The sequence below is a fragment of the Bradyrhizobium sp. MOS001 genome, assembly GCF_004634465.1.
In the GTDB taxonomy this organism is placed as follows: Bacteria; Pseudomonadota; Alphaproteobacteria; order Rhizobiales; family Xanthobacteraceae; genus Bradyrhizobium; species Bradyrhizobium barranii.
In genome coordinates, this window is record NZ_SPVJ01000011.1 from 1 (window position 1) to 114,095 (window position 114,095).

Sequence of the window (114,095 nt, forward strand, 5' to 3'; positions counted from 1 at the left end):
ACGTCTGCGGCTTGGGTAGAGTCACGATGATGCCGGCCTCGTGGCACGCGAGGATTTCCAGGCTGCTGAAGTAGCCGCGATCGGCAACGGCCTCGAGGGTCTCGGTCTTGAGAACAGCCTTCGCCTGCTTGGCCACATTGGCCAGCTGAGCCCGATCCGAGCCGCTGTTCGTCACCTCATGCGTCACAATCAGATGGTGCTCGGTATCTACGGCGACCTGCACATTGTAGCCAACGACGCCGGAACCGCGCCCGCTCGTCGCCATCGAACGGCTGTCGGGATCGGTCAGTGAGATCTGCTGGTCAGGCGAAGCACGCATCTGCTTCTCGTAGACGGCAAGCTTGCCCATCTCCTCCTTCAGCTTTGTAAGCTTCTCATTCAGCCTCGTCACCTTCGCAGCCAGTGCCTCCGTCGGCTCTTGCCGGTCGGCCGTGTCAAGTTGGCTCAGATAGCGCGAGACGCTCTCCTCCAGCTGGGCACGCCGTCGTTCCACCTTCGCCCGTGTGAAGTTCCTGTCGCGGTTGTTCACGGCCTTGAACTTGCTGCCATCGATGGCAACGCTCGCCGTCGCGAGGAGGCCCATCTCGCGGCAGAGCTCGACGAAGCGAGCACATACCCTGCGCAGCGCCAGGCCATTGTCTTTGCGGAAGTCTGCGATTGTCTTGTGATCAGGTGTGAGCCGACCCAGCAGCCACATGACTTCGACATTGCGTCCGGCTTCGCGTTCGAGTCGCCGGCTCGACTGCACCCGGTTCAGATAGCCGTAAATGTAAAGCTTGAGGAGAATTGAGGGGTGGTACGATGGCCGACCAGTCGCTGCTGGCTCCACACCCTCAAAGCTCATCTCAGCCAAATCGAGCGCATCGACAAACACGTCGATCACGCGAACAGGGTTGTTCTCGTCAATGAAATCATCGAGGCATTCGGGCAATAGCGTCCACTGCCCACGATCCGCCTGCTCAACGAAGCGCCTCATCAGCTTCCCCCGCAGAATCACGAGAGAATCATAGCAAAGCAGCGGCGTTTTCACACAGCCAGGGTCAAAAGCCGACACCGCGCCAATGCCCCAGCACGCCAGCTTGGGGTCACAAGCCGAAATCTGCATCGAGCAACGCCACGTCTGCGAAGGGCCAAGAGCGGCCGTCGCACGCCAGCCCATGAATAAGAGAGGTCGCCTCGCGAACGACCTCTCCTTCGTGTCCGGCAATGTATCTTATTTGCGATCAGCTTTTTTGAACGGCGGCCGCGGCTTTGCGTATCACGTCGATAACCACATTTGGCTGGGAGAGCATCGGCACGTGGCTGCTCGCCACTTCGGTGACCGTCGCTCCCATGCGCTTCGACACCCAGCGTTGCAGATCCGGATGCACGGTATGGTCTTGCGTGGCCAGAATGTACCAGCTCGGCTTCGACCGCCACGCGATCTTGTCGGCGCTGAGCTTCTGTTGCTGGAACAGATTGTAGACGGGCGCATATTGGGTGGCCCAAACCAGCTTCTGGTCTTCCGCGGAGAGGTCTCCTGCGAAGAACTCGGTGCCGCTCGGAAGCATCCAGGCACGCCCATCGGCGACCTCGACGCGTGAGAAGATATCCGACGGATACTTGTCGAGCCGGTCCTGTACGGTCTCGCCGGCATCCGGAGCGACCGCTGCAACGTAGACGAGACCGACCACGCGTTCATCGGTGCCCGAGCCCGTGATGGTGGCGCCGCCATACGAATGGCCGACGAGAAGGACCGGGCTGCCAACACGATTGAGTGTGCGCCTCACCGTCGCCAGGTCCTCCTCAAAGGAGTCCAGGCCATATTGAACGGCGATCACTTCGTACCCGTCGGCCTGCAATGCTGGAATGACTTTGCTGAAACAGGAGCCATCGGCCCAAATGCCGTGACAGAAAACGATCGTTGGCTTGATTTGCGCAGACATACTGCTTTTCCTTTTTTGCACGAGCTTCAGCGATGAAGGGCATTGGAAGACCAACTCGGTTGTCGGGGCCTCCATTGCGAAAGTCAGACTATTCGTTCATAAATGGCCGATTAGCCGTCTTTCGTTCGGTTCTTTCGCGATCCAAAGTCCTGAATGACAACGATTCTAGAAAGAACGGCCGGTCTGCTGGCCTTCGTGCGGACGGTTGACGCGGGTTCTTTCGCCGGCGCCGCGCGATCGATCGGCGCCAGCCCCTCGGCGGTATCGAAAAGCGTTTCGCGCCTCGAACAACGCCTCGGCGTGCGCTTGCTGCAGCGCTCAACGCGCACACTCAGCCCAACGTCCGAAGGCGCCGCTTACTACGAGCACGTCGCTCCCCATCTGCGCGCGATAGAGGAAGCCGACGACGTCGTGCAGGTTCCGGGAAACGTCCGTGGCGTGCTTCGGGTCACTGTGCCGAGTACATTTGGACGCCCGTTGATTTCCGCATGGGCGGGCTCGTTCCTGGAGCGCTATCCGGACATCAAGCTTGATCTCAGCGTCACGGACCGCCGTGTCGATCTCATCCGCGAGGGTTTCGACCTCGCTGTCAGAATTGGCGAATTGGAAGACACAAACCTGATCGGCCGCTCGTTAGGTGTCCTGCAATATGTTCTGGGCGCATCGCCGGAATACCTTCAGCGACGAGGAATCCCGCAGTCGATCGACGATCTCACTCAGCATGCCTGCCTTCGCCATCTGCTTGGTGGCCGGCCGCAAGCATTTACTTTTGCGGACGGCACACGGGTCATCCCCAATGGCCCCTTCGATAGCGACGATGCCCAGTCGTTGATTGAGGCGGTCATAAAAGGCGTTGGCATCACGCAGTTCATGCGCATCGCTATCGAGGACGAGCTTGCCGCCGGACGATTGAATGTCGTGCTGCCGGGCATACCGATGTTCACCACACCGGTCTACGTCCTGCACGCATTCGGACGACAACTCCCCCTGCGAGCCCGCCTGTTCATCGATTTTCTTGTCGACGCCTTGGGCGTGTCGCGCAATTTGTCACTCTGAACTTTAGGAACTGGCCAGAAACGGGTCCGACGCGCGAGCAGGGATTTCCGCCTGATCCTCTCGGCCAGTGACATCTAAAGCGCGGGCAAGCCGGGCGGCGGCTTGCGCATGTCGGTCGCCTGCTCATAGGCGTAGGCCAGACGCAGCAGCTTGTGCTCGCTCCAGGCACGGCCTGCGAAGGTTACGCCGAGCGGATAGTCAGGCGTGTCCTTGTCGTCTGCTCCCGAAATGAAACCGCCCGGCACCATGACGCTGGGATAGCCCGCCTTCGCTGATATCACGCAGCCGGCGGCGCCGGGAAACAGCACCGCGTCGAGCTTGTACTGGTTCATGTAGGCGTCCATGCCGCGCGTCTTGGCGGAGAGCAGGTCCATGGCCCGCGCCGATTTGTACTCGCGCTCGCTGAGATCGCCTCTGGTCATGTTGGCGGCGAGGAACAGGTCCTGGCCGAACCGCAGCGCCGTCTCAGCGTTCGCCTCGTTGAAGGCCACGATGTCGGCCATGGTCTTCATCTCTGTGTTCGTCGCCCAATCGCTGAGGTAGAGATTGAGATCGTGCTTCAGCTCGTAGAGGAAGACGATCGGCGGCGTCGCCAGATTACCCTTGTTGCGACTCAGGGGATTGCGATTGAGCACGTTCATGCTCGTACCCGGCCCGCCGATCCAGCCAGATGTTGGCATGTTGGCACGCACGATGATGGCGCCCAGATCCTCCAGCACCTTGATCGCGTCGACCATCACCTTGGCCGACCTGGGCGGCAGCTTGCCGTAATAGCGATCGTTGAGCGGGTCGGTCGAGTCGCTCGGCACGCCGATGCGCGCGCCCTTCATCGCGTCGGTCGCGAGGTCGGCGGTGTAGTCGACCGGCCGCCGCTGCCGCTCGGTCGCGGGGTCGAGTGGGTCTTCGGCCGCGAACACGTTCAACAGCATCGCCGCGTCGCGCACCGTGCGCGTCATCGGCCCTGCAGTGTCCTGGCTGTGCGCGATCGGCAGGATGCCGGCGCAACTGACCAGCCCAACGGTCGGCTTCACGGTGACGAGGCCGTTTTGGCTTGCGGGATACAGCAGCGAGCCCGACGTCTCGGTGCCGATCGAGGCCGAGCACAGGCCGGCCGCCACCGCGACCGCCGAACCCGCGCTTGATCCGCCTGGCTGCACGACCGGAATGCCGTGATCGCCCATCAGCGCCGGCGCGTAAGGGTTTTTCACTTGGCCGCCGAGCGACGAATAGCCCGAGGGCATGTCGGCCGCGAGAATGTTGGCGAACTCCGTCAGGTTCGCCTTGCCCAGGATCACCGCACCGGCCTTTCGCAGCAGCTTGACGATTGTCGCGTCTCTCCTGGCGCGCGCGCCCTCCAGTGCCAGCGAGCCCGCCGTCGTCGGCTGCTTGTCGCCGGTCGCGATGTTGTCCTTCACCAGGATCGGGATGCCCGCCAACGGCCGCTTGGCCGATGGTTTTGTGTCGTCGAGCTCGCCAGCGATCCCGAGCGCGTCGGGATTGATCGCGCGCACGGAGTTGAGCGCGGGCCCGTTGCGGTCATAAGCTTCGATGCGCGCGAGGTAAGCTTTGGTCAGCGCCGTGGCAGTGACCTGTCCGCTGGCCAGCGCATGAGCGATATCGCTCATCGGCGCATTGTCGAGCTTCAGAGTGATCGGTGCTTCAGCGCTGACGGCAGCCGCGGCGATGCCGGCATCGCGGCGGGATGGCTTCTTCATGGCGTGCCTCGCCTGACGGCGCGTCCCGAACCATGACGCCGCGATGATCGTATATTGCCGGTGTTTTGCCCGACGGGTCAACCGCATCGCATGGCTCAGCAAGCCATCGAGCGGACCGTGCAAGCCATTGAAATATCTAACCCCGGCTACTGTGCATGGGGTTGTTTTTCAGGTTTTTGTTTTGGGTTGCCCAAAAAGATTGACCTCTCCTCCGATGGGGAGAGGTCAACGTTGCAGCAGGTTCGACTTGATCGAACGGCCCCTACTCCCAGGACCAGGTCGAGAAATCGTTCTCGTATTGCGGGACGTCCTTCCAGACGCCCTTCAGCTTCTTGTTGGTGATGGTGATGAGCTGGGGCTGGTACAGGAAGCCGGCGACCGCGTCGGTGGCCAGCATGCGCTGGGCATCGCCGAGCAGCTTTGCGCGGCCGGCCTCGTCAGGCGTCGACACGATCTGCTTGTAGAGCGCGTTGAAGGCCTCGTTGTTGTAGCCGAGGTAGTAGTCCGGCTCGGTGATCTTGACGAGGTCGAACGGCTCGACATGGCTGACGATGGTGAGGTCGAAATTGTGCGGGCCGTTGCCGGCGAACACCTGCGACAGCCACTGCGCCCATTCGACATTCTCGATCTTGGCGATGATGCCGACCTTGGCGAGCTGGGCCGCGAGGATCTCGCCGCCCTGCCGCGCATAGGACGGCGGCGGCAGCTTCAGCGACAGTTCGAGCGGCGTGGTGACGCCGGCTTCCGCCAGCAGCTTCTTGGCCTTCTCGGGATCGTAGGGGTTGATGCCGGTGGTGTCGACGAAGCCGAGCGCGCCGGGCACGTAGAAGCTGCCGATCGGCGTGCCGAAACCATCAGCCGCGCCGTCGACCATCGCCTTGCGGTCGATCGCGGCGAGGATGGCACGGCGCACGCGGACGTCGTCGAGCGGCTTCTTGCGCTCGTTGATGCCGACGATGGTCTTGGCACGGGAGCCGCCGACCATGACGTTGAAGCGCGGATCGGCCTTGAACTGTCCGATGGCGCGCGCTGCCGCAACGCGCGGGAACGCATCGACGTCGCCAGAGAGCAGCGCCGCGGTCTGCGCGGCCGGGTCGGAGATGAAGCGGATCGTCACCTTCGACAGCTTGATCGCGGCGGCGTTGCGATAGTCGGCCCATTTGGTCAGGGTGATCGAGGAGCCCTTGGCCCAGGCCCCGAGCTGATAGGGCCCGGTCCCGACCGGCTGCGTGCCGTTGGTGGCTGCACTCTTCGGCTCGACGATCGAACCGCTCGCCTGTCCGAGCAGGAACGGCAGGTTCGGCTCGGAATACTTCACCGTGATCACGACGGTGTCGGCGTCGGGCGCGTCGACCTTCTCGAAAGCCTGGAACAGGCTCTTGTCCTTGTTGGTGCTGGTCGCGATCGCGTTGCGCTCGAACGAGAACTTCACCGCCGCGGAATCGAACGGCTCGCCGTTCTGGAATTTGACGCCCTTGCGCAGCTTGAACGTGTAGGTCTTCAGGTCGGGCGAGGCGGTCCAGCTCTCCGCCAGCAAGGGCGAGACGGAGCCGTCCTCGTTGATCTTGGTCAGCGTCTCATAGATGTTGTAGAGCGTTACTTCGGCGATCGCGGCCGCGGCGGCGATGGTGGGATCGAGCCCTGGCGGCTCTAGCGCCATCGCCATGACGACGCTGTCCTTCTTGCCCTGCGCCAGCACCGGCAGCGGTGCTGCGACAAGCGCGGCGGCAAATGCGACGATCGATAATTTCCTGAACATGCGTAACTCCCCGGCCTTCTCTTGTCTCAGCCTACGCCAATTCCATGGGGGACACTAACCTTCCATGACCGCGTGCGGCAATGCCATCACGGCCTCCGCCTTGTGGCAGGCGGCGAGATGGGCTTCGCCGACCTTGCGTAGCAAGGGCGGAACCTCGCGGCAATGCTGGTCGGCGAGCGGACAGCGCGCGACATAGGGGCATCCGGCAGCAGTCACCGATTGCGAGGCGATCGCCTGGGCCCCGCGCCGCCGTCGGCCGCCGCCGGCGCGCGCCCGCGGCACGGCATCCAATAGCGCCCGCGTATAGGGATGGGCACAGCGCTCGAACAGGTCCTCCGGCCTGCCCTGCTCGACGATCCGGCCGAGATACATCACCGCGACCTCGTCGCAGAGATAGTCGACCACGGCGAGGTCGTGGCTGATCAGGATGTAGCTCAGGCCGAACTGCTCCTGGAGGTCCTGCATCAAATTGAGCACCTGCGCCTGCACGGAGACGTCGAGCGCGGAAACCGGCTCGTCGGCGACGATGAGCTTCGGCTGGGTGATCAGCGCGCGCGCGATCGCGATGCGCTGGCGCTGTCCGCCGGAAAATTCGTGCGGATATTTGTCCATGTCGGCATCGCGCAGGCCGACCTGCCGCAGCACCGCAGAGACGCGGGCGCGAAAAGTGGTGCGGTCGGCATCTTCCAGCACGGTGAGCGGCTCGGCGACGATGCGCGCGATGGTCTGGCGCGGATCGAGCGATCCGTAAGGATCCTGGAACACCATCTGGAAATCGCGGCGCGCGCGGCGCAGCTCGTCGGGCGAGATGCGGTTGAGATCGCGCCCGAGCAGCGCGACCTGCCCCGACATCGGCCGCTCCAGCGCCATCACCACCCGCGCGAAGGTCGACTTGCCCGAACCAGACTCGCCGACGACGCCGAGGCTCTTGCTGGCATCGACCCGCACGCTGACGCCGTTGAGCGCGCGCACCTGGCCCGGCGGGCGGAACAGGCTTTCGCGCGGCAGCGTGTAACGCTGCTCAAGATTCTTGACGTCGAGAAGCGGCGCTGCGGTCATGCGGGCAGCGCTCCGACATTCGCGGCCATGGAGACATCGGTGCGCACACAGCGCACGCCGTGACCGGGACCGACTTCGATCATCGGCGGCAGCGCCACGCGGCACTTGTCCTCGACCAGCGGACAGCGGTCGCCGAACGTGCAGCCGGCAGGCAATTCCGCAAGTTCGGGCACCGTCCCCGAGATCGTCGTCAGCCGCGTCCCCTTGCGCGCGCCGAGCTTCGGCCGGGCGCGGAACAGGCCCTGCGTGTAGGGATGGCCCATCCGGCGGAACACCTCGTCGGTCGGCCCGCTCTCGACGACCGTGCCGCCATACATCACCATCATGCGTTGCACGTTCTCGGCGATAACGCCGAGATCGTGCGAGATCAGGATCATCGACATGCCGCGCTCCTCGACGAGATCGGCGATGAGGTCGAGGATCTGGCCCTGGATAGTGACGTCGAGCGCCGTGGTCGGCTCATCCGCGATCAGGAGGTCGGGCTCACAGGCCAGCGCCATGGCGATGGTGACGCGCTGGCGCTGACCGCCGGAGAACTGGTGCGGATAGGCGTCGATCCGCCTTGCGGGGTCGGGCAATCCGACGCGGTCGAGCAAGGCGATCGCTTCACGCCGCGCCTGCGCCGCCGAATATTTCTTGTGACGCCGCAGCGGCTCGGCAACCTGATGGCCGATCGTGTGCATCGGGTTGAGCGCGGTCATCGGCTCCTGGAAGATCATGCTGATACGGTTGCCGCGCAGCTTGCAATAATCCGCATCCGACAGACCGGCGAGCTCGCTGCCGTCAAGCCTGATGCTGCCGGTCACGACAGCACTGTCTGGCAAGAGGCCCATCAGCGACAGCGCCGTCACCGACTTGCCGCAGCCGGATTCGCCGACGAGACCCAGCGTCTCGCCGCGCTTGAGGGTGAAGCTGACGCCGCGCACGGCCTGCGCGGGTCCGCGGCTGGTGTTGAGGCGAACGCCGAGATTGGCGACCTCGATCAGCGGCAGGGTTGAGCGCTCCCCCATCGTCATCGCTCCCGCGCCAGTCGCGGATCGAGCAGATCGCGCAGTCCGTCGCCGAGCAGATTGAGCCCGAGCACCGCGATGGCGATCGCCGCGCCCGGATAGACCGCAAGCATCGGCGACTGGAACAGCAGCGTCTGTGCGTCGTTCAGCATCCGTCCCCAGGACGGCTGCGGCGGCTGCGTGCCGAGACCGAGATAGGACAGCGCGGCTTCGGCAAGGATGGCGAGCGCGAACTGGATCGTGACCTGCACGATCAGGATCGACAGGATGTTGGGCAGCACATGCTCGATGGTGATGCGGAATTTGCCCTTGCCCGACGCGCGCGCGGCCAACACGAATTCGCGCGCCCAGATCGCGTTGGCCGAGCCGCGCGTCAGCCGGGTCAGCGTCGGGATCTGGAAGATGCCGATCGCGATGATCGAGGTCACCATGCCCGGCCCGACGACCGCGGCTAGCATGATTGCGGAGAGCACCGCCGGAAAGGCGAAGGTGAAATCGGAGAAGCGCATGATGATCTCTTCGGTCCAGCCGCGCTTGGCCGACGCGACCAGGCCGAGGCAGACGCCGAAGGTGAGACCGATGCTCACGGCGATGATGCCGACCAGAATGGTCGAGCGCGCGCCTGCGAGCAGCAGCGAGACGATGTCGCGGCCGAAGGAATCGGTGCCGAGCCAGTGCGCCGCCGACGGCGGCCGGAGCTTCGAGGCGATGTCGATCTCATAGGGCGACCACGGCGTCCACACCAGCGACAGCAGCGCCGAGGCGAGCACCAGCAGGCTCAGCGCTCCGCCGAGCACAAAGCTGCGGTGACGCAGCGCGCGGGTCCAGAAGGTGCGGGCCGGCAGCGGACGCGTTGCGACCGGGGCGTCAACCGAAGTGGCCAGGGGCGCGCTCACAAATCGTGGACCTTGATGCGGGGATCGATGAAGGCGTAGAGCACATCGACCACGAAATTCACGATGACGACCATGGCCGCAAGCAGCATCACGCAATTACGCACCACGATCAGGTCGCGGTTGGCGATCGACTGGAAGATCAGGCGGCCGAGGCCCGGCAGGTAGAACACGTTCTCGATCACGATGGTGCCGGCGAGCAGATTGGCGAATTGCAGCCCCATCACCGTCATCACGGGGATCATGGCGTTGCGCAGCACGTGGCTCCACAGCACCTCGCGCTTGCCGAGACCCTTCGCGCGCGCCGTGCGGACGAAATCTTCGCGCAGCACTTCGAGCACGGCCGAGCGCGTGACGCGCGCGAGGATCGCGGCCTGCACCACGGCGAGCGAGATCGCCGGCAGCAGCAGCGACTTGATGCCGAGCCAGATGCCATCCTCCCAGCCGGGAAAGCCGCCCGCCGAGAGCCATTGCAGCCGCACCGAGAACAGCAGGACCAGCAGGATCGCGAACCAGAAATTCGGCAGCGCGATGCCCACTTGCGTCAACGACATTACGCCGACGTCGCCGAGCTTGTTGTGGTTGGCCGCGGTGTAGATGCCGGCCGAGAGCGCCAGCGTCACCGTGATCAGCATCGACATGATCGCGAGCGGAACGGTCAGCACCAGCCGCTCCGCGATCAGGCTCGCGACCGGCGTGCCATAGACATAGCTGTTGCCGAGATCGCCGACGAGGAGGCCCTTGATCCATTGCAGATAGCGAACCGCCAGCGGCTGGTCGAGCCCGAGCTTGACGGTGAGCGCACGCACCGCGTCGGCCGAGGCATCGGCGCCCATCAGCATCTGCGCCGCGTTGCCCGGAAGAGCGTCCAGCACCAGGAAAATGATCACGGATGCGCCGACCAGCGTCGCCAGCAAGGTAAACAGACGTCGAAGAAAGAATACGCTCATGCGCGCTCGGCTTCAGGGCTCATCCGCCGCACGATCAACATGTCCGGGCGCCGGAGGCAAGTCCTTTGCGGCATGTACCTCACCTCAGCCGGGCCGGCGGGACAGAAGATCGTGCGAGGCCTCGAACAGCGCGCTCACCCGCAGCAATTCGGCATCGGCACGGAAGCGCCCGACGAGTTGGAGCCCGATCGGCAGGCCGTCGCCGCCGAAGCCGCTGGGAAGACTGATCGCGGGGTGTCCGGTCATGTTGAACGGCATGGTCCAGGGGAACCAGTGCGGCCGGACGCTGTCGAAGTGCTTGCCGTCGATCTCGATGGTGCCGAACAGGTCCTGGTCGATCGGCAGCGCGGTGCGGGTAAGGGTCGGCATCGCCAAAAGATGCCCGCGCGCAAGCAGGGATTGCACACGGCGGAACAGCGCGGTGCGCGCGAACATCGCCTCCTGATAGGCGATGCCGCTGACATTGGTCGCGAGCGCGACCTGCTTGACGAAGGCTTCGCTGAGGACGGCGCCGTGCTCGGCCACCAGCTTGGCGAAACGCGTGCGCCAGACGGTGTGGTTGATGGCGCGCCAGATCGGCTCGATGTCAAACCCCTCGCCGGAGAACTCCTCGAGCTCGGCACCGAGACCGGCCAGCCGGTCGAGGCTCGCCTTGAAGCTGGCCGCGACATCTGACGACACCGGGCGGCCGGGCGGCGACGCACAGAACAGGATCCTTTGCCCGCGCAGATCGCCGCGCGGCGCGGCGGTGCCGATGAAATCGGGCACGGGCACGCCGATCGACCAGGGATCGCAGGAATCCTCACCGGCCATCGCCTGCATCATCAGCGCGGTGTCGGCGACCGTGCGCGTGGTCGGCGTGACATAGGTCTGGTTGCCGAAGGCGTCGAGCGCCTGGCTGTGCGCGATCACGCCGTTGCTCTGCTTCAGCCCGACCACGCCATTGCAGGCTGCGGGAATTCGCGTCGATCCGCCGCCATCGGTCGCAATCGCAAGGGGCGCGATGCCGCTCGCCACCGCCACCGCAGCGCCGCCGCTGGAGCCGCCGGAGGAGCGCTCAGCGCTCCACGCGTTGCGGGTGCGGCCGAACAGCGGCGAGTCGGTCAGGCATTTGCTGCCGAATTCCGGCGTGGTCGTTTTGCCGATCAGAATCGCGCCTTCCGCGCGCAGCTTTGCGACTGCGACGGCGTCCTCGGTGGGCACATTGTCCTTGTAGGGAACGGCGCCAAAGGTGGTCCTCACACCCTTGGTGTTGACGATGTCCTTGACGGTGACCGGAAGCCCATGCAGCAGGCCGAGCGGCTCGCCGGCCATCGCCTTGCGCTCAGCCGCACGCGCCTGCGCCATCGCCTCGTCGCCGCAGAGCGTGATGAAACAGTTCAGCTCGGGCTGAAGCGCCTCGGCGCGCGCGAGCACGGCGCGGGTGACTTCGACAGGCGAAATCTTCTTCGTGGAAATGAGGCCGCGCAACTCGGTTGCGGACAGCAGGCAGGGATCGCCGTTCATCGTCAAATCATCGCTCCGAAGCCGGCCCTCGTTGGCCCAAGCATTGACAAGGCATTGACAGCGAGAATGACACTTCTGTTAACTCAGCGTCCAATACCATTTTGGTGGTCAACCCATACGTTTTCGGTATGCCAATGGATCTTCACCGGCTTCGCTACTTCGTCGCCGTGGCCGAGGCGCGCAGCGTCGGCAAGGCCGCCGAACGGCTGCGGATGGCGCAGCCGCCGCTGTCGGTCCAGATCCGCAAGTTAGAGGCCGAGGTTGGCGCGCCGCTGTTCCGCCGCGGCACGCGCGGCATGGACCTGACGGAAGCCGGCCAGGCCCTGCTGGTGCGCGCCGGCGAGGCGCTGGCGCTTGCGGCCGACGGGGTCGAAGCCGCGCGGGCGGTCGCGGCCGGCAGCCGCGGGCGGATTTCGGTCGGATACATGTTCGTGCTGGCGAACGCCATGCTGCCGCGCCTGATCCCCGAGCTGCGGCGATCCATTCCCGGCGTCGACCTCGACTTCGCCGAGCTCAGCGCCTCGACGCGCGAGGCGCGGCTGCTCGACCGCAGCGTCACCGTCGCGCTGTGCATGCCGGCGATCCACCATCCCGAGATCCAGGTGGCGCGGATTGGCGCACAACCGTTCATGCTGGCGATGCCGAAGCGCTCGCCGCTTGCGCGCCTGAGCGCGGTGCCGATGGCTCGACTCCAGGGCCGCCCGCTGATCGCGCTGCCGCCGCCGGAGCAAGACCCCGCCTCCTCCGCGGTCGCAGCCTTGCTGCGGCGGCATCAGATCGTGATGCCGATCGCGAGCCGGGTGGAGACGGTGCATTCGGCGATGAGCCTCGTTCTCGCCGGCGAGGGGCTTGCGATCCTGCCGGCCTGCGCGAAGCTTGGCGCGCCGCAGGGCATCGTGTTCAGGCCGCTGCGGGATGCCGCCGACTCCATCGATATCGCCGTGTGCTGGCGGCGGGATTCGCAGAGCCCGCTGATCCGCACCTTCCTCAAATGCGCCGAGAAGGTCGTGGCACGGCTGTGATGCGGACCCGGGCTAGACATTCCAGGTGACTTCATGGCTCCACGGCGGATCGGCGCCCGGGCGGGTACAGGTCAGGCCGGCGCAATTGGCGGCAAAGGACAGCGCGCGGCGAAGCTCGTCCGCGCCGATGTCTTTCAGCTGCTGCCGGCTGATGCGGCCCTGCTTGTGCAGGGCGAACAGGAGCGCAGCCTGAAAACTGTCGCCGGCGCCGATGGTGTCGGCGATCTCGACCTTCGGCGCCTGAACTTCGACCTGCCCTGCGCTCGCGTGCCAGGCAATGGCCCCGTTGTTGCCGCGGGTGATGACGACGAGGCTCGTGCCCTGCCCCAGCAACGCGTTCGCGCGTTGCTGATATTGCTCCTCGCCGAAGAGATACGCGAAATCGACATCCGACATCTTGATGAGATCGGCTTGGCCTGCGAACTCGGCCATGCGCGCGAGATAGGCCGGCTTGTTCTTGACCAGATTGGGGCGGCAGTTCGGATCGAAGGAGATCGTCGACGACGCGCGCGCGTCCGCGATCAGGGCTTTCGTCTCGGCGGCGCCCTGGTCGTTCACCAGCGTGGTCGAGCCGACATGAACGGCCTCGATATTCGCGAACGGAATCGCGCCGCGCCGGTAGGTCCAGTTCCGTGTCGCGGTTTCGGCATCGTAGAAGGCGTAGTGCGACTCGCCCGCGACGATGCGCACGAAGGCGAGCGTCGTCTGGCGGTCGCTGCGGGTGGCAAGCCCCAGCTCGACGTTCGACGCGGTGGCGTGGTCGACGATCATGCGCCCGAACATATCGGTCGAGACGCCGCCGACAAATCCTGTCGGCGCGCCCAGCCGCGCCATGCCGATCGCGACGTTGAGGCAGGAGCCGCCGACCGCAGGCATCACCGCCTCTCGCCCCTCGGTGTTTCGCGTCGGGACGAAATCGATCAGCGCATCGCCGCAGGCAATCAACATCCGTTTCAACCTCCGGCACCCTCGCGCATCGCTTCACGGCTGCTGCGATCGACCTCGCGCAGCAGCTTGTAGACCTCGCGCTTGCGGGCATGAAACGCGGCCATGCCGAGCGCGGTCGGTTCGCTCTTCCGTCCCAGCGCCGACATCTTCGCCATGGTCTCGCCGATCGAGGCATAGGCACCGCCGGCCACCGCGCCGAGCATCGCGGCGCCCAGCAGCACGGGTTCTTTCGTTTGCGGCAGCGCGACGGTGAGCCCGGTGGTATCCGCCATGATCTGCCGCACCAGCGGACTGCGGCTCGCGCCGCCGCCCATGATCATGATGCTGGAATGGACGCCATGCGCGGCAAAGGCCTCGATCACCTCGGCGAGGCCATAAGCCAGACCGCAGAGGCCGGCGACGAACAGCCGCTCCATCGCACCAACGTCGCTGTCGAGATCGAGGCCCGCGATCACCGCGCGGGTGTCGGGGTCGGCGTAGGGAGAGCGGTTGCCGATGAATTCGGGAAGCACATGGACGTCGCGGGCGAGCAGCGCGGCGCGGCTGGCGTCACCGGCGCGCGCGATGATGCGCCGCTCGAGGTACTCGATGAGGTCGACACCCTCGTTGCGCGCCGCCGCGCCCGCCTCGGCATGGCCGGGATGCGACTTGAGGAGATGGTCGATCGCCGCACCCGCAGCCGACTGGCCGCCCTCGTTGAGCCAGAAGTCCGGCACCATGCCGGAATAATAAGGGCCCCATACGCCGGGCACGAAGCACGGCTCCTTCGTCGTCGCCATGATGCAGGCCGACGTCCCCATGATGTAGGCGAGACGGTCGCTGACATCGCTCGTTCCGCCCGATCCGTCGCGTCCGCCGATCGCGCCGATGCCGCCGGCATGGGCATCGATCAGCGAGGCGCCGACCGGCGTGCCCGGCGACAGGCCGAGCTCCGCAGCCGCAGCTCGGGTGAGGCCTTCGCCGAGCCGCGTGCCGGGCGCGACGATCTCGGTGCCGATGCGGGCGTATTTCTCGCTGACGAAATCGGAGAGGCCGATGCGCTTGAAGAACGGCGCGCTCCAGCCGCCGCCGTCGTGTGCGAGGTAGTTCCACTTGCAGGTGACCGTGCAGGTCGAGCGCTGCAGCGACCCGGTCGCGCGCCAGGTCAGATAATCTGCCAGATCGAAGAAATGACCGGCGGCATCGAAGCTCGCGCGCATGTGCCGCTTCAGCCACAGCAACTTCGGCATCTCCATCTCGGGCGAGATCGAACCGCCGACATAGCGCAGCACCGCGTCCCCGGTCTCGTTGATCAGCCGTGCCTCGGCCGTAGCGCGATGATCCATCCAGACGATGACATTGCGCTGGCGGTCGCCGGAGGCACTGACGGTGACCGGCTCGCCTTGCCGATCGAGGACGACCAGCGAACAGGTGGCGTCGAAACCGATGCCGCCGACGCTGTCGGGCGCGATGGCAGCTTCCGCCATCGCCGCTCGCACCGACTTGGCGCAGGCCTCCCAGATGTCGGACGACGATTGCTCGACGATGTCGCCGGCCTCGTGCCAGATCCGGATCGGATGCTTGGCGGTGGCAAGGAGGGTGCCCGCCTCGTCAAACACCCCTGCCCGCGTGCTCGTGGTCCCCACGTCGACGCCGATATACGCTCGCGGCATTGTCGCTCCCGGTCGCTCTCGTCAGTTTTGACGCAAGCCTACCAGCAAGTGTAGCCGCCATCCACCAGCACGATGCTGCCGGTCATCAGGCTCGCGGCCTCCGAGGCCAGGAACAGCACGACGGAGGCGATCTCCTCGACCTGCCCCATCCGCGCCATCGGGGTTCCGCCGATCCAGGCGTCATACATTTTCGGGGTGCTTTTCACGAAAGCATTGAGCGGCGTGTCGATATAGGTCGGCGCCACCGCGTTGACGCGGACGCCGCGCGCGCCCCATTCGGCGGCCAGCGACTTGGTCAAATGGTGCACGCCGGCCTTGGAGGCGTTGTAGAAGCACTGCTCCTGCGGCTTGTTGACGATGAAGCCCGACATCGAGCCGACATTGACGATGGCGCCGCTCTTGGCCTTCAGCATGTGCTTGCCGAATTCGCGGCAGCACCAGAAGGTGCCGTTGAGATTGACGTCGATGACGTTGAGCCAGTGCTCGTCGGTGACGGTCTCGGCCGGCGTCTCGCTGCGGGCGATGCCGGCATTGTTGACGAGGATGTCGACCTTGCCGTGGCGGGCGACGAGGTCGGCCGCGACCTCCGCCACGCGCTTCGTGTCGGTGACATCCATGATCGCCGTCTCGACGTCAAAACCCTTCGCCTTCAGGGTTGCCTTCGCGCTGTCAGCAACCTTGCTGTCGCGATCGCCGATGATGACCTTCGCGCCGGCCTCGGCCAGCGCTTCCGCGCAGGCAAGGCCAATGCCTTGCCCGCCGCCGGTGATGAACGCGGTCTTGCCGCTCAGCTTGAATTTTTCGAGGTACATGGTGGTCTTTCCGTTTCTTGCCGTCTCTTGCCGTTTCTTGTCAGCCCCGAAGCGCGTTGCCGCTCTCGTCGAAGCGATGGATGCGCGCGGGATCCGGCACCAGCGACACGTGGTCGCCGGCATGCAGGCTCAATTCACCGATGTAGCGCGCCGTCAGCATGCCGAGCGGTCCGGCATCGACATAAAGGAAGGTGTCGCTGCCTAGATGCTCGGCGACCGCGATCGTTCCCTGCCAGCCGCCGGCACCATCGCGCTCGATCTTGAGATGCTCCGGCCGCACGCCGATCGTCGCCGCCCCCTTCTGCAAGGCGTGCTCGCCAGTGACGAAGTTCATCTTCGGCGAGCCGATGAAGCCGGCGACGAAGAGATTGGCGGGCCGCTCATAGAGCTCCAGCGGCGAGCCATATTGCTCGATCTTGCCACCATTGAGCACGACGATCTTGTCGGCCATGGTCATGGCCTCGACCTGATCGTGGGTGACGTAGATCGCGGTGGTACCAAGCTGCTTCTGGAGCCGTGTGACTTCTATCCGCATCTGCACGCGCAAGGCCGCGTCCAAGTTGGACAGCGGCTCGTCGAACAGGAACGCCTTGGGCTCGCGAACGATGGCCCGTCCGATCGCGACGCGCTGGCGCTGGCCGCCGGAGAGCTCGCGCGGCTTGCGATCGAGATAGGGCGTGAGGTTCAGTGTCGCGGCCGCCGCCTCGACCTTGCGGTTGGTCTCGTCCTTGGAAAGCCCAGCCATCTTCAGGCCGAAGCCGATATTGCCGCGCACGCTCATGTGCGGATAGAGCGCGTAGGACTGGAACACCATCGACAGCCCGCGCTTGGCGGGCGGCGTGTCGACGACGTTCTTGCCGTCGATCAGGATCTTGCCGCCAGACACGTCCTCGAGCCCGGCGATCAGGCGCAGCAGCGTGGTCTTGCCGCAGCCGGACGGTCCCACGAACACCACGAAGGAGCCGTCCGCGATCTCGAGATCGGCGCCCTTGATGATGTGAACGGGGCCGAAGGATTTCTGTACGTCCTGAAGTGTGATCTGACCCATGATCCGCCAGCCCCTTTACTTCACCGCGCCGAAGGTGAGCCCGCGCACGAGCTGCTTCTGGCTGAACCAACCGAGGACGAGAATGGGCGCGATCGCCAGCGTCGAGGCCGCCGACAGCTTTGCCCAGAACAGCCCTTCCGGGCTCGAATAGGAGGCGATGAACGTGGTGAGCGGCGCGGCGTTCGAGGTCGTCAGGTTGAGCGTCCAGAACGCCTCGTTCCAGGCCAGGATCAGATTGAGCAGCATGGTCGACGCCAGCCCCGGGATCGCCATTGGCGTCAAGACGTAGATGAGCTCGCGGCCGATGGTGGCGCCGTCCATGCGCGCGGCTTCGAGGATGTCGCGCGGGATCTCCTTGAAATAGGTGAAGAGCATCCAGATCACGATCGGCAAATTTCCGAGGCACAGGATGAAGACGAGGCCGATGCGGGAATCGAGCAGGCCGAAGGTCTTGAAGATGAGATAGATCGGCACCAGCACACCGACCGGCGGCATCATCTTGGTCGAGAGCATCCAGAGCAGGATGTCCTTGGTGCGCTTGGTCGGTGCGAACGCCATCGACCAGGCCGCGGGGATTGCGATCAGCAGCGCGATCAAGGTCGAGCCGCCGGCGATGATGATCGAGTTCATCGCGTGGTGGAAATAATCGCTGCGCTCCTGCACGGTCGCGTAGTTTTCCGTGGTCCAGTGGAAGAACAGGAAGGACGGTGGAATGGCGAAGGCCTCTAACTCGGTCTTGAAGCTCGCCAGCACCATCCAGAGGATCGGGAAGAAGATCAGGAAGCCGAAGAACCACGCTCCGATCGTCGAGACCACCACCCGCTGCGTCGTCGCCATCCGCGCCATGTTTCAAGCCTCCAGATTGCGGCCGACGATGCGGACGAGGAAGAAAGCGACAACATTGGCGATCACGACCGCAACGAGGCCGCCTGCGGAGGCGCTGCCGACGTCGAACTGGATCAGCGCCTGCGAATAGATCAGGAAGGCGATGTTGGTGGTTTGCAGGCCCGGTCCGCCACCGGTGGTGACGAAGATCTCCGCGAACACCGTGAGCAGGAAGATAGTCTCGATCAGGATCACCACGGTGATGGGACGCGCCAGGTGCGGCAGCGTGATGTAGATGAAGGCGGAGACCGCGCTGGCGCCGTCCATCTCGGCGGCCTCCTTCTGCTCCTCGTCGAGCGATTGCAGTGCGGTCAGCAAAATGAGCGTCGCGAAGGGCAGCCATTGCCAGGCGACGATCAGGATCACCGCGAACAGCGGCGCGTCGGTGAACCAGTCGATCGGTGTCAATCCGACCAGCTTGGCGAGCCAGGCGAACAGGCCGGAGACCGGGTGCATCAACAGGTTCTTCCAGACCAGCGCGCTCACGGTCGGCATCACGAAGAACGGCGCGATCACCATCAGCCGCACGATGTTGCGGCCAATCACGGGCTGATCCATCAGCAGCGCCAGGGGGATGCCGAGCAGGATCGTCAGCGCCAGCACCGAGCCGACCAGCACCAGCGTGTTCTGGAGCGAGGCGAGGAAGGCGGGATCGGTGAGGAAGTAGCGGAAATTCTCCAGCCCGACGAACGCCTCGGAGCCGGGATCGAGCAGGCTGTAATGCAGGGTCGAGAAATAGATCGTCAGCGCCAGCGGAACGATCATCCAGATGAACAGCAGCCCGACCGCAGGCGTCAGGAGCGAGCGCGCAAGAAACTGCGTCTGCCGGGTTGCCATCCTTGGCGTCTCCGCTGGGAGGAAGAAGGCGGCCATCCATTCGGGGCTGGCTGGTGGATGGCCGCCAGTTTGAGCTCAGGAGGGAGAGCTCGGGTTCACTTGATGTAGCCGGCGCGCTTCATCTCGCGCTCGGTGGCGGACTGCGCCGCGGCAAGCGCGGCATCGACCGTCATCGATCCCGCGAGCGCGGCGGAAAATTGCTGGCCCACCTGCGTGCCGATGCCCTGGAATTCGGGGATCGCCGCGTATTGCACGCCGACGTAAGGCACCGGCTTCACGGTGGGCTTGTTCGGGTCGGCAGCATCAATCGAGGCCAGCGTCAGCTTCGCGAACGGCGCGACTTTCAGATAGTCCTCGTTCTGGTAGAGCGAGGTGCGCGTGCCCGGCGGCACGTTGGCCCAGCCGTCTTTCGACGCCACGAGCTTGGTGTAATCCTTGCTGGTGGCCCAGGCGATGAACTTTTCGGCGGCTTCCGTCTTCTTGGAGCCGGCGGGGATCGCGAGGCTCCAGGCCCACAGCCAGTTGGCGTTCTTGCCGAGCCCAGTGTTCGGCGCCAGCGCAAAGCCGACCTTGTCGGCGACCTTGGACTCCTTCGGATTGGTGACGAAGGACGCCGCCACTGTCGCGTCGATCCACATCGCGCACTTGCCGGCGTTGAACAGCGCCAGATTCTCGTTGAAGCCGTTCGAGCTCGCGCCGGGAGGGCCGGCCTCCTTCATCAGATTGACATAGGTCGTGAGCGTCGTCTTCCATTCCGGCGTGTTGAACTGCGGCTCCCACTTCTCGTCGAACCAGCGCGCGCCGTAGGAATTGGCCATGGCCGACAGGAACGCCATGTTCTCGCCCCACCCGGCCTTGCCGCGGAGACAGATGCCGTAGGTGCCGGCGCTCTTGTCGGTGAGCTTCTTGGCGGCGTCGATAACGAAATCCCAGGTCGGCTTTTCCGGCATCTTCAGGCCGGCCTTCTCGAACAGGTCGGTGCGATACATCACCATCGAGCTCTCGCCATAAAACGGCGCGGCGTAGAGCTTGCCGTCGACGGAGACCGCGTCCCTGATCTTCGGCAGCAGGTCGGCGATGTCGTAATCGGCGCCGAGATTGGCGAGCGGCACCAGCCAGCCCTTCTTGGCCCAGATCGGCACCTCATAGGTGCCGATGGTCAAAACGTCGAACTGGCCGCCCTTGGTGGCGATATCCGTGGTGACGCGCTGGCGCAGCACGTTCTCCTCCAGCGTCACCCATTTGACGGTGATGTCTGGATTTTTCTTGGTGAATTCGCTGGTCAGCCCCTGCATTCGGATCATGTCGCCATTGTTGACGGTGGCGATGGTCAGGGTCGTTTCGGCCATCACAGGGACGGCCAGCAACAGGCAAGACGCGCCGCAGACGGCGCCGAGGACGTGTTTCACGGTGACCTCCCTAGGATCGCGCTTCTGAGCATATGCCCACGCGTTGGGCGTATGTTCGGCCGAGGTACATCGCTTGTCAAGCAGGCGCGCGGGCGTTCCCGCAACTTATGAGTGCTGCGGTGCGGGAGGGCCGGAGCTTTTCCTCCGCCTTCGCTGTCATGCCCCGCGAAAGCGGGGCATCCAGTACGCCGTGTCGTGGGTTGGTTTTGCTCCGGATAGGCCGCGGCGTACTGGATCATCCGCATTCGCGGATGATGACATTGGCGCAAGTGGCTGTAGCGCCCGCCCTACCGCTCCAAAATCGCCCTTGCCGTCGCCTCGTCCGTGATCAGGCCGTTGATCAGGTGCCCGTTCAGCGCGGCCGAGATCGCCGGCACCTTGGCCGCACCGACCGCGGCGCCGATCGTCGTGGTCTTGGCCGGCACCTCCGGCGGAATGCTGGTGAGGCGCTTGTTGGTACCGGCCTTGAGCAGGCGGCCCTTGGAATCATATGCCCAGCCGGTGATTTCGCCGATCGCCCCCTGCCGCATCATCTCGAACAGTTCGTCGCGGGTGACGAAGCCGTCGATGTGGATTTGCGCTCTCTGGTCCATCTGGCCGATACCGACGAGGCGCAAGTCCGCCTTGGCCGCGACCGCCTTGACCTTCGCGATCGGCTCGATCCGCACCATCTTGTTGCGCTCGTCTTCCGACGACATCAGGAACGGCAGCGGCATCGGATAGTGCCGCGCACCGGTGCGGTCGGCGAGCCGGCCGACAGTGTCGTAGAAGCTCGCCGAACCGTCCGCGGAGATGTTGCCGACCAGCGAGACGATCTGGTGGTTGGGCCGGTCGATCGGCGTCACGCGCTCGACCGCGGCGCGCACCGCCCGCCCCGTGCCGAGCGCGACGATGACGGGCGTTTCCGACCGCAACGTCGAATCCAGCAGATTGGCGCAGCGTTCGGCGATGCCCGCCGTGGCCTGCGGCGCGGCAGGGTCAGCCGGCACCACCTCGCAATGGCTGAGGTCGAAGCGCGCCTTCAGGCGTGCCGCCAGTTCCATGCAGGCGGCGATGGGATGTTCGAGACGGAATGTGATGAGACGCTCGGCGAGGCACAGCGAGACCAGCCGCTGCGCGGAGGCCCGCGAGACCTGGAGCATCTTTGCGATCTCGTCCTGGGTGTGACCGGCAATGAAATAGAGCCAGCCGGCACGCGCGGCATCGTCGAGCCTGGACTTTTCGTTCTCGACGGCCATGGCGGCCTATGCCTCCCAGAATTCGCTCATGTGCGCGAAGACCCGATCGGCCCCGGCGCCGGACAATATAACCTGGCCGTCGCGCCCGCGATAATGGCTGCCGCCGACAAATCCCCAGACGGTCATGCCGGCAGCCTTCGCGGCCAGCACGCCACTGACGCTGTCCTCGATCACCAGTGCGCGCGCAGGGAGCGCGCCCATTTTCTCCGCCGCGTGGAGAAAGAGATCCGGCGCGGGCTTGCCGTGCGTGACCATCTGCGCCGTGTAGATCCGGTCGCCGAAATGGGGCGCGAGACCGGTCACCCTCAGCGACAGCGCGACGCGGTCGAGATCACTCGACGAGGCCACGCAACTCGGCACGCGCAGTCCGGACAGGACGGTATCCGCATCGGGAATCGGATGGAGCGCCTTCTCGAAGGCGGTCAGTACGCGCGACTTCAGCCGGACGGGAAAATCGGCCGGCATCGCCTGGCCGAGTTCGCGATAATGTTGCGTGACCGCGCTCGTGCTTCGTCCGAGGAACAGCTCGAGCGCCTGCGCGAGTGTCAGCGAAATCCCAAATCCGGACAGCTCGTCTACCAAGCACTGGCAGCTCAAGAGTTCGCTGTCGACGAGCACGCCGTCGCAGTCGAAGATGACGAGATCGGGCCTTTGCCGGCTTCGGTCCATCCGGCCATTCGATCATATACCCATGCTTTGAGCAATAGTTCACCCGGTGGAGGACATATGCGGATTCTCCGGGGTCAATGGGCGACCTGTCGATAGATCGCCGGCAACGCCGCAGGCAGTCGACGGATGTTGCCGACGATGGCGTAGCCGCTGCGGCCGAACAGCGTCGGGACGTAGGATTGCGCCGTCGCATCGACCGTCACGCCGAAGACCGCGATGCCGAGCCGCCGCGCCTCCTGCACGGATTTGCGGGTGTCCTCGACCGCGAAGCGGCCCTCATAATGATCGACGTCATTCGGCTTGCCGTCGGTGAGGACGAGCAGTAGCTTCTTGCGCTGCGGCTGGCGCGCCAGCTCGGCCGAGGCGTGACGTACCGCGGCACCGATCCGTGTGTAATAGCCCGGCTTCAGCGCGCCGATCCGGCGCTCGATCGCGCCACTCATCGGCTCGCCGAAGGCCTTGACCGTTTCGAGCCGCACCCAGGAACGCCGGCGCGAGGTGAAGGTGAGGATGCTGTGGTGATCGCCGCAGGCCGACAGGCCGTGCGCAAGCACCAGCAGCGCCTCCTTCTCGACGTCGAGCACCCGATAACCATCGACCCAGGCATCCGTCGAGAGCGAGACATCCACAAGCAGCGTGACGGCAAGATCGTCCCCTCGCGGTCGCATCGCCACATGGACGCGATCGAGACCGCCCCCGCAACTTCCGGCGCGGAGATCGCACCGCGCACGCACGAGCGCGTCAAGGTCGAGGTCGTGCCCATCGGCTTGGGCGCGCATCAATTCATGACGCGGCCGCAACACCTCGAAGCGGCGGCGCACCTGGCGGATGTGCCGACGCATGGCGTCATCGGGCATCCAGCCCTCACCCAGCTCGGAGGCCGCACCCGCGAGCACGCGGCAATGATCGGGCAGATAGGAGCCGCTGCGATAATCCCATTCGGGATAGCTCAGGTCCGCGTTCAATCGCGATACATCGAGGGCTTCCGGCGGCAGGTCGAGATCGAATTTGAGCCGGCTCGCCGGCTTGCCGCTACGGCGGCTGAGCGTGATCTCCTCGAGGTCGTCGGCTGCCTTCCGCGCGTCCTCGTCCTCACTGTCGTCAGCCGGGCGGTCGACATTGATCATCTCGGCCATCGCGAGAATCTTTTCAAAGCGATTGAGTACGAAAGGATCGCGGCGATTGGTACCGTCCTCGCGCTCGCGGACGGCGAAACGCTTGCGATCGTCTGATGGCGCTGGCGCAGCGGTCGACGCCCAATCGTCGTCGCCTTCATGTGCGGGCGACAGCTCGCGCGTCCAGCAATCGCCCCAGAGCGGGCATGGCAGGATCGAACGGTAACCCGGCGGCGCCTTGTCCGGCAGTGGCCCCGTCCCCATCATCGCCGGCCACAGCTTTCCCACCGGCGGCGTATCGGCGCCGAGCAGAGTAAGCACGATCTGCTCCATGTCCTGCTCGATGCGCGGCAATGGCCGGTGCGGCCGCGCCATGGCCGTGGCCGCGGCCAGCCGGGCGTAGTCCTCGGCAAGGCCGGGACATTCCGTCAGCACAAGCACCGCGACTTCGCTGGTCCGGCGCAGCGTCAGCAGATCGCGCCGCAGCGGATCGGCCTCCGCGATCACTTCGACCGGTGCAAAGGCAAACCACGCGGCCAGCCACCGGTACAGCGCAGCATTCAGCCCGCGATCGGCGAAGATCGCGATGTTGTCGGGCAGGAAGATCGTCGCGGCATCACGCCCGGGTTGCGCGAGCCGCTCGTCGCCAAGCCCGATGCGCTGCCGCCATCCGAGCCGATGCCCAGTCCGGCGGGCACTCGCGCTCGCGATCTGCACGCCCGTCTCCCCGCCAAGCGCGCGGAACATGATCGCGATCCGGCCGCGCACCTCCGCGAGCGATACCGCGTGTTCGGCATGGACCGGATAGCTCGCGGTGCCGCCGACCAGGCGATGCCAGGCGCGGCCGACGGTTTCTTCAAGCTCGAGGAAATCGAGCATCGCATCACCCTCAGGAGATCACGGCGCGTGCGACGTAGAGCAGCGCCGCCTTGACGTCTGCATCATCGGTGAGCGGTTCGATCATGCCGGCCAGCACCGCATCCGTAATTGAGGCTCCGGCCGCAATCAGGGTGGCGCAATAGACCACGAGACGGGTCGAAACGCCCTCCTCCAGGTCGTGCCCCTTCAGCGCGCGCAGCCGGCCGGCCAGCAGGACCAGCGGCCGCACATAGTCGGGCGCGAGCCCGCTCTCGGCCGCCACCACCGCGATCTCCTGCTCCGGCGGCAGGAAGCCGAACTCGATGGCAACGAAGCGCTGACGCGTCGACGGCTTCAACGCCTTCAGCAGCGTCTGGTAACCGGGATTGTAGGAGACCACCAGCATGAAGCTCTTCGGCGCGACCAGCTCCTCGCAGGTCCGCTCCAGCGGCAGGATACGGCGGTCGTCGGTGAGCGGATGCAGCACCACCGTGACGTCCTTGCGCGCCTCCACGACCTCGTCGAGATAGCAGATGCCGCCTTCCCGCACCGCCCGTGTCAGCGGACCGTCGGTCCATACGGTGTCGCCGCCCCTCAGCAGGTAGCGGCCGGTAAGATCGGCGGCGGTGAGATCGTCGTGGCAGGCGACGGTATGAAGCGGCAATCCCAGCCGCGCCGCCATGTGAGCGACGAAGCGCGTTTTGCCGCAGCCGGTCGGTCCCTTCAACAAGACCGGGAGCTGATGCCGCCAGGCGTGCTCGAACAGCGCGCATTCGTTGCCGCTCGGAACGTAAGCCGGGAGCACGAGCGCGGGTGCCGACAAGGCGTGAAGTGCTGCTGTCATGGTTTTTCTCCGGAAATCATTCGGGAAAGGCGGCCGCGACTTGCGCGGCCGCCTTGTGTTTATTCGGCCGGTTGCAGGGCGCCTGGGATAGTCGCCTGCTTCTCGCGGCCGGGCACCAGCACCGCCCAGACGAACATCAATGCTGAGATCGCGACGAACACGCCGGAGCCGAGCCGCACCCAGTAGAAGAAGGCAAGCTGGTCCTGCACGTCCATGTAACTCTGGCCAAGTACGCGCTGGAGATGGACCTGAATCACGCCGGCAAAGGTCAGCGCGAAGGTCATGGTCATCATCGCCGTGCACATGATCCAGAAGCTGGTCATGCTGAGCCACTGGTTATAGGGCGCACGTCCCTTGATTTGCGGGATCGCATAAGCCATCACCGACAGGTTCAGCATCACATAGGCGCCGAAGAAGGCGAGATGGCCATGTGCGGCGGTGACCTGCGTGCCGTGGGTGTAGTAGTTCACCGACGACAACGTGTGCAGGAAGCCCCAGACGCCGGCGCCGAGGAACGCCATCACCGAGCAGCCGACCGACCACAGCAGCGCGGCGCGGTTCGGATGCTTGCGGCCGGCCTTCCAGGTCATTTGCACCGTGAAGATCACCATGGTGAAGAAGGGTGCGACCTCGAGCGTGGAGAACAGCGAGCCGATCCACTGCCAGTAACCGGGCGCGCCGATCCAGTAGAAGTGGTGGCCGGTGCCGAGAATCCCTGAGAACAGCGCAAGGCCGATGATGACGTAGAGCCACTTCTCGACCACCTCGCGGTCGATGCCGTTGAGCTTGATCATCAGATAGGCGAGCACGGACGCCATGATCAGCTCCCAGACGCCCTCGACCCAGAGATGAACGACATACCACCAGTACATCTTGTCGACCGCGAGATTGGCGGGATTGTAGAAGGCGAACAGGAAGAAGATCGCGACGCCCCACAAACCGAACAGCAGGATGTTGGTGACCGTGGTCTTGCGCCCCTTCAGCGCCGTCATCGTCACGTTGAACAGGAACATCAGGCAGACGACCACGATGCCGACCTTGATTATGAAGGGCTGCTCGAGGAATTCGCGGCCCTCATGGTAATGGAAGAGATAGCCGACCACGGCCACCCCCGCCGCGCCAAAAAACATCCAGAACTGGATCTTTGCGAGCAGCGGGCTGTACAGCTCGGTCTCGGTTTCCTCCGGTAACAGGAAGTAGGTCGCGCCCATGAAGCCGATCAGCGACCACACGATCAGCGCGTTGGTGTGGATCATCCTGACGATGTTGAACGGCAGCAGCACCGACAGCGTGTTGGGCAGAACGTAGATGGTCCCGGCGAGGAGGCCGAACAGGACCTGCGCCAGGAACAGGGTCAGCGCGCCGTAGAAATACAGCATCGCGACTTTCTGGGTCTGATATTTCATTTCGGGTTCTCTCTGTCTTGAAAGAGGCAAGGCCTTGAAGGAGGCAAGGCCCTGAAAGAGGAAGGCGTCAGCCGGCCTTGTTCGGCGGCCACTCCTGGCGCTTGATCTTGCTGGTCCATTGCAGGAAGTCGGCGAGATCGTTGAGCTCCTGGTCGGTGAGATTGAACTGCGGCATCTGGCGCCGGCCCTCCGCGCCCGAGGGCTGTGACTGCATCCAGGCCTTCAGTGTCTCGCGCGCCGCGGCCGGATCCTCATTGCCGCCCCAGCGATCCCAGACATTGCCGACTTCAGGGGCGAAATACGCGCCCTCGCCCAGCAAGGTGTGGCAATTGATGCAGGAGTTCTTCTCCCAGACATGCTTGCCGCGCGCGACCGACGATGTCAGCGTCGTCGCGTCCGTCGAGGTCGTCGCCATATAGTAGTGGCTGTGCGCCGTCAGCCCGATGAAGATGGCGAAGAAGAAAGCCGAGCCGCCGTAGAAGACGTTTCGCGCCGCCGACTTGGTCAGGCGTTCAGCCATTGCCAGTCCTTTCCGTTGTGAGTCCAGTAATGAGGAGCAGTGATGCTGTATCTTGCCGATCGGTGCCGACGGGTCTTTGTTCGGGCGCAATGAGCGCTGCGTTGGCGGCGTCAGATCAATGCGACGACGGCGGAGGCGAGCCAGGCGAACAGCACGACGATGAAGATCCATGCGCTGACGAGGCCGCGCCAGAGCGCCGGCACCGCCCGAAGGTCCATGAAATCGAGCGCGATTCGGCGGCCCTTGATGGCGGCAAGGACCAGGAGAAGTGCATTGGCGAGCAGCGGACGCGGCATCAGTGGCGGAAGCAGGATCGTCGCGAGCGCGAGGCCGATCAGCACGAGCCAGGTGATGTCGAGACGGCCGGGCATGATCAGCGCACCAGATAGAGGATCGGGAACATGACGATCCAGACCAGATCGACCATGTGCCAGAAGGCGGCGCCGGTCTCGACGCCCGAGATCTCGGCGCGGCGGCAGACCACGGCAAGGATGATGATGCCGAGGCCAACATGCAGGAGATGGAAGCCGGTCAGGAGGAAGTAGAGCGTGAAGAACGGGCTGGTCTCCAGGCCGATCCCGCGACCGATCTCTTCGGCATATTCGGTCAGCTTGATCGCGATGAAGAGGCCGCCGAGCGCCATGGCAATCAGTAGCCAGCGGCGCGAGGCCTGCTTTTCATTGGCGCGCGCAGATCTGGTCGCCCTCGCCGCGGCCCAGCCGCTGGTCACCAGCACGATTGTGTTGAGGCCGGCGAGATTCGCGTTGAGCGCCGCCTGCCCCGCCGCGAACACAACGGGATGGATCGCCCGGGCAACGACGAAGGCGCCGAGGAACAGGCCGAAGGCGACGAGCTCGCTGAAGATCAGCACCCAGATCATGGGATCGCCGGGGAGATCTTCCAAGATTCCCCAGCCGGTTCCCTGTTGTTCGCAATCGGCCGCAGACATCGTCTTTCCGGATCAGGACACCGGCCAGACCTAGCTCAACCGTCCAGTTCGGAATTTGTCGCAGGACAAACTGGGGGGCCACCGGCGGAGATGTTTGCGCCGACGCAACGTCTCGCTCGCCGGAGCGCGGTACGAACAGACTCAGGGTTCGCAAAGAGCGGTGAGCAATGACATGAGCGATGCACAGATCGGGCTAATGACCGCGACACCCATCATCATCGCCTTCGCCATCGCGCTCCGGCGCATGGGCGTGCTGTCGACGGTGGCGACGGTATCGGCGGTGAGCCTCTCCGTCGCGATCGCGACGGTGCTGTTCACGACGCAGTAGCCGGGCACTACCGATGAGGAGACGATCAGCTATCGCCGGTCGGGCGCTATTCTCGGCAGGATGAGCTGAAACCGCGTCCCCGCGCCGGGCAGGCTCTCGAGCCGGAGCTGCCCACCCAGCCGGTCGACGACGATGCTGTGCACGATATGCAGACCGAGTCCGCTGGCGCCGTCGTGTCGGCGCGTGGTGAAGAACGGGTCGAAGGCCCGCCGTTCCACATCGGGAGCCATGCCGCAGCCGTCATCAGCAAACAGCAGCTCAACGTGGTCATCATTGACCGCACGGAGCGAGACGTTGATCGTCCCGGTCTCACCATCGGAGAACGCGTGCGTCATCGCATTGACTGCGAGGTTGGTGAGCACTTGGCCGAAAGGCCCGGGATAGCTGTCCATGGCGAGATTCGTTTCGCAGTGGAGGCTGAACGCGATGTCGCGCACCCGTAACTGCCGCTCGAACTGCGACAGAACCTGGCCGGTCAGCTCGCCTGCGTCGAAGCTGCGCCGAAGTGACTCGGTCTGGTCAGCCGCCACCTGCTTGAAGGATTGCACCCGCTCGGCGGCGCGACCGAGATTCGTGACCAGCTGCGCCGACGCATCGCTGACCAGTTCCAGAAACCCTGTCAGTGTCGAGCGCTTGAGATTACCCCGCGCGACCTCCGCCGCGAACTGCTCCGCCTTGCGCTGGAGCGTCGATGCCACCGTCAGACTGCTGCCGAGCGGCGTGTTGATCTCGTGCGCGACACCGGCAACCATGCGCCCGAGCGCCGCCAGCTTTTCCGCCTCGATCAAGGTGTCCTGGATATCGCGCAGATGGCGAAGCGCGGTCTCAGCGGCGTCCCTGGCGCTGCGAATCTCCCGCTCGGCGCGCTTGCGTTCGGTGATCTCCTCCGCTGCCACGTTGACCGCGACAATCTCGCCGTCCGGCATTCGCAGCGGGTGCCAATAAGTAACCCAGGAACGCTCCTCGACCTGATCAGCCCGTTGCCCCGCCACCTCGATACCGATCACGGGCTCGCCCGTCGCGACGATCGAGCGCACAATCTGCTCGACGGAACCCGCCAGGGCCGGCACGCAGTCCCTGACCGTATGTCCAAGATGGCCTTCGATGGATATGCCGCAGATCTCGGTCAGACGCTGGTTGATCAGCAAATAGCGGCAGTCCGGCGACAGACAGGCTAACCCGATCGGGGCGGTGTCGTAGATCAGCTGCAACGCCGGCAAAGTCGAGACCAGCATCACTTCCGAAGCCGGCGATGACCTCACTGTACTCGTCACTCAGGTTCCCCGTGGTCCCTTGCGTCGACCACATGAGATTAGCACGGAATTGGCGATCGGTTGATCTAGATCAAGAAGACGCGCCGGCGCCTCTCGTTCCGAGGCTCTGGCGTGAATCGCCTCGTTCAAAACAGAACAAAGGCCCCGATCAATAAACCTGCAGCAAAGGAGCCTAGCCCGAGGGTGCAGACGGAAACGATGCGCAAGAGGATGCGAAGCCGGCCCTCAAATTCATCGTCTGTCATCTCGTGGATATGAGCCGCCACTGGTGCTGCCCTGCCCGTGCCCTGCTCGGCACCCCCCGGATCTAGTCCCCAAATCATGGTCATCGCGAGGCATCGGTTCCGGTCGCGATGCCGTGATCGAAATTGACGAAAATGGTAGTCGCCTGGCGGGGCGGCGCCAGAGCCTCCCCCGCGACGTGATTTTGCGCCTACCGCCGCTGGTTATACACGTCGATGCACACGGCCCCGAGCAGCACCAGGCCCTTGATGACCTGCTGATAGTCGATGCCGATGCCGAGGATGGACATGCCGTTGTTCATCACGCCCATGATCATGGCACCGACCACGGCGCCGCCGACGCGCCCGACGCCACCATAGGCCGAGGCGCCGCCGATGAAGCAGGCGGCGATGACGTCGAGCTCGAAGCCGAGGCCCGCTTTCGGCGTCGCGGTGTTGAGACGCGCGGCAAAGACGAGGCCGGCAAGGGCTGCGAGCACGCCCATGTTGACGAAGGTGAGGAAGGTCAGCCGCTCGGTCTTGATGCCCGACAGGCTTGCCGCCTTGGCGTTGCCGCCGACGGCATAGATCTGCCGGCCGATCACGGTGCGGCGTGTGACGAAGCCGTAGAGCGCGATCAAGGCGCTCATGATCACCAGCACGTTCGGCAAGCCGCGATAGGTCGCGATCAGGTAGGTGAAGTAGAGCACGGCGCAGGCCAGCACCACGCTCTTGCCAAGGAAGAACGCGTAAGGCTCGACCTCGATGCCGTGCGACTGCTCCCGCGCGCGGCTCTTGGCGCTGGCATAGACCAGCCCCAGCGCCAGCACCGCGCCGATCAGCATCGAGGTCGGATGCAGCGTGCCCGCTTCGGGCAGGAACTCCGGAATGAAGCCCGACGACAATTTCTGGAAGGTCGGCGGAAACGGCCCGAGCGACTGCCCCTGCAACACCGCGAGCGCAAGTCCCTTGAATACGAGCATGCCGGCCAGGGTCACGATGAAAGACGGTATCTTGAAATAGGCGACCCAATAGCCCTGCGCCGCGCCGATCGCAGCGCCGACCACGAGGCAGGCGATGAAGGCGAGTGTATAGTCGACCTTGTACGTCACCATCAGCAGAGCGGCGACCGCGCCGACGAAGCCCGCGACCGACCCCACCGAGAGGTCGATATGGCCGGTGACGATCACGAGCAGCATGCCGAGCGCCATGATGACGATGTAGCTGTTCTGGAGCACCAGATTGGTCAGGTTGAGCGGCTGGAGCAGCGTGCCGCCGGTCATGACCTGGAAGAACAGCATGATCGCGATCAGCGACATCAGCATGCCGTAATTGCGCAAATTGTTCTTGATGAAGCTGCCGTGCCGGCGCTCCTCGGGCAGCGACACCGTCTTGTCGGTCATGGCTGCGATCCTCCCATCTCCGCGGCCTCAGGCACGCTGTTTCCGTTGCTTCGTTCGTTGCGCATGATGGCGCGCATGATCTTCTCCTGCGTCGCCTCTGCGCCCTTGAATTCCCCGACGAAGGCGCCGTCGTTCATGACGCAGATGCGGTCGCAGATGCCGAGCAGCTCGGGCATCTCCGAGGAGATCACCACGACGCCGCGCCCGGCCTCCGCAAGCTCGTTGATGATACAGTAAATCTCGTATTTGGCACCGACGTCGATGCCCCGTGTCGGCTCGTCCAGGATCAGGACCTTGGGATCGGTCATCAGCCATTTCGACAGCACCACTTTCTGCTGGTTGCCGCCGGAGAGCTGGCCGGTCTCCTGGTACACGTCGGAGCAGCGGATGCGCATGCGGCTCCGGTAGTCGCTGGCAACCTTCAGCTCGGCGATGTCGTCGATCACCCGGCCGGGTGCGACCTGGTCGAGGCTGGCGAGCGTGATGTTCTTGCGGACGTCATCTGCCAGGATCAAGCCGAGCTGCTTCCGGTCCTCGGTGACATAGGCAAGGCCGGCGTCGATCGCGGCCGCAACGCTCGGCAGCACGATCTCATGGCCCTCGAGCTTGATGCGGCCGCTGATAGTGGTGCCCCAGGAGCGGCCGAACAGGCTCATGGCAAACTCGGTGCGACCGGCGCCCATCAGCCCGGCAATGCCGACGACCTCGCCGCGCTTCACGCCGAAATTGACGTTCTTGATCACCTGCCGCTCGGGATGAATGGGGTGATAGACCGACCAGTTCTCGACGGTCAGGACAGGCCCGCCGATTTTCGCGCTGCGCTCGGGAAAGCGATGGGCGAGATCGCGGTTGACCATGCTGCGGATGATGCGGTCTTCCTGGATCGGCTCGCTGCGGCAGTCGATGCTGTCGACGGTGCGGCCGTCGCGCAGCACGGTGATGTGGTCGGCGACCTTGGCCACCTCGTTAAGCTTGTGCGAGATCAGGATCGAGCCGATGCCCTGCTCGCGGAAAGCCATCAGGCGTTCGAGCAGCGCGGCGCTGTCGGCCTCGTTGAGGCTCGCGGTCGGCTCGTCCAGGATCAGCATCCGCACCCGCTTGGACAGCGCCTTCGCGATCTCTACCAGCTGCTGCTTGCCGACGCCGAGGTCGGTGATCAGCGTATCCGGCGATTCCTTCAGGCCGACCTGCGCCAGCAGCTCGCGCGTGCGCCGGTAGACCTCGTCGCGATCGATGACGCCGAATTTTGACGGCGGATGCGACAGGAAGATGTTCTCCGCGATCGACATCAGCGGGATCAGCGCCAACTCCTGGTGGATGATGATGATGCCGAGCGCCTCAGAATCGTTGATGTCGCGGAAGCGGCGCTCCTCACCCTCGAAAACGATGGTACCCTCGTAGCTGCCGGCCGGGTAGACGCCGCTGAGCACTTTCATCAGTGTGGATTTGCCGGCACCGTTCTCGCCGACAAGCGCGTGGATCTGCCCGGCCTCGACCGAGAAGTTCACGTCACGCAGAGCCTGCACGCCTGAAAAGCTCTTGCTGACGTTGCGCATCTCCAGCATGGCGGTCATGATTTCACATCCCTCGATCGCTGCTAGTTCACCTCTCCCCGCTTGCGGGGAGAGGGAGAAGAGACTCTCCCCGCAAGCGGGGAGAGGGGAAAGAAAGAAGCTTACTGGAACTGCGACTTCTTGTAGTAGCCGCTGTCGACCAGAGTCTTCTCCCAATTGTCCTTGTAGACCACGACCGGCTTCAAGAGATAGGACGGCACCGTCTTGGCGCCGTTCTCGTAGGTCTTGGTGTCGTTGACGGTGACCTGCTTGCCGGCGAGTGCGGCGTCGACCATGTCGGCGGTCACCTTGGCGAGGTCGCGGGTGTCCTTGAAGATGGTCGAGTACTGATCGCCGCGCAGCATCGCCTTGATCGAGGGCACCTCGGCATCCTGACCCGAGATAACAGGCATCGGCTGGCCGGCGCTGCCATAGCCCACGCCCTTCAGCGATGAGATGATGCCGATCGAGAGGCCGTCATAGGGCGACAGCACCGCGTTGACCTTCTTGTTGCCGTAGTAGGCGCTGAGCAGATTGTCCATGCGCGCCTGTGCGGTGGCGCCGTCCCAGCGGAGCGTCGCGACCTTGTCCATGCCCATCTGGCCGGAGACGACGACGAGCTTGCCGCTGTCGATGTACGGCTTCAGCACGCTCATCGCGCCGTTGTAGAAGAAGTAGGCGTTGTTGTCGTCGGGCGAGCCGCCGAACAGCTCGATGTTGAACGGGCCCTTGCCGTCCTTGAGGCCGAGCCCCTGCACAAGCGACTCCGCCTGCAGCACGCCGACCTGGAAATTGTCGAAGGTCGCGTAATAGTCGACGTTCGGCGTGCCGCGGATCAGGCGATCATAGGCGATCACGGTGATGCCTTTTGCTTTCGCCTGCTTGAGCACGTCGGACAGCGTGGTGCCGTCGATCGCCGCGATCACCAGCGCTTTCGCACCCTTGGTCACCATGTTCTCGACCTGCGAGAGCTGGTTCGGGATGTCGTCCTCGGCATATTGCAAGTCGGTGTTGTAGCCGCGCTCCTTCAGCACCTTGACCATGTTGTTGCCGTCGTCGATCCAGCGCGCCGACGATTTGGTCGGCATGGCAATGCCAACCGTCGCCTTGTCCTGGGCGGAGGCAGTGACGCCTGAGGCCATCGTCGCTGCGCCGGCCAGCGCCAGCGCGAGGAATGTCGTCTTCAGTTTCAGCATGTTTTACTCCCTTGGGTGTCAGACTGTTTCTTCGTTTCGTCGAGAACGTTGGTCGTGTGCGGCTTCGAGCCTCCTATGCGAGCTTGACGTCAGGCTCCGCGCGGCCACGCGCAGATGCCTGCAACAGGAAAGTACAGCCGGCTTGCGGATCGGCAGCGCGCGCCGCCGCGTCCATATCCTGCCAGGCCGAGGTGACGAGGAGGCGTGACAGATCAGGGCCGACGAAGGCCGGGCAGCTCGATTGCCTTGCCGGCACGCGCAGCGAGCGCAGGCGCTCGCCTTGCGGAGAGTAGACATCGATCCGGCCCGCACCCCAGCAGGCGTTCCAGATCCGCCCGTCGGCGTCGCACACCGAGCCGTCGAGCCCCCCGATGCCGGTGTGGCGCAACAGAACGTCCGGCTCGCCTCGCGGCAAGCCGGTCGCCGGATCAAGCGGAACGGCGTAGAGCACGGCGCGCGCGGTGTCGGCGAAGTAGCCGGTCGCACCGTCCGGTGAAAAGCAGATCGAATTGGGAATGGTGATGCGGGGGAACAGCATCGATATCTTGCCGCGATGGAACGCGTAGATCGCGCCCGCTCCTGCCTCCGCATTGCGGCCCATGGTGCCGATCCAGAACGTGCCGGACTGATGCACACGGGCATCGTTGGAGCGCGTCGCGGGATTGTCGGCTTCAAGCGGACAGACCAGCGTCAACGCGCCGTCGGCGAGCTTGCGGATGTAGAGGCCGTCTTCGGCGACGATCAACTGGCGCTCGGCGTCGATGCGCCCGAGACCGCTCGCCATCCGGCCGAGCGCGTGGACGCGAATGCTGCCGCTGCCGAGATTCGCCTCGAACAGCCGCTCCTCGCGGATATCGAACCACCAGGCCGTGTCGGTGCTCAAATCATAGGTCGGCCCCTCGCCGAGGTGGCACGGATCGTCCGAGAGAACCGAGGTCGGCACCTCTTCCATCATGGCGTCCTCACTCCAAAGCGATAGACCGTGTGATGACGGTAGACCTCGCCGGGATTGAGGCGCGGGCTCGGGAAATCCGGCCGGTTCGGCGCATCCGGCCAGATGTGCGGCTCGAGACACATGGCATCCGACTGCCGGATGAGCTTGCCGCCCTTGCCCGAAATCGTGCCGTCGAGATAGTTGCCGGAATAGACCTGAAGGCCGGGCTGATTGGTCAGGAGCTCCATGATGCGCCCTGAACGCGGCGCCTCCAGCCGGGCCGCGAAAGCAAGCTTGCCATCGCGCCCGAGACAGTAGGTATGGTCGTAGCCCTTGCCGTTCCGCAATTGCTGATCGCTCTCGCGGATGCGCGCGCCGACGGCTTCGCCGTCGCGGAAGTCGAACGGCGTTCCGGCCACCGCGCGCGGCGGCTCAGCCAACGGAATGGCGGTGGGATCGATGGCAAGGAAATGCTCGGCGGCGACCGTCAGCTTGTGGTCGATAATGGGCGTGCCTGAGGTCGCGCCTTCCAGATTGAAGAAGCTGTGATTGGTCAGGTTGACGATGGTCGGCCGGTCGGTTCGCGCCTCCATCGTCAACGACAGCTCGGCCGGGCCGGTGACGCGATAGGTCAGGCGCACGTCGAGCCGGCCGGGATAGTTTTCTTCGCCATGCGGGCTCGAATAGGTGAGCGTGACGCCCGGCTCCGCGCCGTCGTCGATGGCGGCGATCTCCCAGAGCTTGCGATCGAACCCGTCGAGGCCACCATGCAGCGCATTCGGACCGTTGTTGACCGGAAGCTGCACCGTTTCGCCGTCCAGCGAAAATCGTCCGTTGGCAATGCGGTTGGCGTAGCGGCCGACGGTGGCACCGAAGAACTTTCGTTCGGCGCGATAACCGGCGAACGCGTCATGGCCGAGCACGACGTCGTCGTAACCGCCTTTGGCGTCCGGTGCGATGAGCGCCTGGATCACCGCGCCATGGGTGATGATGCGGGCTTCGAACCCGCCCTCCCCGCGCAGCACGATGCGCTCGACGTTGCGGCCGTCCGGCAGCGTTCCGAAGATGTCTTTTGTTATTCTTGAGCCAGCCATGTTCAGTCCACAAACGGTTCGACGATGTTACGCTTGCCGAGCAGGAAGGCATCGGCAACGAGACGCAGCGGCGCCAGGTCGACGTCGCGCGCGCCGGTCGCGGTGAGCTTGACGAAGCGCCCGTACAGCTCGCGATATTCCTGATCGGGCGCCTCGGCAATGGTCTCGCCGTCGATCGCCATGCGCCGGCCGCCGCCCGACAACGTCATTCGGCCCTCGTCCGTTTCGACGAGGATATCCCAACTCTGCGGTCCGGTCTGGCGGAAATCGAACTCGGCGGTCACAGGCAGGCCGCCGATGTCGGTCAGCGTCAGGTTCGCGGCGATCGGGGCCTGGCAATTGGCTGGAAAGGCCAACTCGGCCGCGGTGACGAACACCGGCCGCGGCAGAATACGGGTCAGGATCGAGAGCGCGTTGATGCCGGGATCGAACACGCCGAGCCCGCCCGGCTCCCAGATCCAGCCCTGCCCGGGATGCCAGACGCGAACGTCTTCCTTCCAGTTGATGTGCACAGACTTGATCTGCCGCGTGAGAAGCCACTCGCGCGCCGGCTCGACCGCGGGCGCATAGCGCGAATGCCAGGTCGCAAACAGCGTTCGCTTGGCTTCCTCCGCCATCGCGATCAGCGGGTCGAGCTCGGCGACGCCGGTGCCGGGCGGCTTCTCCAGCATCACGTGCTTGCCGGCAGCGAGCGCCGTGGCGGCCTGGGCACGCCGTACCTGCGGCGGCGTGCAGAGCGAGACGGCATCGATCGGCGGTCCCTTTTCCAGCAATTCCTCGATGGTCGCAAAATTCGGCACGCCCGGCAGCGATGCGTTGCGGCTCGCGACGGCCGCGAGCGTCGCGCCCGCCGTCGCGGCAATCGCACCGACATGCTGGTCGCGCGCGATCTTGCCGAAGCCGACGATGGCAATGCGAAGTTCGGTCACGCTTTTTCTCCAATATCCGCGGACGGCAGCGCCTCGGCCTCGTGGCGGCGCATACCGTTGTGAATGACATAAACCATCGCTTCCGAGGCGGTCTGGGCGTCGCCGGCGGCGATGCCATCGACGATCTTCTGGTGCCAGAGCAGCACGGTGTCACGGTCCTCCGGCTCGACCGGTGCGCTGAGCAGGAAGGAGGCGCGCAGGGCGGCCTCGATGACGTGGCCGATCGAGCGCATGAACAGATTGCCCGAAGCGCGCGCCACCGCAACATGGAGCGCGAGGTCGGCGTCGGCAAAGCCGACGGAATCGGAAGCCTCAAACCGCATGCGGTCCATGCAACGACGGAGCTCGGCGAGGTCGTCCTCGGACCGCTGCGCCGCCGCCAGCATGGCCGCGCGCGGCTCGACCGCGAGGCGAATCTCGGCGAGGTCGTTGAGGAAGCGCTTGTCGATGCCGGCGTCGAGATGCCAGGCCAGCACGTCAGCGTCGAACATGTTCCAGGCGGCGCGCTCGCGTACGACGGTGCCGACGCGGGCCTTGGTGGTGAGCAGACCCTTGGCGACCAGGGTCTTCACGCTCTCGCGCAGCACCGGTCGCGACACGCCGAACATTGCAATCATCTCGGCATCGCCAGGCAGGCGCGTTCCCTCGGCGTAGCGGCCGGCGATGATGTCGACGCCGATCGAGCGGGCCACTTCCGCATGGTTGGAGTGAGCCCGGCGCGTCGGGATGACGACGATGCGCGACGTCATGTGGCTGCTCCTGCGCGCTTCGCCGCCGGCCGCCGCGCGAGCGCGACCAGCCCCTGCTGCAAGGCGATGAAGGCGAACAGTAGCACGCCGGTCGCGATCTTGGTCCACCAGCTCGACAGCGTTCCGTCGAAATTGATGTAGGTCTGGATCAAGCCCTGGATCAGCACGCCGAGGAAGGTGCCGATCACCGAGCCCTGCCCGCCCGTGAGCAGCGTACCGCCGATCACGACAGCCGCGATGGTGTCGAGCTCGACGCCGACCGCGGAGAGCGAGTAGCCGGCGCTCGTGTAGAAGGAGAACACGATGCCGGCGATGCCCGCGAGCAGGCTCGACAGCATGTAGATCCTCACCGTCATCTTGCCGACGGCAACGCCCATCAGGCTCGCGGTCGCCCGGCTGCCGCCGAGCGCGTAGACATTGGCGCCGAACCGGGTGAGATGCAGCAGCAAGGCGCCGCCGATCACGATCACGAGCATGATGATCGCGATCGCGGTCAATCGCCCTCCACCGGGCATCCGCAGCGCGAAGTCCGACACGGTGGAATAGACCGGCGCGGTGATCGGCACCGATTCCGTCGAGAGCAGGAAGCTCGCGCCACGGGCCAGGAACATCCCCGCCAGCGTCACGATGAACGGCGGCAGGTCGAAGACATGGATCACCGCGCCCATCGCAGCTCCGAAGGCCGCCGAGAGCGCGAGGATCGCGACGAAGGCAAGCAGCGGCGGCACGCCCCAGCGCTCGATCGCAAGCGCGACGAACACCGTGGTGAAACCAATCACCGAGCCGACCGAGAGGTCGATGCCGCCGGAGATGATGACGAAGGTCATGCCGGTCGCGACGATGCCGAGAAAGGCGTTGTCGGTGAGGAGATTGCCGACCACGCGGGTGGAGGCGATGTTGGGGAATTGCACGGCGCAGAGCGCAAAGCCGGCAACCAGCACGATAGCGGTGATGAGGACGGGCGGCAGGCCTTTCATGCTTTGGACCTCCGCAGCCGCGCGGCGATCCCGGCAATCCCCGAAAATTTCGGCGATTGCAGCAGCAGCACCGTCATCACCACCACCGCCTTGACCAGCAAATTGAACTCCGGTGGATAGCCCGACAGCAGAATGCCGGTGTTCATGGTCTGGATGATCAACGCACCGAGCACGGCCAGCACGAGGCTGAAACGGCCGCCGAACAGGGAGGTGCCGCCGATCACCACCGCGAGGATGGCGTCGAGCTCGAGCCAGAGGCCGGCATTGTTGGCATCCGCGCCCATGATGTCGGCCGCCGCGATCACGCCGGCGAGCGCGGCGCAGATGCCGCACCAGACGTAGACAGCCAGGATCATCGCACGCGTGCCGACGCCGGCAAGCTCGCTCGCCCGCGCGTTGCCGCCGGTTGCCTCGATCAGCAATCCGAGCGCCGAACCGCGCACCACCGCTCCGGTGAGAATCAGCATGCCCAGGGCGATCACGACCGGCATCGGCACGCCGAGCACCGCGCCATTGCCAAGCCAGACCAGATCCGGCGAGGAGAAGGTCACGATACGCCCCTCGGTAATGAGCTGCGCGATGCCGCGTCCCGCCACCATCAGGATCAGCGTCGCCACGATCGGCTGCATGCCGAGCACCGCGACGAGAAATCCGTTCCACAATCCGCAGACCAGGCCAGCGCCGAGCGCGGCCGCAAGGACCACAGGCAGACTGTGCGTGTCGGCAAGGCTCGCCGCGATCGCGCCCGAGATGGCCATGACCGCACCGACCGACAGATCGATGCCGCGCGTCGCGATCACCAGCACCATGCCGAGCGAGAGCAGCGCCACCGGCGTGCCGCGGTTGAGCACGTCGATCAGGCTGCCGAACAGCCGGCCGTCCTGGAGACGCAGATCGAAGAATTGCGGCGACACGATGCGATCGGCCGCCAGGATGACGATCAACGCGAGGATCTGGGCAAGGCCGCGGCGCGGCAACAGCGCTGTCATGCCCGACCCTCATGCGCGACAGCGGCGCCATCGGCGGCGATGGCCGCGAGAATGTTGCCGACGTCGATCGTCTCTCCCGCGAGCTCCTCGACATGGGCACGGTCGCGCAACACGACCACGCGGTCGGAATAGGTCACGATCTCATCCAACTCGGAGGAGATCACGAGCAGCGCCAGCCCGTCGTCGCAGAGCTCGCGGATCAGGCGGATGATCTCGGCATGCGCGCCGACGTCGATCCCGCGGGTCGGCTCGTCCAGCACCAGGAGGCGCGGCGAGGTCGCGAGCCAGCGCGCCAGCAGCACCTTCTGCTGATTGCCGCCGGACAGCAGCCCCACGGCGCGCTCCGGATCGGGCGGGCGGATGTCGAGCATCTTGACGTAGCGGCCTGCGATCTCGTCCTGCTCGCGGCGCGACAGCGGCCGGTGCAGGCCGCGCTTGGCCTGGAGCGCGAGCACGATGTTCTCGCGCACGGTGAGCTCGGCGACGATGCCGTCGGTCTTGCGTTCCTCCGGGCAATAGCCAAAGCCGTGGCGCACGCCGTCGCGCGGCGACTGCAGCCGCACGGGCGCCCCCTCCACCCTCGCCTGCCCGCCATCGGCGCGCTCGGCACCGAACACCAGCCGCGCTGTTTCGGTCCGGCCCGAGCCGAGCAGGCCGGCGAGACCCACGACCTCGCCATGGCGCAGCTCGAGATTGAACGGCGCGACATAGCCGGCCTTGCCGTAGTTCTCGAAACTCGCGCAGACCTCGCGCGCCCGATGCTCTCCCGCCGACGCGCGGGCGCTGGTGGTCTCGGCCAGCTCGCGGCCGAGCATCATCCGGATCAGCTCGAGCCGCGGCAGCGAGGCGGTCTCGCGCTCGCCGACCAAGCGGCCGTTGCGCAACACCGTGATGCGGTCGGAGATCTCGTAGACCTGATCGAGGAAGTGACTGACGAATACGATGCCGATGCCGCGCTTGGCGAGCTGGCGCATGATGCCGAAGAGGATCTCGACCTCGTGGCGGTCGAGGCTCGCCGTGGGCTCGTCCAGGATCAGCACGCGCGCGGAGAGATCGACGGCCCGCGCAATCGCGGTGACGTGCTGGATGGCGACGGAATAGCTGCCGAGCGGCGCGGCGACGTCGATATCGAGGCCGAAGTCCGTGAGAAGCGCCTTGGCGCGACGCCGCATCTCGCCTTCACGTACGATGCCGAAGCGCATCGGCTGTCGGTCGAGGAACAGGTTCTGCGCGACCGAGAGATTCGGTAGCAGATTGACCTCCTGGTAGACCGTGGCGATGCCGGCCTGGAGTGCGGCCTTGGCCGAGCGCGGCGCGACCTCTTCACCGCCAAGCCGGACGATGCCGGCATCGCGCGGGAATACGCCGGTGATCACCTTGATCATCGTGGATTTGCCTGCGCCGTTCTCGCCAAGCAACGCATGAATCTCGCCGGCACGAAGCGTGAAGTCGACCTCCTGCAACGCACGCACAGCACCGAAGCTTTTGCTGATCCCGCGCACCTCCAGCAGGGAAGGAGCAGGATCGGGGCTGTTCTCCATAACGACGTCACTCCCACCGGCGTCCGCTTATGCTGCGGACACCCAGCCTATTCGTTCGCGCAACGGTTTCGAAGGGGGATGCGCCGGACCACGGGGGAGCGGTCCGGCGCTGCGCCGCCTCAGTAACCGAGGCCCTTCTTGCTGTCGTAGATCTTCTGCGGATCGTCAGCCGCTGTATAGAGCTTGGAGTCGGTCTGGATCCACTTGGGCGGAACGGTGCCCTTGTCCTTGAAGGCCGCGACGGCATCGAGCGCGGGGCCGGCCATGTTCGGCGTCAGCTCGACGGTGGCATTGGCCTCGCCGGCGGCCATGGCCTTGAAGATGTCGGGGACTGCGTCGATCGAGACGGTGAGGATCTCCTTGCCCGGCTTGAGGCCGGCTTCCTTCATCGCCTGGATCGCGCCGACCATCATGTCGTCATTGTGCGCGTAGACCGCGCAAATCGACTTGCCGCCGCCTTCGGCCTTGATGAAGCTCTCCATCACCTCCTTGCCCTTGGCACGGGTGAAGTCGCCGGTCTGGCTGCGCACCACCTTGAGGTTCGCATGCTTGGCGATGGCGGTGTCAAAGCCCTTCTTGCGGTTGGCGGCGACGCTGGCGCCGACCGTGCCCTGCAATTCGACGACGTTGCAGGCCTTGCCGCCGACGGTCTTGGCCAGCCAGTCGCCGGCAACCTCGCCTTCGTGCACGCTGTCGGAGGTCACGGCGGTGAGATAGAGCTCCTTGCCGGAGGGATCGATGTCGCGGTCGAGCAGCACGACCGGGATCTTGGCCTCCTTGGCCTCCTTCAGCACCGAGTCCCAACCGGTCGAGACTACGGGTGCAAGGAAGATCGCATCGACGTTCTGCGCGATGAAGGAGCGGATCGCCTTGATCTGGTTCTCCTGCTTCTGCTGCGCGTCGGCGATCTTGAGATTGACCTTTCGCTTGGCAGCCTCCTGCTTGGAGACCGACGTCTCGGCCGCGCGCCAGCCGGATTCCGATCCGATCTGCGAGAAGCCGATGGTGAGCTCGGCGGCGCTGGCCGGCAGCGCGAGCAGCAACGCGGCCGTGGCGCTGGCCGCAAAGAGGGCTTTGAGGGTCATCAGGCGTATCTCCCAAGAAGTCATCTTGTGTTATCTCGAGTGCCGATCGGTAGCATGGCACCCGCAGGCCGGCCTTTGAGGCGGCGGGAGGGACTATTTCACGGAAGATGAGTTCCGACTAGTCATATTATTTGACTATTCGCGCGAAACTTCGATTTGGCGGGAAGGACGGTTCAATGACACGCCCAGCGCGATTTTGTTCCGTGGATGCAACGGGGAGATGAAGGAATATGTGCGGCCCGCAATCTCTCCTCCGCGTCATTGCGAGCGCAGCGAAGCAATCCAGAAACTGTCCACGCAGGGACTCTGGATTGCTTCGCTGCGCTCGCAATGACGGTGTGGATAGAGTTCGGCGTAGGTCGACCAAATCGACTCGCGGAGAGTCCGCGTCACCCGGATTGCATCTTCGATGCAATCCGGCTCTCCCCGCGTGCGGGGAGAGGCGAAGGGTAGCGGAGCTAAATCAGCTTCCGTTGCGCGAGGTTCTTCATCAGCGCGCCGATTCCAAACGTCCAGGGCTCGCACTCGTCGCTGGTGCGCATGCGGTTGATGAGCTTGCCGAGCTGGGGTGCTGCGATCGTGACGATGTCGTCGCGCTTGTGGGTGAACCCCTGCCCCGGCGCATCGCGATCCTTGACGGGTGCGAACATCGTGCCGAGGAACAGCACGAAGCCATCGGGATATTGATGCACCTTGCCGATCGTCTGCTCGACGAGGTCCGTGGGATCGCGACTGATCATGCTGATCGAGGAATGGCCGTCGAGAACGAAACCGTCCGCGCCCTTCACGTTCAGGCTGATGTCGAGCTTGCGGGCGTCGTCGAGTGTGAAGCTGTCGTCGAACAGACGCAGCAACGGGCCGATCGCGCAGGAGGCGTTGTTGTCCTTGGCCTTCGACAACAGCAGCGCCGAACGCCCCTCGAAGTCGCGCAGATTGACGTCGTTGCCGAGTGCGCCGCCGACGATCTTGCCGCGGCTCGAGACGAACAGCACCAGCTCGGGCTCGGGATTGTTCCAGGTCGATTTCGGATGCAGCCCGGCATCCATGCCGGTGCCGACCGAGGACAAGGTCGGAGCCTTCGTGAAGACCTCGGCATCCGGACCGATGCCGACTTCGAGATATTGGCTCCAGGCGTTCTGATCGATCAGCACCTGCTTCAAATGCATCGCCTGGTCGGAGCCCGGCTTGAGCTTCGACAGATCGTCGCCGATCAGCCGCGTCACTTCTTTCCGGATCGCTTCGGCCGATGCCGGATTGCCCTTGGCCCGCTCTTCGATGACGCGCTCCAGCATCGAGATGGCAAAGGTGACGCCGGCGGCCTTCAGGGTCTGGAGATCGAGGGGCGCAAGCAGCCACGGCTTTTTCGGATCGCGCCCATCCGGCGCCGTGTTGGCCACGATCGCTTCGAGATCGCCGATGCGCTCGCCCTTGACCGAGGCGAGCGCCTTGGCCGGATTGTCTTCCTCGCAGAGCGCGCTGACGGTCGGAAACTTGGCGGTGACGTCGAAGACGCCGTCTCCACGGACGGCGACAACGGCCGGGCCGTTCGCCTGCGGCAGCCAGACGCGGCCGACCAGCGTCCCCTTCGTTCCATCCTCGGGGAGAAGATCTCTAACAGACAGTGTCGTCATGGCCGCGTCCTCGCTCTTTCTCGGATCGGCCGCGTTCACAGCAGCCGATCCCATTGGCGAAGACCAATAAACGTCTGGCAGGGGAAGTCCAGACCGGCAGCGAAGAGCCGCTATGCCCCTGCCCGGGCCTTTATGCGCCTGCTCGCGCTTTGCGCGCCGCGATCTGCTGGAGCGCCCAGCGCGCGTTCTTGCGAACGTCGGGGTCGGCATCGTCGGCGATGACCGCCAGGAACGCCTCGCCGTCGGGATGGGCGATCTCGCCGAGCGCGGCCGCCGCCTCCTTCCGCAAATTGGCCTGGTCGTGGTTGATGCAATTGCCGATCGGGCGTACCGCGCGCTCGATCTTCATCTTGCCGAGGCTGCGGATCGCCTTCAGCCGCACCTGCCAGAATTCATCGGCGAGCGAGCCGACAAGCTGATCGGCCGCGAGCGAACCGTTGACGTTGAGGCCCAGCGTTTCCGCGGCCATCTCGCGCACCATCCAGTCCGAGTCCTTCAGCCCGCGTGTGATCGTCTCGGCCGCGGGCTTCAGCTGCGAGAAGGCCAGCGCGCTCACCGCGGCGCGGCGCACATGGGCGTCGGGATCATTGATCAGCGCGGTCAGCGCGGGGATGGATTCCTCCAGCTTGAGGAAACCGATCACGCCGATCGCCTGCACGCGAACGGCCGCATCTTGATCCAGGAGCGCTTCCAGCGCCGGCTTCAGCGTGTCCTTGCAGCGCAGCTCCTTCAGCGCGCGCAGCGCGCCCATGCGGACGAAGGCATGGGCGTGCTTGACCAGCGGCAGGATGATCTCGGCGCAGGCCGGATCCTTGAACTCGGCCATGCTGTCGGCCGCGGCCGCCGCCACGATTCTTTCGGGATCGACCAGCAGTTTGACCAGCCCATGCGCGGCCTCCGGCCCGTCGAACTCGCCGAGCGCCATCGCGACCTGCTGGCGCACACCGGCGTCGGGATCGGCGACCATGTTGGCGAGATGCGCGACGGCTGCGGGATCGCCGGAGTGACCGAGCGCGATGATGGCGACGCGGCGCTCGGCGGGATCGGCGGCTTGCAACCGCTCATCGGCGTCTTCGAGGTCGTCATAGGACTCGAACGGGCTCGACATGATCACCTCAACAGATAGGGAATATTGACGGTGACGGCGCCGGTCGGGCAATCGGCCTCGCAAGGCATGCAGTACCAGCACTCGTCATAGGCCATGTAGGCCTTGCCGGTCATGTCGCTGATGCGGAGCACATCGAGCGGACAGACGTCGACGCATACGGTGCAGCCCTTGTCGGCGATGCATTTGGCGTCGTCGACGACCACCGGAACCGATGTCTGATAGGACGCGAGAGGCATTTTATGTCTCCTGTTGCGATGTTGCGGTGGATCAGGCGGAGGCGCGGATGCGCTGCTTGTCGTAGAGGTCCTTCTCGTCGTCGGCGATCGGCACGACATAGGGCTCCACGGCGCGCTTCTCGCTGGTCATCTTGCCGTTCTGCTTGGAGAGCAGCGTGTGGCAGAACCAGTTCTCGTTGTCCTTCTCCGGGAAATCCGTGCGCCAGTGATAGAGGCCCCAGCGGCTCTCCTCGCGGTACAACGAGGCGTGCACCGCCATGTCGGCGCAGTCCATGATCGACTGCACTTCGAGCGCACGAAGCAGCTCGTGCGCATTGCGCGCGATCATGTGTTCCTGCATGTCCTGCCGCGTCTCGGCGAGGCGGCGCATGCCGAGCTCGTATTTGCGCGTGACCTTCGGCGGCTGGAGATAGTCGTTGACGAGGCGGCGGGTCTTGTACTCGACCTGGTTCGGCGGAATGCCGTCCTCGCGCTTCGTTGGCGCCAGCACGCGATCGCGCTCCCTGGCGACATCGGCGGCGTCGAATTCCGCGAAGTCGTGGCTGTCGGCGAACTCCATCGCGTCGATGCCGGCGACCGATCCGTTGGTGAAGGCGCCCAGCATGTAATTATGCGGCACGCTCGCCATGTCGCCGGCGGCGTAAAGGCCGGGCACGGTGGTGCGGGCATTGTCGTCGACGAACACGCCGGAGGCGCTGTGGCCGGAGCAGAACCCGATCTCGGAGATATGCATCTCGATCGACTCGCTACGATAGTCGACCCCGCGCCCCTGCTGGAACAGGCCGCGCGTGGGACGCTCGACCTTGTGCAGCGTGGATTCGATCTCCGAGATCGTATCAGGATGGAGATGCTTGAGCTGGAGGAACACCGGGCCCTTGCCTGACAGCAGCTCGTTGTAGAACTCCAGCATCATCTGGCCGGACCAGTAGTCGCATTCGATGAAGCGCGATCCCTCGTTGTTCGCGGTAAAGGCGCCGAAGGGACCGGCGACATAGGCGCAGGCCGGGCCGTTATAGTCCTTGATCAGCGGATTGATCTGGTAGCATTCGAGGTTCGCGAGCGCGGCGCCGGCGTGATAGGCCATCGCATAGCCGTCACCGGAATTGGCGGCGTTCTCGTAGGTGCCGAACATGTAGCCGGAGGTCGGCAGGCCCAGGCGGCCGGCGGCGCCCATGCAGAGGATCACGGCCTTGGCTTTGATCACCAGGATTTCGGCGGTGCGAGTGTTGACTGAGATCGCGCCGGCGATGCGCCCGTCCGACGACTTCAGCAGCCGCGTCGCCATGTAGCGGTTGGAGATCAGGATGCGGGCGCGGCGGAGCTGGCGGTACAGCGCCTTCTTCACGGTCTCGCCGTTCGGCATCGGAAGCACATAGGTGCCGATGTGGTGCACCTTCTTGACGGCGTAATCGCCGTTCTCGTTCTTCAGGAAGCGGATGCCGAAGCTGTCGAGCTCCTCGATAATCTTGTAGCAATTTTGCGCGTATTTATAGACCGCCTTCTGATCGACGATGCCGTCGTTGGCGATGGTGATTTCCTTGGTGTACTGCTCCGGCGTCGCGTAGCCGGGGATGACGGCGTTGTTGAGCCCGTCCATGCCCATCGAGATCGCGCCGGAGCGCTTGACGTTGGCCTTCTCGAGCAGGACGACATTGGCCTTCGGGTTCTTCAGTTTTGCCTTCAGCGCCGCCATCGGGCCGGCCGTACCGCCGCCGATGACGAGCACGTCGCAGGAAACCTCCGAAAGTCCGTCGACGATCTCATCTAGTGCCATCACTTGCTCCTGGTTCGCCGGTCCGGCGCCTTTGCATCAGATTTGTTCAGGTGGTTGTCCGGCGATAGCAATTAGTTGTCGCCGGGACGCGATTTGCGCCTCAGCGCTCGACGAAGGCCTTTTCAACGACGAAATGGCCGGGCTGGCTGTGGTTACCCTCGACAAAGCCGCGCGCGGCAAACATCGCGGGGAGTTCCTCGAGCATCGCCGGGCTGCCGCACAGCATGATGCGGTCGGTCTCGATATCGAGACCTGTTAGCCCGATGTCGTCGAACAGCTGATTGGAGGCGATCAGGTCGGTGATACGGCCGCGGTTTTTGAACGGCTCGCGGGTGACGGTCGGGTAGTAGACGAGCTTGTCGCGGATCAGGGGGCCGAAGAATTCGTGATTGCGCAGGCCGTCGACGAGGTGCTCACCATAGGCGAGCTCCGAAACCTGGCGGCAGCCATGGGCGAGCACGATGGTCTCGTAATTCTCATAGACGTCGGGGTCCTTGATCAGGCTGGCGAAGGGCGCGAGGCCCGTGCCGGTCGAGAGCAGCAGCAGGCGCTTTCCAGGGATGAGGTTGCCGGTGATCAGCGTGCCCGTCGCCTTGCGGCCGACCAGGATGATGTCGCCCTCCCGGATCTTCTGGAGGCGCGAGGTCAGCTGGCCGTCCTGCACCTTGATCGAAAAAAATTCGAGCGCCTCCTCGTGATTGGCGCTCGCCATGCTGTAGGCCCGCATCAACGGCTTGCCCTCGACTTCGAGCCCGATCATCGCGAACTGGCCGTTCAGGAAACGGAAGCCCGGATCGCGCGTCGCCGTGAAGCTGAACAGGCTATCGGTCCAGTGCCGGACCGACAAAACCGTTTCCTTCTGAAATGCGCTCATGCTCTCTCCTCAGCCGTCGTTGGCGCACAAGGTTTCGGAGAGAGCAGAGCCCGGCAATTCGGAAGTGAAATTCCCGGTCGATTAGTTTCACATTTAGTGGGCGGTGACTGAAGAGGAGGCCGACGGCCACGCGTTCGCGCTGGCAATTAGTTGCTATTCGTGCGCGCCCGCGCCGACATAGAAGGAAGCTGGAGGTTCGTCATGACCATGACCTTGGTGGCGCCGACTGTGGCGGCCTATGAAGCCAGCGCCGATCTCGCGACGCTCGTCGTGCGCACCACGCAGGACGACGTGGTCGGGATCGCTGCCGAGCAGCTCCGACTCTCCTGCAAATGCGCCCATTGCACCCGTGCCCGCTTCGACGATCGCTTCCCCGAACGCTTTCCCGGCATCGCCATCACCGAGATCGGCGATCTCGGCTACGGGCTGAACATCTCGTTTTCGGATGGGCATAACAGGGGGATTTATCCGAAGCCGTATCTGCTGAGCTTGGCGGGGCGGTAAGCCTCGATCCCGCTACACGCACACCGCTGTCATTCCCCGCGAAAGCGGGGAATCCAGTACGCCGCGGCCCCTCCGTATGTCACTGAAGTCTCTGGAATACTGGATCGCCCGCCTTCGCGGGCGATGACAGCGGAGTGAATGGCGGCGGCCTGCCACGAGCTCCCCCCATCTGGCACGGACATTGCTCCTCTTTAGAACGATTTGAACGTTCCGGAGGCAGACGATGTTGCAGGCGGCGAATGCGGTTCGCGGGACGGTTCCCGCAACGGTCCGGCCTGCCGGCGGCTCCTCGCTGCTGCTGACCGAGAACCAACAATGGATCGGCGGACCGCCGCCGCTGATGGACAAGCTGTCACCGCGCGAGCGGGAGCTGGTGCTGAAGCAGGGCCGGCGAAAGGTGCTCAACCGCGGCCAGACGCTGTTCAGCCAGGGCGGCAAGCATGACGGCATCTGGCTGATCGAGAGCGGCCGCATCCGCGTGTTCTACACTTCGCCGCTCGGACGCGAGATCACGCTGGCCTATTGGCACGTCGGCAATTTCGTCGGTGGGCCCGAAGTGTTCGAGGGCACCGTGCATCAATGGTCCGGCGTCGCATCCAGCAATTGCAGCGTCGTGCACCTGCCCGGAAAGGAACTGCGGTCCCTTGCCGTGGAGATCCCGAACCTCGCCATCGGCCTCATTGAAGGCCTTACCTTCAAGGGCAAATGCTATTCGGCGCTGGCGCAAATGCTGGGAACACGTTCGATCACCCAGCGCCTCGCGCATCTTCTGCTGCATCTGGTCGAGCTCTACGGCGTCGAGGATGCCGACGGCCGGGTGATCGCGGCGGCCTTCACCCATGCCGACATCGCCCACATGGTCGGCGCGACCAGGCAATGGGTCACGATCAGCCTGAAACGGATGCAGGAGAAGGGAATCGTCGTCACCAAGCGCTCGCAGATCGTGGTGTGCCGGGCCGACGCTCTCGAGGAGATGCGCGGCCAGAGCGGCGACTAGGGTCGATGCACAGGCAAGTGGCTTTATAGTGCAGGACTGCCCAAGGAGTATGCAATCAGCTTTTCCCGGCAACTAATCGACTGCGGCGGTCACTCCGGATTTGCCCTGCCCGCGGCCTCACCCAATCATGGCAACCACAGCACATCCAACCGAATGAGGATGAGAATGGTCCGCCATCTTCCCACGCTCTCGATCGCGATGTCGGTGACCTCGCTGGCGCTTCTGATCGCGCAGCCGGCCCTGGCGGAAACCGTCACCCTCGGCATCGGAACGCAGGACACCACGACCAACACGGTGACCGCCGGCGTCGTCATCCGGCAGCTGCATCTCCTCGAGAAATATCTGCCGAAGGACGGCAAATACGCCAATATCAAGTTCGAGCTGGAGTGGCAGAACTTCACCTCAGGCCCGCCCGTCACCAATGCGATGATGGCGAACAAGCTCCAGATCGGCATGATGGGCGACTATCCGCTGATCGTGAACGGCTTCACCTTCGAGAGCAATCCGGAGAGCAAGAGCCGCCTGATCGGCGTGGCCGCCTACAGCCTGTCTGGCTCCGGCAACGGGCTCGTGGTCCACAAGGACTCGCCCTATTACGATCTCGCCGATCTCAAGGGCAAGCTCGTCAGCGTGCCGTTCGGCTCGGCCGCGCACGGCATGGTGCTGAAGGCGATGCAGGACCGCGGTTACGCCTCCGACTTCTTCCAGCTCGTCAGCCAGAGCCCGGAGGTCGGCTCGACCAATCTCCAGGAGAAGAAGATCGACGCGCACGCCGACTTCGTCCCCTTCGCCGAGCTGCTGCCGTTCCGCGGCTTTGCGCGAAAAATCTTTGACGGCGTTGAGACCAACCTGCCGACCTTCCACGGCATCGTGGTCCGCACCGATTTCGCCGAGAAATACCCCGAGGTCATCGTTGCCTACTTCAAGGCGCTGATCGCCGCCAACCAGTGGCTGCGCGACGATCCGAAGCTCGCGGCCGAAAAGATCCAGGAGTGGACCGGCATCAACAAGGAAGTCGTCTATATCTTCCTCGGTCCCAGCGGCAACATGACCACCGATCCCACGGTGAAGCCGGCGCTGATCGATGCAGCCGCGACCGACGTCAAGGTTTTGCAGAATCTCGGCCGCATGAAGGAGTTCGATCCGAAGAAGTGGGTGGATGATTCCTACATCCGCAAGGCCTATGCCGAGATGAAGCTCGACTATGACACCCAGCTTGCGAGCACCAGAAATTACGAGATCGCGGGCGAAGATTCCTTCTGCAAGAAGCCGATCACCGACCCGCGCAAGGCCGGCGAGGTCTGGGTCGACGAAGCCGGCATCCTGCCGTTTGCGTCCGCAGCGTGCACGTTAGGGGCCTATGCCGACTACAAGGCCAAGGGCAAGAAGATCAACGTCGCCTACGTCTTCGACACCACCCGTGGAATCAAGCTGTTCGCCGACCAGGCCTTCTTCGCGGTCGGCAACGGCGAGGTCGCGCCGTTCCTGCTGAAGAAGGACGCCGAAGCCCATGCCGCCAAGATCAATGGCAAGGTGCTCGGCTTCGACGACGCGGTGAAGGCGGCGGTCGGCGGAGGCAAGACGTGAGCAGTCCCGCCCTCGCCAGACATCCCGAGGACAGCATGCCGGCAGCAACTGCAATCGCCGAGGCGGGCCCCGTGCCCGCCCCCTTCCCGCCCGCGACACCGCCTTCCTTCGGCACGCTTGCGCTGCGCTGGTACCGGCTCAATCGAGCGGGGCTACGCGCGACGGCGATCGGCATCATATCGCTGCTCGCCTTCCTGCTGGTCTGGCACCTGCTCACGACCTATCGCGTCGTGTTCTTCGTGCGCTTCACCAACGTGCCCTCGCCGCTCGCGGTCTATGCGAGCTTCACCAAGGCGATCCACGATCCGAAATTCCTGCTGCACATCCTCTTGAGCTGCCGGCGCATCTTGTTCGGCTTCTCGCTCGCGGCGGTGGTCGGCGTGCCGCTCGGCCTGATCATGGGCCGCTTCAAGCTGGTGCACGAAATCATCTTCCCGGTCGCCGAGGTGCTACGGCCGATCCCGGCAATCGCCTGGGTGCCGATGGCAATCATGCTTTGGCCGACCAACGAGCAGAGCATCGTCTTCATCACCTTCCTCGGCGCATTCTTCCCGATCCTGGTCAACACGCTGCATGGCATGTCGCTCGTCGACCCCGTGCTGGTGCGCGCCGCGCAATGTCTCGGCGCGCGCGAGCGCTCGATCTTCCGCGAGGTGTATTTTCCGGCTTCGATGCCGCACATCTTCACCGGCCTCACCGTCGGTATGGGCGTGGCCTGGGTGTCGCTGATCGCCGCCGAGATGATCTCGGGCCAGTACGGCATCGGCTACTTCACCTGGGAGGCCTATTCCCTTGTCCAATATGCCGACATCGCGGTCGGCATGATCGCGATCGGCGTGCTTGGCCTTGGATCGAGCCTGCTTATCAGGGGCGCCGGGCAGTTGGTGATGCCGTGGAGGCTAAAATGAACGAAATCCTGACCAAAGCACCGCAAGGCCATATCGAGGTCAGGAATTTCTCCCTCAGCTATGAGAGCATCGAGGGACCTGTGCAGGCCGTCACCGATACGCAGATTCATGTGAAGCCCGGCGAGTTCGTCTCGATCGTCGGGCCCTCCGGCTGTGGAAAGTCGACGCTGCTCAATGCTGTCGCCGGCTTCCTCAAGCCGACCACCGGTGTAGTCACGGTCGACGGCGAGCGGGTCAACGGCCCCAGCGCCGAGCGCGGCATGGTATTTCAGCAATATTCGCTGTTTCCGTGGAAGACGGTGCGGGAGAACGTCGAGTTCGGCCTGAAGATGCGCGGCATGGCGCGCTCCCAGCGCGAGCGCGCCGCGCGCACGCTGCTCGGGCTCGCGGGGCTCGAAGCGTTCGAAAAGCATTATCCGGAAAAACTCTCCGGCGGCATGAAGCAGCGCGTCGGCATCGTCCGCGCGCTCGCGACGGGACCGAAGGTGCTGCTGCTCGACGAGCCGTTCGGCGCGCTCGACGCGCAGACGCGCGTGATCATGCAGCAGATCCTCACCAACATGTGGCAACGGCTGAAGATCTCGGTGCTGTTCGTCACCCACGACATCGACGAAGCCATCTTCCTCTCCGACCGCGTCTACTGCATGACCGCCCGCCCCGGCTCGATCAAGGCGGAGATCCCGATCCCGCTGGAGCGGCCGCGGCAGCAATCGATGATGATGTCGTCGGAGTTCCTGGCGCTCCGCCGCGGCCTGATGTCACTGATCCGCGAGGAGAGCCTGAAGGCGATGGGCGGCGAGATCAGCGACATGGGCATGCAAGGGCTTAACATCGAGCTGCATGGGCATTCGCTGGCGGATGTGATCTAGTCGCCCCATCTCGACGATTGCGCTCTTACTTCCCTTCTCCCCTTGTGGGAGAAGGTGCCTTGCCGAAGGCAAGGCGGATGAGGGGTCTGCTTCGGCAAACTCCCCTCTCATTTCGGACTCGCGGATAGAACCCCTCATCCGGCGCTTCGCGCCACCTTCTCCCACAAGGGGAGAAGGAAGAGGAGTTCGCAGTCGCTGTGCTCCCCTCACTTGAACCAGTGCACCAGCGCGATGCTGATGCCGAGGAGCAGCATCAGCGACAGTGTCACGGCAGCCGTCACCCGGCCCCCGACATTCGCCAGCACCTTCACGTCGACGCCGAGGCCGAGCGCGGCCATCGAGACCACCGTCAGGAAGCTCGTGATCTTCGTCACCGGCCCGACCACCGTGCCCGGCACGATCTCCAGCGAGCGCAGGGTCGCCAGCGCAAGAAAGCCGAGGATGAACCAGGGGACCAGGCGGAAGAAGCCGACATTGGATTTCTTGGCGCCGGTCTGCCAGCGCGAGGCGACCAGGGAGAGACCGACGACGACGGGCCCGAGCATCAACACGCGCATCAGCTTCACGAGCGTGCCGATCTGCGTCGAGACGAGCCCGGCCGGGACCGTTGCCGCAAGCACCTGCGGCACGGCGTAGACGGTGAGGCCTGCGAGGATGCCATATTGCGTGGCCGACAATTGCAGCAGCGGAATCAGCAGCGGCAGGCCCAGCACCATCATCACGCCGAGGATCGCCGTAAAGGAAATCGAGGACGCGATCTCGTCGTTGTTGGCGCCGATGATCGGCGCCACGGCGGCGATCGCGGAATTGCCGCAGATGGAATTGCCGCAGGCGATCAGGATCGAGAGCCGCGTCGACAGGCCCAGCATGCGACTGAGGCCGAAGGAGACGCAGAGCGCGATCACGACGACCGCGGCGATCGATGCCAGCAGCGCCACGCCGGAAGCCGCGATGGCGGCGAAGCTGATCGAGGCCCCCAGCAGCATGACCGCAACTTCGAGCAGCTGCTTGGCGCTGAAGGCGATGCCGGCCTGCCAGCGCGGCGCCGGTTTCCAGAAGCTGCGCAGCGCCATCCCGAGCAGGATCGCCATCACCAGCGCTTCGACATAGGGGTGCTCGAAGACACCCAGCTCGGCCCGTTCGAGCAAGGCCGAGATACCGGCCACGGCGATGCACAGGAGGATTCCCGGAATCAGCGCCGCAATACGGCTCACGACAGTGGTAGGCTTGGCGTCGGCCGGGTTGGATGCTTGATTCTGCGACACAAATCTCTCCCAGAGGAGAAATATTTATACGCAGTGCTGGCCGATTGGGGAATAAGTTTTCAGCATATCAGGGCCGAGGGAAGTTCTATCCTCAGCCCGGAATAATCGGCTCAGAAGATCAGGCTTTTGGCGAGCGAGGCGACGCGGCTGAAGCTGTCATAGACGCCCGGCTCAAAGAAGGCCGCACGCGCGAGCACGATCCCCGCGACCAGCGACCAGAACACCGTGGTGCCGGCCCGCAACAGGAGCTTTGACGCGCGCGATCGCGGCTGGGTGTCCGTTGCGGACACCAGCTGCTCGCCGAAGGGCTCAAATCCAGTGCGTTCCATGGCTACGCCGATCCATCAAATTCTGAATGGAATGTCGTCGTTTCGGCCCCAAACGGCAATGGAAGCGATTGGCGTTTTTGGCCCTCGATGGGGAAACTCCTTCCGTCTGGCGAACCCGAGGCAATAGTTTTCTTCTTTGGGCCGGTTTGGCGGTCCGGAACCCGGTTAAAGCGCCAGATAGCGGCGACGGATCGCGTCGTTGGCCTTCAGCTCGTCGATTCCGGCGGCATAGACGATCTGGCCCTTGTCGATGACAGTGGCGTGGCTCGCAAGCCCCAGGCAGAAATGCATGTTCTGCTCGGCGATCAGCACGGTCGATCCGAGCTGTCGGAGCTGCCGCAACAGCTCGCCGATCCGCTGCACGATGATCGGCGCGAGGCCCTCGCTCGGCTCATCGAGCAGCAACAGCGCCGGGTTGCCCATCAGCGTGCGCGCGATGGCGAGCATCTGTTGCTCCCCGCCCGAGAGACGTCCGGCGATGCGATGGCGCAGCGGCTCCAGCAGCGGGAAGACGTCGTAGATCCGCTTGATCGGCCACTCGTCCTGGCCTTCCGGCCCCTTCTTGCGACCGATGACGAGATTGTCCTCGACCGTGTGCTCCGGAAAGATCTGGCGATCCTCCGGCACGAAGCCGAGACCGGCGCGCGCGATATGGTGCGGCCTCTGGCCCGAGATCACCGCGCCGCGCAGGCTGATCCTGCCCCGCCGCGGCGGCGCCAGCCCCATGATCGCCTTCATGGTCGTCGATTTGCCCGCGCCATTGCGGCCCAAAAGCGCCATGGTCTCGCCCTGCCGCACCGAGAGGCCGACGCCGAACAGTATCTGGCTGGTGCCGTAGTAGACGTCGAGATCGGCGACTTCGATAATGGTCGCGCTCATGCGGCGGCCCCCGCATGTTCAGTGCCGAGATAGGCCTCGATCACGGCGCTGTTGCTTCGGATTTCGTCGGGCGTGCCGGTCGCGAGGATGCGGCCGTAGCAGAGCACGACGATCTTTGGGGCGATCTTGAACACGATGTCCATGTCGTGCTCGATGAAGACGACGGTGATTTTCTGCGTCTCCCAGAGCTCGCGCACCTTGTCGATCATGCGCCAGCGCTCTTCCGGGCCCATGCCGGCAGTCGGCTCGTCCAGCAGCAGAACCTTTGGTTCGAGCACCAGAGCGAGCGCAATGTCGAGCAGCTTCTGGTCGCCATGCGACAGCGTTGCGGCCGTGCGATTGCGCTTTCCCGCGAGGCCCAGCAGCTCCATCACGTGCTCGGCGCGGTCGCGCGTCTCGGGCAAGGGAAAGCGCTTGTGCAGCACCGCGGACGAGCGCTGGTCGGCGCTGACGGCGGCAAGCATGGTCTCCTGCACCGTCAGCGATTTGAAGATGCTCGCGACCTGGAAGGCGCGGCCGATGCCGTGCCGCACGATCTCCGGCGGCGAGCGGCCGGCGAGATCGATGCCGTCGAGCAGCACCTGGCCGGAATCCGGCCTCAAGGCGCCGGTGATCAGGTTGAAGAACGTGCTCTTGCCGGCGCCGTTCGGGCCGATCACCGCCGTGAGCGAACCGTCGGGGAAGTCGAGCGTGACGTCGTTGGTCGCCTTCACGCCGCCGAAGGATTTTGCGAGGTTGCGGATCTCGAGCATCGCTAGCGCCCCTCGCCTGCGTCACGCCGGTGCGCGAACCAGTCGGCAACGAAATCCAGCAGGCCTTTGCGCAGGCCCAGCGCGAAGAACAGGATGACCACGCCGAGCACGATGCCGTGGTATTCGGTGAAGCGCGTGACGGTGTCGTTGAGCAGAAGCAGCAGCACGGTGCCGACCATCGGCCCCAGGAAGGTCGAGACGCCGCCGAGCATGTTGATGAAGATGCCCTCGCCCGAGATCGTCCAATAGGCGAATTCCGGATAGGCACCGGAGACGAACAGCGCCATCACCATGCCCCCCATCGACGCAAACAATGCCGCCAGCACGAAGACTGTCAGCTTGGCCCGCCAGACGTCGATGCCGAGGAAGCTTGCGCGCGCGGCATTGTCGCGGATCATGCGCAACGTGTAACCGAACGGCGATTGCGCGATCTGGCGCATCGCGAGCAGGCCGAGGATGAGAAGCGCGCAGCTCGCGACATAGAGATGGATGTGGTTCGCAAGATTGATGCCGAGGAATGTGGGGCGCGGAATGCCGCCACGCAGGCCCTGGTCGCCGCCGGTGAAGGAGGCCCAGGACAGGATGGTCGAGTGGATCAGCATCTGAAACGCGAGCGTGACGAAGGCGAAATAGATATCCTTCAGCCGCACGCAGATCGCGCCGATGACGGCGGCGATTACCGCCGTGATCGCCAGCGTCGCGACGAAGGCCACGGGAATCGGCACGCCCAGCTTCTGCATGATCAGGCCAAAACTGTAGGCGCCAAGGCCGAAGAACATGCCGTGGCCGAACGAAGTCAGGCCGGTGTAGCCGACCAGCAGGTTCAGCGAGGTCGCGAACAGGCCGTAAGCCGAGCAGCGGATGACGAAATCGAGCAGCGCCTTGCTGCCGGTGAACAGCGGCAGGCTCGCCAGCACGGCAAAGGCGACGAGCGCAATCAGGACGTCGCGATAGCGTTGCAGCGCCACACCGCTACGCACCGGCGCCAGCGTCTCGGCGCGTCCGGCCTCGAGCTCGGTCATGCCGCCTCCTTGCCGAACAGGCCGGTGGGCTTGGAGACCAGCACGATCACCATGAACAGGTACATCAGGCCTTCCGTGAACAGGGGAAAGCCGAGCGAGCCGAAGGAGCGGATCAGACCGATTAGCAGCGCTCCGATCAGAGCGCCCAGGATCGAACCCATCCCCCCGATCACGGTGACGATGAAGGATTCGATCAGTACCGAAAATCCCATGCCGGGTGTGAGCGAACGCACGGGCGCCGCGAGCGCGCCGGCAAGGCCCGCCAGCATGCCGCCGAGCGCGAACACGCCCCCATAGATCAGACCGGTATTGATGCCGAGCGCCGAGACCATGCCGGGATTATGTGCCGCCGCCCGGATCACCTTGCCGATACGGCTGCGCGACAATCCGATGCCGAGCACGATCGCTGCGACGAGCGCGACGCCGATCAGCAGCAGGTAATAAGGCGGCACTACGCCGCCGGCGATGAACAGCGGCATCACCTGGAATGCCGCGGGCATGCCCATCGACCTGAATTCCGGCCCCCAGATGATGCGCACGACATCGTCGAAGATCAGCACGAAGGCGTAGCAGACGAGCAGCTGCATCAGCACGTCGGCGCCATAGACGCGGCTCATGAAGACGCGCTCGAAGATCATACCGAGAATCGCGGTCCCAGCCGCGCCCGCGAACATCGCCAGCGCGAAGCTCCCGGTGAGCTGATAGGCCGTCATCGCGAAATAGGCGCCGAACATGTAGAAGGCGCCGTGGCTGAAATTGACGACCTTGAGCACGCCGAAGATCAGCGTCAGCCCGACTGCGACCAGGAACAGGAGCATGCCGATGATGAGGCCGCTGGTGGTTTGCGTCACCAGGCAGGCGGAACTGGAGAGGCAGCCGGCGAGCGCGTCGAGATCCACGGGAGCACTTTCATTGCGACGCGCCGGACTTGGCGCGGAGAACCAAATAAAAACGGCGGAGACGGTCGCCCGTCTCCGCCGCGCGTCACATCAGGTGTAGCCCTTGCTCTTCTTCCACTCGGCCTCGAGCTCGAAGATGGTCTTCCAGTCGCCGGCCTTGACCTCGGGCACGTAGGGCTCCTGCGGGATCGTGGTGCCCCAGCCGATCGCGTAGCCGACCAGCGTGTGGTCGTCGCCGCGCATTGTCACGGTGCCGTCGGCGCCGAACGGGCACTTGATGGTGAGGCCCTTCAGCACCTCCGCGATCTTCTTGCCGTCGGTGGTGTTGGCCTTCTTCGCGGCCTCGGCGAGGAACATCACGGCCGTCGCGTTCTGCCACGACCAGTTGGTCGGATATTCGTTGTACTTCGCCTTGTAGGCATCGCCCCAGGCCGCGTTCTCCGGCGTGGTCGGGAAGGTCTTGATGTAGCGGTTGCCGGAGTGGATACCCTTGGGCAGGTTCTTCACCACGGTGAGCGCGGTGTAGTCGGCCATGTTGACCGCGAACACCTCCATCTGGCCGAACATCGCATAGATGTTGGCCTGGTCGATATAGGAGGTGAGATCGCCGCCCCACAGGCAGGAGTACAGCGCCTGCGGCTTGGCCTGGAGGATCTTGGTCACGACTTCGGTGTAGTCGGGCTGGAACAGCTTTGGCCAGGACTCGCTGATGATTTCGACGTCGGGCGCAAAGCGCTTCAGGTACAGCGTGAACTCGCCGGTGGTGTCGCGGCCATAGGCATAGTCCGGCGAGCAGGTCGCCCATTTCTTCAGGCCCTTGGCTTTCGCGATCGAGGCGGCATAGCTGCCGCCGACGATGGAATCGTGGATGCCCTGGCGCACGCAACGGAACGCGTTCGGGATGTGCTGCTTCGGATCGGCCGTGAGCGAGGACGCTTCCGAACAGGTGTGGACGCAGAGCACACCGAGATCGCGCGCCACTTCGTGAACCGCAAACGATCCGGACGACGCCTCGCCGTCGATCAGCCACTCGCAACCATCGGTGTTGACGAGCTCGCGCGCGACGCGGGCGGCTTCCTGCGGCTGGCCCTTGGAGTCACGGATCACCATCTCGATCTGGCGGCCGGCAAGTCCGCCGGCGGCGTTGACCTTGTCGACCTCGAGCATCACCGCATTGCGCGACGACGTGCCGAGCTGCGCAACGCGGCCCGACAGAATCGTCGGCATGCCGATCTTGATCGTCTTGGCTTGCGCGCGCGCCACCCACGGTGCGGCAACACTCATCGCACCGGCGCCCATCAGCGCCAGCGTTGAACGGCGGCTGATGCCCGGCATGCGGGTTCTCGTCATTTTCCCCTCCCTCTTTCGGGTCGGCGTTTCCTGGTCCCTTGCCGGAGATCGTCTCGTCTCCGTGTTCCCAACAATTTCAGAGGCAGGGGGGTGACGTCAAGCCAAAGATGAATTACGAGTCATAATTCATCAAAGGAGGAAACGAGGCCGGTAATCGGCCCAAAACCCGCAAAATGATCAATCTTTCGAGCTTCATCACCTTTCATGCCCGGCGCACGCCGGACCGGCCCGCGCTGAAATATCGCGGCGAGGAGATCTCCTACGCCGATTTCGATGCGCGCATCCGGCAAGCGGCCGGCTGGCTCGCCGCGCAGGGCATCGGCGCGGGCGACGTCGTGGCCGTGCTGATGAAGAACAGCGCGGCGTTCCTGGAGCTCGTCTTCGCCACCAGTCATCTCGGCGCGGTGTTCTTGCCGATCAATTTTCGACTGTCGCGCGACGAGGTCGGCTACATCGCGGGCAATGCCGGCGCGCGGTTGTTGATCGTCGATGAGGAACTCGCCGCGAATGCAGCGGGCGCGAAGGTTGTCGTGCTGAACGAAGTTGCGCAGCAAAGCATCACGCACCTCGCGGGCGAGGCCGTGCCCGCGCCGATGCACGTCCGCGCACCGTCCGACCTGATGCGGTTGATGTACACCTCGGGTACGACCGACCGCCCCAAAGGCGTGATGCTCACTTACGATAATTTTTACTGGAAGTCCGCCGACCAGACGATCGCGCTCGGCATCGGTGCCGAGACGCGACTGCTCGTTGTCGGCCCGCTCTATCACGTCGGCGCGCTCGACCTGCCCGGCATCGCCGTGCTCTGGCACGGCGGCTTCATCCGCATCGAGCGCAATTTCGAGCCGGAGACCGCGCTTGCGGCGATCGCGGAGGACAAGCTGAACGCGGCATGGTTCGCGCCTGTGATGACCACCGCGATGCTCACCTGCCCCACCCGCGATCGCTACGACGTCTCCAGCCTGAGATGGGCGATCGGCGGCGGCGAGAAGACGCCGGAGGTGCGCATCCGCGCGTTCTCGGAGTTCTTCCGCAATGCGCGCTACATCGATGCCTATGGCCTCACCGAGACCGTCGGCGGCGACACTTTCATGGAAGCCGGCCGCGAGATCGAGAAGATCGGCTCGACCGGCCGCGCCATCGCCCATGTCGAGATCGAGATCCGTGACGAGGACGGCAAGACGCTGCCGCCGAACGTCAATGGCGAGATCTGTCTGCGCGGACCGAAAATCACGCGCGGCTATTGGAAGGATCCGGAGAAGACGGCGGCGGCCTTCTTCGGCGACTGGTTCCGCAGCGGCGATGTCGGCTATCTCGACGAGGAAGGCTTCCTGTACCTGACCGACCGCAAGAAGGACATGATCATCTCGGGCGGCGAGAACATCGCTTCCTCCGAAGTCGAGCGCGTCATCTACGACTTGCCCGAGGTGCGCGAAGTCGCGGTGATCGGCCTGCGCGATGCGCGCTGGGGCGAGCGGCCGGTCGCGATCGTCGTGCTGGCCGAAGGCGCGAGCCTTGCGCTCCCTGCCCTCACCGAGCACTGCCGTACGCGCCTGGCGAGCTTCAAGGTACCGAAACAGCTCGTTATCCGCGACGGCCTGCCGCGCAACCCGAGCGGAAAAATCCTCAAGCGCGTGCTGCGCGCCGAGCTGGAGACCTCTGAATGACGCAAGCGAATGCCAAGGTCACAAAGCTTAACCGCGTCGAGCGCAACGCCTGGACCAAGCAGAAGATCTTTGACGCCGCGACCAAGGTCGTCGGCAAGCATGGCTATGCCGAAGCCTCCGTCGCCCGCATCACGGAAGAAGCCGGCGTCGCGCAAGGCACCTTCTATAATCATTTCGAGAACCGCCAGGAACTGCTCGACCAGTTGCTGCCGAAGATCGGCCTCGACATGGTCGAGTTCATCCGCGCACGCACCGGCACCGCCGATGCCGCGCGGCAGGAGATCGCCCGCTTCTCCGCCTTCTTCGACTTTATCCGTGAGGTGCCGGAGTTCCTGCGCATCCTCAACGAGGCCGAATTCTTCGCGCCCATCGGCTACCAGAAACATCTCGACAACATTTCGGTCGCCTATGTCCGCATTTTGCGCCGCGCACGAGCGGCAGGCGCGATCGAGGATTACAGCGACGAGGAATTCGAGGCCATCGTCCACATGCTGATGGGCGCGCGCGGCTATCTCAGCCGCCGCTACTCCTATTCGGCCGGCGGCGTCACCGCCGTCCCCGACCACGTCATCTCCGCCTATCGCAAGCTGATGACGCGCGGCCTCTTCAGTGCATCCGGAGATCAGGACACGCCATGAACATCGCATCTCCACAAAAGCCGCTCGATCTCGTCTCCGCGATCGCCGAAGGCGATATCCGCTGTTTGCTGATGGTGCTGGTGCACATGACCGGCGATGAGCGCTGGCTCGAGCCGCCGTACTTGCCCAAGCGCGACATCCGCCTCATTCCCGATCCAGAAGCCGGCGTGCCCCGGGAGGTCCAGGACGAAATCCGTGCCGCAGTGGTCAAGCTGTTTGCCGGCGGCACGCCAAAACCCGTCATCACCGATCCCGGCGAAGAGCTGCTGCTCAAGATGATGCGCGCCTGCCTCGGCGAGAACGTCGCACCGGAATATGCACCGCTGATGCGCGAGGAGATGGGATTTGTAGCGCGCGAGCCGCAATGGACGAAGCGCCCCTCCGCCGAGAAGCTTGCCGGCCAGCACGTGCTGATCGTCGGCGCCGGCGTCTGCGCCATCGCGCTCGGCGTCGCACTCGGCCATCTCGGCATCCCCTACACCATCGTCGAGAAGAACGCCGAGCTCGGGGGCACCTGGTGGATCAACCGCTATCCCGGCTGCGGCGTCGATACGCCGAACCATTCCTATTCCTACTCGTTCGGCTCGGGCAATGCATGGACGCGCTATTTCTGCCAGCGCGAGGAGCTGCTTGCCTATCTGCTGAAGGTCGCCGAGGAATACGGCATCCGCGAGCATCTGCGGGTCAATACCGAGCTGACAGCGTCGCGCTGGGACGAAGGCAAGCGACGCTGGATCTCAACGCTGAAGACGAAGAGCGGCGAAGAAACCTTTGAATCCACCGCGCTGGTCTCGGCCATCGGCCAGCTCAACGATCCCTCTCGCGCCCGCTTCAAGGGCGAGGAAGACTTCAAGGGCACGATCCTGCATTCGGCCCTGTGGTCGGACGACATCAATCTCGACGGCAAGCATGTCGCCGTGATCGGGACCGGCGCGACATCGATGCAGCTGGTGCCGTCGATCGCCGGCCGCGTCGCGTCCGTCACGGTCTATCAACGCAGCGCGCAATGGGCGCGGCCCGTTAAGGGCTATTCCGATCCGATCAGCGACGGCGCGCGCTGGCTGCTCGCGCATCTGCCGTTCTATGTGCAGTGGTACCGCTTCAACATGTTCTGGCGCTATGGCGACGGCCTGTTGCCGTTCCTGCGCAAGGACCCGGCCTGGCCGCATCCGGAGCGCGCCGTCAACAAGGGCAATGACCGGCATCGCCAGGAGCTGACCGATTTCATCCTCACCGAGCTGAAGGATCGGCCCGACCTGATCGCCAAATGCGTGCCGACCTATCCGCCCTATGGCAAGCGCATCCTGCTTGACAACAACTGGTTCAGGACGCTCACGCGGGACAATGTCGAGCTCGTCACCGACACGATCGATCATTTCGATCGCGACGGCATCGTCACCGCAGACGGCGAGCACCGCCCCGCCGACATCGTCGTGGTCGCCACCGGCTTCAAGGTCACGGAGATGGCGGCGCGCCTCAACATCAGCGGCCGCGGCGGCAAGGATCTGCGCGAGGCCTGGGCCAACGACAACCCGACGGCGTTCCTCGGCCTCACCGTCCCGGACTTTCCGAACTTCTTCTGCATGCTCGGTCCGAACTCCGGCCCCGCCCATGGCGGCAGCGTCATCTTCCAGTCGGAATGCCAGAGCCGCTATATCTCCGCCTGCCTCGCCGACATGATTGAGCACGACGTCGCCGCCATCGACGTCCGCAGGGAGGTGCTGGACGACTACGTCCAGAAGGTCGATGCCGAGCACGAGGCGATGATCTGGACCCATACCGGCATGAGCACCTATTATCGCAATTCGAGCGGCCGCGTGTTTTCGGCGATGCCCTGGCGGTTCGTGGACTACTGGCGCATGACGCATGATCCGGATCTGGGGCAGTACAGGTTGACGAAGGCGTAAACCTCACCTCGTCGTCATTGCGAGCGCAGCGAAGCAACCCAGAATCTTTCCGCGGAGATACTCTGGATTGCTTCGCTGCGCTCGCAATGACGGAATTCGCGGGTTAATCTCCCGCACAACCGGGAGCGCCGTACGCCGAGGGAAGCCGCCAATGCCCAAGCCGCTTGTCCGCGTCTACACCGACTACAAGAGCCCTTACGCGTTCGTGGCCAACAAGCGGCTATTTTCGCTCGAGGAGGCGCACGGCGTCGAGCTCGAATGGCTGCCCTATACGCTGCGCGTCGCCGAATTCATGGGGACGGTCGAGGAGCGCACGCCGCATTTCTGGCGCAAGGTGCGTTACGCCTATATGGACGCGCGGCGCTATGCCAATGCGCAAGGGCTCGTCATGAAGGGGCCGCGTCGGATCTACGACGCCTTCTATTCCAGCGTTGGAATGCTGTTCGCACAGCGGCACGGCTTCTTCCGCCCTTATCACGACACGGTGTTCCGCAAATTCTGGAGCCATGAGCTCGAGATCGACGATCTCGCCGCAATCACGGACGTCATCACCGCGTGCGGCGGCTCGGCGAGCGAGTTCGAAGCCGACGTCAACGGCCCTGCCCGCACCGAGCACGACCGCATCATCGACGAAGCCGAAGCACTCGGCGTGTTCGGCGTGCCGACCATGGTGTTCAACGGCGAGCTGTTCTGGGGCGGTGATCGCATCGACATGCTGATCGAACGGATCGAGCGTCCGGAAACGATCGAGGCCGCGCTCGACAGCCGCCACCGCAAATCAGTGTAGCCGTCAAGCGGCGAGGCCGCTCTCGACCGGAGCAAATTCCAGCCCGAGGCTCTCGGCAACCGCCTTGTTGGTTATGCGGCCACGATGCACGTTCAGTCCGTTGCGCAAATGCGGATTTTCCAGGACTGCAGCAAAGCCCTTGTTGGCGAGCATCAGGCCGAATGGCAGCGTTGCGTTGTTCAGCCCCTGGCTCGACGTCACCGGCACCGCGCCCGGCATGTTGGCGACGCAATAATGCACGATGCCGTCGACCTGATAGGTCGGATCGGCGTGCGTGGTCGGATGCGATGTCTCGAAGCAGCCGCCCTGGTCGATCGCGACGTCGACCAGCACGGCGCCCGGCCGCATCGACTTGAGCATCGCGCGCGTGACGAGCTTTGGAGCGCTGGCGCCCGGCACCAGCACCGCCCCGATCACGACGTCGGCGGCGAACACCTCGTCCTCGACCGCTTCGATGGTCGAGAAGCGGGTGCGCACGCGCCCGAGAAACACATCGTCCAGCTCGCGTAGACGGGGAATCGAGCGGTCGATCACAGTGACTTCCGCACCGAGGCCCGCCGCCATGCGCGCGGCCTGCGTTCCCACCACGCCGCCGCCGAGCACGACGACGCGCGCCGGCTGCACGCCGGGCACACCGCCGAGCAGCACCCCGCGGCCGCCGGCCGATCGCTTGAGCGCGGCGCCGGCGGCTTCGACGGCGAGGCGGCCGGCGACTTCGCTCATCGGCGCAAGCAGGGGGAGGTGACCGGCCGCGTCGGTGACGGTCTCATAGGCGACCGCAGTGCAACCGGAAGCGAGCAGACCCTTGGCCTGTTCGGGATCCGGCGCGAGATGGAGGTAGGTAAAGAGGATCTGGCTTTCGCGAAGCTGGGCCCATTCGCTTTTCTGTGGCTCCTTCACCTTCACGATCATGTCGGAGCTGGCGAAGATGTCGCGGGCGTTCTCCGCGATCGCGGCCCCTGCCCGCTGGTACACCTCGTCGGACGCGCCGATGCCGCTGCCGGCGCCGGTCTCGACCGTCACCTGGTGCCCGGCCGCGACATATTCGCGGACCGCGCCCGGGGTGAGCCCGACGCGATATTCCTGCACCTTGATCTCCTTGGGCACACCGACGCGCATTTTGGGCTCCTTCCAACGTCCTGATTCACCCCGCCATCGTAGCGATCGGGCCAGTTTGGTTTCGTGCAAATATCCGCTAGCTTCGACCTCCCCGCGCCGGTTTCCGGCGTGCAAACGCCCTTTCACGCTGGAAACGAAACCTTGGCCCTCGACCGGAAAGATCTCGCCATCCTCGCGGAACTCACCACCAATGCGCGGGCCAGCCACACCGAGCTCGCCACCAAGGTCGGGCTATCAAGCACGGCGCTGGCGCGGCGGCAGAAGGCGCTGGAGGACGACGGCTACATCCAGGCATACCAAGCCGCGCTTGATTTGGCGCAGTTCGGCCTCACCACGACCGTGCTGGTGCGCATTGCGCTGGAGAGCCAGAGCGACGAGGCGCTGAAGGCGTTCGAGGCCGAGGTGGTGAAATGTCCGTCCGTCGTGCGCTGCTTCCTGATGTCGGGCACCGACGACTACATCCTGATCGTGCTCGCCCGCGACATCCAGGATTTCGAGCGCATCCACCGTACCGAGTTGTCGCGCCTGCCGCGCGTGGCGCGGGTCCAATCGAGCTTCGCGCTGCGCGAGATCGTCAACCGCGCGGTGCCGACGGTGGTCTTCGGCGAAGCCAAGCGCTGACACTGTGTCGCGGGCGCCATAATTCCCGGCAGGGAACCAAGCGGCCGATTGTAAGTTGGAGGCCATTGGCAAGCGGAGGCAACGGTGCCTCCGCGTCAGCTCGGCTGACGTCTCGGCTCAGTCGCCGTCGCAGGGAGCAGGACATGAGCGATGTCACGCACGAGATTCCCGAACGCATTCCAGTTCATATCGTCGTCAATGGCGTCGGCCACACGCTCGATCTCGTGCCCTGGACCACGCTTCTGGATGCCCTGCGTGACCATCTTGCGCTGACCGGCACCAAGAAAGGCTGCGATCACGGCCAGTGCGGCGCCTGCACCGTGCTGATCGACGGACGGCGCGTCAATTCCTGCCTGACGCTCGCCGTCATGAAGGACGGCGCCGAGATCACGACGATCGAAGGGCTTGCCAAGGACGGAACGCTTCATCCCGTGCAACAGGCGTTCATCGACCACGACGCCTTTCAGTGCGGCTATTGCACGCCGGGACAGATTTGCTCGGCGGCGGGCCTTTTGGCCGAAGGCCGCGCCCGGGATGCCGACGAGATCAGAGAGCTGATGAGCGGAAATCTCTGCCGCTGCGGCGCCTATCCGAACATCGTCGCCGCGATCCAGCAGGCAATGGGCCGGCCATGAACAACTTCCAATATTCCCGCGCCACCGACGTCGCCGATGCGATCCGCCTGCTGGCCGCCGATCCCGACGCCAAGCTGATTGCCGGCGGGACCAATCTGATCGACCTGATGAAGGAAAATGTCGAGCGGCCCTCCCGGCTGATCGACATCTCCCGCCTGCCGCTCCGCGACATCGAGGAGACGTCCGACGGAGGGCTGCGCATCGGCGCCTTGGTACCGAATTCGGACCTCGCCTACCATCCGCTTGTCGAGCAGCGCTACCCCCTGCTCGCCGGCGCCATCCTCGCCGGCGCTTCCGCGCAATTGCGCAATATGGCCTCCGTTGGCGGCAACCTGATGCAGCGCACGCGCTGCGCCTACTTTTATGACACGGCGACGCCCTGCAACAAGCGAGAGCCCGGCAGCGGCTGCTCGGCAATCGACGGCCTCAACCGCAACCACGCAATCCTCGGCACGAGCGCGTCCTGCATCGCGACCAACCCGTCCGACATGAGCGTCGCACTTGCCGCGCTCGGTGCGCTCGTGCACGTCGCAGGTCCCTCCGGCCAGCGCACGATCGCATTGGCCGATTTCCATCGACTCCCGGAGGACAAACCTCATGTCGATACAAATCTCGGCATCGGCGAGATCATCGCGGCCGTCGAACTTCCCAAGCATGGCTTTGCCCGTAACTACAGCTATCTGAAAATCCGCGACCGGCTGTCCTATGCTTTTGCTTTGGTCTCGGTCGCGGCCGCGCTCGAACTGGATGGCAACGCGATCAGCGAAGCCCGCCTGGCGCTCGGCGGCGTGGCTCACAAGCCCTGGCGCAGCCTTGAGGCCGAAGCGGCGTTGCGCGGCCAGGCAGCGACGCCGGACCACTTCTCGCGCGCGGCCGATCTGCTGCTGCACGGGGCAACGGCGCGCGCACATAACCGCTTCAAGATCGAGCTCGCACGCCGCACCATCGTGCGTACGCTGATACAGGCCGCGATCGCCACGCCACAATCACAGGCTCACAAGAAAATCGCGTGAGGGACCGATGAACGCCTATGTCGGAACGCCAACGTCCCGCGTCGATGGCCGCGCCAAGGTCACCGGAGCCGCCAAATATGCCGGCGAATTCCCGGCAGACGGCCTCCTCCATGGCTTCGTCGTCGAGGCCACGATTCCGCGCGGACGTATCGCTCGCCTCGACGCCAGCGACGCGCTGCAAGTGAAGGGCGTGGTCGACGTGCTTACGCATGCGCATCGTCCGCCCCTCGCCGACAATGACGATGCCTGGAAGGACGAGGTGGCGCCGGAGAAGGGCTCGCCTTTCCGCCCGCTCTATGACGACAGGATCTGGTTCAACGGCCAGCCGATCGCGCTCGTCGTGGCGGATGACTGGGAAACCGCCAAATTCGCCGCGACCCGCGTGCGCGTTGAATACGACCGGGAGGCATTTGCGACCGACCTCGAATCCGAACATGGCAAAGCCGGCAAAGTGGATCGGCCGCACAAGCCGCGCGGCAACGCCGCCGCAGCGCTGGCTGGGGCCGCTGTGCGGCACCAGGCGGATTACGTCCTGCCGACCGAGCACCACAACCCGATGGAGCTCTATGCGACCACGGTGGTCCGCGACGGCAGCGGCAGGCTTACCGTCTATGACAAGACGCAAGGTGTCCAGAACGTCCACAAATATCTATGCAGTGTGTTCAACAAGAAGCACGATGACCTCCGCGTGGTCTCGCCCTATGTCGGCGGTGCCTTCGGCTCCGGATTGCGGCCGCAATACCAGGTGGTGCTGGCGACGCTTGCCGCGCTCGAACTCAAGCGATCCGTTCGTGTCGTCCTGACACGGCAGCAGATGTACGGGCTCGGCTATCGGCCGATGACCATCGAGCGCGTCGCGCTCGGCGCAAGGCCCGACGGCACGCTCGATGCCGTCGCGCACGAAGCCACTGCTATGACCTCGCGCTACGAGGATTTTTCGCGCAATGACAGCGGCTGGGCGGAACAGCTGTACAAGAGCCCGAACAGCCTCTTCTCCCACAAGCTCGTCGATCTCGACGTCTCCACACCCTGCGACATGCGCGCGCCCGGCGCCGCCTCCGGCGTCTGCGCGCTCGAATGCGCCATGGACGAGCTGGCCGTCGCGCTCAAGCTCGACCCGATCGAGCTGCGATTGAAGTGCTATTCGGACCGCGACCAGAGTGAAGACCTGCCCTACACCAGCAAGCAGCTGCGCGAATGCTACGCCCGCGGCGCGGAAGCGTTCGGCTGGAGCCGGCGCAATCCTGCTCCGCGCTCCATGCGTGATGGCAAGGACCTGGTCGGTTGGGGCATGGCGACGGGGGTATGGGAGGCGCTTCAGATGCCGGTCGCCGTCCGCATCGTGTTGACGTCGAACGGCCATGCCGAGGTATCCTGCGCCGCGTCCGATATCGGCACCGGCACCTACACCATCGTGGCCCAGGTGGCCGCCGACGCCCTCGGGCTGCCGATCGAGAATATCGACGTGAGGCTTGCCGATTCGACCTTGCCGCAGGCCCCCGTCGAAGGCGGTTCCTGGATGGCGGCGTCGGCCGCGCACGCCGTGCTGGGCGCGGCCGAAGACATTCGCCAGGAGCTCGCACGGCTCGCCAAGGCGATGCCCGCCTCGCCCCTCGGCGGCGTCGATGCGCCCGATGTGATCCTGGTCGACGGCACGATCGCCAAGGCCGGCGACAAGGCCCGTGCCGTCTCGATCGCGGACGCGATGCGTCACGGCAAGCTCGAGCGGATCGAGAAGCAGAAGCTCAATCATTTCGCGGAGGACAAGTCGCACGCGCGCAACACCCATTCGGCGGTCTTCGCCGAGGTCAAGGTCGACGAAGACCTGGGCGTCATCCGCGTCACGCGCGTCGTGAGCGCGGTCGCAGCCGGACGGATCCTCAATACCAAGACCGGCCGCAGCCAGATCATGGGCGGCGTGGTCTGGGGCATCGGAATGGCGCTGCACGAGGAGACGGTGATGGATCACCGCTTCGGCAGGATCATGAACGCGAACATCGCCGAGTACCACATTCCCGTGAATGCCGACGTTCACGACATCGACGTCATCTTCGTCGACGAACCCGACGACCGGATCAACAAGCTGGGCGTCAAGGGCATTGGCGAAATCGGCATCGTCGGCGTACCTGCGGCGATCGCGAACGCAGTCTATCACGCCACCGGCAAGCGCATCCGGCGCTTCCCGATCACGCTGGACAAGTTGCTGGATTGATCGCCCGTCACACGATCCCCGCTGGATCGGGCGATTGTCATAGAACTGTCATCGAAAGTGCAGAGACCTGCCAGTCTCTGTAGATTCGGGACACACCATGGATTATTTCAAGCGCTTCAACTTCCTGTTCGCCGCACCTGTGTTCGACGCCGACGATCTGGAAGGCATCCGCTTCAACCAGATTATCGAGGAGATCCAGCGCTCCGGCTTCGAGGTCGTGAGGGCCCGCAGGTTGGAGGACGCGGAGATCGCGGTGCAGACCGACGCCGCGATCGGCTGCATGGTGGTGGACTGGGGCAAGAAGGGCCTCGAGGGGAAGACCTCGGCGCTGATCAACCTGATGCGGCGCCGCGGCCTCGACTTCCCGATCATCCTCCTGATCCGGCGCAAGCGCTTCGAGGATTTGCCGGTCGAGGTGCTCGACTTCATCGACGGCTATGTCTTCCTGTCCGAGGAGACGCCGACCTTCATCGCCAAGAATTTGATCAGCCGGCTCAAGCAATATGCCGAGACGCTGAAGACGCCGTTCTTCGGCGCACTGGTCGATTATGCCGAGGAAGGCAACCAGCTCTGGACCTGTCCGGGTCACAATGGCGGCGTGTTCTACAACCGCAGCCCGATCGGCCGGGTCTTCGTCGAGCATCTCGGCGAATCCGTGTTCCGCGACGACCTCGACAATTCCGTGCTCGACCTCGGCGACCTCCTCACCCACGAGGGTCCCGCGCTGAGGGCGCAGAAGGAAGCTGCCCAGATTTTCGGCGCGGAGAAGACCTATTTCGTGCTCAACGGCACCTCGACCTCGAACAAGGTCGCGCTCGGCGCCCTCGTCACCGACGGCGACCTCGTGCTGTTCGACCGCAACAACCACAAGGCCGCCCATCACGGCGCGCTGATGATCAATGGCGGCGTCCCGGTCTACGTCCCGACCATCCGCAATGCCTGGGGCCTGATCGGCCCGATGCGCTGGGACATGCTCGACGAAAAGGCCCTGCGCGAGGCGATCCGGAACCATCCGCTGGTGACGGACAAGGACGCCTGGCGCAAGGCGCGGCCGTTCCGCGTCGCCGTCGTCGAGCAGTGCACCTATGACGGCTCGATCCACAGCGCCGAGATGATCCTGAAGCGCATCGGCCATCTCTGCGAATACATCCTGTTCGACGAGGCCTGGGCCGGCTTCATGAAATTCCACCCGCTCTATGCCGGCCGCTTCGCCATGGGGCTGGCGAACCTTCCCCCCGAAGCACCCGGCATCATCGCGACGCAGTCTACCCACAAGCAGCTCGCGAGCTTCTCACAGGCCTCCCAGATCCACATCAAGGACCGCCATATCCGCGGCCAGAAGCGGCGCGTCGAACACCGCCGCTTCAACGAGAGCTTCATGCAGCACGCCTCGACCTCGCCGTTCTACCCGCTGTTCGCCTCCCTCGACGTCGGCGCGCAGATGATGAAGGGCCGCTCGGGCGAGGTGCTGTGGGACGACACGATCCGGCTCGGCATCGAGCTGCGCAAGAAGATCCGCGCCATGCGCCGGGAGTTCGAGGAGAAGGAGCAAAATCCGGATCGCCGCTGGTTCTTCGAGCCCTTCGTGCCCGATCGCGTCGCCATTCCCGACGTCAGCCGCCCCGGCGCCGCGCACAACGTCGCCTGGGAGACCCTCTCCACCGACGAGCTCGCCACCAATCCGGCGCTGTGGCAGCTCTCGCCAGATACCAACTGGCACGGCTTTCCCGATCTCGCGGAGGGCTTTGCCATGACCGACCCGAACAAGCTGACGCTGCTGACGCCCGGCTTCGATCGCACCACCGGCGCCTATGCCGAGCACGGCATTCCCGCGCCCGTGGTCGCGCAGTATCTGCGCGAAAACCGCATCGTCCCTGAGAAGAACGACCTCAACTCCCTGCTCTTCCTGCTCACTCCCGGCGTCGAGGCGAGCAAGGCCGGCACGCTGATCTCCGGGCTTGTCGCATTCAAAAGGCTGCATGACGACAACGCGTTGCTGGCCGACGTCATCCCTGAATTCTACCAGCGGCGGCAGGCGCGCTATGCCGGCGTGCGGCTGCGCGATCTCTGCGGCGACATGCACCGCTTCTTCCGCGCCGCCGATGTCAGCGCCCTCCAGGCCCGGCAGTTCATGCCCGAGCACATGCCCGAGATCGCGATGTCGCCGCGCGATGCCGCGCGCTATCTGTTCAAGAACGACGTCGACTATTTGCCGATCGAGGCGATCGCGGGCCGCATCGCCACCACGCCGTTCGTGGTCTACCCGCCCGGCATCGCCACCATCGTCCCCGGCGAGCGGCTGACGGAGCGGGCCAAGCCCATGGTGGATTATCTCAAAATGTTCGAAACCTGCTTCAACACGTTCCCGGGGTTCGATGTGGAAATCCAGGGCGTCTACAAGGAGATCGATGCACAGGGCCGCATCGGCCTCTATACTTACGTCGTTGCCGAGTAGGTGCCGATGAACGAAACAGCGATTGCGAGTACAGATGAAGAACCGGTTCTGGTCCGCCCCTCACGGGAGAGCGATGTCGAGGCGATGCTGGCGATCTACCGCCATCACGTCCGCAATGGCGTGCCGCGCGACGTCGAGGGAACCGGCGCGCCCGAACCGGACGATCTGCGCGACCGCCGCAAGAACCTGAAGCAGACCCGCCTGCCGCATCTGGTCGCGACCTATCGCGGCGAGGTGGTCGGCTATGCCTATGCGGTGCTGTTCCGCAAGCGCCCGGCCTACCGCTACACGGCCAAGCACTCGATCTACGTCCACCACGAGCATCTCGGTCGCGGCGTCGGACGGCTGCTGCTCCAGGGAATGATCGATGCGTGCGCGGCGGCCGGCTTCCGCCAGATGATCGGCTATATCGATGCCGACAACGCGCCCTCGCTGGCGCTGCACGAAAAGTTCGGCTTCGCGCGCGCCGGCGTGCTCTGCGGCGTCGCCTATCGCCACGGCCGCTGGTCGGACACGGTCATGGTGCAGCGATCGCTCGGCGCGGGCATCACCGCGCCGCCGACGCTAACGGCACCGGGCCGTTAAACCTTACGAGGGAAAGTCAGCCGGCTTGACCTGGATCCGGTCGGCATGCAGCGACCAGTGATGCAACGCCTGGTCCTTGCAAAACCTCGCCTTCGCCCGCTCCCTGGCTTCGTCCTCGTCGGTGGCGTCGATTTCGAGCGTGCCCTGGCAAACCTCGATCTGCCGGCCGTACTGGCCGAGCACGTCCTTCATGAACCTGACGACATAAGTTGACATGGGACCTCCTGCCTGCGCCAGCGTGCCCCGGCGGCACTTTAATCCCATTTAGCCTGAACCGGGAAAGGAGATTTTGACGCGGATCAAGATCGGTGACGGTTCCCGCCGCCAACGCAGGCGTCGATACAATCCGTCAGCGATCACGTCTTGATATCGAGGAGGGTCTGTTCTGTCTCGGCGTAGGCTTGAATGACCTTCGCATTGGCAATGAAGCTGTACTTGGCGGCCGCCATTTGAACGAACTCGCTGGCGAGATCGACGTTCGGCGCGGCGACAAGGCCGTCCTCGTTTGCGAAGGCAGCGCCGGGGTCGGATTGTGCGGTATAGCTCGGCGAAACCGTCGACACGGTCGCGACCGTACCGCCTGGCGTCGAGCCGCTCGATTGGGAGACCTGATCGATGCGCAACGGCACATAGGCCGCTGGAAATGTCGGGCCAATGCTCGAGCTGCCCGCACCGGCCGATGTGCTCGATCCGCTTGAGGCGGGTAGCGGGCCGGTCGTGCGGACATTGGCGATGTTGCTCGCGGCCACGTTCACGCGCAAACTCGCCGCGGAAAGTCCGGATGTCGCAATCGAAAATATGCTCATGGACTTCAACTACAGGACAAGTGATACGCGTTCATTCACGCCATCAGTAAAATCCGCCGCTTTCTGTTTTCATCCGCGTAACCAACGATCGGAGCGCGATCAGGCTTCGCACGCCCCTACCCCGGCGTCACGCCGAACGCCTGCTTGAAGCGCTCGGCGTAGCGCGGCCAGACCTCGGGATTGATGATGCGCGGCGGGCGTTTGCCGTCGAGCGTGTCCAGCACCTGCTCGGCGGCGATGCGGCCCATGTTCTGGCGCGCCTCGATCGTCACGCCTGCGGTGTGCGGGCTCGCCAGCACGTTGTCGAACTGGAGCAGCGGATGCTCGGGCGGCGGCGGCTCCTTCGACCAGACGTCGAGGCCGGCACCGGCAATGCGCTTGTCGCGGAGCGCCTGGAGCAGCGCATCCTCGTCGTGGATGAAGCCGCGCGCCGTGGTGATGAAATAGGCGTGCGGCTGCATCAGCGCGAATTCGCGCGTGCTGATCATGTTGCGGCTTTTCTTGTCGAGCGGACAGGAGATCGAGACGAAATCGGCGCGGCGCAGCAGCTCGTCGAGCTCGACCTTCTCCCCGCCCCGCTCGGCCATCACCTCGGCCGACAAATACGGGTCATAGGCCAGCACCGTCATGCCGAGCAGGCCCTTGCACAGCGCGGCAATGCGGCGGCCGACATTGCCGAGGCCGATGATGCCCACGGTCTTGTGCTCGACCTCGTTGCCGACGAGCTCGTTGCGGTTGACGTTGGCCTCCCTGCGGAGCTTGCGGTCGGACTGGATGATGCGCTTGGACAGCGTCAGCATCATCGCCAGCGCATGCTCGGCGACGGAATGCGCGTTGCCACCGGACTGGTTGACGACCAGCACGCCCGCATCGGTGCAGGCCTCGACATCGACGGGATCGAAGCCCGCGCCATTGCTGGAGACCAGCAACAGGTTCGGCGTGCGCTTCAGGAAGGCGGCATCGACATGGAAATGCGGGGCAAGTTCGTCGCGGGCGGCTCCGATCTGGTAAACATGCGCCGCGTTCAGGATCGGGGCATAGAAATCTTCCGGGCTCTCGTTCTCGATGCGATCGAGCCGGACGTCGGACCGCGCCTTCAGGATGTCGATATAGATCGGATTGGCCAGGTATTTGACGTAGAAGACACGCTTGCTGTTGACGGACATCAGGACCCTTCCGGCTCTCTCAAGGAGACCCGCAAGGCCAGCGCACCCCGCGCTCCGTCCATGCGTTCCTCCCGTTTTTGCATTATCGCCGCTTATGACATGGCGGTGCCGGCCACGACAGGCCGTCTGGCGCAGATCACGGTGCTGGCCCGGACATGTTGACAATCCCGCTGCCTGCGTCAAGTTCGGCAGACCGCCGCGACGACCAGAACCAAGAAGCATGCGCGGCTCAAGGGAGAACGCAATGGCGCTTGCGGAACAGCAGACCTCGCCCCAGGCGGCACAAGGCGCCGGCGACAGGAGCTGGCACGGCATCGTCCTGCAGACCCTGAAGCGGAACGAGATCAGCCTGATCCCTTACGTGCCCGACCGCGTGCTGACGCCGCTGATCAAGAACCTGCACGCCGACCCCTTCTTCACCACCTTTGCCACCGCCCGCGAGGAGGAGGCCGTCGGCATCGTCTCCGGCGCCTGGATGGGCGGACGTCGCGGCGCGGTGCTGATGCAGACCTCCGGCTTCGCCACGCTCGCCAACGTGCTGGCCTCGCTCGCGGTGCCCTACCAGATCCCGCTGATCATGTTCGTCTCCGAGCGCGGCACGCTTGGCGAGTTCAATTACGGGCAATCGCTGGTCTGCCGGACCATGCGCCCGGTGCTGGATTCGCTCGCGCTGGAGCACCACACCATCACCCGGCTCGACGAACTCGAATTCATCGCCGACCGCTCGATCAAGCAGGCCGTCACCACGCAAGCGCCGGTGGCGTTAATCCTCAACCCGCTGCTCACCGGCGGCAAGACGTTCGACAAGTGAGGTCGGCGATGAACACGCGCAATACCAAGGTCATGAACCGCTTCGACGTTACCTCGCGCCTGATCGGAAAGCTCAAGCACGAGGAAGCCGTGGTCGGCGGCATCGGCAACACCAATTTCGATCTCTGGGCCGCCGGCCATCGCCCGCAGAACTTCTACATGCTCGGCAGCATGGGGCTGGCTTTCCCGATCGCATTGGGCGTCGCGCTGGCCCAGCCCGATCGCCGCGTCTTCGCGCTCGAAGGCGACGGCTCGCTGCTGATGCAGCTCGGCGCGCTCTCGACGATTGCGGCGTTGAAGCCGAAGAACCTCATCATGATCGTGATGGACAACGGCATCTACCAGATCACCGGTGCGCAGCCGACGCCGGCCGCTGGCGTCGCCGACATCGTCGCCATAGCCACAGGCTCGGGACTTGCCAACAGCGCCTGGGCCGCGGACGAGGAGGATTTCGAGCGGCTGGTCGACGAGGCCATGTCCGCCTCCGAGCCGAGCCTGATCGCGGTCCGCATCGACGACAAGCCGGGCGTGGGTACCACCCGCAGGGATCCCGTCCAGATCCGGGAACGCTTCATGCACGGCCTCGGCGTACGCGAGCCACTTTAACGTTTCGTCATTAACTACACGGCGATCTGATCCCTGCCCCGCAACAGGCCGTTGCAAATCCGTGCTATCGGCACCGGATGCCCATTTTTATTCGCTTTTTTGCCTGGCTGCTCGCGGCCGCCGTCACTTTCGCAACCCTCGGCCCGCCCGGCCTGCGGCCCCATTCCGACCTCGGCCAGGACGGTGAGCACGCCCTCGCCTTCATCCTGGTGGGACACTGGCCTTCGGCCTCGCCTACCGGAATCGCCGCTGGGCCATCGCCGCCATCGCGGTGGTCCTGATCGGCGTGCTCGAGCTGATGCAGTTCTGGGCACCGGGACGGCATGCACGGCTGGACGATTTTCTGGTCGATGCCGGCACCGCCTGTATCGGCTTTGCGCTCGCCGCCGTCGCCGATTGGATCATGGCACGCCTCCGCGCCAATTCGGCCCTGACGAACTAGGGCCCCGCGGAGTGACGCTCCGCGGGGCCCGGCTCTTCAAAGCCTTCACGCTCTGACCGATCAGTCGATGATCTTGACGACGCGGCGCGTGCGCGGTTCGACGATGACGCGGCGATCGTTCACGACCGCGTAGCGATACTCGGTATAGTTCGGCACGGGGCGCAGCACCACGGTCGGGGGCAGCGGCTCGCCGACGACGACGCGCTCGTGGATCACGACGGAATCGTCGCGCGGGATTCCGCCGAGCACGGCATTCGGAATTTCGAGGCCCGCGCCGACGGCCGCACCGACGGTGCCGCCGACCATCGCGCCGATCGGTCCGCCGATGTCGCCACCCGCACGTGCGCCGTCCCTGGCGCCCTGTTCGGTCGTCGACTGGGCAAAGGCTGCACTCGACGCCAGCAGCGACACGGCAGCCAGCGAAATCGCAAGACGGGTCTTCATGTCCACACTCTCCAGTGATTGTTCTGCGCCTTCAACCGCGGGGGCGGACCATTGTTCCGGTTCCCGCACGACGAAAGACAGACCAGATCTGGAGAGTGTTACCGCGTAACACTTACGCTGCGGCGATCTCGTGTCCCGCCATCAGTTCCAGTGCCCGCACCATCGCGGAATGATCCCAGGCCTTGCCGCCATGCGCGGCGCAGGACGAGAACAATTGCTGCGCCAATGCCGTGCTCGGCAACGACAGGCCGAGCGCGCGCGCACCTTCGAGCGCGAGGTTGAGGTCCTTCTGGTGCAGCTCGATGCGGAAGCCCGGCTCGAAATTGCGCTTCACCATGCGCTCGCCATGCACTTCGAGAATCCGCGACGATGCAAAACCGCCCATCAGCGCCTTGCGCACGAGAGCGGGATTGGCCCCCGCCTTGGATGCGAACAGCAGCGCTTCGCTCACCGCCTCGATCGTCAGTGCGACGATGATCTGGTTGGCCACCTTCGTCGTCTGACCATCGCCATTGGCGCCGACATGCGTGACGTTCTTGCCCATCTTGTCGAAGATCGGCTTCATGGTGCCAAAGGCCCGCTCCGGCCCGCCGACCATGATGGTGAGGGTCGCGGCCTTGGCCCCGACCTCGCCGCCCGACACCGGCGCGTCGAGATAGTCCGCGCCTAGCGCCTCGATCTTCTTCGCGAATTCTTTGGTCGCCAGCGGCGAGATCGAGCTCATGTCGACGACGATCTTGCCCTTGGAGATCCCGTTAGCAACGCCGTCCTTACCGAACAGCACCGCCTCCACATGCGGGGTATCAGGCACCATGATGATGACGGCATCCGCCTCCTCCGCGACCTCCTTGGCTGACTTGCAGGCGATGCCACCCGCGGAAATCAGCTCAGGCGCGACCGGCGCGACGTCATGTAGGAGCACGCGATGGCCTGCGGCCAGAAGGTGGCCGGCCATCGGCCGTCCCATGGTGCCAAGTCCGATGAAGCCGATATCGATCATGTCTACGTTTCCTCAGGTCTCAAATGTCTGCGCGGCGTGCCAGGACAGGCCTTCCAGCGTCGTGGTGCGCGGCTTGTATTCGCAGCCGATCCAGCCGCGATAGCCGATCGCGTCGAGGTGGCGGAACAGGAAGGGGTAGTTGATCTCACCGGTGCCGGGCTCATGGCGACCGGGATTGTCGGCGAGCTGGATATGGGCGATCTGCGGGAGATATTCCTGCATGGTCCGGGCGAGATCGCCCTCCATGATCTGCATGTGGTAGATGTCGTACTGGATGAACAGATTGTTCGACCGCACCTCGGAGATCAGCTGAACCGCCTGCTCGGTGCCTTTGAGGTAGAAGCCGGGAATGTCGAGCGTGTTGATCGGCTCGACCAGGAGCTTGATGTTCTCGCGCGCCAGCGTCGAGGCGGCAAAGCGAAGATTGCCGACCAGCGTTTCGTTGAGCTCGCGCGGGTCGGCATCGGCAGGCGCGATGCCGACGAGGCAATTGAGCTGCTCGCAATCGAGCGCCTTGGCATAGTCGATGGCACGGAACACGCCGTCGCGAAATTCACTGACGCGATCGGGCAGGATCGCGATGCCGCGCTCGCCCGCCGCCCAGTTGCCCGCTGGAAGATTGTGCAGCACCTGCGTCAGCCCGTGAGCTTCGAGCTGCTCGCGCAGCAACGCCTTGTCGAAATCATACGGGAAGAGATACTCGACCCCGGAGAAGCCCGCCGCTTTCGCCGCGGCGAAACGGTCGATGAACGGCATCTCGTTGAAGAGCATGGTGAGGTTGGCGGCAAATTTCGGCATGATGCTGTTCCCCCTATTCCGCCGGCTGAAGCACGCCGGGCCGCGCGGTCGAGACCTCGTCGAGCGGCAGATCCAGCACCTCCTCGAACTCGACGATGTTGTCGATCTCCGTGCCCATCGCGATGTTGGTGACGCGTTCGAGAATGAACTCGACCACGACGGGCACGCGGTGCTTCGCCATCAATTCACGCGCGGTCGCAAACGCCGCCTGCGTATCCTTGGGATCGGTGACGCGGATCGCCTTGCAGCCCAGGCCTTCGGCGACCGCGACATGGTCGACGCCGTAGCCACCGAGCTCCGGTGCGTTGACGTTCTCGAAGGAGAGCTGGACGTGGTAATCCATGTCGAAGCCGCGCTGGGCCTGGCGGATCAGGCCGAGATAGGAATTGTTCACGACGACGTGGATGTAGGGCAGATTGAACTGCGCGCCGACCGCGAGCTCCTCGATCAGGAACTGGAAGTCGTAATCGCCGGACAGCGCGACGATCTCGCGATCCGGGCATGCCGCACGCACTCCGAGCGCGGCAGGCAGCGTCCAGCCGAGCGGGCCGGCTTGCCCGGCATTGATCCAGTTGCGCGGCTTGTAGACGCCCAGGAACTGCGCGCCGGCGATCTGCGACAAGCCGATCACGGTGACATAGGTGGTGTCGCGGCCGAAGGCCTTGTTCATCTCCTCATAGACGCGCTGCGGCTTGATCGGGACGTTGTCGAAATGGCTCTTGCGCAGCATCGTCTTCTTGCGATCGCGGCAGGCCGCGGCCCACGCCTGGCGCTCGCGGAGCCTGCCTGACCGGCGCCACTCCCTGGCGACGGTGACGAAGAGCTCGAGCGCGGCCTTGGCGTCCGAGACGATGCCGAGATCCGGATTGAACACGCGCCCGATCTGGGTCGGCTCGATGTCGACATGCACGAAGGTGCGACCCTTGGTGTAGGTCTCGACCGAGCCGGTGTGACGGTTGGCCCAGCGGTTGCCGATGCCGAGCACGAAGTCGGATTCCAGCATGGTCACATTGCCATAGCGGTGGCTGGTCTGCAGGCCGACCATGCCGGCCATCAGCACGTGGTCGTCGGGGATCGCACCCCACGCCATCAGCGTCGGCACGACCGGCACGTTGGCGATCTCGGCGAATTCCACCAGCAGGTCCGAGGCGTCGGCGTTGATGATACCGCCACCGGCGACGATCAGCGGCCGCTCGGCGGCGTTGAGCATCTCCAGCGCCTTCTCGACCTGCTTGCGCGTCGCGGTGGGCTTGTAGACTGACAGCGGCTCATAGGTCTCGTCGTCGAACTCGATCTCGGCGAGCTGCACGTCGAGCGGCATGTCGATCAGCACCGGACCCGGCCGGCCCGAGCGCATGATGTGAAAGGCCTGGCTGAACACACGCGGCACCAGCGCCGGCTCGCGCACGGTCACAGCCCATTTGGTGACGGGCTTTGCGATCGACTCGATGTCGACGGCCTGAAAATCTTCCTTGTAGAGCCGTGCGCGCGGCGCCTGCCCGGTGATGCAGAGGATCGGAATGGAATCGGCGATCGCCGAATAGAGCCCGGTGATCATGTCGGTGCCGGCCGGCCCCGACGTGCCGATGCAGACGCCGATATTGCCGGCCTTCGCCCGCGTATAGCCCTCGGCCATATGCGAGGCGCCCTCGACATGGCGCGCGAGAATGTGGCGGATCGACCCGCGCTTCTTCAGCGCCGAGTACAGCGGATTGATCGCGGCCCCGGGAACGCCGAAGGCAGTCGAGATGCCTTCCTTCTCCAGAATTCGCACGGCAGCATCGACGGCTCGCATCTTCGCCATATCGGACCTCGCTTGAGTTGCGTCAGCGAGCGCGATCATCGGGCGTGCAAGATGCGATCTCAACGAGATCGATTTTATTTTCCACGATGCGGCAGCCGTGGAAAAACCGCGGCGGTCTCAAGCGGTTAGATCGACATCGGCGTGAAAGCCGCTCACTCGAACAGTGGCGCGAGCTCCATCTGCGGCACCAGCACGAGGCCCTTGTCGGTGATACGAATTTCCGGAATGACCGACAGCGGAATCAAATTGAAGCCCATGTAGGGGATGGTGCAGCCGGCTTCGGCCCATTCCTTCTTCAGTACCTTGACCGCTTCGGCGACCTCGGTGACCCGTTTGTCGGAGAGCAGGCCTGCGATCGGCAGCGGAACCAGCGCCCTCACCTTGCCGTCGGCGACGACGCAAACGCCGCCCTGCTCCGCCTTGATGGCCGATATCGCCGCCTGCATGTCGCCCTCGTTGGTGCCGGCGACGATGATGTTGTGGCTGTCGTGCCCGACGCTGGAGGCGACCGCCCCGCGCTTCAGGCCGAAATCCTTCAGCAGGCCGTAAGCCACATTGCCGGCCGACTTGCCGTGGCGCTCGACCACCGTGACGAAGCACAGGCCGTAGCGCTCAAACAGCGACGGCCAATCCTTGGCCGGCTCGATCGCGACCTTCTCATGAATCAGCGTAATGCCCGGCAACGCGGTCTTGATAGCGTTGACGGTACACGCCTTCGCCGGCAATTCCGGCGTCAGCTTGACCTTCTCCGGCAGCTTCACCGTCGCATAGGCCGCCTTCGGATATTGATAGCGCTGCGACAGCGCCTGATCGAGCCGCGGCGTAATCTTGCCATGCTCGACCACCAGCTCGCCGCCATACCAGGTGCATTGCGGCTTGAGCTGATCGTCCATCAGCACGAGATCGGCGCGGCGGCCGCCGCCGAGCCCGCCGATATCGCCCTCCATGCCGAAGCGTATGGCGCCATGCAGCGAGCCCATCGACCAGGCCTGTTCGGGCGACATGCCGGCCTTTACGGCCTCGCGCACCACCCAGTCGAGACCGAACAGCAGAAGATCGTCGGCATCACGGTCGTCGGTGCACACGGCCGTACGTTTGTGCGACGCCCCGAGTTCGGTGATGGTGCGGATCGCCTGCGGCAGCGAATGCCAGGGCGTGGTCGGCGGACCGCCGCGCAGGAACACCCAGACGCCGGCGTCGAGCAGATCGTCGGCGATATCGCGATCGATCGCCTCATGGGTGTCGGTGACACCGGACGCCGCATAGGCCGCGACGAATTCACGGCCGTAAACGTGTCCGGACACCGGCCGCCCCCGCTTCAAGGCAGCGGCAAGAATGGCATGGCTGCGCTCGTCGCCCATCGTGACAGGCACGAAATCCATCTTCTCGCCGAGCGCGACCGCTTCGGGCCAGCGGTCGAACAGGCCGGCGATCTTGTCTGGCGTGAGGTCGCCGCCCGCGGTCTCCAGTTCCGCCGACGTGGCCGGCACCGTGCTCGGCACCGTCAAAAAGATCGAGAGCGGCGCCTCGCGCGCGTCCTCCAGCATCGCCTCGACACCGGCGACATCCATGACGTTGCCGATCTCGTGGCTGTCGCAGAAGATCGTGGTGGTGCCGTTGAGGAGCGCAGCCTCGGCATAGGCGCAGGCCGTCACCATGGAGGATTCGATGTGGATGTGCGGATCGACCAGCCCCGGCGCGATGATGCCGCCGGCGGCGTCGTAAAGCGGCACCCCGCCCCAGACCTTCTTCGCCGCCCCGGCCGGTTTCACCGCTGCGACGCGGCCACCGGTGATCCAGACCTCCCGACCGGGATGGATACGTTCCGAATAGGTCGAAAGCACCCGGGCACCCGTGACCACGAGATCCGGTGCGACGCGCGCGGAGGCGACATCGGCCAGACGCCGGGTCATCGAATGCAGCGGTGCGACGGCGAAGCGGCTAAGTCTGGTCATCGGGACCCTCGCGTGGCGTTACGGCCCGGCGATGGTTACGCCCTGCGCTATAGCGGGCAAGCGCAAATATAACGGCAGGCCCTGCTTACGCCTTAGGCGCCGAACTGCCCGTCGCCCCCGCCCTTGCGGGCCTGCGCGGGTTCCGCCTTCTCGGCGGTGCTGCAGCAGCGGGCTTGACCCGAATTCGCATCGACCGGCCCTTTGGCTCATCGATCTCGAACGAATTCGTCTTGCGTACGAGGTCACTCAGCTTGCGGAACCCGAACGTTCTCGGATCGAAATCGGAGGCCAGATTGGCGAGCTGCCGGCCGACTTCGCCGAGCGCGACCCAGCCGTCCTCGCTCTCCATCTGGGTGATGACCTTCTTGATGATGGGCGTGGCGGCATCGGGCGGCTGAAGCGACGTCGATCTTGAGGCGGCATCCTGGGTGGTCGCCGGGACGGAGACCAGGTTCTCGGTGTAGACGAACCTTCGGCAGGCCTGCCTGAAGCTCTCCGGCGTCTTCTGCTCGCCGAACCCGAACACGTCGACGCCCTGCTCGCGGATGCGGGCGGCCAGACGGGTAAAGTCGCTGTCGGAGGAGACCAGGCAGAAGCCGTCGAACCGGCCGCTGTGAAGCAGGTCCATGGCGTCGATCACCAGGGTTATGTCGGAGGCATTCTTTCCCGTCGTATAGGCGAATTGCTGCTGCGGGATGATGGCGTGCTTCGACAGAATGTCGGCCCAGCCCCTGGACCGTGCATTGGAGAAGTCGCCATAGATGCGGCGGACGCTGGCCTCGCCGATCTTGGCAATCTCCTCGAACAGCCCATCCGCGATCTTCGCAGAGGCGTTGTCGGCATCGATCAGGACGGCGAGACGGGGCGAGCGAAGTTCCGACGGCATGGCGTTTCCTCAACGAGCTGGACGCAGCATTAGAGGACGCGCGCGCCGGGACGGCTAGTCCTCGTTCGCCTTGAAGCGCCCCATCCCCTTCAGCACGAACGGGGCCAGCAGCGCAACCAGCGCAATGCCGAGCAGCGTCGCCGAGATCGGGCTCTGGAGCAGCGTCATGGGATCGCCGAGGCTGATCGCGAGCGCGCGGCGCAGCTGGCTCTCGGCGATCGGACCGAGGATCAGGCCGACGACGACCGGCGCGATCGGAAAGTCGAACCGGCGCATCAGGAAACCGAGCACGCCGAAGCCGGCGAGCATCGACAATTCGACCACCGACGGCTTTGCGGCGATGGTGCCCATGGTCGCGAACACGAGAATGCCGGCATAGAGCCAGGGCTGCGGGATCGCGAGCAGCCGCACCCACAGGCCGACCAGCGGCAGATTGAGCACCAGCAACATGCAATTGGCGATGAAGAGACTGGCGATCAGGCCCCAGACAAGGTCAGGCCGCTCGGCAAACAGCAGCGGCCCCGGGTTGAGGCCGTACTGCTGGAACCCCGCCAGCATCATCGCGGCCGTCGCCGAGGTCGGCAATCCCAGCGTCAGCAGCGGCACCAGCGTGCCGGCGGCGGAGGCGTTGTTGGCGGCCTCCGGTCCCGCGACGCCTTCGATCGCGCCCTTGCCGAATTCTTCCGGATGTTTTGTCAGCCGCTTCTCAGTGGAATAGGACAGGAAGGTCGGGATCTCCGCGCCGCCAGCGGGCAGCGCACCGATCGGGAAGCCGAACATGGTGCCGCGCAGCCACGGCTTCCACGAACGCTTCCAGTCTTCTTTCGTCATCCACAGCGAGCCCCGCACCGGCTCGAGCTTTTCCTCAGTGTGGTGGCGGCGCGATGCGACGTAGAGCGCCTCGCCCACCGCAAACAGGCCGACAGCAAGTGTGGTCACCTCGACGCCGTCGAGCAGCTCGGGGACGCCGAACGCAAGCCGCGCCTGACCCGTCAGCTTGTCGATGCCGACGAGGCCCAGCGTCAGGCCGATGAAGAGGCTGGTCAGGCCGCGGACCGGGGAATCGCCGAAGGTTGCCGACACCGTGACGAAGGCGACGCACATCAGCGCGAAGTAATCCTCGGGGCCAAAGCGCACGGCGAAATCGACCAGCCACGGCGCGAGAAACGCAAGGCCGATGGTGGCGATGGTGCCGGCGACGAAGGAGCCGATCGCGGAGGTCGCAAGCGCCGGCCCGCCGCGGCCGGCCTTGGCCATCTTGTTGCCTTCGAGCGCAGTCGCCATCGAGGCACTCTCGCCGGGCGTGTTGATCAGGATCGCCGTGGTCGATCCGCCATACATGCCGCCGTAATAGATGCCCGCGAACATGATCAGCGAGCCGCCGGGGTCGAGCTTGTAGGTCACCGGCAGCAGCAGCGCGACCGTCAGCGCCGGGCCGATGCCCGGCAGCACGCCCACTGCCGTGCCAAGAAACACGCCGATCAGCGCGTAAAGCAGGTTCATCGGCTGGACGGCGACCGCCATGCCGTGGGCCAGCGCCGCAAAAGTGTCCATCACAGCAGTCGCTCCAGCGGGCCGGTCGGAAGGCTCAGCGTCAGCAGCCGGTCGAACGCGAGATAGATGAGAGTCGACATCACGAGGGCGATGATGCTGTCGACGAGGATGGCACGGCGCCCGAAAGCTGCCGACGTCGTCACGAACAGCGCCGACGTCGCCAGGATGAAGCCGCCGCCGAAGCCGATGATGGCAATGAGGAGCGCAAGGCCAACGAGGATCAGAACCACAGGCACGGGATCGGCGCTCTCGCGCGCCGGCAGATTGCCGCGCAGCGCGTCGATGAAATTGCCGATCGCGAGCAGCGCAAGGCCGGTGGCGACCACGACCGGCATTGCCTCCGGTCCCATCCCGTACATCGAAGTGGATTGTAGCCCGCGCGCGTCCCAGACCAGCACCGCGGCGAGACCTGCGAGCAATACAGCGATGACGATGCCGGCGCGATCGACGCGCCGCGGCTGGGCGGGATCGCCTGAGGTCATGACTTGACCAGGCCGACCGATTTCAGCACGTCGGTGACGCGCACGGTTTCCTTCTTCAGGAAGTCGACGAAGGCGTCGCCGCCGAGATAGGCATCCTCCCAGCCCTTCTGCTTGAGGATCTCCTTCCAGGCGTCCGACTTCACCATCTTCTCGACCGCATTGCTCAGCGTCTTGCGCTGCTCCGGCGTGATGCCGGGAGGCGCGACCACCGAACGCCAGTTGGCGATCACGAGGTCGATGCCTTGCTCCCTAAAGGTCGGGATGTCGCTGCCGGCGATGCGCTTCTCCGAGGTCACGCCGATCGCGCGCAGTTTGCCGGATTTGATCTGCCCTTCATATTCGCTCAGCCCCGAAATGCCCGCGGTGACCTTGCCGCCGAGGATTGCCGCCAGCGATTCGCCGCCGCCGGAGAACGGGATGTAGTTGATCTTCTTCGCGTCGGCGCCGACGGCGCCCGCGAACAACGCGGCCATGACGTGGTCGACGCCGCCGGCCGAGCCGCCGGCGAAGGTCACCTTGGCGATGTCGGCTTTCACCGCGGCGGCGAGATCCTGCGCGGTCTTGATCGGCGAATTCGCCGGCACCACGATCACCTGGATTTCCTCGGTGAGGCGCGCGATCGGCGTCACCTGCTCGAGCGTGACAGGCGATTTGTTCATGGCGAGCGCACCCACCATGACGAAGCCGTTGACCATCAACTGGTTGCCGTCGCCCTTGGCGCCGTTGACGAACTGCGCGATGCCGACGCTGCCGCCGGCGCCGGGAACGTTGACGACCTGCACGCTGCGCGCGACGCCCGAAGCGACCAGCGCCTGCTGCATCGAGCGCGCGGTCTGGTCCCAGCCACCGCCCGGGGCCGCCGGCGCCATCAGCTTGAGCTCGAGCTGCTGGGCGAAAGCGGGCGCAGCTGCCGCAAGGGTCAGCGCGACGGCTGCGCCGACAAGGCGCGCGGGAAATTTGAACATGGGGGGCATTCTCCAGGGCTCGTGCGGACGTCGTTGATCGGTTGCCGCATTGTGTCGTTTGGTCGCATATCAGCCAAAACGGCCGATGCTGTCCAGCGACAGGCCCGGTTCCTTGTTAGCCAGATTTCGGCATCACCCCGCCGAGCGCGACGGTCAACTCGCCGGCGACTTCGCGCACGATTTGGCCGATTTCCGGCAATCTGTCGTCGGTCAGGCGGCTGGTCATGCCCGAGACGGAAATCGCCGCGAGCGGCTCGGCGCAGTCGTTATAGACCACTGCGGCAATACAGCGCAGGCCCATACAGGCTTCTTCATCGTCGAGCGCAAAACCCTGCTTGCGTATCTTCTCGAGCTCCTTGAACAGGTCGCCCGGCCGCACGATCGACTTCTCGGTCAGGCGGGGCATGCCGTGATGGCGGATGACCGCGCCGACGTCCTCGTCCGAATAAGTCGCGAGCACTGCCTTGCCGACGCCTGACGTCACCATAGCGACGCGGCCGCCGACCTGGGTCAGCGAGCGCATGATCTCGCGGCTCTCCATGCGGGTCAGCACGATGATGAACTCGTCGTCGACGACAGCGAGATTGGCGGTCTCGCGAGTGAGATCGCGCAGCTTGCGCAAGTAAGGAATCGCCTGCGTGGAGAAATTACGCCGCCGGGCAAAGCTCGCGCCGACCGTGAAGCTGCGCACGCCGACATGCCATTTGGACTGGGCACGGTCGAACTGCACGAAGCGGCGGCTCTCCAGCGTCGCCAGCAGGCGGTGCACGGTCGAGGCCGACAGGCCGGTGCGCACGGCGAGGTCGCTGAGGCGATAGCCTTCGTCGTCTTCGGCCAGCGTTTCGAGGATCGATAGCGCGCGGTCGACGGACTGCACGCCGCCATCGCGCGCGTCGTGGTCGGCCTCCGATGGCGATCGAGGCTCGAGCGATTTGCGCCGGATCACGTTCTTGCTCATCGCGACCTGACCGTTCTCCCTCGCCCTATTCTTATTTCCCTCTCCCCGCTTGCGGGGAGAGGGTCAGGGTGAGGGGGAGTCTCCGCAAGGACGGTGACAGTTAGACTCGTGGAGAGTCCCCCTCACCCGAATTGCTTCGCAATTCGACCTCTCCCCGCGCGCGGGGAGAGGTGAATAACCACCCGCTCCGGATCATACCGAAGCGTCTTCGTCGTCTCAGAGCAGCCCCGCGCCGCGCGCCCACTTGTACTTGGCGCCGAGCACCTCGACCGGCAGCTCGGTGGAGTACGCGTAGGCCGGGATGCCGTTCTGGTAGAGATATTCGGCGGCTTCCTCGACCTCGACGTCGCCGGCGAGCGAGGCGACGATCGGCTTCACGAAGCCCTTGGCCTCCATCTCCTTCTTCACCTCGACCATGTTGCGGGCGAACACCATCGGGGGCGTGACGATGGTGTGCCAGTAGCCGAGGATCAGCGAATGGATCCGCTCGTCCGACAGGCCGAGCTTCACCGTGTTGACGTAGGTGATCGGCGGCTCGCCGCCGGTGATATCCACAGGATTTCCGGCCGCACCGAACGGAGGGATGAACTTGCGGAAGGCCGCATCCAGATCCGGCGGCATCGACATCAGCGACAGGCCGTTGTCGACGCAGGAGTCCGACAGCAGCACGCCCGAGCCGCCCGCACCGGTGATGATCAGCACGTTCTCGCCCTTCGGCGTCGGCAGCACCGGCACGCCACGGGCGAATTCGAGCAGCTGCCGCAGCGAGCGGGCCCGGATCACGCCGGACTGCGCCAGGACGTCCTCGTAGATCTTGTCGTTACCGGCGAGCGCGCCGGTATGCGACGAGGCCGCCTTTGCGCCGGCCGAGGTGCGGCCGGCCTTGAGCACGATGACCGGCTTCTTCTTGGAGACGCGCTTGGCGGCTTCCGCGAAGGCGCGGCCGTCCTTGAGGTCTTCGCAGTGCTGCGCGATCAGGTTCGTGTTCGGATCCTGCTCGAAAAAGGCGAGCAGATCGTCCTCGTCGATATCGGACTTGTTGCCGAGGCCGACGATCGCCGAGACGCCCATCTTGGCCGAGCGCGAGAAGCCGATGATGGCCATGCCGATGCCGCCCGACTGCGACGACAGCGCGGCGTGGCCCTTGACGTCATAGGCCGTACAGAAGGTCGCGCAGAGATTGGCCGGCGTATAATAGAAGCCGTAGATATTCGGCCCCATCAGGCGGATGTCGTACTTCTTGCCGACCTCGACGATCTCGGCCTGAAGCTCCGGCGCGCCGGCTTCGGCGAAGCCCGACGGAATCAGAACCGCACCCGGGATTTTCTTCTCGCCGCATTCGGTGAGCGCCGCCGCGACGAACTTCGCGGGGATCGCGAACACGGCCGTGTCGATCACGCCCGGCACGTCCTTCACGCTCTTGTAGGCCTTGTAGCCGAGGATCTCGGCGGCCTTGGGGTGGATCGGATAGATGTCGCCCTTGTAGCCGCCGTTGATGAGGTTCTTCATCACGGAGTTGCCGATCTTGCCGTCCTCGGCGGAGGCGCCGACCACGGCGACCGCCTTCGGCTGCATGATGCGGCTCATGGCCGCGACGATCTCTTCGGTCGGGCGCGGCTTCGGCTTGGGCACATAGGCGAAGTCGACGACGATGCGCACGTCGGCGGCGATCGCGTCCTTGGCCGTCGCGAACACCGGGTTGAGATCGAGCTCGACGATCTCGGGGAAATCGGTGACGAGCTGCGAGACCTTGACGATGACGTCGGCGAGCGCCGTACGATTCACCGCCTCGCCGCCGCGAACGCCCTTCAAAATCTCATGCGCCTGGATGCCGTCGAGCATCGACAGCGCGTCTTCCTTGGTCGCGGGCGCGAGGCGGAAGGTAATGTCCTTCAAGACTTCGACCAGCACGCCGCCGAGGCCGAAAGCGACCAGCTTGCCGAACGAGCCGTCGGTGATCGAGCCGACGATGACCTCGGTGCCGCCGGCCAGCATCTGCTGCACCTGGACGCCCTCGATCTTGGCATCGGACTTGTACTTCTTGGCGTTGGAGAGAATGGTCTCGTAGGCCTTCTCGGCATCCTCGGCCGTCTTGAGGCCGACGATGACGCCGCCAGCTTCGGTCTTGTGGAGAATGTCCGGCGAGACGATCTTCATCACCACTGGGAAGCCCATCGAGGAGGCCATTTTGCCGGCCTCACCCGCCGACCTGGCCACGCCCTCCTTCGGCACCGGAATGCCGTAGGCGTCGCAGACCAGCTTGCCTTCCGGCGCGGTCAGGCTGGTGCGGTTGTCCGCCTTGACCTGGTCGAGCACTTTGCGGACGGCATCTTTGGAATTGGACATATGGCTTCTCCCTTGACCTCAGTTCGTTCTTTCAAAGCGCGCGCGTGTAGCGGCTGCCCGTGATGCTTGCCATTCGCCGCGCTCTGTTCCATGTCGCGGAACGGAGTGGCATAAAGCCCACATTACTCCGCCGCTTTGGATCAAAAATGGCTGGCGATGGCATTTGGTATGCCAGAAGCCAACTTGTCAAGCTGCTGCATGACTTAGAACGCCGCAAAAAATAGCCAGCTTGACATTCTGGCATGTGGTATGCCAAAAACTTTCCAGTTAATAATCCTGTAAAAGACGACTCCCACTGGAGGAGATTCGTCGTGTCACTGCGGAAACCAACCAAGGCGTTGCCGAACATGACCGAGGCAGATATCGCAATCGTTCGTATTGCCCCGGAGAGCAGCTTCAAGAACAAGGCGTATGACGCCTTGAAGGAAGCCATCCTCAAGATGGACATCTACTCGACGCCCGAGCCGGTGATGCTCGACGAGCGCGCGCTGTCCGAACGCCTGGGTGTCAGCCGCACCCCGATCCGCGAAGCCATCGCGATGCTCGAGCAGGACGGCTTCGTGAAGACGGTTCCGCGCCGCGGCATCATGGTGGTGCGCAGAACCAAGAGCGAGATCGTCGACATGATCCGCGCCTGGGCGGCGCTGGAGAGCATGGCGGCCCGCCTGATCACCACCACCGCACGCAAGAAAGACATCACGGCGCTGCGCGACTACTTCAAGGATTTCGGCAAGGACCGCCTGCCCGAGGATCACGTCGAGGAATATTCGCGCGCCAACATCGCCTTTCATCAGGCGCTGATCTCGCTGTCGGAATCGCCGGTGCTGGTCGATCTCACCAACGACCTGCTGCTGCACGTGCGCGGCTACCGCCAGCTCACCATCGGACGCAAGGATCGCACCGCCACTTCGCTGCCCGAGCATCTCAGCATGATCGAAGCACTGGAAGCGCGCGACACCGAGCTCGCCGAGAAGCGCGCCCGCGACCACACCCTTGGCCTTGCCGCTTACGTCGAAGCGCACGGTCAAGAACTGTTCACCTAGCAACGTTCACCAGAAGGGCGAGCCATTCGCCCACAAAGCCTAAAACGGCATATGAGACCAGGGAGACAAGGCCCATGCTGAATACCGCGACCAAGTCCGAAGCACCGGGCACCGAGCAGGAATTGACGGATGGCTTTCATCTCGTCATCGACGCGCTCAAGCTGAACGGCATCAACACCATCTATAATGTGCCGGGCATCCCGATCACGGATTTGGGCCGCATGGCGCAGGCCGAAGGCATTCGTATGATCTCCTTCCGCCACGAGCAGAACGCCGGTTACGCCGCAGGCATCGCCGGTTACCTCACCAAGAAGCCGGGCATCTGCCTCACGGTGTCGGCGCCCGGCTTCCTCAACGGTCTCACCGCGCTCGCGCACGCCACCACCAACTGCTACCCGATGATCCTGATCTCGGGCTCCTCCGAGCGCGAGATCGTCGACCTCCAGCAGGGCGACTACGAAGAGATGGACCAGCTCGCGATCGCCAAGCCGCTGTGCAAGGCGGCCTATCGCGTGCTGCACGCCCAGGACATCGGCATCGGTCTCGCCCGCGCCATCCGCGCCGCGGTCTCGGGCCGTCCGGGCGGCGTCTATCTCGACCTGCCGGCAAAACTGTTCGGCCAGGTGATGAACGCCGATGCCGGCCAGAAGTCGCTGGTCAAGGTGATCGACGCCGCGCCCGCACAGATCCCCTCGCCCGCTTCGATCAAGCGCGCGCTCGACGTGCTCAAGGCGGCGAAGCGTCCGCTCATCATCCTCGGCAAGGGCGCGGCCTACGCGCAGGCCGATGAAGAGATCAAGTCGTTCGTCGAGAAGAGCGGCGTGCCGTTCCTGCCGATGAGCATGGCCAAGGGCCTCCTCCCCGACACGCATCCGCAATGCGCTGGCGCCGCGCGCTCCACGGTGCTGAAAGAATCCGACGTCGTGCTGCTGATCGGCGCCCGGCTGAACTGGCTGCTCTCGCACGGCAAGGGCAAGAGCTGGGGCGAGACCCCGAAGAAGTTCATCCAGGTCGACATCGAGCCGCGCGAGATGGACTCCAACGTCGAGATCGTCGCGCCCGTGGTCGGCGACATCGGCTCGGTCGTCTCCGCCTTCAATCAGGCGATCAGCACGGGTTGGACCGCGCCGCCGGCCGAATGGACCAAGGCCATCGTGTCCAAGCGTGACGAGAACGTCGCCAAGATGGCGCCGAAGCTCATGAACAACAAGTCGCCGATGGACTATCACGGTGCGCTCGGCGTGCTGAAGAACGTGATCAAGGACCATCCCGAGGCGATCCTCGTCAACGAGGGTGCCAACACGCTCGACCTCGCCCGCGGCGTCATCGACATGTACAGGCCGCGCAAGCGCCTCGACGTCGGCACCTGGGGCGTGATGGGCATCGGCATGGGCCAGGCGATCGCGGCTGCGCTCGAGACCGGCCATCCCGTGCTCGCGGTGGAAGGCGACTCGGCCTTCGGCTTCTCCGGCATGGAGGTCGAGACCATCTGCCGCTACAACCTGCCGATCTGCGTCGTCATCTTCAACAATGACGGCATCTATCGCGGCACCGACATCAACAGCGTCAATGCCGATCCGGCGACGACCGTGTTCGTCAAGGGCGCGCGCTACGACAAGATGATGGAAGCCTTCGGCGGCGTCGGCGTGAATGCCACCTCGCCCGACGAGCTCAAGCGCGCCGTCAACGAGGCGATGGCCTCGGGCAAGCCGACGCTCATCAACGCGGTGATCGATCCGGCCGCGGGCTCGGAGAGCGGCCGCATCGGCAACCTCAATCCGCAGAGCGTTCTGCAGAAGAAAAAGTAAGTCCTCCCCTTCAACCCTTAATTCCCTGCGGTTTGCGGGGGCAGACAGAGTATACGGAGCAACACGATGACCAAAGCGCTCAAGGGCGTTCGCATTCTCGACTTCACCCACGTCCAGTCCGGACCGACCTGCACGCAGCTGCTGGCATGGTTCGGCGCCGACGTGATCAAGGTGGAACGTCCGGGCGTGGGCGACATCACCCGCGGCCAGCTGCAGGACATCCCGAACGTGGACAGCCTGTATTTCACCATGCTCAACCACAACAAGCGCTCGATCACGCTCGACACCAAGAACCCCAAGGGCAAGGAAGTCCTCACCGAGCTGATCAAGAAGTGCGACGTGCTGGTCGAAAACTTCGGCCCCGGCGTGCTCGACCGCATGGGCTTCCCCTGGGAGAAGATCCAGGCGATCAACCCGAAGATGATCGTCGCCTCGATCAAGGGCTTTGGCCCTGGCCCCTACGAAGACTGCAAGGTCTATGAGAACGTCGCGCAGTGCACCGGCGGCGCCGCCTCGACCACCGGCTTCCGCGACGGCCTGCCGCTCGTCACCGGCGCGCAGATCGGCGACAGCGGCACCGGCCTGCACCTGGCGCTCGGCATCGTCACCGCGCTCTATCAGCGCACGCATTCGGGCAAGGGCCAGAAGGTCACCGCCGCGATGCAGGACGGCGTGCTCAACCTCGCCCGCGTCAAGCTGCGCGACCAGCAGCGCCTCGCGCATGGTCCGCTCAAGGAATACAGCCAGTTCGGCGAAGGCATTCCGTTCGGCGACGCCGTGCCGCGCGCCGGCAACGATTCCGGCGGTGGCCAGCCCGGCCGCATCCTGAAGTGCAAGGGCTGGGAGACCGATCCTAACGCCTACATCTACTTCATCACCCAGGCCCCGGTCTGGGAGAAGATCTGCGACGTGATCGGCGAGCCCACCTGGAAGACCGATCCGAACTACTCCAAGCCGGCCGTCCGCCTGCCGCGCCTCAACGAGATCTTCGCCCGCATCGAACAGTGGACGATGACCAAGACCAAGTTCGAGGCGATGGAAATCCTCAACAAGGACGACATCCCCTGCGGCCCGATCCTGTCGATGAAGGAGATCGCCGAGGACCAGTCGCTGCGCGCCACCGGCACCGTGGTCGAGGTCGATCACCCGACCCGCGGCAAGTACATCTCGGTCGGCAATCCGATCAAGCTGTCGGATAGCCCGAGCGAGGTGGAGCGCTCCCCGCTGCTCGGCGAGCACACCGACGAGATCCTGCGCAGCGTGCTCGGCTTCAGCGATCACCAGGTCGCCGACATCCACAAGTCCGGCGCGCTCGAGCCGCCGCAGAAGCAGGCCGCTGAGTAAGCCGCACCACGTTGAACGAGACGAAAGGGCCGCCCGAAGGGGCGGCCCTTTTTGCTTCAGAAGACCGTGCGGTCGCGGCTGTGACTAAAAAATGGAAAAACAACCCCATGCACAGTAGCTAACCTGTTGGCTTTAAACGATTTCGTATTTCACGAAACCTCTTTTGACACGTCGGGCAAAACAGGGGTATTATGCCATCATCCGAAAAGTGAATGTTTTGCGCGGCGACGAGCACTTCGCAGCACGATCGAGGTGATTATCTCGAGACAAAAGGCCGCCGGTTTCGTCGGCGAGCTCCGGCATAGCCTTCGGCTTTTTCAGAAAATTCATTTCATCGAAGGGATTTGGCCATGCTTGCTGAATTCATCGCACGGCATGCGGCAGCGCGAAACATCCATTACGGCTGGGTGATGGCTGCACTGGGATTTCTCTATTCGCTATTTGCAAGCTCGGCGCTCGGCGTGCCCAGCGTCCTGATGCGGGAGATCGCTTCTGACATCGGCGTCAGCATGAGCGAGTTGTCTGCATCGCAAGGACTTCGCTTCGCGCTGTTCGGACTGGCGGCGCCGTTCGCCGGCGGCTTGATGCTCCGCTACGGTCCGCGGATGATGCTGTCGATCGCCGGAACGCTGGCGCTGGCCGGACCGCTGCTGACGATCGTCATGACGAACCGGTTCGAAATGTGGCTCGGCCTCGGGCTTATTCTCGGCATCGCGCCGGGGCTCACGGCCCTGCAACTTGCCGCGGTCATCTCGGTACGCTGGTTCACGACCCATCGGGGATTGGTGGTCGGCCTCCCGAACGGATCAATCGCAACCGGCACTTTGATCTTCATGCCGCTGGGCGCGTGGATCGCCGAGAATTGGGGCTGGCGCGTCGCGCTTGTTCCGTCCGGATTCGGTCTTCTCGTCTCGCTCGTCCTCTTTCTGCTGCTCGGGAAGGACCGCCCCCAGGAATTGGGGCTGGCGCCACTCGGAGAGACGGCGATGCCGCCGGTGCCCGCAATTCCCGCGCAGAACTTTGCGGCAATCAGTTTCCGGGGCCTGCGCCTGGCATCAACCCGTCTGGTGTTCTGGGTGCTGGCGCTGACGTTCCTCATCTGCGGTGTATCCAGCTACGGGCTGACATCGACACACTTCGTGCCATTCTGCGGCGATCTCGGCTTGCCGGTCGTGACATCAGCAGGTTTGCTCGCCATGATCGGGGTGTTCGATCTGATCGGTACGATCGGATCGGGATTGCTGTCCGACCGCTACGACAACCGATGGCTGCTGGCGATCTATTACGGCTTTCGCGGACTTGCGTTGATCTGGCTCGTGGAGTCCAACGCAACGTTGGGAGCGATGAGCGCGTTCGCGATACTCTACGGCCTGGATTTCATCGCGACTGTTCCGCCTACGGTGAAGTTGACGGTCGGTACGTTTGGGCGGGAGATGGGGCCGGTGGTCTTCGGCTGGATTTTTGCCGCCCACCAGCTCGGCGTTGGCCTGATGGCATTTGCCGCGGGCGTCAGCAGAGATACGCTAGGGACTTATGTGCCGGCGTTTCTTCTCGCCGGGCTCCTCTGCCTTTTGGCCGCTGCAGCCTTTGCGCTGGTGAAGGATCCGGCGGTTCCGGCTCCCGCATAACGGACCTCTCTCGCCCCGCCGCAGAAGCAGGCTGCTGAGTAAGCGGGACCATCAGAGAAGACGAAGGGCCGCCGATTTCGGCGGCCTTTCTTTGTCTGGCGTTGGCTAGAGTCTTTCCCGTTCCGATGGAATCGGAACGGGGCTCTAGATTCTTGTTTTGATGCGTTTTCTTGACGCGAACCGGCATCCACTTCGCTCGAAAACGCTCTAATCCGGAAAGCGCACAGTGGCTTTCCAGAGGGATCACGCTTCAGAGCGCCTCCAGTCCGAGCCGGCGGAACAACTTTCGATCGGCTTCGTCCTGCGGATTGCCCGCCGTCAGCAGCGTGTCGCCGACAAAGATCGAGTTTGCGCCGGCAAAGAAGCACAGCGCCTGCATCTCGTCGGTCATCGCCGACCGCCCCGCCGAGAGTCGCACGAATGAGGCCGGCATCATGATACGCGCCAGCGCGACAATGCGCACGAACTCGATCGGACCTATCGGCGTCGCCTTCGCCATCGGCGTTCCCGGAATCGGGATCAGCATGTTGATCGGCACGCTCTCCGGCGCTTCCGGGAGGTTGGCGAGCGTGACCAGCATGTCGACGCGGTCCTGTTCGCTCTCACCCATGCCGAGAATTCCGCCGCAGCACACTTTCATGCCGGCCTCGCGGACATGCTCCAGCGTATCGAGACGATCGGCGAACGTGCGGGTGGAGGTAACGCTCGGATAGAAGCGCTCCGAGGTATCGATATTGTGATTGTAGTAATCAAGCCCGGCAGCACTCAGCCGGTCGGCCTGATCCCGGTCGAGCATGCCGAGCGTCATACAGGTCTCGAGCCCGAGCTCCTTCACGGCTCCGACGACCTCGACAATGGCATCCATGTCGCGCGGCTTCGGATTGCGCCAGGCCGCGCCCATGCAATAACGCGTCGCGCCGCTGTCTTTTGCCTTGCGTGCCTCGGCAACGATCTTCCCGACCTCCATCAACTTGGAGGCTGCAAGAGCGGTCGCATGATGCGACGACTGGCTGCAGTAGCCGCAGTCTTCCGGACAACCACCTGTCTTGATGTTCAGCAGCCGGCTCAACTGCACGCGATTTGGGTCAAAATGCTCCCGATGTACGGATTGTGAACGGAAGAGCAGATCGTTGAAGGGAAGCTGGTAAGCCGCCCATGCATCTTCACCGGTCCATCTTTGAGACCTTTGCGGCCTTTCCTTCGCGGGGATTGTCTCCCCGTCGTTCACACCGAGCATTACACATCTCCTGACATTGCGGCGGGACAATCGCACTATCGCAAACCTGGCGCCAGTCCGCAGGGTCCTTGGAACAAAAGCGGCGGCGTGCCATTGTTGTCTAAGCCGGCGTGCTATCCCGACGTACGAGCAACGCAGCCGCCAAGGCGAGTGACTGAAACACATCGCAAAAGCATCTGCGCAACGCTGCAGAATTGGCCTTCTTCTCGCCCCGAAAGGTAGCAAGCCTACGCACAGCGTTTGCGGTGGGAGGCGTCGGCCAGCACCTGTCCTGTCACAGCTTGTTGATCAAAACGAGGTCGAAATGTTGAGAGATCAATCCTCGGATCGGGCCAAGCGTGAAGCCAACAAGGCGTTCAAGCCTGTCAAAACGCAGAAGCCGATCAATGACTATGCGAAGGACCAGCACTCCTTCAACGAGAATCGCGAGCGGCTGAAAGCGGAGCGACTGGCCCGCGAGGCCGAGCCGAAGGACCGCTCTGAATAGGACGCGTTCCCTGCCGGGTCACGATGTTGCATCCGCGCGATGAAGGCTGGCGCTGAGCGCGTCGCGTCGAAATCGACGCCTGACCGAAAGCGCGATGAGATCGGAATGAATCGTCAACGCGCTTTAGGTTATTGTTTGAGCATGATCTTTTCGGAAAACCGCTTCGCACTTTGCGCTAACGCGGCCCTTCGGGTCCGGGTCATGCTTTAGAGCATCGAAAGCACGACGATCCCGTCTTCGAGCTCCCCGGAGGCCAATCGGCTCCGCGCGATGCGCTCGAATTCCGTCCGGTATTTCTGAAGATAGCTGAAGGCCTGCTTCTGCGTCTGGAACGTGGTCGCAAGGCGGCACATCTGCCGGCCTGCGCCAAGCGCGAGAAAGAAGGTGATTGTGCCGCCGCTGTCCGACTTGATCCTAGGCACGATCCGCACTCTTTGGCATGTGACCGGCCCTCTCCAGATTTTCGTCGACGCAGTTGAATTCGACTATCGCGTCAGCTTTCTCTTGCGCTTCGTCAGGGTTGGTGCCGGCAGCGATGCTTGAAGAGTTGCGTCGGCCGCTTCCTTGGCTTCGCGCAGTTCGCGAAGCCGCGCCATGTTCTTGCGAACATCGACGGCCTGTCTCTCGACGTCCGCCATTGCCCGCGTTCCCTCCTCGGCAGCCAAACGCTGACGGTTGGTACGCGCAATGCTTTGGGGTGACGGTTCAGCCGACTTCTTGCCGCTCATGCTTCACCCACTCCCGCAACGGACAAAACCCGCTCAATCCCTGGGATCGAGCGGGCAGCGTGGCCGTTTCAGTACATCCGTGAAACGGCGCAGGATCTTAGGCCAGCGATAGATTCTCTGCGCTGACCTTGCCTCGCATCTTGTCGGTCTTGGCCTCGAAGTTGACCTTCTGGCCCTCGGCGAGACCTGAGAGACCAGCCCGCTCGACTGCGCTGATGTGAACGAACACATCGTTGCCGCCGTCGTCGGGCTGAATGAATCCAAAGCCCTTTTGGCCGTTGAACCACTTCACGGTACCTGTCGTCATTATTCTTCTCCAAAGCGCATACGCGCACATTCCGCGTGACACTCACGCAGAACCAGATTCAATTCGTCGATGTCTCTGGAAAAGGAGCCCGCGGGCGCATTCAACAAGGCACAGCGGCTGAACGAACAGCACCAACGTATACCTCATCGGCGCCAGTTGCAAGGCTTGGCGGGATTTAATGCCTCATGGGCTTCGGCGGAACAATTCGGACTTTGCGAATTCAGGCCCGAAAGGCGCCTGAGGCAAGGTGAGTTGCGCGTTCGCAGCCGCGATTTAGTGTCGGCTAACTGTGCTGGCCCGAGAGCGTCGATGCGATGCCGCGCTATCGAGCGCACACCGTACGCCGCCGGCAAGTTGCTCGCGGAAGACCCGCACCACTCTCCCTCCAGCCAATCGACTGTGTGCACCGAAAGACTGCCAAGCTCCACACGTGCCGGCTCCGCCCCGAAGGGATAGCAGATCACACCTGACAGTACGGGGTCGGATTGGAAGCGTGAACGACTTGCTTCCTCCGTTGGCGTCAAGGCAAAGTGCTGGAAAACAGGGAGGTCAGCATGTCACTGCTTGGCAAGGCCGCCGTCGCGATGTGGTGGAGCGTCCGCCCCGAGCAGCGCGCGGAGTTCGGCGACTGGCATTCCCACGAACATTTTCCCGAGCGGATGAGCATTCCCGGCTTCCGGCGCGGATCGCGCTGGACCAGCACGACGGACACTGACGGCTTCTTCGTGCTGTACGAGCTGGAGCGGTACGAGGTGCTCACGTCGAAGGGATATCTCGACCGGCTCAACGCGCCGACGCCGTGGTCGACCAAGATGATGCCGCACCATCTCGGCATGGTGCGCAGCCAGTGCCGCGTCGCCGCCAGCTTTGGCGGTGGCGTCGCGACCTCGCTCGCCACCGTCCGGCTTTCGCCGGAGGCCGGGCGCGAGGTGGAGTTGCAGACACATCTCTCGGAGACGCTCGGCACATTGGCGCAGATGCGGGGACTGACGGGCGCGCACCTCCTCCTGACCGACACGCCCCGGACCAGCTCGCCCACCACCGAGCAGCAGATCCGCGGCAAGGACGGCGCCGCCGACTGGATCATGCTGCTGTCGGGTTACGATGCCGACGCGATCGAGCAGGTGACCGCCGACCGACTTTCGCCGGCGGCGCTTGGCGCTCTGGGCGCGCAGGACAATCCGACGATCGGCCGCTACCGGCTCGCCTTCACGATGACGCCGCAGGATGTGGCAACGATCTGACGGATCGGTCGTCCGGCCGGCCGCGAGGTAGATCTCGCACCAGGCGAGCTCGATTCAATTGAGCGCGCAAACGGCCAACCGTTGCACATGGGGGATGTGTTTCAGGTTCTCGCGTGCAGCACGAAGGCGGACAAGGCTCGCCAGGTGTGAGCTCAGCTCCCCTCGCCTGCATCCTCATCGCTGCCCTCCTCGCCTGCGACATATTCGAGGATGTCTCCGGGCTGACAATCGAGCTCGCGGCAGATCGCGGCCAGGGTCGAGAAGCGCATCGCCCTCGCCTTGCCCGTTTTCAGGACCGACAGGTTCTGGATGGAAATGCCGATTGCGTCGGCGAGGTCCCCGAGGCGGCGCTTCCGCTTCGCAAGCATGACATCGAGGTTCACGACGATCGGCACAAGCATTCACCTCAGATCGTCAGCTCGTTTTCGGACTGCAGCAGGATGGCGTGCTCGATGACGAATTTCAGCGCCATCAGGAACATCCCGCCCGCGATCGTGCCGATGTCGACGTTGTAGGACGGCAGGAAGAACTTGACGTCGCCGATCTCGTGCAAGGCATAAGCCACCGCGTTGCTGGTGATCAGGTCGATGAACGGCCAGATCACCAGAATGATCCCCATCCACCACACGCCCTGAAGCGTCTCGGACGCGAAGATCCGGCCGCGTGCGAATCGGTGCACCATACGGTGCAGGATGCCGATCAACACGGCGAAGAACGAGAGCTGAAGCGCAAATAGCGTCCAGAACAACAGCTGTCCCGGGCGCGACATCTCGAGTGGATTGGCGACAAGGCCTGCGCATTTCACCTGGTCGGGCCCAAGGCTCGCCGCGATCGAGGCGGAGGCGGTCGTGCTCCGGAGATAGGCGAGCCACACCACCACCGGCAGTGCCGCCCAGATCGCCCAGAACGCAAGATCGAGACGCCGGAACCAGCTCTGCCGGGCCTCACGTACCGATATCTCCACCACACCCATCTACAAGCACTCCGCAATTTCCAGGCAACCACCCACCCCCAATATGCATGTTCCGCGCGATTGACTCAACCTTAAGCGCGATATATTGATCGTTTATCATGAAATATTTCATGACAATTGATCCAATATGGAGCCCCCATGCGTTCCACCCTCGTCCGGCACCTGCTCGCAGCGCTGTTGTCCATCTCCCCGCTTGGAAACGCCGAAGCCGCAACGGCCAGCGGTCCCGCCGGCGTCTGGCTGACACAGTCGGGCGACGCGAGGATCAAGGTGAGCCGTTGCGGCAATGCGCTATGCGGCCGGGTCGTCTGGCTGAAGGAGCCGATCGATAAGAAGACGGGCAAGGCGCAGCTCGACGACCATAACGCCGATCCTGCATTGCGCGCCCGGAAGATCGTCGGCATCTCCCTGTTCATCGACATGCAGGCGGCCGGCGCCAATCAATGGTCGGGCAGGATCTACAATGCCGACGACGGAAAGACCTATGCGAGCACCGTCACCTTGCTGCCATCCGGCAGTCTCAACGTCCGGGGCTGCATGGGAACGTTGTGCGCGGGTGAAGACTGGACGCGGTGAGCGGCAAACCGATCCAAAACAACGTCCAAGATAAGTTCCAAGACGACAACAAAAACAGCATCAAGGGCCGCCGGTTTCGGCGGCCCCCGTTTATCTGCAACGCCATGTCGGATCGGCGGCATCCCGGTCGTCCTTGAGACATGAATGGGCCGTAGACGCCAAGGTCGGACCCATCGATGCAAGAGGATGAAGGAACATGCCCAGCACTGTACGTCTGCACCGCGTTCTCTCGACCAGTCCGGAGAAAGTCTATCGCGCCTTCCTCGAGGCGGATGCGCTGGCGAAATGGCTTCCGCCGAACGGCTTTACCTGCACCGTCCATCACCTCGAGCCCAAGGTCGGGGGCACGTTCAAGATGTCGTTCCGGAATTTCACGACGGGCAACAGCCACGCCTTCGGCGGCGAATATCTCGAGCTCGTCCCCGGCGAACGTCTCCGCTACACCGACAAGTTCGACGACCCAAATCTACCCGGCGAAATCCAGGTGACCGTGATGCTGAAGAAGGTCTCGGTCGGCACCGAGGTCGACATCACCCAGGCCGGCATCCCTGACGTCATCCCGCCCGAGGCCTGCTATCTCGGCTGGCAGGAATCGCTGCGAAGCCTCGCAAGGCTCGTGGAGCCGGAGATCAATCAGTAGCGGCGAAATCAGTATCGTAGGGTGGGCAAAGCGCAGCGTGCCCACCGATGCTCTCTCAACCTCGGAAAGATGGTGGGCACGGCGCTCCGCGCCATTGCCCACCCTACGGCACTGATGACAGCTCTCCGTCGTCATTGCGAGCAGCCAAGCAATGGCGGCTGTTGCTGGGCTACGCGCCCGCCTTCGGCGTAATCCCACCGCTTGCGGTCCATCGATCGGGGTCGGGGCTGTGTCCGATCAGCGCAAGGCCGTAGGCGATCGACTCGAACTGGTCGCCCGACATCAGCCGTTCGTTACCGAACCGCTCGGCAAACAGCTTTCTGACGGCCGGAACGAAGGAAGTCCCGCCGGTCAAGAACACCTTCTCCACCTCGCGCGCGGTGATGCCCGCTTCGCTTAGCACCTTGTCGACGGTGGCACCCAGCCGGGCGATGTCGTCGGCAATCCAGGATTCAAAATTCTTCCGTGTGATGGTCGCACCGATGTCGACGCCGCCCCCCTTGAAGCGGAAGTCCACCTCGTCCCGCGCCGACAGCGCGACCTTGGCGTCGGATACCGCGCGGTAGAGCGAAAAGCCGAGGTCGAGATCGACGATGGTGATGAAATCTTCAAGGAGCTTCGGCTTCAGCGCGCTGCGCGCAAGCTCCCGAAGCTCGCGCAGATCGCCATTGCTCTTCATCATCGCGAGCTGATGCCAGCGCGCGAGGTTGGTGTAGTGGCCGGTGGGGACCGGCAGCACCTTGTCGAACGAGCGGAAGCTGGAGCCTTTTCCCAGCCGCGGCGAGACGACGTGGTCGACGATGCGGTAATCGAAGGTGTCGCCGGCAATGCCGATGCCGGCGTGTCCAAGCGGCTCGGCGCGCAAGGCTCCTCCCGCGCGCGAAAAGCGCATCACCGAGAAATCGCTGGTGCCGCCGCCGAAATCCGCAACCAGCAGGGTGGCATCACGCTCCAGCCGTCGGGCGAAGGAGAACGCCGCGCCCACGGGCTCGTAGACATAGCGCGCGTGGCCGGCGCCGAGGCGTTCGAACGCGGCCCGATAGCGCTGCATCGCCAGCGCTTCGTCGGGATTGCCGCCGGCGAACCGCACCGGGCGGCCGACTGTGATGTTGGACGTCTCGAAGCCGAACTTTTCGCCGCCATGGCGCGCCAGCGTGCGCAGGAACGCCGCCAGAATGTCCTCGAACTTGAAGCGCTGCCGAAACACTTGCGTGGTGTTGAAGCTGGAGCTCGCCGCAAACGTCTTGAACGACTGCAGGAAGCGGTAGACGTGGCGGCCTTCGAGGAACGTCTCGATGGCCCATGGACCGCCTTCGGCCTGGGCGCCGGCGCCCGGCCGATCCTCCCAGAAGCACAGCGCCGAGACGTAGACGCTGTGGCGCTGGCCGCCGTGATCGAAGCGGATGGCCTCGACCCGGCGATCGTCCGCCGCGATCGCGACGACCGTGTTGCTGGTCCCAAAATCGATGCCGATCGAGACGGCGGGCGAGGCGCTCGACATGAACCACTCTGACAGTTGATTGGAAAAGGGGGCAGACCACTAACGGCTTTGGCTGGGCCTGCCAAGACCTTGAATGTTGCGGTGCGGTTGGATTTGGAACCCGCGCGCCGCTCTGTCCGCGCTCTTTTGCCTCCGTAATGGGGGCCTTTTGGGGCCGATCTCGCAATTCCAGCAGCCCGGCTGGCAATTTTGAGCTCGGTTCGGTCCCTTTAACGGATCACTATGCTGCAATGCGGGAGCATGCATGCTGCTATGCAATGGCATGCATGGACACTGGCATCTGGTATACGTAGATTGCCCTTCGAAATGAGACAGCATCACTGACCGTCTCGAGAAAGGGAATTCAGATGTCCAAGACCGCTTCCGTCGCGCTCGCCCCCTCCGCCTCGCTGTTCACCCGCTTCCTGGCCGCAGTCGATCGCTTCCTGATGGCGAGCGCCGAGATTTCGAATCACAACGGCGACCTGCCCCGCTTCGGCCTGTAAGCAGCGCCTCCCGCGCGGCAAGCGCGACGCGCCGGTTTCAGAACCGTCCACATACTACTTTTGATGAATGGCCCCGCAGGACGGGGCCATTTCTATTTGCGTTGTCCCGAGTCACAGCCGCAACCGATGAAGGTCCTGCGGCATTTGCGCACGGTGATCGGACCAGCGCTTGAACCTTGGCATAATGAATACAAGAATGCCCCTCCAGCGCTCGTAGAAAAATTAGAGGCGCCACGGGAGGCTTTATGACGGACATGGTGCAGGCAACGGTTCCAACCGCCGCGCGGGTTAGCGACACGTATCGCTGGACGCAATTGGCGGTCGGTGTAGCGGCGATGGTGATGATCGCCAATTATCAATACGGCTGGACGTTCTTCGTCCCCGACATCCAGAAAAAGTTCGGCTGGGATCGCGCCTCGATCCAATGGGCCTTTACGCTCTTCGTACTGTTCGAGACATGGCTGGTGCCGGTCGAAGGATGGTTCGTCGACAAATACGGCCCGCGCATCGTCGTGCTCGTCGGCGGCGTGCTCTGCGCCATCGGTTGGGCGATCAATGCGCAAGCCACCACGCTCAACGGCTTCTATCTCGGCATGATCATCGCGGGCATCGGCGCCGGCGGCGTCTACGGCACCTGCGTCGGCAATGCGCTGAAATGGTTTCCCGACAAGCGCGGTCTTGCTGCCGGCATCACGGCGGCCGGTTTCGGCGCGGGCTCCGCGCTCACGGTTGCGCCGATTCAGGCCATGATCAAGGACAGCGGATTCCAGACCACCTTCCTGTATTTCGGGCTCGGCCAGGGCATCATCATCTGCATCCTCGCCTTCTTCCTCTACGCGCCGAAGGCCGGACAGGTGCCTCCCGTTGTGCAGAACGCTGCGTTGCAACAGACCCGCCGCAACTATCAGCCGACCGAAGTGCTGCGCCAGCCGATCTTCTGGCTGATGTACTTCATGTTCGTGATCGTCGGCGCCGGCGGCCTGATGGTGACGGCGAACCTGAAGCCGATCGCAGTCGACTGGAAGGTCGACAGCGTTCCGGTGACGCTGATGGCGGTGACGATGACCGCGGTGACGTTCGCAGCCACGATCGACCGCGTGCTCAACGGTCTGACGCGTCCGTTCTTCGGCTGGATCTCCGACATGATCGGCCGCGAGAACACGATGTTCATCGCCTTCGGCATGGAAGGCTTCGGCATCTGGATGCTCTACCTCTGGGGACACGACCCGCTCTGGTTCGTGTTGCTGTCGGGCTTCGTGTTCTTCGCCTGGGGTGAGATCTACTCGCTGTTCCCCTCGACCTGCACCGACACGTTCGGCGCCAAGTTCGCGACCACCAATGCGGGCCTGCTCTACACCGCAAAGGGCACCGCCGCGCTGCTTGTCCCGATCGCCAACTACATGCAGCAATCGTCGGGCACGTGGGACAGCGTGTTCATCATCGCGGCCGGCGCCAACATCCTGGCTTCGCTGCTGGCGATCATGGTGCTCAAGCCCTGGCGCAAGGTCGTGGTCGCGAAATCGACCGCCGCCGCCTGACGCACTCCACCACTCCTTCAAGCACGACGCCCGGCCTCACGGCCGGGCGTTTTCGTTTTTGCAGAACCCGCCTTGGCTACCGCTGACGTGAAGGAACCGCGCACTTTTCTTGCGCTGCGTCACAAGATTGGGCTTGCCTTCTGGAATATGGTATACCAATGTCCCCGCTGCGCTTGCGACGATAAGCCACAATATTTGCGACACTGGGTCATCTTGCAATCCCAGGTCGCATTCAATCAGGCGCGTTGGGAGGTTATTGATGATTTCCAGCACGGACGGCGCCGTCACAGCTGCGCCTCTTCGCACCGGTTTCCGTTGGTTCCAGCTCGCCATGGGCATCGTCTGCATGGCGATGATCGCCAATCTGCAATACGGCTGGACGTTGTTCGTCGATCCGATTGACGCCAAGTATCATTGGGGCCGCGCGGCGATCCAGCTCGCTTTCACCATCTTCGTCGTCACCGAGACCTGGCTGGTGCCGATCGAGGCCTGGTTCGTCGACAAATACGGTCCGCGCATCGTCGTCATGTTCGGCGGCGCCATGATCGCGCTGTCCTGGGTGCTCAACTCCTACGCTGACTCGCTCGCCCTGCTTTACGCCGCCGCGGTCGTCGGCGGCATGGGCGCCGGCGCGGTGTACGGCACCTGCGTCGGCAACGCGCTGAAATGGTTTCCCGATCGCCGCGGCCTCGCCGCCGGTGCGACCGCCGCCGGCTTCGGCGCGGGCGCCGCGCTCACCATTGTGCCGATCGCGACCATGATCGTAACGAGCGGCTACCAGCACGCGTTCCTCACCTTCGGCATCGGCCAGGGCCTGATCGTGTTCGTGCTCGCCTTCTTCATCCAGCCGCCGCGGATCTCCATCCCGCCGAAGAAGAAGCAGCTCAATCTGCCGCAGACCAAGATCGACTTCACCCCGCCGCAGGTGCTGCGCACCCCTATTTTCTGGGTGATGTATCTCGTTTTCGTCATGGTCGCCTCCGGCGGCCTGATGACCGCGGCACAGATCGGCCCGATCGCGCACGACTTCAAGATCGCCGACACGCCGGTGACGCTCGCGGGCTTCCAGATGGCGGCATTGACGTTCGCGATCTCGCTCGACCGCATCTTCGACGGTTTCGGACGTCCCTTCTTCGGCTGGGTCTCCGACACGATCGGCCGCGAGCACACCATGTTCATCGCGTTCGGCACCGCGGCGGTGATGCTGCTGACGCTGTCGGCCTATGGAAACATCCCGATCGTGTTCGTGCTCGCGACCGCGGTGTACTTCGGCGTGTTCGGCGAAATCTACTCGCTGTTCCCCGCCACCTGCGGCGACACGTTCGGCTCGAAATACGCAACCACCAACAACGGCATGCTCTACACCGCGAAAGGCACGGCATCCCTGCTCGTCCCGCTCGCCAGCGTGATCTCGGCAACGTACGGCTGGAAGGCCGTGTTCGTGGTCGCAGTGGCGCTGAACGCGACGGCGGCGCTGACGGCGCTGTTCGTGATCAAGCCGCTGCGCCGCTCCTTCATCCTCGGCAAGGAAGCCGAGAGCGCCAACGCCGCGACCGACACCGCCAAGACCGGCAACGCCAAGACCGAGACAGCGTAGCGACCACACGCCTTTCAATCGGTCGAAAGGGGCGCAGCGATGCGCCCCTTTTCCTTTTGGCACGATGACAAACGTCAGTATTGCTGCCGCAAGAATTTTCGGATCAGCCAAATCGAATGCTTGACGATTGGCATTATGTATACCACACTTCCCCTGTCATTCACCTAGGGAGGTTGCAATGCTGGTCGGAGACATTCTGCGCAAGAAGACACCGCGCGTTGTCACGGTGCGAATGAACGAAACGGTGGGTATCGCCGCCAAGCTGATGCGCGCCAACAATATCAGCGCGCTGGTGGTCAAGGACGTGGTCCGCTCCGAAGGCAACACCGCGGTCGGCATGTTCACCGAGCGCGACGTGGTGCGCGCCGTCGCCGAGCATGGTGCCAACGCCATCAACGTCAAGGTCTCGCAGCTCGTGTCGGTGCAGCAGCTGGTGTCCTGCAGCTCCTCAGACACGATCGAGCACGTCCGGCATCTGATGAACCGCAATCACATCCGTCACCTGCCGGTCATCGACGATTACAGCCTCGTCTCCGTCATCAGCATGCGCGACATTGCTGCTGCCGTTGACGAAGCGATCAACGGCTCGCCGCAAGCAGCAGCTTAAAGCGTCACACTTCCCCTGCGACTACCGGCCCCGGCTCGGACCTCTCCGAGCCGGACCGGATCTTTCGTCCCAAAATTCCGGACACCCGCGAGGATTTCATGAAGATCTGCATCTACGGCGCCGGCGCGATCGGCGGATATCTCGGGGTTCAGCTCGCACGCGCTGGCGCCGACGTCAGCCTGGTCGCGCGCGGCGCCCACCTTGCCGCGATGCGTGAGCGCGGGCTGACCCTGCTCGCGGGCGAGGAGAAGCACACCGTGCATCCGCGCTGCACCGACGATCCCGCCGAACTCGGCGTGCAGGACTACATCATCATCACGCTGAAGGCGCATTCGATCACCGGCGTGATCGAGAAGATGCAGCCGCTGCTCGGGCAGCACACCCGCATCGTCACCGCAGTCAACGGCATCCCCTATTGGTATTTCTACAAGCACGGCGGCCAATACGAGAATTCGACGCTGGAGAGCATCGACCCCGGCGGACGGCAGTGGCGCGAGATCGGCGCCGAGCGCGCCATCGGCTGCATCGTCTATCCCGCCACCGAGATCGAAGCGCCCGGCGTGATCCGCCACGTCTACGGCAACAATTTTCCGCTCGGCGAGCCCTCCGGCGAAATCACCTCGGACGTGCAGCGCCTCGCCGATCTCTTCGTCACCGCCGGGCTGAAAGCGCCGGTGCTCGACCGCATCCGCGACGAGATCTGGCTGAAACTCTGGGGCAATGTCTGCTTCAACCCGATCAGCGCACTGACCCATGCAACGCTCGACGTGATCTGCACCGATCCCTCCACGCGTGCGCTGTCGCGCGCGATCATGGTGGAGACGCAAGGCATCGCCGAGACGTTTGGCGTCAAATTCCGCGTCGACGTCGAGCGCCGTATCGAGGGCGCCCGCAAGGTCGGCGCGCACAAGACCTCGATGCTCCAGGATCTCGAGCGCGGCCGTCCGATGGAGATCGACCCGCTCGTCACCGTGGTGCAGGAGATGGGCCGCCTCACCGGCATCGCCACGCCCGCGCTCGACTCGGTGCTGGCGATGGTGACCCAGCGTGCTCGCATCGCCGGCCTCTATGACGGCGTCTCCGCGCCCGCCGATCCCCGTGCACTGGCGGTGGCGTGATGGCGGGCGAGATGAAGCAATGGCTGCGCTTCCGCCATGCCGGTGCGACCGGCTTCGGCACCCTGACGCCATCAGGCATCAGCGTGTATGAGGGTGAGATGTTCGGCCGCCATGCAGCCACCGGCAAGGTGCTGGCGCTGTCGGAGGTCGAGCTGCTCGCGCCCTGCGCGCCCAGCAAGATCGTCGCGCTCTGGAATAATTTCCACGCGCTCGCCGCCAAGCTGAACCAGCCCGAGCCGCCGGAGCCGCTCTATCTGCTGAAGGCGACCACCACCATCACGACGCCGGGCGCCGTGATCCGCCGCCCCTCTTACTACGACGGCAAGACCACCTATGAGGGCGAGCTCGGCATCGTCATCGGCCGGACCTGCGCCCGCGTCTCGCCGGCGGAAGCGGACAGCTTCATCTTCGGCTACACCTGCGTCAACGACATCACCGCCAACGACATCCTGACCAGCGATCCCACTTTCCCGCAATGGGCCCGCGCCAAGGGCATCGATGATTACGGCCCGTTCGGCCCCGTCATCGCAACCGGCCTCGATCCGGCCAAGCTTGTTGTGCGCACCATCCTCAACGGCGCGGAGCGGCAGAACTATCCGATCTCGGACATGATCTTCACCGCGCAGGAGCTGGTCAGCAAAATCTCCCACGACATGACCCTGCTTCCCGGCGACCTCATCGCCGTCGGCACCTCGGTCGGCGTCGGGGTGATGAAGGAGCCGGTGAATTCCGTGACCGTCGCGATCGACGGCATCGGCGAGCTGACCAACGAGTTTCGGCTGTAACTCGCTGCGTCATTCCTAGGCCGCAAATCCATCGTGGGCCCGGAATGAAGGCTCGCCGGCCATTTGCGCCGCAGCCCGGCAAAAATTGATCCTGCGCAAATCGGCGGTCGCGGCTGCCGCTATCCTTCCCGGCAACAGATCGATTTCTGATGCAAGGGAGGATGTCATGTCGAACGCCAGTAATGCACTTCTCTGGGCGGCTCTGTACTTCGCTCTTTCGTTCGCTGCGATCTTCGTGGTCTGGTTCGCCGACAAGATGCGCACGAACTTCCTCGGGAAATGATAGCCCGAGGCTCGCCGGCTCGCGCCGACGCCTGCTGCTAGCCTCCCCGAAAGGGGCCCACGCAGTGCCGTAGCCCGGATGGAGCGAAGCCTAATCCGGGACGGGCGTTTCTGCGCGCGCAGACCCCGGATTGCGCTTTGCTCCATCCGGGCTTACAGGCCTTGCCCCGCTCCCCGGGAAAACCTGGCACCCTGCTCTCCGCCAATCGACTGACGCAACCGGCAGTGGATCGCGCGACCGGAAACATCTGGCAACCCCGCCCGCCCCTTGATCTCGGTTCCGCTCTCCAATAGCAACTATGGCGAGAATGTGTCCCGGGTGGGGAAGTCACGATGTGGCTGTTTTTCGTGGTTGCCTGGTTTGTCCTGCTAGCCGCCATCGCGATCCTCGCCCAACAGGCGTTTGGTTATGACGTCGCGCACTTGCCTGCCCTGTTTGCGGACCTGCCTATGCCGCAGCGTATCGCAACCGGCGCGATCGTGACGCTCGGGCTGGCGCTGATCGGCGCCCCCGCCTGGCGGCTCTCGCGTCAGGATCGCCGCCTCAATACCCTGCGCGACCGCCTCAAGAAGACCCGCGAGGATGTCGTCGTCGCCCACGCCCTGCAAAACCACCTCGACGCCACCGTCCAGCACCTGATCGAAAGCGATCCCCGCGAGGCCGTCTCCGCCCTCCACGACAAGCTGGGCGAGACTGAGCAGCGCGCCCTACTCCAGCAGGGCCGAAACGAATCCACCGACATGCACGACCAGCTCGCCGAGATCCGCCGGCGCCAGCAGGGGGTGCGAGAGATGGTCGGCAAGGTCGCCGACCAGCGGCGCGCGGTCGAGCCTGTTTTCACCGAGATCCGCGACCGCCAGAACCAGCTCGAACGCTCCCTGCTCGACCTCGAGACCGACGACCGCAAGAATAACCTCGCCGACCGCCTGAAGGACGTGGCGCGCGACGTATCGGCGCTGCTGTCACGGGTGAACGCGGTCCAGGACACTTTCGTGACCCTCAACCAGTACAAGGAAGATCTGGCGAAATCCCATGCCGAACTGGTCCCGCTGCGCTCATCGGACGCCGGCATCAATGCCCTGATCGGCGAGCTCGGCCTCAGCCATGACCGTCTGGCCAAGAGCATCGACGAGCTCGAGACCGGCGGCGAGGCGCCGCTCGACACTCGCGTCGAGACGCTCTCGAAGAACAAGATCGAGATCGCGCAGCGCCTCGCCCGCATCGACGACAGCTTCAATATCCTGAAAGCGATCCGGCTCGATTTCGAGGAACTCGGCCAGCGCCAGGCCCAGCTCGAACGCTCGCTCGCCGACGTCGAAACCGACCCCGAGGGCAAGACCCTCGTCGACCGCCAGAACGCGCTGAACGATTTCGTCCTCCAGTCGCGCCAGCGGCTCGGCGCGTTGCAGGAGACGCTGGCGACGCTGAACGCCTTCAAGACGGAGTTGTCGAAGTCGCAGGCCGACCTCGTTCCGCTGAAGGCGCCGGTGTTCGGCATCGAGGCCATGATCGCCGAGGTCGGCGCCACCCGCGATCTCCTTGCGAACACCGTCGGCGAGATCGAGGCGAACGGCGACGTCACCCTCGCCTCGCGCGTCGATGCCCTCGCCAGGAGCAAGCGCGAGGTCGAAGACCGCCTCGCCCGCATCTTCGACAATTTCAACGCGCTCGATGCCTTGCGCAAAGACATCGGCGGCATCTTCTCGACGATCAGGAACAGCCTGAACCGAATCGGGTGAGAAGCCCGAGCTGCGTAGGATGGGTAGAGCGCAGCGAAACCCATAACCACGATCACCGTGGAAAGGGTGCGATGGGTTTCGCTTCGCTCTACCCATCCTACAGCCCGCAATCACGCCGCGCCGAAACATCCAGACACATCATATCTCCGCGCACCCGATCAATGCCGCCAACATGTCCCGCGGGTGCCGCAACTTGGACGCATTCGGCCGCCTTCTATGAGGCGTGTCTGGGGGCACGGCCGTGCCGTGTTTAGACCAAACCTTCTAGGGGTATGACTGTGAAGAAAATTGTAATTGCTCTGGGTGCGACGCTTGCTCTGGTGACGGCTGCGAACGCTGCGGATCTGCCGCGTCGCCAGCCCGTTCCCGTCTATCCTGCGGAGCAGGCGCCGATCGGCAAGATGCCGATTGGCAAGAGCCCGATTGGAAAGGCCCCGATCGGCAAGGCGCCCGGCCCGGTCGCTGCGCGCTACTGACGCGCAACGGAAATACGCGCAAGAAATCTGCGTAAGCGGCCGGTAGTCGAGGGGCACAACGTGACGAACACATCTGATCGATCGGGATCCTGCATCCTCGCGGGATTCGCTCTCGCGGCGATGCTCGCCTGCACCACCCCCTCGGCCTCGGCCCACGAAGCGAACAAGCGCGTTGCCGACGCCAATGCGCTTGCTACGACCGACGCCGCATCACGACCGGCGCCGCAATCGACGCGGCGCTCCGTCGCACGCGCAGAGAAAGGTCCCTACTACGTCGACTTCCGCGCGCGGACGGCGGCGAGCTGGGGCCATGCGTTCGTCTGGTACGGCAAGACCAGCGAGCGCGCCGTCGAAGTCGCGGGCCTCACGCCCGCCGGCGACACTTGGGCCTATGTGCTCGGTCACCTCACCTGGGTGCCAGCCGAAACCGGCGCGAGCTACGGCGATCTCGATCCGGACTATCTGACCGCGAACTACCGCGTCTATCTGAGCGAAGCCGACGCCAAGCGCGTCTTCGCCTATATCAAGAAATTGCAGGCGAGCTCGCCGGTCTGGAACGCTGAGACCACCAACTGCACCGGCTTCATCGGCGACATCGCCGAGTTCATGGGCCTGCAGGTCCCCTACCGCTGGCAGCGCCCGGAAAAATTCGTCAACAGCCTCAAGGAAATGAACGGCGGCCGCCAGATGGTGCGGCTGTCGGCGGAGTAGTTCTACCGTCATTGCGAGCGCAGCGAAGCAATCCAGAGTCCCTCCGCGGAGACAGTCTGGATTGCTTCGCTGCGCTCGCAATGACGGTGTTGAAGCAGCGGGGCTAAGAACCGACTCAGCGGTGCCGGCCTGACGGAAACCGGCGTCCAATTATCCGCCCTGCGGAATCACCCTCATCGCTCGCATGACGCCCCGCACGCCCGGCTGATAGACTTTTCCTACCCCCGGCGGCATCCTGCCGCCATCAACCGATAACAGAGCGCCACGCGAGGCGGGGGAAACAGATCATGCTGCAGACACGGTTCACAAAGCTCGTCGGCGTCGAGCACCCGATCGTCCAGGGCGGCATGCAATGGGTCGGACGCGCCGAGCTGGTCGCCGCGGTCGCGAACGCTGGCGCGCTCGGCTTCATCACGGCGCTGACCCAGCCGACCCCGGAAGACCTGACCAAGGAGATCGCGCGCTGCCGCGACCTCACCGACAAGCCCTTTGGCGTCAACCTCACCATCCTGCCCGCGATCAAGCCGCCGCCCTACGCCGAATACCGCGCCGCCATCATCGAGGCCGGCATCACCGTGGTCGAGACCGCCGGCAACAAGCCGCAGGAGCATGTCGATGAGTTCAGGAGGCATGGCGTCAAGATCGTGCACAAATGCACCAGCGTCCGCCACGCGCTCTCGGCCGAGCGCATGGGCGTCGACGCCATCTCGATCGACGGGTTCGAATGCGCCGGCCACCCCGGCGAGGACGACACCCCCGGCCTGATCCTGATCCCGGCCGCCGCCAACAAGATCAAGATCCCGATGATCGCCTCGGGCGGCTTTGCCGATGCCCGCGGCCTCGTCGCCGCCCTGGCGCTCGGCGCCGAGGGCATCAACATGGGCACCCGCTTCATGGCCACCAAGGAAAGCCCGATCCACCAGCTCATCAAGGAGAAGATCGTCGCCAATGACGAGCGCGAGACCGAGCTGATCTTCCGTACCATGCGCAACACCTCGCGCGTTGCCAAAAACGACATCTCGACCAAGGTCGTCGCCATGGAGAAGGAAGGCGCGAAGTTCGAGGACATCCGCGAGCTGGTTGCGGGCGCCCGTGGTAAGATGGTCTATGCGACCGGCAATTCGGACGAAGGCATCTGGTCGGCGGGCCAGGTGCAGGGCCTGATCCAGGACATCCCGAGCTGCGCCGAGCTGATCTCCCGCATCGTGCGCGAGGCCGAAGCCATCATTCGCAGCCG

At 64.3% G+C, this 114,095-nt stretch carries 110 protein-coding genes and 1 pseudogene (1 of these 111 running past the window's edge); 40 read left to right on the forward strand and 71 right to left on the reverse strand.

The window, feature by feature from the left end:
• Positions 1–976, reverse strand: a 976-nt coding sequence (locus CT676_RS16815; RefSeq protein WP_135215049.1) for an IS1182 family transposase, incomplete at its 3' end; no start/stop codon positions are given.
• Between the two features lie 247 nt (positions 977–1,223).
• Positions 1,224–1,925: an alpha/beta hydrolase gene (locus CT676_RS16820; protein ID WP_135214991.1), complete on the reverse strand. Its 702-nt coding sequence runs from the start codon at positions 1,923–1,925 to the stop codon at positions 1,224–1,226.
• Between the two features lie 153 nt (positions 1,926–2,078).
• On the opposite strand from CT676_RS16820, the gene CT676_RS16825 reads away from it, so the two are divergent.
• On the forward strand, positions 2,079–2,981 hold the full coding sequence (locus tag CT676_RS16825) for a LysR family transcriptional regulator (protein WP_063984453.1): 903 nt from the start codon (positions 2,079–2,081) through the stop codon (positions 2,979–2,981).
• A 74-nt stretch (positions 2,982–3,055) separates the two neighbouring features.
• Here CT676_RS16825 and CT676_RS16830 read toward each other — a convergent pair whose 3' ends face one another.
• The 7 genes from CT676_RS16830 to CT676_RS16860 form a co-directional block, all read right to left on the reverse strand.
• Positions 3,056–4,696, reverse strand: a complete 1,641-nt coding sequence (locus CT676_RS16830) for an amidase family protein (protein WP_135214992.1) — start codon at positions 4,694–4,696, stop codon at positions 3,056–3,058.
• 262 nt (positions 4,697–4,958) lie between these two features.
• Entirely contained in the window at positions 4,959–6,455 is a 1,497-nt protein-coding gene (locus tag CT676_RS16835; RefSeq protein ID WP_085399435.1) for an ABC transporter substrate-binding protein, read from the reverse strand.
• Between the two features lie 54 nt (positions 6,456–6,509).
• Positions 6,510–7,514, reverse strand: a complete 1,005-nt coding sequence (locus tag CT676_RS16840; RefSeq protein ID WP_085399434.1) for an oligopeptide/dipeptide ABC transporter ATP-binding protein — start codon at positions 7,512–7,514, stop codon at positions 6,510–6,512.
• Positions 7,511–8,524 (reverse strand): ABC transporter ATP-binding protein, encoded by a 1,014-nt coding sequence (locus tag CT676_RS16845; RefSeq protein WP_167768070.1) that lies wholly within the window; start codon positions 8,522–8,524, stop codon positions 7,511–7,513. Before CT676_RS16845 ends, CT676_RS16840 begins: the two co-directional genes overlap by 4 nt.
• 2 nt (positions 8,525–8,526) lie before the next feature.
• A complete protein-coding gene (locus tag CT676_RS16850; RefSeq protein ID WP_085399432.1) occupies positions 8,527–9,420 on the reverse strand; it encodes an ABC transporter permease in 894 nt (297 codons plus the stop codon).
• Positions 9,417–10,367, reverse strand: a complete 951-nt coding sequence (locus CT676_RS16855; RefSeq protein ID WP_085399431.1) for an ABC transporter permease — start codon at positions 10,365–10,367, stop codon at positions 9,417–9,419. The genes CT676_RS16850 and CT676_RS16855 overlap by 4 nt, the downstream gene beginning before the upstream one ends.
• An 84-nt stretch (positions 10,368–10,451) precedes the next feature.
• Positions 10,452–11,873: an amidase family protein gene (locus CT676_RS16860; protein ID WP_085399430.1), complete on the reverse strand. Its 1,422-nt coding sequence runs from the start codon at positions 11,871–11,873 to the stop codon at positions 10,452–10,454.
• Between the two features lie 134 nt (positions 11,874–12,007).
• Between CT676_RS16860 and CT676_RS16865 the strand changes: the two genes are divergently transcribed.
• Positions 12,008–12,895, forward strand: a complete 888-nt coding sequence (locus CT676_RS16865; protein WP_063984460.1) for a LysR substrate-binding domain-containing protein — start codon at positions 12,008–12,010, stop codon at positions 12,893–12,895.
• Positions 12,896–12,907: 12 nt separating this feature from the next.
• Here CT676_RS16865 and CT676_RS16870 read toward each other — a convergent pair whose 3' ends face one another.
• The 15 genes from CT676_RS16870 to CT676_RS16940 all read right to left on the reverse strand — a co-directional run bounded on the left by CT676_RS16870 (position 12,908) and on the right by CT676_RS16940 (position 28,085).
• Positions 12,908–13,843, reverse strand: a complete 936-nt coding sequence (locus CT676_RS16870) for a carbohydrate kinase (RefSeq protein WP_085399429.1) — start codon at positions 13,841–13,843, stop codon at positions 12,908–12,910.
• A 5-nt stretch (positions 13,844–13,848) separates the two neighbouring features.
• Positions 13,849–15,495, reverse strand: coding sequence for an FGGY-family carbohydrate kinase (locus tag CT676_RS16875; protein WP_135214994.1), 1,647 nt, complete (start codon positions 15,493–15,495; stop codon positions 13,849–13,851).
• A 38-nt stretch (positions 15,496–15,533) separates the two neighbouring features.
• Positions 15,534–16,307 (reverse strand): SDR family oxidoreductase, encoded by a 774-nt coding sequence (locus tag CT676_RS16880; protein ID WP_085399427.1) that lies wholly within the window; start codon positions 16,305–16,307, stop codon positions 15,534–15,536.
• A 40-nt stretch (positions 16,308–16,347) separates the two neighbouring features.
• A complete protein-coding gene (locus CT676_RS16885) occupies positions 16,348–17,355 on the reverse strand; it encodes an ABC transporter ATP-binding protein (protein WP_085399426.1) in 1,008 nt (335 codons plus the stop codon).
• Between the two features lie 15 nt (positions 17,356–17,370).
• A complete protein-coding gene (locus CT676_RS16890; protein ID WP_085399425.1) occupies positions 17,371–18,201 on the reverse strand; it encodes a carbohydrate ABC transporter permease in 831 nt (276 codons plus the stop codon).
• 3 nt (positions 18,202–18,204) lie between these two features.
• On the reverse strand, positions 18,205–19,077 hold the full coding sequence (locus tag CT676_RS16895; RefSeq protein WP_085399441.1) for a sugar ABC transporter permease: 873 nt from the start codon (positions 19,075–19,077) through the stop codon (positions 18,205–18,207).
• A gap of 95 nt (positions 19,078–19,172) precedes the next feature.
• Positions 19,173–20,486: a sugar ABC transporter substrate-binding protein gene (locus CT676_RS16900; protein ID WP_085399424.1), complete on the reverse strand. Its 1,314-nt coding sequence runs from the start codon at positions 20,484–20,486 to the stop codon at positions 19,173–19,175.
• Positions 20,487–20,773: 287 nt separating this feature from the next.
• Entirely contained in the window at positions 20,774–21,724 is a 951-nt protein-coding gene (locus CT676_RS16905; RefSeq protein ID WP_085399423.1) for a sugar-binding domain-containing protein, read from the reverse strand.
• Between the two features lie 6 nt (positions 21,725–21,730).
• Positions 21,731–22,393 carry an HAD family hydrolase gene (locus CT676_RS16910; protein ID WP_085399422.1) on the reverse strand — a complete coding sequence of 221 codons (663 nt, stop codon included), beginning with the start codon at positions 22,391–22,393 and terminating at the stop codon, positions 21,731–21,733.
• Positions 22,394–22,467: 74 nt separating this feature from the next.
• Complete coding sequence (locus CT676_RS16915) at positions 22,468–24,387, reverse strand: VWA domain-containing protein (RefSeq protein ID WP_135214995.1); 1,920 nt, start codon at positions 24,385–24,387, stop codon at positions 22,468–22,470.
• A 10-nt stretch (positions 24,388–24,397) separates the two neighbouring features.
• Positions 24,398–25,210 carry a CbbQ/NirQ/NorQ/GpvN family protein gene (locus CT676_RS16920; RefSeq protein ID WP_085399420.1) on the reverse strand — a complete coding sequence of 271 codons (813 nt, stop codon included), beginning with the start codon at positions 25,208–25,210 and terminating at the stop codon, positions 24,398–24,400.
• 59 nt (positions 25,211–25,269) lie between these two features.
• Entirely contained in the window at positions 25,270–26,616 is a 1,347-nt protein-coding gene (locus CT676_RS16925; RefSeq protein ID WP_085399419.1) for a cbb3-type cytochrome c oxidase subunit I, read from the reverse strand.
• A gap of 67 nt (positions 26,617–26,683) precedes the next feature.
• Positions 26,684–27,136 carry a cytochrome c gene (locus CT676_RS16930; protein WP_085399418.1) on the reverse strand — a complete coding sequence of 151 codons (453 nt, stop codon included), beginning with the start codon at positions 27,134–27,136 and terminating at the stop codon, positions 26,684–26,686.
• 110 nt (positions 27,137–27,246) lie between these two features.
• Positions 27,247–27,507, reverse strand: coding sequence for a cytochrome C oxidase subunit IV family protein (locus CT676_RS16935; RefSeq protein ID WP_085399417.1), 261 nt, complete (start codon positions 27,505–27,507; stop codon positions 27,247–27,249).
• Positions 27,508–27,509: 2 nt separating this feature from the next.
• Entirely contained in the window at positions 27,510–28,085 is a 576-nt protein-coding gene (locus tag CT676_RS16940; protein ID WP_135214996.1) for a cytochrome c oxidase subunit 3 family protein, read from the reverse strand.
• Between the two features lie 172 nt (positions 28,086–28,257).
• Here CT676_RS16940 and CT676_RS44050 point away from each other — a divergent pair, with 172 nt between their 5' ends.
• Complete coding sequence (locus CT676_RS44050; protein ID WP_085965373.1) at positions 28,258–28,413, forward strand: hypothetical protein; 156 nt, start codon at positions 28,258–28,260, stop codon at positions 28,411–28,413.
• 29 nt (positions 28,414–28,442) lie between these two features.
• Here CT676_RS44050 and CT676_RS16945 read toward each other — a convergent pair whose 3' ends face one another.
• The 17 genes from CT676_RS16945 to CT676_RS17030 form a co-directional block, all read right to left on the reverse strand.
• On the reverse strand, positions 28,443–29,648 hold the full coding sequence (locus CT676_RS16945; RefSeq protein ID WP_085399415.1) for an ATP-binding protein: 1,206 nt from the start codon (positions 29,646–29,648) through the stop codon (positions 28,443–28,445).
• A 472-nt stretch (positions 29,649–30,120) separates the two neighbouring features.
• A complete protein-coding gene (gene mmsB / locus CT676_RS16950) occupies positions 30,121–31,311 on the reverse strand; it encodes a multiple monosaccharide ABC transporter permease (RefSeq protein ID WP_085399414.1) in 1,191 nt (396 codons plus the stop codon).
• A complete protein-coding gene (gene mmsA, locus CT676_RS16955; protein ID WP_085399413.1) occupies positions 31,308–32,885 on the reverse strand; it encodes a multiple monosaccharide ABC transporter ATP-binding protein in 1,578 nt (525 codons plus the stop codon). Before mmsA ends, mmsB begins: the two co-directional genes overlap by 4 nt.
• A gap of 101 nt (positions 32,886–32,986) precedes the next feature.
• Positions 32,987–34,060, reverse strand: a complete 1,074-nt coding sequence (gene chvE, locus CT676_RS16960) for a multiple monosaccharide ABC transporter substrate-binding protein (protein WP_063984479.1) — start codon at positions 34,058–34,060, stop codon at positions 32,987–32,989.
• 73 nt (positions 34,061–34,133) lie between these two features.
• Positions 34,134–35,012 carry an SMP-30/gluconolactonase/LRE family protein gene (locus CT676_RS16965; RefSeq protein ID WP_085399412.1) on the reverse strand — a complete coding sequence of 293 codons (879 nt, stop codon included), beginning with the start codon at positions 35,010–35,012 and terminating at the stop codon, positions 34,134–34,136.
• Positions 35,012–36,088 carry an aldose epimerase family protein gene (locus CT676_RS16970; RefSeq protein WP_085399411.1) on the reverse strand — a complete coding sequence of 359 codons (1,077 nt, stop codon included), beginning with the start codon at positions 36,086–36,088 and terminating at the stop codon, positions 35,012–35,014. Before CT676_RS16970 ends, CT676_RS16965 begins: the two co-directional genes overlap by 1 nt.
• 2 nt (positions 36,089–36,090) lie before the next feature.
• A complete protein-coding gene (locus CT676_RS16975) occupies positions 36,091–37,017 on the reverse strand; it encodes a Gfo/Idh/MocA family oxidoreductase (protein ID WP_085399410.1) in 927 nt (308 codons plus the stop codon).
• A complete protein-coding gene (locus CT676_RS16980; RefSeq protein ID WP_028150313.1) occupies positions 37,014–37,766 on the reverse strand; it encodes a FadR/GntR family transcriptional regulator in 753 nt (250 codons plus the stop codon). Before CT676_RS16980 ends, CT676_RS16975 begins: the two co-directional genes overlap by 4 nt.
• Positions 37,763–38,743 (reverse strand): galactofuranose ABC transporter, permease protein YjfF, encoded by a 981-nt coding sequence (gene yjfF / locus CT676_RS16985; RefSeq protein ID WP_071915510.1) that lies wholly within the window; start codon positions 38,741–38,743, stop codon positions 37,763–37,765. Before yjfF ends, CT676_RS16980 begins: the two co-directional genes overlap by 4 nt.
• Entirely contained in the window at positions 38,740–39,732 is a 993-nt protein-coding gene (locus tag CT676_RS16990; RefSeq protein ID WP_085399409.1) for an ABC transporter permease, read from the reverse strand. Before CT676_RS16990 ends, yjfF begins: the two co-directional genes overlap by 4 nt.
• On the reverse strand, positions 39,729–41,273 hold the full coding sequence (locus CT676_RS16995; protein WP_085399408.1) for a sugar ABC transporter ATP-binding protein: 1,545 nt from the start codon (positions 41,271–41,273) through the stop codon (positions 39,729–39,731). The genes CT676_RS16990 and CT676_RS16995 overlap by 4 nt, the downstream gene beginning before the upstream one ends.
• Before the next feature lie 119 nt (positions 41,274–41,392).
• Positions 41,393–42,358 (reverse strand): galactofuranose ABC transporter, galactofuranose-binding protein YtfQ, encoded by a 966-nt coding sequence (gene ytfQ, locus CT676_RS17000; RefSeq protein ID WP_063984486.1) that lies wholly within the window; start codon positions 42,356–42,358, stop codon positions 41,393–41,395.
• A gap of 458 nt (positions 42,359–42,816) precedes the next feature.
• Entirely contained in the window at positions 42,817–43,989 is a 1,173-nt protein-coding gene (locus CT676_RS17010) for a fumarylacetoacetate hydrolase family protein (protein WP_085399440.1), read from the reverse strand.
• 130 nt (positions 43,990–44,119) lie between these two features.
• Complete coding sequence (locus CT676_RS17015; protein WP_071915514.1) at positions 44,120–45,097, reverse strand: HEAT repeat domain-containing protein; 978 nt, start codon at positions 45,095–45,097, stop codon at positions 44,120–44,122.
• Between the two features lie 2 nt (positions 45,098–45,099).
• On the reverse strand, positions 45,100–45,333 hold the full coding sequence (locus CT676_RS17020) for a ferredoxin family protein (RefSeq protein WP_008141081.1): 234 nt from the start codon (positions 45,331–45,333) through the stop codon (positions 45,100–45,102).
• Positions 45,334–45,364: 31 nt separating this feature from the next.
• On the reverse strand, positions 45,365–47,107 hold the full coding sequence (locus CT676_RS17025; RefSeq protein WP_085399406.1) for a fumarate reductase/succinate dehydrogenase flavoprotein subunit: 1,743 nt from the start codon (positions 47,105–47,107) through the stop codon (positions 45,365–45,367).
• 100 nt (positions 47,108–47,207) lie between these two features.
• Positions 47,208–47,981, reverse strand: a complete 774-nt coding sequence (locus CT676_RS17030) for a ferredoxin--NADP reductase (protein WP_085399405.1) — start codon at positions 47,979–47,981, stop codon at positions 47,208–47,210.
• A 207-nt stretch (positions 47,982–48,188) separates the two neighbouring features.
• On the opposite strand from CT676_RS17030, the gene CT676_RS17035 reads away from it, so the two are divergent.
• The 5 genes from CT676_RS17035 (at position 48,189) to CT676_RS17055 (ending at position 52,846) form a co-directional block, all read left to right on the forward strand.
• Positions 48,189–48,485: a gamma-butyrobetaine hydroxylase-like domain-containing protein gene (locus CT676_RS17035; protein WP_085399439.1), complete on the forward strand. Its 297-nt coding sequence runs from the start codon at positions 48,189–48,191 to the stop codon at positions 48,483–48,485.
• Positions 48,486–48,708: 223 nt separating this feature from the next.
• A complete protein-coding gene (locus CT676_RS17040) occupies positions 48,709–49,482 on the forward strand; it encodes a Crp/Fnr family transcriptional regulator (RefSeq protein ID WP_085399404.1) in 774 nt (257 codons plus the stop codon).
• 165 nt (positions 49,483–49,647) lie between these two features.
• Positions 49,648–51,069, forward strand: coding sequence for an ABC transporter substrate-binding protein (locus tag CT676_RS17045; protein WP_085399403.1), 1,422 nt, complete (start codon positions 49,648–49,650; stop codon positions 51,067–51,069).
• On the forward strand, positions 51,066–51,977 hold the full coding sequence (locus CT676_RS17050) for an ABC transporter permease (protein WP_135214998.1): 912 nt from the start codon (positions 51,066–51,068) through the stop codon (positions 51,975–51,977). The genes CT676_RS17045 and CT676_RS17050 overlap by 4 nt, the downstream gene beginning before the upstream one ends.
• On the forward strand, positions 51,974–52,846 hold the full coding sequence (locus CT676_RS17055) for an ABC transporter ATP-binding protein (protein WP_085400672.1): 873 nt from the start codon (positions 51,974–51,976) through the stop codon (positions 52,844–52,846). The genes CT676_RS17050 and CT676_RS17055 overlap by 4 nt, the downstream gene beginning before the upstream one ends.
• 206 nt (positions 52,847–53,052) lie before the next feature.
• On the opposite strand, the gene CT676_RS17060 is transcribed toward CT676_RS17055, so the two are convergent.
• The 7 genes from CT676_RS17060 to CT676_RS17090 all read right to left on the reverse strand — a co-directional run bounded on the left by CT676_RS17060 (position 53,053) and on the right by CT676_RS17090 (position 59,342).
• Positions 53,053–54,111: a putative sulfate exporter family transporter gene (locus CT676_RS17060; protein ID WP_038941923.1), complete on the reverse strand. Its 1,059-nt coding sequence runs from the start codon at positions 54,109–54,111 to the stop codon at positions 53,053–53,055.
• A 110-nt stretch (positions 54,112–54,221) separates the two neighbouring features.
• Positions 54,222–54,440: a hypothetical protein gene (locus tag CT676_RS17065; protein ID WP_063984492.1), complete on the reverse strand. Its 219-nt coding sequence runs from the start codon at positions 54,438–54,440 to the stop codon at positions 54,222–54,224.
• Between the two features lie 165 nt (positions 54,441–54,605).
• Positions 54,606–55,319, reverse strand: coding sequence for an ABC transporter ATP-binding protein (locus CT676_RS17070; protein ID WP_085400670.1), 714 nt, complete (start codon positions 55,317–55,319; stop codon positions 54,606–54,608).
• Positions 55,316–56,071, reverse strand: coding sequence for an ABC transporter ATP-binding protein (locus CT676_RS17075; protein ID WP_085400669.1), 756 nt, complete (start codon positions 56,069–56,071; stop codon positions 55,316–55,318). The genes CT676_RS17070 and CT676_RS17075 overlap by 4 nt, the downstream gene beginning before the upstream one ends.
• 2 nt (positions 56,072–56,073) lie before the next feature.
• The gene (locus tag CT676_RS17080; protein ID WP_085400667.1) at positions 56,074–57,093 is read right to left on the reverse strand and encodes a branched-chain amino acid ABC transporter permease; all 1,020 of its coding nucleotides are present in this window, start codon (positions 57,091–57,093) and stop codon (positions 56,074–56,076) included.
• Complete coding sequence (locus tag CT676_RS17085) at positions 57,090–57,992, reverse strand: branched-chain amino acid ABC transporter permease (protein ID WP_085400665.1); 903 nt, start codon at positions 57,990–57,992, stop codon at positions 57,090–57,092. Before CT676_RS17085 ends, CT676_RS17080 begins: the two co-directional genes overlap by 4 nt.
• 90 nt (positions 57,993–58,082) lie before the next feature.
• Positions 58,083–59,342, reverse strand: coding sequence for an ABC transporter substrate-binding protein (locus tag CT676_RS17090; protein ID WP_085400663.1), 1,260 nt, complete (start codon positions 59,340–59,342; stop codon positions 58,083–58,085).
• 173 nt (positions 59,343–59,515) lie between these two features.
• Between CT676_RS17090 and CT676_RS17095 the strand changes: the two genes are divergently transcribed.
• The 4 genes from CT676_RS17095 to CT676_RS17110 all read left to right on the forward strand — a co-directional run bounded on the left by CT676_RS17095 (position 59,516) and on the right by CT676_RS17110 (position 64,341).
• The gene (locus CT676_RS17095) at positions 59,516–61,009 is read left to right on the forward strand and encodes an AMP-binding protein (protein ID WP_085400661.1); all 1,494 of its coding nucleotides are present in this window, start codon (positions 59,516–59,518) and stop codon (positions 61,007–61,009) included.
• A complete protein-coding gene (locus CT676_RS17100) occupies positions 61,006–61,647 on the forward strand; it encodes a TetR/AcrR family transcriptional regulator (protein WP_071915527.1) in 642 nt (213 codons plus the stop codon). The genes CT676_RS17095 and CT676_RS17100 overlap by 4 nt, the downstream gene beginning before the upstream one ends.
• Positions 61,644–63,554: an NAD(P)/FAD-dependent oxidoreductase gene (locus tag CT676_RS17105; protein ID WP_085400659.1), complete on the forward strand. Its 1,911-nt coding sequence runs from the start codon at positions 61,644–61,646 to the stop codon at positions 63,552–63,554. The genes CT676_RS17100 and CT676_RS17105 overlap by 4 nt, the downstream gene beginning before the upstream one ends.
• 151 nt (positions 63,555–63,705) lie before the next feature.
• Positions 63,706–64,341: a DsbA family protein gene (locus tag CT676_RS17110; protein ID WP_135214999.1), complete on the forward strand. Its 636-nt coding sequence runs from the start codon at positions 63,706–63,708 to the stop codon at positions 64,339–64,341.
• Between the two features lie 3 nt (positions 64,342–64,344).
• Here the strand turns inward: CT676_RS17110 and ald are convergent, their stop codons facing one another.
• Positions 64,345–65,460: an alanine dehydrogenase gene (gene ald / locus CT676_RS17115; RefSeq protein ID WP_085400655.1), complete on the reverse strand. Its 1,116-nt coding sequence runs from the start codon at positions 65,458–65,460 to the stop codon at positions 64,345–64,347.
• Between the two features lie 141 nt (positions 65,461–65,601).
• Here ald and CT676_RS17120 point away from each other — a divergent pair, with 141 nt between their 5' ends.
• From CT676_RS17120 to CT676_RS17145, 6 genes are all read left to right on the forward strand, one after another.
• On the forward strand, positions 65,602–66,081 hold the full coding sequence (locus tag CT676_RS17120; RefSeq protein WP_028150288.1) for an Lrp/AsnC family transcriptional regulator: 480 nt from the start codon (positions 65,602–65,604) through the stop codon (positions 66,079–66,081).
• 143 nt (positions 66,082–66,224) lie between these two features.
• Positions 66,225–66,716, forward strand: coding sequence for a (2Fe-2S)-binding protein (locus CT676_RS17125; protein WP_085400654.1), 492 nt, complete (start codon positions 66,225–66,227; stop codon positions 66,714–66,716).
• Positions 66,713–67,729 carry a xanthine dehydrogenase family protein subunit M gene (locus tag CT676_RS17130; protein ID WP_085400652.1) on the forward strand — a complete coding sequence of 339 codons (1,017 nt, stop codon included), beginning with the start codon at positions 66,713–66,715 and terminating at the stop codon, positions 67,727–67,729. Before CT676_RS17125 ends, CT676_RS17130 begins: the two co-directional genes overlap by 4 nt.
• A 7-nt stretch (positions 67,730–67,736) precedes the next feature.
• Positions 67,737–69,941 carry a xanthine dehydrogenase family protein molybdopterin-binding subunit gene (locus CT676_RS17135; protein WP_085400651.1) on the forward strand — a complete coding sequence of 735 codons (2,205 nt, stop codon included), beginning with the start codon at positions 67,737–67,739 and terminating at the stop codon, positions 69,939–69,941.
• Positions 69,942–70,038: 97 nt separating this feature from the next.
• Positions 70,039–72,396 carry an Orn/Lys/Arg decarboxylase N-terminal domain-containing protein gene (locus CT676_RS17140; RefSeq protein ID WP_085400649.1) on the forward strand — a complete coding sequence of 786 codons (2,358 nt, stop codon included), beginning with the start codon at positions 70,039–70,041 and terminating at the stop codon, positions 72,394–72,396.
• 6 nt (positions 72,397–72,402) lie between these two features.
• Complete coding sequence (locus tag CT676_RS17145; protein ID WP_167768071.1) at positions 72,403–72,981, forward strand: GNAT family N-acetyltransferase; 579 nt, start codon at positions 72,403–72,405, stop codon at positions 72,979–72,981.
• A gap of 3 nt (positions 72,982–72,984) precedes the next feature.
• Here CT676_RS17145 and CT676_RS44055 read toward each other — a convergent pair whose 3' ends face one another.
• Positions 72,985–73,197: a hypothetical protein gene (locus tag CT676_RS44055; protein ID WP_028150282.1), complete on the reverse strand. Its 213-nt coding sequence runs from the start codon at positions 73,195–73,197 to the stop codon at positions 72,985–72,987.
• Between the two features lie 140 nt (positions 73,198–73,337).
• Positions 73,338–73,736: a flagellar basal body rod C-terminal domain-containing protein gene (locus CT676_RS17155; RefSeq protein WP_244623177.1), complete on the reverse strand. Its 399-nt coding sequence runs from the start codon at positions 73,734–73,736 to the stop codon at positions 73,338–73,340.
• On the opposite strand from CT676_RS17155, the gene CT676_RS45235 reads away from it, so the two are divergent.
• The gene (locus CT676_RS45235) at positions 73,636–73,935 is read left to right on the forward strand and encodes a hypothetical protein (protein ID WP_244623180.1); all 300 of its coding nucleotides are present in this window, start codon (positions 73,636–73,638) and stop codon (positions 73,933–73,935) included. The genes CT676_RS17155 and CT676_RS45235 overlap by 101 nt on opposite strands.
• Here the strand turns inward: CT676_RS45235 and CT676_RS17160 are convergent.
• Complete coding sequence (locus tag CT676_RS17160) at positions 73,904–74,953, reverse strand: hydroxyacid dehydrogenase (RefSeq protein WP_063984507.1); 1,050 nt, start codon at positions 74,951–74,953, stop codon at positions 73,904–73,906. The genes CT676_RS45235 and CT676_RS17160 overlap by 32 nt on opposite strands.
• Positions 74,954–75,197: 244 nt before the next feature.
• Between CT676_RS17160 and CT676_RS17165 the strand changes: the two genes are divergently transcribed.
• The 3 genes and pseudogenes from CT676_RS17165 to CT676_RS17175 all read left to right on the forward strand — a co-directional run bounded on the left by CT676_RS17165 (position 75,198) and on the right by CT676_RS17175 (position 76,811).
• Entirely contained in the window at positions 75,198–75,764 is a 567-nt protein-coding gene (locus CT676_RS17165) for a thiamine pyrophosphate-binding protein (RefSeq protein ID WP_085400646.1), read from the forward strand.
• A gap of 8 nt (positions 75,765–75,772) precedes the next feature.
• Positions 75,773–76,369, forward strand: a complete 597-nt coding sequence (locus tag CT676_RS17170; protein WP_085400644.1) for a thiamine pyrophosphate-dependent enzyme — start codon at positions 75,773–75,775, stop codon at positions 76,367–76,369.
• Positions 76,370–76,446: 77 nt separating this feature from the next.
• Positions 76,447–76,811, forward strand: a pseudogene (locus CT676_RS17175) (VanZ family protein).
• A 60-nt stretch (positions 76,812–76,871) separates the two neighbouring features.
• Here the strand turns inward: CT676_RS17175 and CT676_RS17180 are convergent.
• The 11 genes from CT676_RS17180 to CT676_RS17230 all read right to left on the reverse strand — a co-directional run bounded on the left by CT676_RS17180 (position 76,872) and on the right by CT676_RS17230 (position 90,003).
• Complete coding sequence (locus CT676_RS17180) at positions 76,872–77,255, reverse strand: DUF1236 domain-containing protein (protein ID WP_014496647.1); 384 nt, start codon at positions 77,253–77,255, stop codon at positions 76,872–76,874.
• Positions 77,256–77,367: 112 nt separating this feature from the next.
• The gene (locus CT676_RS17185) at positions 77,368–78,255 is read right to left on the reverse strand and encodes a 2-hydroxy-3-oxopropionate reductase (protein ID WP_085400641.1); all 888 of its coding nucleotides are present in this window, start codon (positions 78,253–78,255) and stop codon (positions 77,368–77,370) included.
• A gap of 12 nt (positions 78,256–78,267) precedes the next feature.
• Positions 78,268–79,053 carry a hydroxypyruvate isomerase gene (hyi, locus tag CT676_RS17190; RefSeq protein WP_135215003.1) on the reverse strand — a complete coding sequence of 262 codons (786 nt, stop codon included), beginning with the start codon at positions 79,051–79,053 and terminating at the stop codon, positions 78,268–78,270.
• A 13-nt stretch (positions 79,054–79,066) separates the two neighbouring features.
• Positions 79,067–80,857: a glyoxylate carboligase gene (gene gcl, locus CT676_RS17195; protein WP_085400638.1), complete on the reverse strand. Its 1,791-nt coding sequence runs from the start codon at positions 80,855–80,857 to the stop codon at positions 79,067–79,069.
• Between the two features lie 152 nt (positions 80,858–81,009).
• Complete coding sequence (locus tag CT676_RS17200) at positions 81,010–82,812, reverse strand: adenine deaminase C-terminal domain-containing protein (protein WP_085400636.1); 1,803 nt, start codon at positions 82,810–82,812, stop codon at positions 81,010–81,012.
• Between the two features lie 85 nt (positions 82,813–82,897).
• A complete protein-coding gene (locus tag CT676_RS17205; RefSeq protein ID WP_038931674.1) occupies positions 82,898–83,698 on the reverse strand; it encodes an NYN domain-containing protein in 801 nt (266 codons plus the stop codon).
• Between the two features lie 54 nt (positions 83,699–83,752).
• Positions 83,753–85,252 carry a tripartite tricarboxylate transporter permease gene (locus CT676_RS17210; protein WP_085400634.1) on the reverse strand — a complete coding sequence of 500 codons (1,500 nt, stop codon included), beginning with the start codon at positions 85,250–85,252 and terminating at the stop codon, positions 83,753–83,755.
• A complete protein-coding gene (locus tag CT676_RS17215) occupies positions 85,252–85,734 on the reverse strand; it encodes a tripartite tricarboxylate transporter TctB family protein (protein ID WP_085400632.1) in 483 nt (160 codons plus the stop codon). Before CT676_RS17215 ends, CT676_RS17210 begins: the two co-directional genes overlap by 1 nt.
• Positions 85,731–86,699, reverse strand: coding sequence for a tripartite tricarboxylate transporter substrate binding protein (locus CT676_RS17220; RefSeq protein WP_085400631.1), 969 nt, complete (start codon positions 86,697–86,699; stop codon positions 85,731–85,733). Before CT676_RS17220 ends, CT676_RS17215 begins: the two co-directional genes overlap by 4 nt.
• 115 nt (positions 86,700–86,814) lie before the next feature.
• Positions 86,815–87,657 carry an IclR family transcriptional regulator gene (locus tag CT676_RS17225; protein WP_063984517.1) on the reverse strand — a complete coding sequence of 281 codons (843 nt, stop codon included), beginning with the start codon at positions 87,655–87,657 and terminating at the stop codon, positions 86,815–86,817.
• Positions 87,658–87,873: 216 nt separating this feature from the next.
• A complete protein-coding gene (locus CT676_RS17230; protein ID WP_028150267.1) occupies positions 87,874–90,003 on the reverse strand; it encodes an acetate--CoA ligase family protein in 2,130 nt (709 codons plus the stop codon).
• Positions 90,004–90,350: 347 nt separating this feature from the next.
• Here CT676_RS17230 and CT676_RS17235 point away from each other — a divergent pair, with 347 nt between their 5' ends.
• The 4 genes from CT676_RS17235 (at position 90,351) to CT676_RS17250 (ending at position 95,826) form a co-directional block, all read left to right on the forward strand.
• Positions 90,351–91,046 (forward strand): GntR family transcriptional regulator, encoded by a 696-nt coding sequence (locus CT676_RS17235; protein ID WP_166105920.1) that lies wholly within the window; start codon positions 90,351–90,353, stop codon positions 91,044–91,046.
• 74 nt (positions 91,047–91,120) lie between these two features.
• Positions 91,121–92,854 carry an oxalyl-CoA decarboxylase gene (gene oxc / locus CT676_RS17240; protein WP_085400629.1) on the forward strand — a complete coding sequence of 578 codons (1,734 nt, stop codon included), beginning with the start codon at positions 91,121–91,123 and terminating at the stop codon, positions 92,852–92,854.
• A gap of 66 nt (positions 92,855–92,920) precedes the next feature.
• Positions 92,921–94,198: a formyl-CoA transferase gene (frc, locus tag CT676_RS17245; RefSeq protein ID WP_085400627.1), complete on the forward strand. Its 1,278-nt coding sequence runs from the start codon at positions 92,921–92,923 to the stop codon at positions 94,196–94,198.
• Positions 94,199–94,548: 350 nt separating this feature from the next.
• A complete protein-coding gene (locus CT676_RS17250; protein WP_201266164.1) occupies positions 94,549–95,826 on the forward strand; it encodes an MFS transporter in 1,278 nt (425 codons plus the stop codon).
• Positions 95,827–96,076: 250 nt separating this feature from the next.
• On the opposite strand, the gene bioB is transcribed toward CT676_RS17250, so the two are convergent.
• The gene (bioB, locus tag CT676_RS17260) at positions 96,077–97,063 is read right to left on the reverse strand and encodes a biotin synthase BioB (RefSeq protein ID WP_085400626.1); all 987 of its coding nucleotides are present in this window, start codon (positions 97,061–97,063) and stop codon (positions 96,077–96,079) included.
• Positions 97,064–97,367: 304 nt separating this feature from the next.
• Here bioB and CT676_RS17265 point away from each other — a divergent pair, with 304 nt between their 5' ends.
• Complete coding sequence (locus CT676_RS17265) at positions 97,368–97,550, forward strand: hypothetical protein (RefSeq protein ID WP_063984522.1); 183 nt, start codon at positions 97,368–97,370, stop codon at positions 97,548–97,550.
• Positions 97,551–97,756: 206 nt separating this feature from the next.
• On the opposite strand, the gene CT676_RS17270 is transcribed toward CT676_RS17265, so the two are convergent.
• The 3 genes from CT676_RS17270 to CT676_RS17280 all read right to left on the reverse strand — a co-directional run bounded on the left by CT676_RS17270 (position 97,757) and on the right by CT676_RS17280 (position 98,585).
• Positions 97,757–97,981, reverse strand: a complete 225-nt coding sequence (locus CT676_RS17270; protein ID WP_028151477.1) for a hypothetical protein — start codon at positions 97,979–97,981, stop codon at positions 97,757–97,759.
• 54 nt (positions 97,982–98,035) lie between these two features.
• On the reverse strand, positions 98,036–98,278 hold the full coding sequence (locus CT676_RS17275; protein ID WP_063984523.1) for a hypothetical protein: 243 nt from the start codon (positions 98,276–98,278) through the stop codon (positions 98,036–98,038).
• A gap of 97 nt (positions 98,279–98,375) precedes the next feature.
• Positions 98,376–98,585: a cold-shock protein gene (locus CT676_RS17280; RefSeq protein WP_028151479.1), complete on the reverse strand. Its 210-nt coding sequence runs from the start codon at positions 98,583–98,585 to the stop codon at positions 98,376–98,378.
• Positions 98,586–99,139: 554 nt separating this feature from the next.
• Between CT676_RS17280 and CT676_RS17285 the strand changes: the two genes are divergently transcribed.
• Positions 99,140–99,829, forward strand: a complete 690-nt coding sequence (locus CT676_RS17285) for a hypothetical protein (protein WP_085400676.1) — start codon at positions 99,140–99,142, stop codon at positions 99,827–99,829.
• A gap of 152 nt (positions 99,830–99,981) precedes the next feature.
• On the opposite strand, the gene CT676_RS17290 is transcribed toward CT676_RS17285, so the two are convergent.
• Together CT676_RS17290 and CT676_RS17295 are read right to left on the reverse strand one after the other, a co-directional pair.
• The gene (locus CT676_RS17290) at positions 99,982–100,224 is read right to left on the reverse strand and encodes a helix-turn-helix transcriptional regulator (protein ID WP_071917595.1); all 243 of its coding nucleotides are present in this window, start codon (positions 100,222–100,224) and stop codon (positions 99,982–99,984) included.
• An 11-nt stretch (positions 100,225–100,235) separates the two neighbouring features.
• Positions 100,236–100,802 (reverse strand): DUF2975 domain-containing protein, encoded by a 567-nt coding sequence (locus tag CT676_RS17295; RefSeq protein ID WP_063984524.1) that lies wholly within the window; start codon positions 100,800–100,802, stop codon positions 100,236–100,238.
• Between the two features lie 138 nt (positions 100,803–100,940).
• On the opposite strand from CT676_RS17295, the gene CT676_RS17300 reads away from it, so the two are divergent.
• Together CT676_RS17300 and CT676_RS17305 are read left to right on the forward strand one after the other, a co-directional pair.
• Entirely contained in the window at positions 100,941–101,378 is a 438-nt protein-coding gene (locus CT676_RS17300) for a DUF2147 domain-containing protein (protein ID WP_071915551.1), read from the forward strand.
• A 196-nt stretch (positions 101,379–101,574) separates the two neighbouring features.
• Positions 101,575–102,018: an SRPBCC family protein gene (locus tag CT676_RS17305; RefSeq protein WP_085400624.1), complete on the forward strand. Its 444-nt coding sequence runs from the start codon at positions 101,575–101,577 to the stop codon at positions 102,016–102,018.
• 169 nt (positions 102,019–102,187) lie between these two features.
• Here CT676_RS17305 and CT676_RS17310 read toward each other — a convergent pair whose 3' ends face one another.
• Positions 102,188–103,519, reverse strand: a complete 1,332-nt coding sequence (locus tag CT676_RS17310; protein ID WP_135215005.1) for an Hsp70 family protein — start codon at positions 103,517–103,519, stop codon at positions 102,188–102,190.
• A gap of 347 nt (positions 103,520–103,866) precedes the next feature.
• Here CT676_RS17310 and CT676_RS44060 point away from each other — a divergent pair, with 347 nt between their 5' ends.
• Complete coding sequence (locus CT676_RS44060; protein ID WP_166098301.1) at positions 103,867–104,004, forward strand: hypothetical protein; 138 nt, start codon at positions 103,867–103,869, stop codon at positions 104,002–104,004.
• Positions 104,005–104,249: 245 nt separating this feature from the next.
• Complete coding sequence (oxlT, locus tag CT676_RS17315; RefSeq protein ID WP_071915554.1) at positions 104,250–105,542, forward strand: oxalate/formate MFS antiporter; 1,293 nt, start codon at positions 104,250–104,252, stop codon at positions 105,540–105,542.
• 36 nt (positions 105,543–105,578) lie between these two features.
• On the opposite strand, the gene CT676_RS17320 is transcribed toward oxlT (CT676_RS17315), so the two are convergent.
• Entirely contained in the window at positions 105,579–105,815 is a 237-nt protein-coding gene (locus CT676_RS17320; protein ID WP_135215006.1) for a hypothetical protein, read from the reverse strand.
• On the opposite strand from CT676_RS17320, the gene oxlT (CT676_RS17325) reads away from it, so the two are divergent.
• From oxlT (CT676_RS17325) to CT676_RS17360, 8 genes are all read left to right on the forward strand, one after another.
• Positions 105,802–107,139: an oxalate/formate MFS antiporter gene (gene oxlT / locus CT676_RS17325; RefSeq protein WP_135215007.1), complete on the forward strand. Its 1,338-nt coding sequence runs from the start codon at positions 105,802–105,804 to the stop codon at positions 107,137–107,139. The two genes, CT676_RS17320 and oxlT (CT676_RS17325), sit on opposite strands and share 14 nt — an antisense overlap.
• Before the next feature lie 178 nt (positions 107,140–107,317).
• Entirely contained in the window at positions 107,318–107,746 is a 429-nt protein-coding gene (locus tag CT676_RS17330; RefSeq protein ID WP_063984529.1) for a CBS domain-containing protein, read from the forward strand.
• A gap of 98 nt (positions 107,747–107,844) precedes the next feature.
• Positions 107,845–108,864, forward strand: a complete 1,020-nt coding sequence (locus CT676_RS17335; protein WP_085400619.1) for a 2-dehydropantoate 2-reductase — start codon at positions 107,845–107,847, stop codon at positions 108,862–108,864.
• Positions 108,864–109,649, forward strand: coding sequence for a fumarylacetoacetate hydrolase family protein (locus tag CT676_RS17340; RefSeq protein WP_085400618.1), 786 nt, complete (start codon positions 108,864–108,866; stop codon positions 109,647–109,649). The genes CT676_RS17335 and CT676_RS17340 overlap by 1 nt, the downstream gene beginning before the upstream one ends.
• A 615-nt stretch (positions 109,650–110,264) precedes the next feature.
• On the forward strand, positions 110,265–111,671 hold the full coding sequence (locus tag CT676_RS17345) for a hypothetical protein (RefSeq protein ID WP_085400616.1): 1,407 nt from the start codon (positions 110,265–110,267) through the stop codon (positions 111,669–111,671).
• Positions 111,672–111,943: 272 nt separating this feature from the next.
• The gene (locus CT676_RS17350) at positions 111,944–112,147 is read left to right on the forward strand and encodes a hypothetical protein (RefSeq protein WP_063984531.1); all 204 of its coding nucleotides are present in this window, start codon (positions 111,944–111,946) and stop codon (positions 112,145–112,147) included.
• A gap of 60 nt (positions 112,148–112,207) precedes the next feature.
• Positions 112,208–112,858, forward strand: a complete 651-nt coding sequence (locus CT676_RS17355; RefSeq protein WP_071915558.1) for a hypothetical protein — start codon at positions 112,208–112,210, stop codon at positions 112,856–112,858.
• 287 nt (positions 112,859–113,145) lie between these two features.
• Positions 113,146–114,095 carry the 5' portion of a nitronate monooxygenase family protein gene (locus tag CT676_RS17360; RefSeq protein WP_063984534.1) on the forward strand. Its footprint extends 46 nt past the window's final position, so 950 of the gene's 996 nt are visible here — the first part of the coding sequence; the start codon lies at positions 113,146–113,148; its stop codon lies off the right edge, out of view.

Coding starts and splice junctions, on each gene's coding strand:
- CT676_RS16820 (WP_135214991.1), bottom strand. CDS start 1,925: ATGTCTGCGCAAATCAAGCCAACGATCGTTTTCTGTCACGGCATTTGG.
- CT676_RS16825 (WP_063984453.1), top strand. CDS start 2,079: ATGACAACGATTCTAGAAAGAACGGCCGGTCTGCTGGCCTTCGTGCGG.
- CT676_RS16830 (WP_135214992.1), bottom strand. CDS start 4,696: ATGAAGAAGCCATCCCGCCGCGATGCCGGCATCGCCGCGGCTGCCGTC.
- CT676_RS16835 (WP_085399435.1), bottom strand. CDS start 6,455: ATGTTCAGGAAATTATCGATCGTCGCATTTGCCGCCGCGCTTGTCGCA.
- CT676_RS16840 (WP_085399434.1), bottom strand. CDS start 7,514: ATGACCGCAGCGCCGCTTCTCGACGTCAAGAATCTTGAGCAGCGTTAC.
- CT676_RS16845 (WP_167768070.1), bottom strand. CDS start 8,524: ATGGGGGAGCGCTCAACCCTGCCGCTGATCGAGGTCGCCAATCTCGGC.
- CT676_RS16855 (WP_085399431.1), bottom strand. CDS start 10,367: ATGAGCGTATTCTTTCTTCGACGTCTGTTTACCTTGCTGGCGACGCTG.
- CT676_RS16860 (WP_085399430.1), bottom strand. CDS start 11,873: ATGAACGGCGATCCCTGCCTGCTGTCCGCAACCGAGTTGCGCGGCCTC.
- CT676_RS16865 (WP_063984460.1), top strand. CDS start 12,008: ATGGATCTTCACCGGCTTCGCTACTTCGTCGCCGTGGCCGAGGCGCGC.
- CT676_RS16870 (WP_085399429.1), bottom strand. CDS start 13,843: ATGTTGATTGCCTGCGGCGATGCGCTGATCGATTTCGTCCCGACGCGA.
- CT676_RS16875 (WP_135214994.1), bottom strand. CDS start 15,495: ATGCCGCGAGCGTATATCGGCGTCGACGTGGGGACCACGAGCACGCGG.
- CT676_RS16880 (WP_085399427.1), bottom strand. CDS start 16,307: ATGTACCTCGAAAAATTCAAGCTGAGCGGCAAGACCGCGTTCATCACC.
- CT676_RS16885 (WP_085399426.1), bottom strand. CDS start 17,355: ATGGGTCAGATCACACTTCAGGACGTACAGAAATCCTTCGGCCCCGTT.
- CT676_RS16890 (WP_085399425.1), bottom strand. CDS start 18,201: ATGGCGCGGATGGCGACGACGCAGCGGGTGGTGGTCTCGACGATCGGA.
- CT676_RS16895 (WP_085399441.1), bottom strand. CDS start 19,077: ATGGCAACCCGGCAGACGCAGTTTCTTGCGCGCTCGCTCCTGACGCCT.
- CT676_RS16905 (WP_085399423.1), bottom strand. CDS start 21,724: ATGGCCGTCGAGAACGAAAAGTCCAGGCTCGACGATGCCGCGCGTGCC.
- CT676_RS16910 (WP_085399422.1), bottom strand. CDS start 22,393: ATGGACCGAAGCCGGCAAAGGCCCGATCTCGTCATCTTCGACTGCGAC.
- CT676_RS16915 (WP_135214995.1), bottom strand. CDS start 24,387: ATGCTCGATTTCCTCGAGCTTGAAGAAACCGTCGGCCGCGCCTGGCAT.
- CT676_RS16920 (WP_085399420.1), bottom strand. CDS start 25,210: ATGACAGCAGCACTTCACGCCTTGTCGGCACCCGCGCTCGTGCTCCCG.
- CT676_RS16925 (WP_085399419.1), bottom strand. CDS start 26,616: ATGAAATATCAGACCCAGAAAGTCGCGATGCTGTATTTCTACGGCGCG.
- CT676_RS16930 (WP_085399418.1), bottom strand. CDS start 27,136: ATGGCTGAACGCCTGACCAAGTCGGCGGCGCGAAACGTCTTCTACGGC.
- CT676_RS16935 (WP_085399417.1), bottom strand. CDS start 27,507: ATGCCCGGCCGTCTCGACATCACCTGGCTCGTGCTGATCGGCCTCGCG.
- CT676_RS16940 (WP_135214996.1), bottom strand. CDS start 28,085: ATGTCTGCGGCCGATTGCGAACAACAGGGAACCGGCTGGGGAATCTTG.
- CT676_RS44050 (WP_085965373.1), top strand. CDS start 28,258: ATGAGCGATGCACAGATCGGGCTAATGACCGCGACACCCATCATCATC.
- CT676_RS16945 (WP_085399415.1), bottom strand. CDS start 29,648: ATGCTGGTCTCGACTTTGCCGGCGTTGCAGCTGATCTACGACACCGCC.
- mmsB (WP_085399414.1), bottom strand. CDS start 31,311: ATGACCGACAAGACGGTGTCGCTGCCCGAGGAGCGCCGGCACGGCAGC.
- mmsA (WP_085399413.1), bottom strand. CDS start 32,885: ATGACCGCCATGCTGGAGATGCGCAACGTCAGCAAGAGCTTTTCAGGC.
- chvE (WP_063984479.1), bottom strand. CDS start 34,060: ATGCTGAAACTGAAGACGACATTCCTCGCGCTGGCGCTGGCCGGCGCA.
- CT676_RS16965 (WP_085399412.1), bottom strand. CDS start 35,012: ATGGAAGAGGTGCCGACCTCGGTTCTCTCGGACGATCCGTGCCACCTC.
- CT676_RS16970 (WP_085399411.1), bottom strand. CDS start 36,088: ATGGCTGGCTCAAGAATAACAAAAGACATCTTCGGAACGCTGCCGGAC.
- CT676_RS16980 (WP_028150313.1), bottom strand. CDS start 37,766: ATGACGTCGCGCATCGTCGTCATCCCGACGCGCCGGGCTCACTCCAAC.
- yjfF (WP_071915510.1), bottom strand. CDS start 38,743: ATGAAAGGCCTGCCGCCCGTCCTCATCACCGCTATCGTGCTGGTTGCC.
- CT676_RS16990 (WP_085399409.1), bottom strand. CDS start 39,732: ATGACAGCGCTGTTGCCGCGCCGCGGCCTTGCCCAGATCCTCGCGTTG.
- CT676_RS16995 (WP_085399408.1), bottom strand. CDS start 41,273: ATGGAGAACAGCCCCGATCCTGCTCCTTCCCTGCTGGAGGTGCGCGGG.
- ytfQ (WP_063984486.1), bottom strand. CDS start 42,358: ATGACCCTCAAAGCCCTCTTTGCGGCCAGCGCCACGGCCGCGTTGCTG.
- CT676_RS17010 (WP_085399440.1), bottom strand. CDS start 43,989: ATGACGACACTGTCTGTTAGAGATCTTCTCCCCGAGGATGGAACGAAG.
- CT676_RS17015 (WP_071915514.1), bottom strand. CDS start 45,097: ATGTCGAGCCCGTTCGAGTCCTATGACGACCTCGAAGACGCCGATGAG.
- CT676_RS17020 (WP_008141081.1), bottom strand. CDS start 45,333: ATGCCTCTCGCGTCCTATCAGACATCGGTTCCGGTGGTCGTCGACGAC.
- CT676_RS17025 (WP_085399406.1), bottom strand. CDS start 47,107: ATGGCACTAGATGAGATCGTCGACGGACTTTCGGAGGTTTCCTGCGAC.
- CT676_RS17030 (WP_085399405.1), bottom strand. CDS start 47,981: ATGAGCGCATTTCAGAAGGAAACGGTTTTGTCGGTCCGGCACTGGACC.
- CT676_RS17035 (WP_085399439.1), top strand. CDS start 48,189: ATGACCTTGGTGGCGCCGACTGTGGCGGCCTATGAAGCCAGCGCCGAT.
- CT676_RS17040 (WP_085399404.1), top strand. CDS start 48,709: ATGTTGCAGGCGGCGAATGCGGTTCGCGGGACGGTTCCCGCAACGGTC.
- CT676_RS17045 (WP_085399403.1), top strand. CDS start 49,648: ATGGTCCGCCATCTTCCCACGCTCTCGATCGCGATGTCGGTGACCTCG.
- CT676_RS17055 (WP_085400672.1), top strand. CDS start 51,974: ATGAACGAAATCCTGACCAAAGCACCGCAAGGCCATATCGAGGTCAGG.
- CT676_RS17065 (WP_063984492.1), bottom strand. CDS start 54,440: ATGGAACGCACTGGATTTGAGCCCTTCGGCGAGCAGCTGGTGTCCGCA.
- CT676_RS17070 (WP_085400670.1), bottom strand. CDS start 55,319: ATGAGCGCGACCATTATCGAAGTCGCCGATCTCGACGTCTACTACGGC.
- CT676_RS17075 (WP_085400669.1), bottom strand. CDS start 56,071: ATGCTCGAGATCCGCAACCTCGCAAAATCCTTCGGCGGCGTGAAGGCG.
- CT676_RS17080 (WP_085400667.1), bottom strand. CDS start 57,093: ATGACCGAGCTCGAGGCCGGACGCGCCGAGACGCTGGCGCCGGTGCGT.
- CT676_RS17090 (WP_085400663.1), bottom strand. CDS start 59,342: ATGACGAGAACCCGCATGCCGGGCATCAGCCGCCGTTCAACGCTGGCG.
- CT676_RS17095 (WP_085400661.1), top strand. CDS start 59,516: ATGATCAATCTTTCGAGCTTCATCACCTTTCATGCCCGGCGCACGCCG.
- CT676_RS17100 (WP_071915527.1), top strand. CDS start 61,006: ATGACGCAAGCGAATGCCAAGGTCACAAAGCTTAACCGCGTCGAGCGC.
- CT676_RS17105 (WP_085400659.1), top strand. CDS start 61,644: ATGAACATCGCATCTCCACAAAAGCCGCTCGATCTCGTCTCCGCGATC.
- CT676_RS17110 (WP_135214999.1), top strand. CDS start 63,706: ATGCCCAAGCCGCTTGTCCGCGTCTACACCGACTACAAGAGCCCTTAC.
- ald (WP_085400655.1), bottom strand. CDS start 65,460: ATGCGCGTCGGTGTGCCCAAGGAGATCAAGGTGCAGGAATATCGCGTC.
- CT676_RS17125 (WP_085400654.1), top strand. CDS start 66,225: ATGAGCGATGTCACGCACGAGATTCCCGAACGCATTCCAGTTCATATC.
- CT676_RS17130 (WP_085400652.1), top strand. CDS start 66,713: ATGAACAACTTCCAATATTCCCGCGCCACCGACGTCGCCGATGCGATC.
- CT676_RS17135 (WP_085400651.1), top strand. CDS start 67,737: ATGAACGCCTATGTCGGAACGCCAACGTCCCGCGTCGATGGCCGCGCC.
- CT676_RS17140 (WP_085400649.1), top strand. CDS start 70,039: ATGGATTATTTCAAGCGCTTCAACTTCCTGTTCGCCGCACCTGTGTTC.
- CT676_RS17145 (WP_167768071.1), top strand. CDS start 72,403: ATGAACGAAACAGCGATTGCGAGTACAGATGAAGAACCGGTTCTGGTC.
- CT676_RS44055 (WP_028150282.1), bottom strand. CDS start 73,197: ATGTCAACTTATGTCGTCAGGTTCATGAAGGACGTGCTCGGCCAGTAC.
- CT676_RS45235 (WP_244623180.1), top strand. CDS start 73,636: ATGCTCGAGCTGCCCGCACCGGCCGATGTGCTCGATCCGCTTGAGGCG.
- CT676_RS17160 (WP_063984507.1), bottom strand. CDS start 74,953: ATGTCCGTCAACAGCAAGCGTGTCTTCTACGTCAAATACCTGGCCAAT.
- CT676_RS17165 (WP_085400646.1), top strand. CDS start 75,198: ATGGCGCTTGCGGAACAGCAGACCTCGCCCCAGGCGGCACAAGGCGCC.
- CT676_RS17170 (WP_085400644.1), top strand. CDS start 75,773: ATGAACACGCGCAATACCAAGGTCATGAACCGCTTCGACGTTACCTCG.
- CT676_RS17180 (WP_014496647.1), bottom strand. CDS start 77,255: ATGAAGACCCGTCTTGCGATTTCGCTGGCTGCCGTGTCGCTGCTGGCG.
- CT676_RS17185 (WP_085400641.1), bottom strand. CDS start 78,255: ATGATCGATATCGGCTTCATCGGACTTGGCACCATGGGACGGCCGATG.
- hyi (WP_135215003.1), bottom strand. CDS start 79,053: ATGCCGAAATTTGCCGCCAACCTCACCATGCTCTTCAACGAGATGCCG.
- gcl (WP_085400638.1), bottom strand. CDS start 80,857: ATGGCGAAGATGCGAGCCGTCGATGCTGCCGTGCGAATTCTGGAGAAG.
- CT676_RS17200 (WP_085400636.1), bottom strand. CDS start 82,812: ATGACCAGACTTAGCCGCTTCGCCGTCGCACCGCTGCATTCGATGACC.
- CT676_RS17205 (WP_038931674.1), bottom strand. CDS start 83,698: ATGCCGTCGGAACTTCGCTCGCCCCGTCTCGCCGTCCTGATCGATGCC.
- CT676_RS17210 (WP_085400634.1), bottom strand. CDS start 85,252: ATGGACACTTTTGCGGCGCTGGCCCACGGCATGGCGGTCGCCGTCCAG.
- CT676_RS17215 (WP_085400632.1), bottom strand. CDS start 85,734: ATGACCTCAGGCGATCCCGCCCAGCCGCGGCGCGTCGATCGCGCCGGC.
- CT676_RS17220 (WP_085400631.1), bottom strand. CDS start 86,699: ATGTTCAAATTTCCCGCGCGCCTTGTCGGCGCAGCCGTCGCGCTGACC.
- CT676_RS17225 (WP_063984517.1), bottom strand. CDS start 87,657: ATGAGCAAGAACGTGATCCGGCGCAAATCGCTCGAGCCTCGATCGCCA.
- CT676_RS17230 (WP_028150267.1), bottom strand. CDS start 90,003: ATGTCCAATTCCAAAGATGCCGTCCGCAAAGTGCTCGACCAGGTCAAG.
- CT676_RS17235 (WP_166105920.1), top strand. CDS start 90,351: ATGACCGAGGCAGATATCGCAATCGTTCGTATTGCCCCGGAGAGCAGC.
- oxc (WP_085400629.1), top strand. CDS start 91,121: ATGCTGAATACCGCGACCAAGTCCGAAGCACCGGGCACCGAGCAGGAA.
- frc (WP_085400627.1), top strand. CDS start 92,921: ATGACCAAAGCGCTCAAGGGCGTTCGCATTCTCGACTTCACCCACGTC.
- CT676_RS17250 (WP_201266164.1), top strand. CDS start 94,549: ATGCTTGCTGAATTCATCGCACGGCATGCGGCAGCGCGAAACATCCAT.
- bioB (WP_085400626.1), bottom strand. CDS start 97,063: ATGCTCGGTGTGAACGACGGGGAGACAATCCCCGCGAAGGAAAGGCCG.
- CT676_RS17265 (WP_063984522.1), top strand. CDS start 97,368: ATGTTGAGAGATCAATCCTCGGATCGGGCCAAGCGTGAAGCCAACAAG.
- CT676_RS17275 (WP_063984523.1), bottom strand. CDS start 98,278: ATGAGCGGCAAGAAGTCGGCTGAACCGTCACCCCAAAGCATTGCGCGT.
- CT676_RS17280 (WP_028151479.1), bottom strand. CDS start 98,585: ATGACGACAGGTACCGTGAAGTGGTTCAACGGCCAAAAGGGCTTTGGA.
- CT676_RS17285 (WP_085400676.1), top strand. CDS start 99,140: ATGTCACTGCTTGGCAAGGCCGCCGTCGCGATGTGGTGGAGCGTCCGC.
- CT676_RS17295 (WP_063984524.1), bottom strand. CDS start 100,802: ATGGGTGTGGTGGAGATATCGGTACGTGAGGCCCGGCAGAGCTGGTTC.
- CT676_RS17300 (WP_071915551.1), top strand. CDS start 100,941: ATGCGTTCCACCCTCGTCCGGCACCTGCTCGCAGCGCTGTTGTCCATC.
- CT676_RS17305 (WP_085400624.1), top strand. CDS start 101,575: ATGCCCAGCACTGTACGTCTGCACCGCGTTCTCTCGACCAGTCCGGAG.
- CT676_RS17310 (WP_135215005.1), bottom strand. CDS start 103,519: ATGTCGAGCGCCTCGCCCGCCGTCTCGATCGGCATCGATTTTGGGACC.
- CT676_RS44060 (WP_166098301.1), top strand. CDS start 103,867: ATGTCCAAGACCGCTTCCGTCGCGCTCGCCCCCTCCGCCTCGCTGTTC.
- oxlT (WP_071915554.1), top strand. CDS start 104,250: ATGACGGACATGGTGCAGGCAACGGTTCCAACCGCCGCGCGGGTTAGC.
- oxlT (WP_135215007.1), top strand. CDS start 105,802: ATGATTTCCAGCACGGACGGCGCCGTCACAGCTGCGCCTCTTCGCACC.
- CT676_RS17330 (WP_063984529.1), top strand. CDS start 107,318: ATGCTGGTCGGAGACATTCTGCGCAAGAAGACACCGCGCGTTGTCACG.
- CT676_RS17335 (WP_085400619.1), top strand. CDS start 107,845: ATGAAGATCTGCATCTACGGCGCCGGCGCGATCGGCGGATATCTCGGG.
- CT676_RS17340 (WP_085400618.1), top strand. CDS start 108,864: ATGGCGGGCGAGATGAAGCAATGGCTGCGCTTCCGCCATGCCGGTGCG.
- CT676_RS17345 (WP_085400616.1), top strand. CDS start 110,265: ATGTGGCTGTTTTTCGTGGTTGCCTGGTTTGTCCTGCTAGCCGCCATC.
- CT676_RS17350 (WP_063984531.1), top strand. CDS start 111,944: ATGACTGTGAAGAAAATTGTAATTGCTCTGGGTGCGACGCTTGCTCTG.